The following is a 115343-nucleotide window of genomic DNA, read 5'->3' on the forward strand; positions in this document are numbered from 1 at the left end:
GACCTGGACCAGACCGCGTTGCTGCTCGATATCGACGGCACGTTGCTTGAGCTTGCGCCGACACCTCGCGACGTCGTGGTGCCGCCGAAACTCGGCTTGGTTCTTCAAACACTGCATGACCGGCTGGATGGCGCGCTCGCGCTGGTCAGCGGCCGCTCGCTGACCGACATCGATGTCATCTTTGCGCCGTTGCAGTTTCCGGCTGTTGGCGGCCATGGTGCGGAAATGCGGCTGTCGGTCGAGAGCGAGGCGGTCGCGTCGTGCGCGCCCCCGATGGACAATGACCTGAAGCGGCGCTTCATCGCGATCTCTCACCTCAGTCCCGGCATCCTGTATGAGGACAAGGGTTACTCCGTCGCGCTGCATTACCGGCTGGCGCCGCAGTTCGAGCGGACGATCTACGAAGCGGTGTCGGCGATCCGCGCCGATCTTCCGCAAGCCCCGATTGAAGTGCTCCCGGGAAAATTCGTGTGCGAGATCAAGCCCGCTGGTTTCACCAAGGCGACCGGTGTTCGCGAATTGATGAATCACGCGCCTTTCTCCGGGCGCAATCCCATATTCATTGGTGACGATGTCACCGACGAATCCGTGTTCGCCATCATGCCGGCGTTTCGCGGTGTGTCATTCTCGGTGGGCCGGCGTGCGCACGGCGTCAACGGGCAGTTCAAGGCCCCGAAAGACGTCCGCGCCTGGCTCACGCATTTACTCGATGAAGAAGCGATGGCGGCGCAATGAATATTCCCAAGGCAATCACGGCACTACAGGCTGAAGCAGGCGCGAAGATCGATCACGGCCTCGATCTTGCTGTGATCGGCAACTGCAAGACCGCCGCGCTGGTCGATCCGACGTCGCGGCTGGTGTGGTGGTGCTTCCCGCGCTTCGATGCCGATCCGGTCTTCTCCCGATTACTTGCGGGCGACGAAGAGAAAGGTTTCAGCGACGTCGTGCTCGACGGCATGGTGGATTTCAAATCCGAGTACATCCGCAATACGGCTTTGGTTGAGACCATACTGACCGATGCCAAGGGCAATGCCGTTCGCATCACCGACTTTGCCCCGCGCTTCCGGCAATATGGTCGCATGTTCCGGCCGCCGCAGCTCTTTCGCATCATCGAGCCGATTGCCGGGTTGCCGCGCATCACCATTCGCATTCGGCCGACTCATTCCTATGGCAAGCCGCTGAAGCGAAGCTCGCTCGGCAGCAACCATATTCGTTACGTCGAGGAAGAGTCATCGGTTCGCGTCACGACCGATGCGCCAATCGCCATGATCGAGCACGAATCACCGTTTGTGCTGACGCGACCGGTGCACATGGTGTTTGGCCACGACGAGCCCTATCCCGGCGACCTCGCCGCGACCGCGAAGTCGTTCGCCGAACAGACCAAGGCGTACTGGCTGCATTGGGTGCGACGTCTTTATATCTCTTACGATTATCAGGAAGCGATCATCCGCGCCGCGATCACGCTCAAGCTGTCGAATTTCGAGGAAACCGGCGGCATCATCGCCGCGCACACCACGTCGATCCCGGAAGCGCCGGGTTCAGGGCGTACCTGGGATTATCGGTTCTGCTGGCTGCGCGATGCTTACTTCGTGGTGAAAGCGCTGAATCGCGTTGGTGCGACGCAGACGATGGAGGATTTCATCGGTTTCACGCTGTCGCTTGCGGCGAATACCGATGAACCGCTGAAGCCGGTCTATAGCGTGGTGCCGAACCTCCCGCTCGACGAATGGATAGCGGCCGATCTCAAGGGTTATCGGGGCGATGGCCCGGTTCGCGTCGGCAACGCCGCCGTCGAGCAGAGCCAGCACGATACCTATGGCAGCGTGATCCTCGCGGCGCTGCCGCTATTCTTCGATCGCCGGTTGCCGACGCCGGCTGGTGAAAAGCTGTTTCGCCTGCTGGAGGGCCTTGGAGAGAAAGCAGCCGATGTCGCGCTGAAGCCGGACGCGGGCATCTGGGAATATCGCGGACGGCAACGGATTCACACTCATTCAGCAGCGATGTGCTGGGCGGGCGTCAACAGGCTCGCATCGATCGCTGCGCGGCTCGGCTTGCATGATCGCGCGGCTTACTGGAACTCGGTCGCCGATCCGATCCATAAGGAATTGCTCGAGCGCGCGTGGAATCCGAAACGCGAAGCATTCACTGCTGCATTCGGATCTGACGATCTCGACGCCAGTGTGCTGCTGTTGCCAGACCTTGGCGTATGCGAGGTCGACGATCCGCGCTTCGTCAAGACGGTGGCGGTGATGGAGCGGGAATTGCTGCGCGAGAAGCACGTGATGCGCTACGCCGCAGAAGACGATTTCGGATTGCCGGTGACTGCGTTCCTGATCTGCCGGTTCTGGTTGATCGATGCCTGGTGGCAACAGGGGCGGCGTGAGGAAGCGCGCGAGGCGTTTGCCGATGCACTCGCGCATCGCAATCGCTACGGTCTGCTGTCAGAGGACGTCGATCCGAAAACCGGCGCCTTGTTCGGGAATTTTCCGCAGACCTATTCGATGGCGGGACTAATTCTCACCGGCATGAAGTTGTCGCGGAACTGGGAAGATCGCTACTGGCGCAGTTAGTATTGCTGTTTCGACAGCTATGCGCGCAGTTAAATCGAATTCTCTTTCGGCTGATCAAGCAGAATATCGGTGACGGTATTTTGCATACGTGCGCGTTGCGCGATTCCGTCTGTGTCAAGACTATGCAAATCGTTCTTAATGCTCCACCCTTTTGTTTAATGGAACCCGGTTCCGCTTTGCTTGTCCGAATTTGACATCAATCAGTCTGAAGGGTGGCAGGGAACCATATTGATGAACAGGTGTTGTTTTTGCGGCTGCAAAACTAGGGAGGGCACCCTGTGGATCTCGTCGTCGTTTCCAACCGTGTCGCTCGCGCAAAAGCAAATGAGCCGATGACCGGTGGACTGGCAGCAGCGTTGCTGCCTGTAGTTGAAAGGTCCGGCGCGATCTGGGTCGGTTCATCCGGTCGCGTTCGCGACAACGTCTCGAAGGATTCATTCGCTGAAATCGAGTCGCTTGGCGCAGGCGCTCTCGCGCTGCTTGATCTTCCTGCGGCACATTACGGCGGCTACTACGAAGGCTTCGCCAATTCTGCCTTATGGCCGGCTTTGCATTCGCGCACCGATCTGATCAGCGTGTCGCAGGATAACTATCAGTGTTATCGCGAGGTGAACGCATTCATGGCGCGCGCGCTGATGCGCTTCAATAAGCCGAGCGCCGCGTTCTGGATTCAGGATTATCACTTCCTCACGCTGGGCGCCGAGATGCGCGAGCTCGGGGTTCGCAATCCGCTCGGCTTCTTCCTGCATACGCCGTGGCCTGCGCGCCGCGTGATCGCCGGTGTCCCGCATCATCGCGATCTGGTCGAGTCGATGCTCGCCTACGATTTGATTGGCTTCCAGACCGAAGACGATTGCGAGAACTTCGCGACCTATCTGCGCGCTGAGCTCGGTCTTGAGGTCGAGGGCGGCAGTGTTTCTTCCCGCTTCGGCACTTCGCGCATCGCGGTGTTTCCCATCGGCATCGATGTCGATGGATTCGCGGCACAAGCCCAGCGCGCGGCGTCGCATCCGGACGTGTCGCGGCTGCGCAAGAGCCTGCATGGCGAGCGTCTCGCGATCGGTGTCGACCGGGTGGATTATTCGAAGGGCCTCGTCAATCGCATCGGCGCGTTTGACCGGCTGTTCGAAATTCAGCCTTCCTTGAAGCGCTCTGTTTCATTGTTGCAGATCGCGACTCCGTCTCGCGGCGGGATCGAGGCCTACAGCAACCTGCAGGACGAACTGTCGAGGCAGGTGACCGAGGTCAACGGTCGTCATGGCGAGGTGGACTGGACGCCGATCCGCTACCTCAGCAAGGGATTCAGCCAAACCGTGCTCGCCGGTTTCTATCGAGCCGCGCAGGTTGGCGTGGTGACGCCGCTGCATGACGGTATGAACCTGGTGGCCAAGGAATATGTCGCCGCTCAAAATCCCATCGACCCCGGCGTTCTGGTGCTGTCGAAATTTGCCGGCGCGGCGAACGAACTCGACACCGCGCTCCTGGTTAATCCGCACGATATCGACGGCATGGCGCGCACCATTGCGACCGCGTTGTCGATGCCATCGACCGAGCGCCGGATGCGGTGGGAGGCGATGATGGCCAAACTGCGCGCGGGCACCATCCACAGCTGGTTTGCGGGATTTATCGAGGCGCTGGAGACCGCGCATACGGGCATGGGGCCGAGCCTGTTGCCGTCGGTTGTCCGGCCGCTGCGGGTCGCGGGGGTATCCGCCCTCGGCGATCGCCGGATGCGTGATTCGGCGCACTTTGGGCCCCGGCCCATGGCAAATTAGTGCCTCAACTTCAGATATTTACGGAATATTTTGAGCTGACGCCCGCGCTCTCTTGCAAATCGGCGCGCGCCCCTTCATGACAGGCGCGTGGAGAGGTGGCCGAGTGGTTGAAGGCGCACGCCTGGAAAGTGTGTATACGGGAAACCGTATCGCGGGTTCGAATCCCGCTCTCTCCGCCAGTAGATGCCATTTGCGCCCACAAGATGGGCTGCAAGCTCCCACGCGGATTTTCCTCAAGCCGGTCTCGCTTCGACAGCGGCCGTGTGTCGGTCCCGGCATATTCCGAGGGTTGCCTTAGGCAGCGCAAAAGTAAGCCCCTGAATCGGCCGCGCCAGGCGATGACGCTAGGTGTCACGCGAGAGCAGTACACAATCTCAGGTTTTCGACTTGGCGTTGCTAATGCCCCTTTCGCACAAACGGTTTTGCCTGGCGCTTCCCGCACGATTGATCAAGATCGGTCGAAGTCGCTCTTGTCTAGGCTATCGCCCTCTTCGTCGCGCAAATGACATGCTGGGGGTTTCCAAAATAAAGCAATTCTTTCGACCAGTAGGTAAGAACCTCACAATCTTCAAAGCCGACCTTCCGAAGTTCATCGAGAACCCGCCACCCGTAACGCCTGAAACTGAGTGAGCCCTTTTCCATATCTACCGGATTGCCGTGATATTCCGGCTCGCCATGGATAATCAGTTCTCCGGATGAACTCAGTTCTGCTTGTACGTGGTGGTCGTTCAAGGCGGCACTGAAAGGAGCCGTAAAAAGCAATCTTCCGCCTGGCTTCAGACATCGGAAGAATTCCTCGAATGCCTTATTGTGATATGGCACGTGCTCCAGCACATCAAAACTGAGGACATGGTCAAACGAATGATCCTTAAAGGACATTGACTGAATATCCTGGTGAAGAACACCGTTTCTGATCTCGCCAGACAGTCGAGCATCCGGGAAGAATTCGCTTCCGGTCGTATTGGCAAATCTTTCCTTCACCCAGCTATACGTCGACGTAATTGCTTCCGTTATGTAAATCGAATCGGTTTCAGCCGGAGAAAACTCTTGGCGGAAAATCTGTAACGAGGCGCGGACGCGATTAACCAGCCCGCACGAAAGACAATTCAAGTGCTCACGCCAATTTGGAACGACGCGTCCATCCGCCAGAGTCCTGGACGAATACATGCCGCTGACCTGGAAGCTATGTGTTTTAGCGCAACAGGCGCAGTATCCTGTGAGCCTGAAGGCATCCTCACCAAACGGGATAGCTTCTTGTTCAATCTGCTCGCGGTCACGGATAACATTTTGAAGAAACGAGCGGGCAACATCATACTCTTCGAGAGAGCGTGATTTCAGAAGCGGCAGGTGCGGAATGTCTCCCTTTCGGGATTGCCGTTCTCGAGCAATGCTTTCATCCGTGTGCGCGTTGTGACCAGACGATCCGCTCCAGCTAAATCCGTAAGGAACGGTCGTGTAGTGCGAGTGCCCGTTAAAGAACACTTCGTCTCTGTATCGGTCGAGCAGGAGTGACACGTCGCCCGAGTTGCCAATACTAAACTGTGAGCTGTGGCGCGATAAGATTGATGTGTCTTCAATCTTGTTGCCGCTGAAGTGGAAAAAACGAAGTGGCTCTCCGTTTACAGTCCAGACATCTTCTTCCCGGCGAACGCGTCTTTGTGACAAGTTCCAGTAAGCGACGTTATAGCCTGGGTGCCGCAGAATCTTTGTATTGCTTATGAAGGCAGGCAACAAATCGGCCCACTTCTGATCGACGAAAAGTCCATTAGGCAGATCAATAACGCAATGAGTTTCTAGTCTTCGCCCCCACCAGGAAGCGACCCTTCGTACTTCATCGGTTCCTCGCAGCATGCAGAAACCAAGATTGTAGATCCCATACTGGAGAAACTTGTCATCGCTCATTTCCGCATATTCGGCGGGTTCAGATATGTGAGGGGTAAGAATGCAATCAGGGCCAGCTTCGATGAGCTGATTCAGCTCGTCCAGCGGGGAGACAATGAAAATATCCGGATCCAGGTAAACGACAGGCTGGTTAGGCTGCGAATCGAACAAATACGAGAAAACGAAAGGTTTGATCGCGGTGTTCAGCTCTGTGATGTTGTAGCGACGGCGCATCTCGTCAAAATTCGGGATGCCCAATTGGTCGATGCTTAGAATTTCGAAAGGAAATTGTAGCCGATCAAAATTTGAAAGGTCGTCACAAACCGCGACGTGAAAATGCACAGATGCTTGATGAGCGACGAGTGACCTGTACAGGGCAAGCGCATAGCCCAGGAAGTTTTTCGAACAGATCGTAAAGAATATCAAGTCGTCGCTCCTTTTCGTCATAGGCATCGTAACAAATCAGTGAATCGGAGCCGGGGCGCCTGCGGATAAAAGCAGTTTCGATATCCGCTCTCTATTCGCATCGAGAGAAAATTCCTTCTCCATAAGCGCCAGTCCCGCTTCAGACATCGCGGCCCACTTATCTGCCTTCAAGTACATTTCAACGAGGTGCGCTGCGAATGATTCGTCAGTCTCTCCGACAGCGACATTCTTTCCATCGGAAAGACCCATCCCCTCGGCAGCAATTGGAGACAGCACACAAGGCACGCCATGCGCTAGCGAGGTGGCAACCTTTCCTTTTGCGCCCGCTCCAGTACGAAGCGGTGCAACCATCACTCGAATCTTGCTCAAGGCGCCTGCCAAATCTGGGACATGTCCGAGGGCGACGAATCCCGGCTCGCGACGGTTTATGATATCGGCCGGCATATCCGCGCCCATTGCATAAAATTCGACGTCAGGCAGCTGCTTGCGGACGATCGGCCAAATGCTGTCCAGGAAATGGTGTACGGCATCGACATTTGGTGTGTGTGCGTATCCGCCGATAAATCCCACGCCGCGCCGCTCGGAGAACCCTACGTTGCTTCTGACCACCGCGCGCGCCAGCGGCAGGGTGTAAACGGGTGAGCCGGGAACGATCTTCTTTAAGAGATCGTCCTCGGCCTCAGACACCACGACAGTTGTGTCGGCAAGGCGTATGAGTGCCAACTCACGTTCTTTGGTTCTGAGAGCGAGGTTGAGCAATTTTCTGTCGCCCTTGAGATGTGCATCTCTCTGCTCGCGAAGAAAATGCAGGTCTACGGTATTGAAGATGACCTTCGCGTCGACGCAGTGACGCCTGACACTTTCCATGAACGCTCCACCCGCGTGAACCCGAGACAGGATGCAAACATCGACTGAGCGTCCCAAGGATTTGATGACCTCTTCTGGTGAGGCGTAATTCCGGGAGCTTGGACACGAAACGCCGGTTGCCTCTAACGCGCGTTTGTTCGGACTGTCTGAGGCAAATTCGGCTGTTGGCAGGAATGACACATCATAGCCGAGTGCTTTGAGGGACAGGATGAGATTCATCGCATCCACTGATCCTGAATCCTCATTTGGTCGCGGGTAGACGCTATCTATGATCAGGGCATGCCTCTTCCCTGCTTTGTCTTTGAGCGTGTGTTCGCGCTTGATAGGAAGACTCGATGGGGGGCTCTCGATCGCGTTCTCGCGGGCAACAACCGGTTTGGTAAGGATCTGCCTAAGCCGCATTCTTGCCGGTCTCGTCGATGTGGCGAGTTTTCTTTTTATTGGATCAACTTGAAAAGTGACCAGATACTTCGCGAGCTTAAAGTAGCGCCCATTGCGAGTTGAATCGGGTATTCGACGCGCGGCAGCTCGCAGAGGTTTGGTCAGTTTCCAAGAGGTGCTTTCTTCAAAAGTCCGCCTCACGGATGTTAGACGCAGTTCTTCTCTTCGTTCCAGGCTCTTCCCGCGCTCTACCTGAAATGCCAGCTCTCGTTTTTGCTCGGATAATTCTCTCTGGAGGCCTGTTGCAGCCTCTTGCGCGGCGGCCAGGCGGCGATGCGTGTCCGCATAGCCAAGTCCGATATCGGTGAGGGCATCGTCCTGCAGTTCGCTCTGGCGCTCGAACAGCGAGATGATTGATTCCAGCTTTGATAGTGCCTTCTCTGCTGGCGCATTTGCCAGCTCGAATTTTACAACGTTAAGGAGAGCGGCGGGACGGATCGGAAAGGGCGCCCTGCTTAGCGAAGCAATCAGCGAAGGAATTCTCACAGCCGGCCGGATCGACTTTTCATAATTGGCCAGGGCCTCCGGCAATGACGACGAGAAGACAAGCGGGATACTGAGTTGCTCTGCGATCTCTTCCCATTTCAATGGAACATCGATTTCCCCGTTGTCCCAGAACCCGAAGGGGCGATTGTATGCAGCTGCCGTAACCGCGCCATGCATCGCTGCCGATAGGACAAACTTCGCCGACCCGACCGCATCGATGAATCGACGCAGCTCACTTGTGTGGGATGAAAGATTTGGCCTCAGGACTTCATCGCATCCACTGAGCTTCCTCAGCTCTTCATCGGAACGTTGATCATGAAAGTGCGGGATGCATACAGTTTTGTTGATAAAGCTATTAGCAGGCCTTGGCGTATATAGTGCGGGAAGCAGGAATGCTGGGTCTCCGATGGGTACCGCTGCGCCGAGCCGAAGAGCCGAGGCCGTAGCAGTGCCTCGCACGGCAAGGAACTGAACTCCCTTCCGGCGATGCTCGGACGGTCCCCCCTTGGTCCGCACCCCAGACCCCCAGAAAACAATCTTGGTTTCGCGATTGTCGTCTTGGGGTTCGGGCACGAACAGATCGTCTATGACGCTTCCCCCGATAAAGACGCAGTTCTTCGCGTTGCCGATCGGATAAAAGAGCTCCTCCATGAAGAATTCTGCGAGATAGTCTCCGAAGTTCTGAACGCGTTCGCCCTTCTGCCAGTAGTAGATGTAGTCCATCGCTTGTATGCCCCGATCAGCGTTGAGCGCGCCGCGAACGCCCTGGTCCTATGGAAGGATCTGAATGTCCTTACCCTTGCACAAATCCGTATTGGCGCAAAGATGCGCTAAACTGTTCGATTTTTCGATTACTTGGCGTCTTGTGCGAGTGAGAAGAGTTATGAATTTGGGACAACCTTGTGCCGTTCGCGCTGATGCCGAACAAGCTGTTCCTGTGTCGCCCACCCTATCAGCGCAAACGGCGCCAGCAATTCAAGGCGACGTTTCAATCCGGCCTTCTGAAGGCTGACTCAGAGTGCGGATCCTCAGTCATAGATGTGTATGGGGATTGTTGGACGGCTCTGGGGTTTAGATGAGTGATCTGCTCGGTTCGAAGTTCGTGCGCGACGCGTATCGCGGCGGGCTTTGCAGTATCGTCTCACGAGGCGCACGGGTCGGCTGAATCCCGGGATTGATGCCGCTCGTCTGCTTCCGCAAGGCCTGCTCGAAGGTCGCCGGCTGCGAAAGATCCTGGTGCAGGCCATCACGGACGCGGTGTGCCCCACGTTATGCTTAACGGTTCCTTTCGGAATCAGTCGCTGGAGTCTCTTTTTTGTCACGCCGGAAGAGAATGCATCGTGTGAGGCCAATAGACGGAACCCATCCGGGCCGTCGTCCATTTCTCGTTAACTGGGGCGCCGATAGGGTCCGCCCAACTCAACATGGGGAGATATAGAGATGGGTTATCGTTCCGCACTGCTGGCTTTCTCGGCTGCCGTTCTGGCTTCCACTGCTTCGGTCGCTGCCGACTTGCCGGCCCGCACCTACACCAAGGCGCCGGTTTACGCTCCAGCGCCGATTTTCAACTGGACCGGCATCTACGTCGGTGCGCACATCGGCGCCGCGTTCGGCGGTGACAACGGGTACGCAACCACGCTCCCCGGTTTGACCGGCAGCAACCGCGAAGCAGCGTTCCTCGGCGGCGGCCAGCTCGGCGCTGACTACCAGTTCGCTCCGAACTGGCTGGTTGGTATCGAAGGCCAGATCTCCGGCCTCTCGGGCAGCGACCGCACCTTCAGCAACGGCATCGACTCGTTCCGTGATCGTTCGGATTGGCTCGCTTCGATCACCGGCCGCCTCGGCTACACCTGGGGTCCGGGCCTGATCTACGCTAAGGGCGGTGTCGCGTTCCGTGACGACAACGGCCTTGCTGCAACCGCTGGCTTCCTGCCAGCCGTCGCTAGCCGCGAATCGACCGGCTACACTGTCGGTGGCGGTCTGGAATACATGTTCGCCCCAGCCTGGTCGGCGAAGGTTGAGTACCAGTACTACAACTTCGACACCACCAATGTTGCCTTCACGACTGTCGGCCCCGTCGCGCAGGCGCTCAGCTACAAGGACGACCTCCACACTGTGAAGGTTGGCGTGAACTATCGCTTCAACTGGGGTGGCCCGGTCGTCGCGAAGTACTAATAAGTTTTCTCCAGACAAACTTAAGGCCCCGGATAACCGGGGCCTTTTTTGTTGTGCTTTCGCAATATCGGAGTTGTCGACGCGATCCGCCTTCGGCGGGTTGCGCAACCATCAAGCCTTGTTCGGATTGATAAGAAACTTCTCGCCCGTTGCGCGCTTGCCGTAGGCGGCGATGTTCGAGAGCTGCAGCGCTTCCTGCAGCGACACGACCTGCGTGTAATGGCTGGCGAAGGTGGTCTTGAGTTCGGCGGCAACGCGTTCGCGCAACTTCTGCGCCTCCGCAGGGCCTATCTTTTGCAAGAACGGGAACAGCAGCCAGCCGCCGACGCCCCAGGCCATCCCGAAGCTCCGGTTGATTTCTGTCGGACGGGTATCGAGGCCGCCGTAAATGTAGACCTGCTTGTGAACGGTCGAGCCATATCGGCTGTAGGCCTTGGCGGTCTTGTTGGCGGCCGCCTCCATGCAAGCCAGGATCTGGCCTGCCAGCTTGCCGCCGCCGATGGCGTCGAATGCCAGCGTTGCGCCGGTCGCCACCAAAGCTTGCGTCAGGTCGTCCATGAAGGTTGCACTGCTGGAGTTGCAGACGTAGGTCGCGCCGATCTTGCGGAGGATCGCGTCCTGCTCGGCATTGCGCACAATGTTGACGAGGCTGACGCCGTCCTTGAGGCAAATCTTGTTGAGCATCTGGCCGAGATTTGATGCCGCAGCGGTATGCACGAGCGCCTTGTGTCCCTCTCGCCGCATGGTTTCGGTCATGCCCAGGGATGTCAGCGGATTGACGAAGCACGAAGCGCCTTCCGCCGCTGTCGTTCCATCTGGAAGGACGAGGCAGTCGGCGGCCTTGATGCAGCGGTACTGCGCATACATGGCGCCGCCGATCATAGCGACCATCTTGCCGATCATCGACTGGGCTCTGCTGGAGCTTCCTGCCGCGACGACAACACCGGCGCCTTCATTTCCGACCGGCATCGATTCATCGAGGCGCCCCGCCATCGCTCGCATCAACGGCTCCGGGACCGCTGCTGTCACAACGATGCTATCGCCGGTGCCGGATGATTTGGCAGTCGTCATATCGGCTGCACCCAGAAGGAGGCCGAGATCGGAGGGGTTGATCGGAGAGCCCTCGACGCGGACGATGACTTCGTCGGCGGCCGGCTCGGGAATTTTGACCTTGGCCAGCGACAGTTCGAGTTCGCCGCTCTTCTTGATCAAGGAGCGAAGCTGAAGTCCCTCGAAACCCATTGTGATCTCCCGTGACAATTTACATTCTTGCTTGTGAACGCGTGGCTGTAGCCGCACGTTGGCGGCAGAGGGCACACTTTGCGCCGGATTGAAGCCCGCAGGCAATGCGGCGGCTCAAATATAAGTAATTGACTTGCGGACGTTTCGTCGTCACGCGAGGGGCGGCGCGTTTCACGTCTTCGTGGCGCCGCTGAGAATCTCGCGATCGGCGCGGGAGCGTTGCGTGACGAAATTGATCACGGCGCGGACCGGCGGCAGGTCGATCAGGTCTGGATGCGCCAGCAACCAGATGTCGGAAATGCCGGCCAGCTTTTGCGGTGCGACGCGGATCAGGTCATCATGCGCATCGCCGACGATGCAGGACATGGCGCAAATGCCGATTCCGGCGCGGACGGCGGCCAGCATGTCAGCTTGCGATGAGCAGCGCATCACCACGGAGGCCTGCCGCGCGACATGATCGCTCCAGCGTCCGAGTTCGGCGTTCGAGGCCCGGTCCGCGAAGCCGACGATGTTGTGGTGCTTCCAGTCGTCGCGGTGCGCGGGCAGCGGACGGCGAGCGGCATAGTCGCGCGAAGCGTAGAAGCCGACGCCGAGGCGCGCGATCTTGCGGCCAACGAGATTTTCGTCGCCGCTTTGATAGATGCGCAACACGATATCCGCCTCGCGCTTGCGCACGCTCACCGGGAACGGATGGGTGACGAATTCGATCTGGACGTCGGGGTGGGTCTCGATGAATGACGCCATATGCGGCATCAGCCAATAGGCGGCGAGCGTCGGACCGATTGAAAATTTGACCAGTCCTCGCGCTTTCGTGCCCGTGGCGGACACTGCGGCTTCGGCCCGCAGTGCGGCGGCCTCCATCATATCGGTGTGTTCGCGGAAGCGGCGGCCCTGCGCCGTCAGCACCAGTCCGTCATTGGAGCGGACAAACAATTTGGTGCCAAGCTGGGTTTCCAGCGCGGCGATTTCGCGTCCGACAGTTGGATGGCTCGAGCGCAGCCGTCGCGCGGCGCCGAGATAGCTGCCGGATTCCGCAACGGCAATGAAAGTTCGGCAAAGGTCCCAATCCATTGCTGTTCAATCCTGATGCAATAAGTGTTCAATATTGGAGATATGGGGGGCGGGTCAAGATGTTATCGTCGCTCACATTCAACGCAGGAAAATCTGATGCCGCTTCCAGCTTCTCTCACCGGTACGCTTGAACTGCCCGTTCTCGGGTCGCCGCTCTTTATCGTGTCGGGCCCCGAACTCGTCATCGCGCAATGCAAGGCCGGCATCGTCGGTTCGTTTCCGGCGTTGAACGCGCGGCCGGTCGAGAAACTCGGCGAATGGCTGACGCAGATCGAGGACGAACTCGGCGAATACCAGGCGCTGAACCCGCACAAGAAGGTCGCGCCCTACGCGGTCAACCAGATCTGCCACGCCTCCAACGATCGCCTGATGAAAGACATGGAAACCTGCGTGAAGCACAAGGTTCCGATCATCATCACGTCGCTGCGTCCGCCGTCCGAGATTGTCGATGCAGCGCATTCCTATGGCGGCGTCGTGTTCCACGACGTGATCAATGTGAAGCATGCGCGCAAGGCGGCGGAGCAGGGTGTTGATGGCCTCATTCTGGTCTGCGCCGGCGCGGGCGGTCATGCCGGAACGCTGTCGCCCTTCGCGCTGGTGCGTGAAGTGAAGCAGTGGTTCAAGGGCACCATCCTGCTGTCGGGCGCAATCTCCGACGGCTGGGGCATTGCATCTGCGCTCGCGCTCGGTGCCGACATGGCCTACATGGGCACGCGCTTCATCGCCACTGTCGAGGCCAATGCCGACGAGGCCTACAAGAAGGCGCTGACCGACTACGCGGCCCATGACACGGTCTACACCAACCTGTTCACCGGCGTTCACGGCAACTATCTCGGCCCGTCGATTGCGGCCGCGGGCCTCGATCCCGACAATCTGCCGGTCGCCGACAAGACCAAGATGAACTTCGGCTCGGGCGGCAACATGAAGGTCAAGGCATGGCGCGACATCTGGGGCTCGGGGCAGGGCATCGGCCAGATCACCGATGTGCCGCCGGTGGCGGAACTGGTCGAGCGCCTGAAGGCGGAATTTGCTGAAGCCAGTGGCGATTTCGCAAGGCGCGCGAGCGCCTGAACGAGTGGCGGGCACGCGTATAAGCGCGGTCCGATAATATCAATCAACCCAGGGAGAGAAACATGAGAGCCGGACCATTGCGCGCGATTGCGTTGATGACGCTCACCGCTTGCGGACTGACGCAAGCGCTGGCGGATGCAAAGGGTGAAATCCGCATCGGACAGACCTTGCCTTACAGCGGGCCGCTGTCGGGCTTCGGCACTATCGGTCGTGTGCAGGAAGCGTATTTCGAGAAGGTCAATGCCGAGGGCGGCATTAACGGGCGCAAGGTGAAGTTCATCAGTATGGATGACGCCTATTCACCCCCGAAGACCGTCGAGCACACGCGCAAACTCGTCGAGCAGGACGAGGTGCAGGTGATGTTCGGCTCGCTCGGCACCGCGACCAATAACGCTGTGCATCGCTATCTCAACGGCAAGAAGATTCCTCAGCTCTTCGTCCTCAGCGGTGCGACCAAGTGGGCCGATCCGAAGGGCTTCCCGTACACGATGCCAGGCATGGCGGCCTACGAGTCCGAGGGCGTCATTTACGCCAAGTACATCCTGCAAACCAAGCCGAACGCGAAGATCGCAATCCTGGCGCAGAACGATGATTTCGGCCGCGACTACGTCAACGGCTTCAAGCGCGCGCTCGGCGCCAAGGCTGCCACGATGATCGTCTCAGAGGTCAGCTATGAAACCAGCGCGCCGACCATCAGCTCGCAGCTCGCGAGCTTGAAGGCTTCCGGGGCTGACGTGCTGTTCGGCGTGGTGCTTGGGAAATTCACGTCGCAGCTGATCAAGGGCATTGCTGAACTGGGCTGGAAGCCCGAACTGACCTTCCTGCCAACCTCGGCGGCGTCGATCTCGTTTCTCGCGCCGGCCGGTCTCGAGAATGCCGTCGGCATGATCTCGTCCAGCAACCAGAAGGACGTCCAGGACGTTCAGTGGGCGAACGATCCGGGCGTGAAGGACTACTTCGCGTTCATGAAGCAGTACATGCCGAATGCAGATCTCAACAATTCCAACTATGCCGCCGGATATAACTACGCCCAACTGATGGTCGCCGTTCTCAAGGCGTGCAAGGACGATTTCAGTGCCGAGAACATCAAGCGTCAGGCCGCGTCGCTGAAGGACCTTCAGTTGCCGTTGCTGTTGCCTGGCATCACGATCACTACCGGTCCGGACGATTACCTGCCGTTCCAGCAGTTGCTGCTGCGTCGCTTCGACGGCAAGAGCTGGGTCGGGTTCGGCAAGGTTCTCGACGATCAGTAAAGCCATAGCGGGCGCGTCGCGGATGCGGTGCGCCCGTTCTCGTCCTTTTCCAACCGGAACGACACCATGATCATCAGCGGCGATCGCCAGATCAGCACTCCCGAGATTCAAGAGCGCATCGCACGCGCCGCGAATGGCTTCAAGGCGCTCGGCGTTCGCGATGGCGCGCCCGTTGGAATGATGCTGCGCAACGATTTCGCATTCTTCGAAGCTTCATCGGCCGCCGCGATGCTTGGTTCGCCGGTGGTGCCGATCAACTGGCACCTGAAGGCCGAGGAGGTTGCCTATATTCTGGCCGACAGCGGCGCTCAAGCGCTGGTCTGCCACGCCGACCTGCTACCCCAGATCAAGGACGGCTTGCCGAAGCGGCTGCCGCTGCTGGTGGTGGCGACGCCGCCTGAAATCGCGGACATGTTCAGTGTTTCGCCTGAGTTGGCGCGTGTGCCCGATGGCTTGGTGGATTGGGATACGTGGCGCGACAGCCATGCACCGTCCAAGGACGCGCCGGGCCGGGCATCGCCGATGTTCTATACCTCCGGCACTACGGGCCGGCCAAAGGGTGTCCGGCATCTGCCGATGCAACCCGAGCAAATAGCTATCGCCGAACGGGTGAGTGCCATTACCTATGGCGTGAAGCCGAATGAGGATCAGATCATTCTGATGAACGGGCCGATGTATCATTCGGCGCCGAATTCCTATGGCATGCTGGCGTTCCGCCATGACTGCACCATCGTGCTGGAGCCGCGCTTCGATCCCGAGGATCTGCTTCAGTTGATCGAGCGGCACAAGGTCACGCACATGCATATGGTGCCGACGATGTTTGTGCGCCTGCTGCGGCTGCCTGACGAGGTGAAGACGCGCTACGATCTGTCGTCATTGCGCTTCGTGGTGCACGGCGCCGCACCGTGTCCGGCGCCGGTGAAACGGGCGATGATCGAATGGTGGGGGCCGGTGGTTCACGAGTATTTCGGCTCGACCGAAACCGGAATTCCAATCTGGCATTCGGCGCAGGAGGCGCTGGCGAAACCCGGCACCGTCGGGCGCGCCATCGAAGGCGGCATCGTCAAGATTTTCGGCCCGAACGGCGAGCCCTGCGGCGTGAACGAGATCGGCGAGATCTTCATGCGGCAAACCGCGATCCCGGATTTTGATTATCATCGCAAGGCGGGCGCGCGCGAGGAAGCCGGCCGGGAAGGCCTGATCAGCGTCGGCGACGTCGGTTACCTCGACGAGGACGGCTACCTGTTCCTGTGCGACCGCAAACGCGACATGGTGATTTCGGGCGGCGTCAACATCTACCCGGCAGAAATCGAGAATACCTTGATCGGCATGGACGGCGTGCGCGACTGCGCGGTGTTCGGCATCCCGGACGAGGAGTTCGGTGAACGGCTGTGCGCCTGCATCGAACTGGATACCAGCGCCGCGCTAACGCCGAGGGATGTGCAGGACTATCTGCGCAAGCGGCTGGCGAACTTCAAAGTGCCGAAAGAGATCAACTTCCTCGACGCGCTACCGCGCGAGGCCAGCGGCAAGATCTTCAAGCGAAAACTGCGCGATCCGTATTGGGAAAATCGCCCGTCCGCATAACGGGCGGTTGCTCGTCCAAGCGTTAACGCAACCTCGCAGACCTGTTGAAAGCTGCTGAATTCTGCCGTTGCCGGTGTTCCTGCGCTGAAATCGTGTCATGTTGTCCCGACCTGAACGGAAACAGCACGGCGGAACGAACCGCTGGCGGGGGGGCGAGCAGCATGATGTTCTTTGCATGATGTCCTTGGCGCAAGGCTTGCTCGGAGCGGCGTCGGGCTCGCTTGTCGGCTTTTCGCTGGGTCTCGTCGGCGGCGGCGGTTCGATTCTCGCAGTCCCCTTGATGGTCTATCTGGTCGGCGTGCCGAACGCGCATGTGGCGATCGGCACCAGTTCGCTCGCCGTTGCGGCGAGCGCGGCGTTCAACCTCATCATTCACGCGCGTTCGGGAATGGTGAAATGGGGGTGCGCGGCGGTGCTCGCCGGTGCCGGCGTGATCGGAGCATTTCTGGGTTCTCTGGTCGGGAAAATGGTTGATGGACAGCGCCTGTTGATGATGTTCGCGCTGTTGATGCTGGTGGTCGCCGTCCTGATGCGACGGCGTCGCGATCACAGCGGCAACCAGTTTGTGCGGCTGAGCAAAGCCAATGCGCCGGTGCTCGCCGGTCTCGGGCTTGCGACCGGAATGCTCTCCGGCTTCTTCGGCATCGGCGGCGGCTTCCTGATTGTGCCCGCACTCGTCTTCGCGACCGACATGCCTCTGGTTTATGCGGTGAGTTCCTCACTGGTGGCCGTGCTGGCCTTCGGCCTGACCACGGCGACGAGCTACGCTTTCTCCGGTCTGGTGGATTGGCCGCTGACCGCAGTCTTTATCGCCGGTGGTCTGGTCGGTGGATTCGCGGGCGTGAAGTCCGCGCATTTGCTGGCAGACAAGCGGACGCTCCTCAACGACGCCTTTGTCGGCGTTATTTCCTGCGTCGCGATCTATATGCTGATCCGAAGCTGGATGTAACGACGAGCCGGGTTTATTTAAGCGGCAGGTTTGATCCAGACTCGGTTGTCGTGGAACGCCGCGCCGCCATAGGGCGCGATCGGGTCTGCGCCCGTCAGCGTGTTGATACCGCGGCCGTCTTCATACGCGTCATTCGGCCAGATCGACTCCGCGATCAGCACGCCACGCCGAACGCCTTCGAAGACCTTGGCGTGAATGCGCACTTCGCCGCGCTGATTGCCGAGGACCACCTTGCCGCCGTCTATAATCGACAGCGCGGCTGCATCGTCAGGATGGATCATCACCATCGGCCGCTGCTCGCGGCCGAGCGAGGTCGGCGTTTCGTTGAAGGTGGTGTTGAGGAAGTTGCGCGCGGGCGATGTCGCCAGACGGAAATGATGCTGGTCGTCGGCTTCCTCGATCACGGTCCAGTGGTCGGGCAATTCCGGCAGTCCCTCGACCGGTCCGGAGTGCCACGGGCTGCGAAACGGCACTGTTAGCCAATCGGGTTTGAAGCGGAATTTCCCGTCGGGCCACGCGAAACCCTTTGTGTAATGCGCGGTTTCGAAATCCGGCTGGCAGTCGATCCAGCGCTCGCGCTCAAGATTTTCCAGCGTGCCCCAGCCGGATTTTTGCAGCGTCCAGTCGATGATCTCGCGCGGCGTCATGTCGAAGCCGCGATGTTCGGCGCCGAGGCGCCTGGCAAGGCCGACAATCACGTCATGGTTGGAACGGCATTCGCCCGGCGGCTCGATCAGCTTGGGGCCCGCAATGATGTATTGATGCCCGCCGCCTTGATAAACGTCGTCATGCTCCATGAACATCGTGGCCGGCAGCACGAGATCGGCGGCCTTCGCCGTCTCGGTCATGAACTGCTCATGGACGCACACGAACAGATCCTCGCGCGCGAACCCTTGCTTGACGCGAGTCTGGTCCGGGGCGACCGAAACCGGATTTGTGTTCTGGATCAGCATCGCCGTTACCGGCGGGCCACCCATCAGCGCATCGGCATCGCCGCACAGGATGGCGCCGATGCGCGATTGATCGAGCGAGCGGACCGACGAGTCTACCGCGTCAAGTCCTTCGATCAGGGTGCGGTCCCAATGATAGATCGCGCCGTTGTTGTGGAATGCGCCGCCGCCTTCATGGCGCCATGCGCCCGTCACCGCCGCGATACAACTTGCCGCATGCATGTTCGCGGCGCCGTTGCGCGAACGCGAGAAGCCATAGCCGAGGCGGAAATATGTGCGCGGCGTGTTGCCCACCAGGGCGGCGAATTCCTCGATGGTCTCGACCGGACAGCCGGTGATCTTCGAGGCCCATTCCGGACCTCGGCTGCGCAGATGCTGCTCCAGTTCGTGCGGCGCATCGGTGAACTGCGTCAGGAAATCCCGGTCGGCCTTGCCGTCGCGGAACAGGCAATGCATCACGGCACAGGCGAGCGCGCCGTCGGTGCCCGGGCGCACCAGCACGGCGAGGTCCGCCTGCTCCATGGTGCCGTTCATGTAGACGTCGATCGCGACGATTTTCGCGCCACGTTCCTTCCGCGCGCGCGTTGCGTGGGTCATGACGTTGACCTGGGTGCTGACCGCATTGGTTCCCCAGATCACCACGCAATCGGACTTCGCCATTTCGCGCGGGTCGGGGCCCGCGAGCAGGCCGGTGCCCGCAATGAACCCGGTCCACGCCGGATTGACGCAGATGGTCGAATGGAATCCGGAATACTTCTTGGCATGGCGCAGGCGGTGGATGCCGTCGCGCATCACCAGACCCATGGTCCCCGCGTACTGATAGGGCCACACCGCCTCGCTGCCATAGCGGGCCTCGGCCTCGCGGAATTTCTCCGCGACCAGATCGAGCGCATCGTCCCACGAAATCGGCGCGAATGTTCCGGAGCCCTTGGGGCCGGTGCGAATCAGCGGCTGGGTCAGGCGGTCGGGGTGATGGATGCGTTCGGCGTAGCGGGCGACCTTGGCGCAGATCACGCCGGCGGTATAGCCGTTGTCCCGAGCGCCGCGCACGCGCCCGATGGTGCGCTCGTCGAGCACGTCGACTTCCAGGGCGCAGGTCGATGGGCAATCATGCGGGCACGCTGTTGCGGCGACCCGGAGCGGTACAGACTTGGCGCGGAACATCTCGTTCATCGCTGCGACCTTAATCGGCGCTGCCGGACATGCAAGGTCGGGACGGGGTCGCGGGGGCTTGGAAGACCCGATTCCAGCGCATGGCGGCAAACCAATTCGCGGACTCAACTCCGAGCGTATGATTGTGCTATGCGAAACCGGCATCTGGAAGCGGCGCAATTGCGCGGATTCCGGTGTCAGGTCACCACTTCGAAGGAATCTCCATGAACATTCTGCCCGGCAATCTGCGCTTCGGCGCGGGACAATCCGTCAAGCGTCTTGAGGATCAGCGGCTTCTTACAGGGCAGGGACAGTTCATCGACGACAAGCCGCAGGACGGCGCATTGTGGCTTTACGTGCTGCGCTCGCCGCACGCCCACGCAAAAATCACGGCGGTCGATACCAGCGCCGCGCTGGCCATGGCGGGAGTCGCCGCCGTCTATACCGGAGCTGATCTGGTTGCGGACGATATCGGCACTATTCCGACCTTGCCGATCTTCAAGCGGCCGGACGGCTCACCGATGGCCGCGCCGCCGCGCCGGTTGCTGGCGCATGATGTTGTCCGCTTCGCCGGCGAGCCGGTCGCCGCCGTGCTCGCCGCGTCGCGGGCCGATGCCCAGACGGCAGCCGAGGCGATCGCTGTCGACTATGAGGTTCTGCCTGCTGCCGTCAGTCCGGCAGAAGCCCTGGCGCCCGGCGCACCGGCCGTTTGGCCCGACGCGCCGGACAATATCGCCGCCGCCATGAGCTACGGCGATGCGGCGGCGACGGAGGCTGCCTTCGCCAGTGCGAAGCATGTTGTCTCGCTCGATATCACCAGCCAGCGGCTGGTGCCGTCCGCAATGGAGCCGCGCAGCACCATGGCTGAGGTCGACAGGAAAACCGGCCGCCTCACACTGCATGTCCAGAGCCAGACCCCGACAGCGACGCGTGACATTCTCGCAGATGTTGTGCTGAAGCGTCCGAAAGACAGCGTTCACGTGCTGGTTGGCGATATCGGCGGAGGCTTCGGTCACAAGGTCAATCTCTACCCCGAAGACGGTATCGTTGCCTACGCAGCCGCCAAACTGAAGCGCACAGTGCGCTGGCGCGGCGACCGCATCGACGATTTCGTCGGCGGTTCGCATGGCCGCGATCTCACATCGACTGGCGAATTCGCACTCGACGAGAAAGGCCGCGTGCTGGCGTTCCGCGTGCGTTCGTTGGGCGGCACCGGTGCGTATCTCACCGGTGCAGGCGTCATCATTCCGCTGGTGCTGGGACCGTTCGTGGCGACCGGCGTTTACGATCTTCCGCTGATTCACTTCGACATCAAGGCGGTGTTGACCAACACCGCACCGACCGGGCCGTATCGCGGCGCCGGGCGGCCGGAAGCCGTCTTTATCGTCGAACGGCTAATGGATGCGGCTGCACGCCAGATCGGGATGGACCCGCGCCAGATCCGCAAGGTCAATTACATCAAGCCCGCGCAGATTCCCTACACCAACGCTGTGGGTCAGGTTTACGACAGCGGTGCTTTCGCGCACATGCTCGAGCGCGCCTCGAAGCTTGCGGACTGGGATGGCTTTGCCGCGCGCAAAAAAGCCGCGAAGAAAAAGGGGCTGCTCTACGGACGCGGCCTCACCAGCTACATCGAATGGACCGGCGGCCGCGTCCATACCGAGAAGGTCACGCTGCATGCCACAGCCGAAGGCCGCGTGGTGCTGCAGTCAGGCACGCAGGCGATGGGGCAAGGACTTCAGACCAGCTACTCGCAGATGGTCGCTGCTGCGCTCGGCATCCCGGTTGACCGTATCGACGTGATTCAAGGCGACACGGATCTGGCGACAGGTGGCGGCAGCGTCGGTTCGCGGTCGCTGTTCGTGGGCGGCACGGCGGCGGTCGTATCAGCCGGCGATCTGATTCAGAAGGCGCGCGAGAAGGCCTCGCATGTGCTCGAAGCCTCGGTCGGCGACATCGAATATGGCGATGGCTTTCTGACGGTGGTCGGGACCGACCGTCGCGTCAGCCTGTTCGATCTGGCGAAGGGCGAGAAGGATGCGCGCCTCACCGTCGACAGTCAGGGTGATGTGGACGGACCGACCTGGCCGAACGGCACGCATATCTGCGAAGTCGAGATCGATCCGGACACCGGCGTGACCCGCGTGGTCCGTTACACCACGGTGGACGATGTCGGTGTCGCCATCAATCCGATGCTTGTTACCGGTCAGGTGCACGGCGGTGTGGCGCAGGGAATCGGGCAGGCGCTTTACGAGGGCGTGGTCTACGATTCCTCTGGGCAGTTGCTCACCGCGAGTTATCAGGACTACTGCATTCCGCGCGCCAGCGACATGCCGCATATGGAAGTCACTCTCGACGATTCGGCGCCGTGCGTGACCAATCCGCTGGGTGCAAAGGGTTGCGGCGAATCCGGCGCGATCGGCGGTCCGCCTTGCGTGGTCAACGGCGTGATGGATGCGTTGAGCGAGCTTGGAATCAAGTCCCTGCAGACGCCACTGACGCCGGTGAAAATCTGGGATGCGATCCGTGCCGCCAAGGTCGACACCGCGGCGTAAGGGCGTTAGCGCGGCCCTTCATCAGCTTCGCGCAGGGCCTTGAGGCCCTCGCGGTAGGTGGGATAGGCCAGCGTCACGCCGAGTTCGTTGCGGAGCAGGTCGTTCCGCACGCGTTTGCTCTCGGCGTAAAACGAGCGGCCCATCTCGGTAAGGCCCGCGTCATCAAGGCCGATTTCAGGCGGCGGTTCGACGCCGCAGAGCGACGCGGCGAAAGTTACTACGTCCTGCGGCGGCGCGGGCTCGTTGTCGGTGACGTTATAGATCGCGCCTGCGCGCGGCCGTTCGAGCGAAGCGTCCACCACGCGTGCGATGTCTTCGACATGGATGCGGTTGAACACCTGACCCGGCTTGATGATGCGCCGCGCCGTTCCGCGCGCCAGTTGCGCGAGCGGGCTCTGACCCGAACCGTAGATTCCGGCGAGCCGGAAAACATGAACGGCAATGTTGTTCGCGGCGCCGAAGGCAAGCCACGCCTGTTCGGCATCGGCGCGTTCGCGTGAGCGAATATTGGTCGGAGTGGCAGGGGTTTGCTCATCGACCCACGCACCCTGGTGATCACCGTAGACGCCAATGGTCGAGAGATAGCCGATCCATCGCAGCTTCGGTGCGGCCGCAATCTGCCGGGCGTAAGCCGCAAGCACCGGATCCCCGCCGGGGCCAGGCGGCACAGAGATCAGCAACGCATCGCTGTTCGCGAGGTCGGCGTCGATGGCGCTGTCGCGCCCGTCTGGGCCGAACACGCGTGCTGACAGGTCTGCAGCGGCTAAGGCTTGCACCTTGCCTTGCGTGCGCACGGTTCCAGTGACGCGGTCGCCACGGGCGGTGCGGCGCTCGGCAATGGTTCTGCCGCTAAATCCGAGGCCGAAGATAAACAGATTCACGGAAAGCTCTGTTCAAGAGAGACGATGCGACGTACCTATCGGCTCGCACGCAGGTTTACAACACAATGGAGCGCCGGATTGAGCGATTACGATCCGCTTCGTGAGCATCTCTCACATCAGACCAAGGTTGAATTTGTCCTGAGCCTTGAGGAGATCGAGGACATTCTTGGCTTTGCGCTGCCGCGTGCGTCACAACGAGCGTCGTGGTGGGAGAAGGAGCGCAACCCCGAGAACGCACGGCCGCAGCGCGATGCCATCCGCGACGGTGGTTACGAGGCCACGCGCCTCGCTGACGGAAAGGGTGTGCGGTTCCGAAGGCTTTCTGCGGGACGATACCGGCCGCGCTAGTATTGTGATTGCTGCCGCCGCAGCGCCGATGATTCTTGTGCGTCGCAATATTCACTTGCAATAACCGCGCTGGTTCAATGCGAAAGTTCAATGCCCCGCCCAAGCGCGATCCCGCTATAAAGGCGTCTCAAACAAGAATAACTGGGAGCGCAATATGACATCGAAGTTTCTGGCCGCGGCGGTCGCGGCGTTCAGCCTGACGACGGCACTACCGGTCTCCGCGCAGCAGGGCGTCAAGATTGGCATTCTCAACGATCAGTCCGGCGTCTATGCCGATTACGGCGGCAAGTGGTCCTTTGAAGCAGCCAAAATGGCTGTCGAAGATTTCGGCGGCTCGGTCCTCGGTCAGAAAATTGAAGTGATCTCCGCCGATCACCAGAACAAGCCGGACCTCGGCGTCAGCATCGCGCGCCGTTGGTATGAAGTCGAAAACGTCGACATGATCACCGAGTTGACCACGTCGTCGGTGGCGCTCGCGGTCCATGATCTCTCCAAGCAGATGAAGAAGATCGACATTGTGGTTGGCGCTGCGACGTCGCGCCTGAGCGGCGATGCGTGTCAGCCCTACGGTTTCCACTGGGCCTATGACACCCGTGCGCTTGCATACGGCACTGGCGGGGCTTTGGTGAAGGCCGGTGGCGATTCGTGGTTCTTCATGACGGCCGATTACGCGTTCGGCCACGCGCTCGAAAAGGATACCGGCGACTTCGTCACGCAGCAGGGCGGCAAGGTGCTGGGCGCGGTTCGCATTCCGCTGAACACCGCGGACTTCTCCTCGTTCCTGCTGCAGGCGCAAAGCTCGAAGGCGAAGATTATCGGTCTTGCCAATGCAGGCCTCGACACCACCAACTCGATCAAGCAGGCGGCGGAATTCGGCATCGTCAAGGGCGGCCAGAAACTTGCCGGCCTTCTTCTGACGGCGGCTGAGGTTCATGGGCTCGGTCTCGAAGCCGCGCAGGGCCTCGTGCTGACTGAAGGCTATTACTGGGATGTCAACGACCGGTCGCGCAATCTCGGCGAACGTTTCTTCAAGCGCACCGGCCGCATGCCGAACATGATCCAGGCTGGCACTTATTCGGCGACCTTGCAGTATTTGAAGGCCGTCAAGGCCGCCGGCACCAAGGATACCGAAGCAGTAGCGAAGAAGCTGAAGGAACTTCCGGTCGATGACGACTTCGCGCAGGGCGGCAAGGTTCTCGAAAACGGCCGCATGGTTCACGACCTTTATCTGTTCGAGGTCAAGAAGCCGTCCGAGTCGAAGAAGCCTTGGGACTATTACAAGCAGCTTGCGGTGGTGCCGGGCGACAAGGCGTTCCCGACCGCTAAGGAAAGCGGCTGCCCGCTGACCAAGTAACACTGAGCCTCGGCATCCGGTCCGGCGTTTTGCCGGGCCGGATATCGCGGCAACCTCTCAACTGATAGTGTTTGACGCCGTTTTTCTTAAGCATTTTCGGCGCCGCCATCTTCTTGAACTGGCCGCGTCACGCTAGGATCAAGCCATGATCCGCATCCTCGTGCCGTGCCTGCTTTTGCTGACCGGTCTGCCCGCCGTTGCGCAAACGCCAGCGGAGCAGAAGCCTCCGGTTGAGCAAAAGACTTCGAGCGAGGCAAAGTCCGCCGCGCTCATGTGCGTTTACAACAGCAGAAATTACAGCGAAGGCGCGACCGTCTGCGTGCAAAAAGCCATGATGCAGACATGCACTTTGGATGGTGCCAAGGCCATCTGGGTTGCGGTCACAGACGAAAAGCTCAGCAGCCGCTGTACGGCACCTGCGCCGCGCCTCACCAAGTATCAGCGGGCCGCGATCTGGAATCGGAAGAACATCGCTAAGGAAATCACGTCCGCGACGGACAGCTCGCCGTTTTGTTTTTACACCAACGGCAAACGGTTCTGCGAATAGCGCCGTCGGTTGTTCACGGCAGCGGCGACCAGCAAGAGTGTCGCGTTAGCTCAGCTCATCAGTTGGTTTTGTAAATCGCATTGGCCCAGGTGCCGCCGCATGTCTCGTTGCGGTTGCCGGTGCACTTGGCGTTGCAGTTGTCAGCTGGACCAAACTTGCCGAACTTGTTGCCGCAAAAGCAGTGCCCGCCATACTGCGTGCCGGCATGACTGAAGCCCTTGTCGCGACACGTGCTGACGCACAGTTGCGGGGTCATCTTGCCGTCGTAGAAGGTGTGGCCGTCGAGGTCGCGCTTGCTCTCATCCTTGAAGCATCCGAGATAGCCGTTCGCTGCCGAGGTCGTTGCGGCGCCGGTCGCCGGGGTCACCGCAGCGGTGGCGGACGAAGATGCAGGCGCAGTCGCTTTCTGTGCGGGATGCAACGAGCGCTCGTCAGGCTTCGCGGTGGCGACCTTCGTGTCCTGCGTTTTCAGATCCTGCAAACGCGCGCGGGCGAGGTCGCCATAGATGCTGTCGCCGAAGCGGCGCACGAAAGCGTCGAGTACCGTGGGGCTTGTCGTTGTGGAAACCGCGCGCCATGCCTCCGCGATCTCGTTGGATGATGGCGACGGTGCAGGCGAAGCCGCCGGAGCCCGTGCCGCCACGGACGCGCCCGGATCGGCCGATGCGACCTGTGCGGCGGCCGGCTTGGTGTCCGTCTTTGGATCGGTCTTCGCCACTGCCGGCGTGTCGACGATCGCAACCGTGTTGCCGCCGAGCGAACCGTAGACATAGGGTTCCTGCTTGCGGGCGGTAGTGGACAGCACCGAGTCACGCACCCGCCCGAACGCGATGCGCAAATCAACTCCCGGTGTTGCGATGTGCTCAAGCAATGCGGTGGTGAAGGGGCTGTTGCTGGTGTCGCCATCAAGCGCCACCGAGCCCGCTTTCGCGGCGAATGCGATCAGCGTGTCCGAGACCGTCGGCTCGATCTTGGCAAGGCCGCGCCCGACCGAACGCGAGGCCACCGTGCGCTTCATGGTCTTCGAAAATGGATTGTCGCGGCAGGCATCCAGCATGACCAGCCGCAGACGCTTGGCGGGTTCGATCGCCTTCAGCAACCGGTCAAGCGAGAGCGCCTCGTCCTCGATATCGAAATCGCGTGCGAGTTTTGCATCCGCTGGAACCAGATAATTGGTGCCATCGACCTCGATGCCATGACCGGCGAAAAATACCACGGCGACATCGGCGTCCTGCGCTTTGTCGGAGAAATCGCCGACCGCGCGGCGCAGATCGGCGATGCCGACGTCGCGCTTGGTTTCAACCACATCGAAGCCGGATTTCCGGAACAGCGCAGCCATTGCATCCGCGTCGTTCGACGGGTTCGGCAGCTTGGCGACATGCTGATAGGCGGAAATGCCGAGCACCAGCGCGACGCGCTTGTCGGCACGGGCGGTAGTGACCGCGAATTGCGTTGCGGTCAGCAGCGCAAACAAGATCAGCAGGGAACGCAGCACGGCGCGCAAAACAGTATCTCCATGGTCCGGTTTCGGGCGCTTTTTACCATGCGCGACGAGGGGCGGAAAAGCCCGGAAGGTTGCAAAAACAGCCTTGATTTGCTTGAACCGTTCGGCCCCGCACGACACATCGTGCCGCAGGCCTGCCCCCGAACCGACAACAGCAAGGAACCGGCGTCATGTCCGTCCGCATCGTCGATGTCCGCGAGATCACCAAGCCGATTTCGTCCCCGATCCGCAACGCCTATATCGATTTTACCAAGATGACCACGAGCCTGGTCGCCGTGGTCACCGATGCAGTGCGCGACGGCAAACGCGTGGTCGGCTACGGATTCAATTCCAACGGACGTTACGGACAGGGCGGTCTGATCCGCGAGCGCTTCGCGCCGCGACTGCTGGAAGCCGACCCGAAGACGCTGCTGGATTCCACCGGCGACAACATTGATCCGGATAAGGCCTGGGCCGCGATGATGTCGAACGAAAAGCCCGGCGGCCACGGCGAGCGCTCGGTCGCAGTCGGTACCATCGATATGGCGATCTGGGACGCGGTGGCGAAGATCGCGGGCAAGCCGCTGTTTCGTCTGCTGGCCGAGCGCCACAAGCGCGAAGCCAATCCGCGCGTGTTCGTGTATGCGGCGGGTGGTTATTACTATCCAGGCAAGGATCTGTCGGCGCTGCGCGGCGAGATGCGCGGCTATCTCGATCGCGGATACAATGTCGTGAAGATGAAGATCGGTGGCGCGTCCATTGCAGAAGACCAGGAGCGCATCGAGGCGGCGCTGAAGGAGATCGGCAACCAGGCGCAGCTTGCGGTGGACGCCAACGGACGGTTCGATCTGGAAACCGGAATCGCCTACGCTAAGATGCTGCGTGAGTATCCGTTGTTCTGGTACGAGGAAGTCGGCGACCCGCTCGACTTCCAATTGCAGGCGGCGCTCGCGGAGTTCTATCCCGGCCCGATGGCCACCGGCGAAAATCTGTTCAGCCATCAGGATGCGCGCAATCTGATCCGCTACGGCGGCATGAGGCCGGATCGTGACTGGCTTCAGTTCGACTGCGCGTTGTCGTACGGGCTGTGTGAGTACCTGCGCACCCTTGATGTCTTGAAGACGCACGGCTGGTCGCCGTCACGCTGTATCCCGCACGGCGGACATCAGATGTCGCTGAACATCGCAGCGGGCCTCGGTCTTGGCGGCAATGAAAGCTATCCGGATCTGTTTCAGCCCTATGGCGGCTTTCCGGACGGCGTGCGCGTCGAGAACGGTCACATCACCATGCCGGACCTGCCCGGCATTGGCTTCGAGGGCAAATCCGATCTCTACAAGGAGATGACGGCACTGGCGGACTGATGCCCAGCGGTCATATCGATAAATTCGATTTCAATCTCCAAAACTACTCGTTTGCCAAAGTCCTCGTTCGGCCTAGATTCGGGCTGATCGTAAGCTGTTCGATTGTTGCGAACCTGAGTCGTCTGAGAATGGTCTGCCCGCAATTCCGCGGTCGGCCATTCTTCCTCAAACTGGCCGCCTGCTTGCAGACGGCCTTTTTTCCGGCTTGTGCCTGCGTCGTCACGAATTGACGTGGATGAAATCCCGCAGCAGCGGATAGATTTCGTTGTTCCACTTCCGACCGCTGAAGACTCCGTAGTGGCCGACGCCGGCCTGCATGTGATGGACCTTGCGGTAGGCGCGCACACCGGTGCAGAGATCCTGCGCCGCCAGCGTCTGCCCGATTGAACAGATGTCGTCTTTTTCGCCTTCGACCGTCATCAGGCCCATCTTCTTGATGGAGGCCGGATTCACCGCGCGCCCCTTGTAGGTCAGCTTGCCCTGCGGCAGCAGGTGTTCCTGAAACACGTCGCGAATGGTGTCGATGTAGAAATCCGCCGGCAGGTCCATCACCGCGAAATACTCATCGTAGAAGGTCTTGATGGTATCGGCCTTCTCCACATCGCCTTTCGCCAGATGCTCAAGCAGATCCTTATGCGACTTGACGTGCCGTTCGAGATTCATCGACACGAATGCGGTGACCTGAATGAAGCCGGGATAGACCTTGCGGAATGCACCCTTGCACTGCATCGGCACGTAGTTGATCAGATTGTCCTCGAACCACTTCAGCGGCTTTGAGGTTGCGAATTCGTTGACTTTGGTCGGCGCAATCCGGGTGTCGATCGGTCCTGCCATCAAGGTCAGGCTCGCTGGACGCGCGCGATGATTATCTTCCGACATAATGGCACAAGCTGCGAGCGCTGATACTGACGGCTGACATACCGCAATCATGTGCGACTTCGGACCGAGTTGATCCATGAACGTGATGAGATGCTCGGTGTATTCCTCGAGACCGAACTTGCCCTGGCTAAGTGGAATGTCGCGCGGGTTGTGCCAATCGGTGATGTAGACATCGTGATCCTGTAACAACGTTTGCACCGTGCCGCGCAGCAGTGTCGCGAAATGACCTGACATGGGGGCAACAAGCAGGACCTTGGGCTGCTCCGGTGCGCCATCCTTCCTGAAATGCAGCAACGAGCCGAACGGTGTCGCGAACGGCACTTCCTCGATCACCGGCCATTCCCGGTTGCCGACCGCGACGGGCTTGATGTCGTATGCCGGCCGCTTGTAGGTCAGCGAACTGCGCGACATCAGCTCAAGCGTCGCGCCGAGGCGGCCGAACACCTTGTCCGAAAAGCCACTAGGAAGCATTTTTAGATAGGACAGCGCCGTTGAGGCCCCGTTACGCCACGGGGCCGTCATGTCCATGGTGTTTTGATAGGTCTGGTACATCATTGGCGACATCCGGCACATTCCCTTGCTTTGTGCCATGCAAACTTGACGCCAAAGCTGCGTCAATCGGCCATTCGGACTGGCATGTCGTTTGCTGTGTGTAAAAGGAGCAAGCGCTTAAACAACAGGCAGGCGCGGGCGTGACCGGGCGGGAAAGTCGTTCCGCCTCTTTGATGTGCAGGCGTTTAGGAGAGCGACCATGGCCAAGGCCACTTTGACCATCAGCAGCAAGAACTACTCGTCATGGTCGCTGCGCGGCTGGCTGCTGACCAAGTTTTCGGGGCTCGAATTCGATGAGATCGTCACTGCGGCTGACGATCCATCGGCGCGGGCGGAGATCCTGCTGCTGTCATCGTCGATCCTGGTGCCGTGCCTGCGCCATGAGGGCGCAGTCGTGTGGGACACGCTGGCGATCGGCGAGTATCTCAACGATCTCATACCTGACGCGGGGTTATTGCCGTCCGAGCGCATTCCACGGGCGCATTGCCGCTCGATCTGCGGCGAGATTCATTCCGGCTTCACGACGCTGCGCTCATCGCTACCGGTCAATATCAAGGGACACTTTCCCGGCTTCAAGATCTGGTCCCGTGCACAGGCGGATATCGACAGGGTCTGCGCGATCTGGAGCGATTGCCTGGAGAAATCCGGCGGCCCGTTCCTGTTCGGACACCGCAGCATGGCAGACGCGATGTATGCACCGGTGGTGACGCGATTCCTGACCTACGACGTCCAGATCGGACCGGCGCTGGCGAGCTATGCAAAACGGGTGATGAGCCTTCCCGAAATGCAGGAGTGGGTCGAGGCCGCGCGAGAAGAGCCGGCGGAAATCGAAGAGCTCGAGGTGGAATATTAGGCAACGGCCGCGTGCAGCTGCCTGATCGCTGGGCCAGTCGTTGGCGAGCGCGCGCGCCTGAAACGACGCTGGATCGGGAGTAGCAGATCTCGCGCGCCTTGCACGAGATGCACAGGCGATGCCCGCCCATTCCCGTCGTTTCGAATCCCCCGCAGAAACAGCCACATCCTTCGCTGCGTAAAACTTCGCCACCGGCTGTTCGCTTGCGATGCGTTCGCTGGCGCGGAATTCGCATGACTTGCGGCAGATGCAAACGAGCCGACAGCGCGGTCGCTCATCGCGGCCACGCGGAACTCCCGGTTTGCCGAACGGATAGTGTGGAGGCTGCAATGAACAAGCACGACCCGGTGATGAAATTCTCCCATGTGAAGCCTGAAGACACCCAGTTCGCGGGTGGTGGCCTGCGCGACTTTTTTCTCTATCGCGATCTCGGCATTGCGGAAGCGACCGGCGGCCAGGTTATCTGCCATCTGGTGAAGGCCAACATGCCGCCGTCGGAAGGCACGGGCTGGCATCGGCACGATTGCGATTTTCAGATCGTCATCATGACCAAGGGCTGGGCGAAGTTCATGTACGAAGACAAGCCGACGCTGGTGAAGGCCGGTGATGTGGTGCATCAGCGTCCCGGCATCGTGCACTACCTGTTCGATTACTCGCCGGACATGGAATATCTGGAGATCGTCAGTCCCGCGGATTTCAAGACAGTGGATATGCCTGCGCCGACTGACAAGGTGCCGCCGGTGACGCCCTGGACGTGATGGCTCCAACAAAGCGGCACGCACTGCCGATAAAGCTGTCATTGTGAGGGGTACAGCGACGAAGCAATCCAGTCTTTTCTCGTTCTCTGGATTGCTTTGCTTCGCTCGCAATGACGAGCGGCCGCTTTGCTATGCCACGTTTTTGTGTTTTCCTTCCGGCCAAATCTAAGGGGAAACACAGATGCCGACACGCGCGCGCGTTGACGAGTTCATTGCTGTAGTTGAAAGCGGCGACCACGCCGGCGCCATCGAGCGCTATTACACTGAAGATGCCAGCATGCAGGAGAATACCTCGCCGCCGCGGATCGGTCGCGACGGGCTGGTGGCGTTCGAGCGCGGCATTCTCGCGCAGATGAAAGAGGTTCGCTCCAAGGCGCTGGTCTCGGTGGTGGAGGGCGATTACGTCATGATTCACTGGAATTTCGACATGACCGATCTCGCCGGCAAGACCCGCCACGTCGATGAAATAGCCATGCAGGAATGGCACGGCGACAGGATCTTCCGAGAGCGGTTCTTCTACAACGCGGCGAAAGCGTAAGCGCCCTCTCCTGACATGATTGGCCGTCATGCGGGCGATGACGATGTCTCGCTTGACGCCGCGATCGGCATCCTGACAGATGGCGAAACTGCCGCCGGAATCGGCAGAGAAGAAGAGCACCAAGCTCCCTCAGGGAAACGCCGGAATATGAACGCACCTCACGCGGGCCCGACTGCGGATGAGAAAATCATCGATGAGACATCGATCCGATATGAAGGCTGGCCGATCGTCGGGGTCTGCTTTCTGGTGGCGACGTTCGCCTGGGCAGCCGGCTTCTATGGGCAAGGTGTTTATCTCGCCGAGTTGCAACGAGTTCATGGCTGGCCGGCGTCGCTGATTTCGACGGCGACCACCTGCTACTATCTGTTCAGCGCGGTTCTGGTCGTGTTCGTAAGTGAAGCGATCCGCACGCTGGGGCCGCGTCGTCTTCTGATCATGGGGATCATCGCTATTGCCGCAGGCACCGCACTGGTCGGGCAGGTGACGTCGCCGTGGCAACTGTACGTTGCCTATGCGCTGATCGCGTTCGGCTGGGCAGGGACAAGTCTCGCCGCGATCAACAACACGCTGGGACTATGGTTCGACAAGAAGCGCGGCATGGCCATCAGCCTCGCGCTGAACGGCGCGAGTTGCGGCGGCATACTCGGCGTGCCGCTGCTGGTCGGTGCCATCGGCAAGTTCGGCTTTCCCGCAACCTCGATCGGCGCGGCGCTGGTCATCGTTATCGTGGCAATACCGGCCATTTTGATCTGGGTCGGTCGGCCGCCCAAGCGTACGCTGCCGCCGGCCGATGCGTTCGCCACGGCACCCGCGCCTGCCGTGCAATCAATCGCGCAAATGCGGCGCGCGGCGTTCGGCAGTCTCTCGTTCTGGACCATCACTGTGCCGTTCGCGATGCTCCTGATCGCGCAGGTCGGTTTCATCGTGCACCAGATTTCGTTTCTCGATCCGATCATGGGCCGCGAGCGCGCGAGCATCGCGGTGGCGCTGATGACGGTGATGGCGGTGGTAGGGCGCGTGCTGTTCGGGTTCGTCGTCGACCGGATGGATCAACGCAAGGCAGCGGCGGTGTCGGCGATCAGTCAGGCCGTAGCGCTGATCGTCATGGTCAATACCCGAAACGAAGTGACATTATTCACCGCCAGCGCAGTGTTCGGATTTTCCGTTGGCAACATGATCACGCTGCCGACGCTGATCGTGCAGCGGGAGTTCAGCGCGGCGGCGTTCGGCGTGCTGGTCAGCCTGGTAACGGCGATCTGCCAGTTCACCTATGCGTTCGGGCCAGGGATAATCGGTTTGCTGCGGGATGTTTTCGGCAGCTATGTCGTGCCGTTCTATGCTTGCGCGGCGCTTCAGATGATCGCTGCCGCCATCGTGCTGGTGCGGGGAAAAGCACCGCAGGCTGTTTGATCAGGACTCGCGCTCTTTCAGGAGTGCTTCGACATCGAGCCGACGGTTGAACATTGCCAGTGTTCCATCGGGATCTCGCGGCCACTCGGCTTCGGGGCGGTCGCGATAGAGCTCGACGCCGTTTTCGTCGGGATCACGCAGATAAAGCGCTTCGCTGACGCCGTGATCGGCTGCGCCGTCGAGCGCGATGCCGGCGGACAGCACCCGGTGCAGCGCATCTGCGAGCGCCGCACGTGTCGGATACAGGATCGCAGTATGATACAGTCCGGTGGTGCCGTCTGGCGGCGGCTTGCCGCCTTTGCTGTGCCAGGTATTCAGACCAATGTGATGATGATAGCCGCCTGCTGAAATAAAGGCGGCCTGATCGCCGTAGCGCTGCATCAACTCAAATCCGAGCACGCCTTGATAAAAGCCGAGCGCGCGGTCGAGATCCGCCACTTTGAGGTGGACATGGCCGATGCGTGTGCCTGCGATCACGGGCCTGAAGGGCGCCGCGGCCGTTGTGCTGGTTTCTTCGGGCATGCCAAGGCTCTCCGATTGATACGATGCGTCGCTCTTGGCGATGTATGAGCGCGCGCATCACGGCACAAGGTCACAGATTTCACCCTCAGGCGCTTCAATTTCGAAGGTGTTGAGTGTCATCGACACCAATGCGTAATAGCCAAGCAGCCCAACCAGTTCGACCACTCCCGTTTCCCCGAGCATCTCAATGGCTTTGTCGTACAGCAGCTTCGGAACTTTGCAGTTTTCGTGCAGCGACTCGCTGAACTCATAAACCAGCTGCGCTTCTGGATCGTCGAAATCCGGAACGTGGCGATGGTTGATGGCGTCGATGATTCCGGAATCGAGCCCTGCCGCCAGCGCCAGCTTCTTGTGCGCATACCATTCGAACTGCGCGCTCCAGTGCCGTGCGGTCACCAGAATTGCGAGTTCTGACAGAAGCGGCCCGAGTGTGGTGTCGTAACGGAGGAATGCGCCGAGCCGGCCGGCGTGCCGCGCCACCTCCGGCGCATGGATCCAGGCGCGCAGCGGCGGCGTCACTGTGCCGCGCTTGCTGGAAACGGACTCCTCGTAAATGCTCTTCTGATCGGCAGTCATTTCGCTAGGCGAAAGGGTTCTCAGGCGCATGGCGGTTCCTTTGTTTTAAACGCAGTGGCTGCGCCGGGATGCGGCCGGAATGTCTTGCATGGCTACCATATCGCACCCGGCCAGACTTTCGCGTTAGCGAGATATTGAAATCCCCCTAGCGGACAGTACAGTCCGGCCCAGAAAATCAACAATGGCCGCGCATCTCGTGCCGCGGCTTGTCAGCCGAGGGAATGTCGAATGGCCGATATGGAAAAATTCCGCAGTGAGACGCGCGCCTGGCTGGCGGCCAACTGCCCGCCCGAAATGCGCAAGCCGGTGGCGAACGAGAACGATGTGTTCTGGGGCGGTCGCAACACGACATTCGCGTCCGAACCGCAGCGGCTCTGGTTTGAGCGAATGCGTGACAAGGGCTGGACCGTTCCCGAGTGGCCGAAGGAATACGGCGGCGGCGGCCTCGATGCCGAGGAAACAAAAATCCTGCGTCAGGAGATGGCGGCGATTTCGGCGCGGCTTCCGCTGTCAAGTTTCGGCATCTGGATGCTCGGACCGGCGCTGCTGAAGTACGGCACCGAGGCGCAGAAGCGCGAGCATCTGCCGAAGATCGCTGCCGGATTGATCCGCTGGTGTCAGGGCTATTCGGAACCGAATGCCGGCTCCGATCTTGCGTCGCTGCAAACGCGCGCGGATATCGACGGTGACGACTACATCATCAACGGCCAGAAGATCTGGACATCGATGGCGAACTTCGCCGACTGGATTTTCTGTCTGGTGCGGACCGACTTCAGCGCCAAGAAGCATGATGGCATCAGCTTCATTCTGTTCGACATGGCCTCGAAGGGCGTTTCGACCAAGCCGATTCTCCTGATCTCAGGCAAGTCGCCGTTCTGCGAAACCTTCTTCGACAACGTTCGCGTGCCGCGATCCCATGTGGTCGGTACCGTCAACCGCGGCTGGGACGTCGCGAAGTATCTTCTGCAGCACGAACGCTCGATGATCAGCGGTCTCGGGGACCGCAGCGGCAGCCGGCCGCTCGGCCAGGTCGCGGCGAACTCCGTCGGCGTCGACGAGCACGGGCAACTGGACGATCCGATGTTGCGCGGACAGATCGCAACCTTCGATGTCGACGAGGCTGCGATGGCCTGCGCTTCCGAGCGCGCGGTCGATCTTGCGAAAGCAGGGCAGGGCCATCCGGCTTATTCTTCGGCGCTGAAATACTACGGTACCGAACTCAACAAGCGTCGGCATGAACTCCTGATGTCGGCCGGCGGCGTCGATGCGCTGGAATGGGAAAGCGAGCGCTCCCGCGAGGGACTGGCGGCGCGGTCGTGGTTGCGCACCAAGGCGAACTCGATCGAGGGCGGCACCAGCGAGGTGATGCTCGGTATCGTTGCCAAGCGCATTCTCGATCTGCCCGGCGCGTAAGACGTTAAGTCGCGCCGCTTTCCTTAACCGATAACTCGTACCGGATACTCAAATGGCTCTCGTCCTCAACGAAGAACAGTCAATGCTGCGCGACAGTGCGCGCGGTCTCATCAGCGACAAGGCGCCGGTGGCGCATTTGCGCAAGCTGCGCGATACCAATGACACCAACGGCTTTTCACGCGATCTCTGGAAAACCTTCGCGGAGATGGGCTTTGCTGGCTTACTGGTGCCGGAAGATTTCGGCGGCAGCGGACTCGGCGCGGTCGAAGCCGGCGTGGTGATGGAGGAAATCGGCCGCACGCTGATGCCGTCGCCGTTCCTGTCGACCGGTGTGGTGGCGGCGACTGCGCTGACGCGCGGTGGCAACGCCGCGCAGAAATCGGAATACCTGACCAGGCTTGCCAAGGGCGATCTGATCGCGTCGCTTGCCGTGGACGAGGGTGCTAAGCATCGCCCCCTGAAGACCGCGATGCAGGCCGTGCGCGCCGGCAACGGCTTCAAGCTCAAGGGCGCGAAGGCGTTCGTCGTCGATGGTCACGCAGCTGATTTGCTGATTGTTGCGGCCCGCACCGCAGGCCAGCCCCGTGAGCGCGATGGTTTGACCCTGTTCCTGGTCGATCCCAAGGCCAAGGGCATCGAGATCGAACGGACTGCGATGGTCGATGCGCATAACGCTGCGCGGATCGCGTTCAACGATGTGGATGTCACGGCGGACGGCGTGCTTGGAGAGGTCGATCAGGGCGCGGTCCTGCTCGAAGGCATTCTCAATGTCGGTCGCGCGGCGGTGGCGTCCGAAATGGTCGGCGTCAGCGAAGAGTCCTTCACGCGCACGGTGACCTATCTGAAAGAGCGCAAGCAGTTCGGAAAGCTGATCGGCGAATTCCAGGCGCTGCAGCATCGCGCCGCGCACCTCTACACCGAGATCGAGATCACCAAGGCTGCGGTGATGAAGGCGCTGCAGGCGCTCGACTCGGATTTCGACAAGGCGGGTGCTGCGGTTGCCGTCGCCAAGGCAAAAGCCGGATCGACAGCCACACTGGCGGTGCAAGAAGCTGTTCAGATGCACGGCGGCGTCGGTATGACCGACGCGTTCGACATCGGCTTCTTCATGAAGCGCGCGCGGGTGTGTCAGGAACTGTTCGGCGATGCCGCATATCACGCCGAGCAGCTGGCGCGGCTGAAGGGCTATTGAGCGATAGCCGGAGTTCGTTCTTCGCTGAGAAAATGTAATGGCCGGGGCACGCCCGGCCATTGTCGTTGGATGCAGCGTTTTTACCGGATCGGCGGCGCGTACTGGATGCCGCCGGCGTTCCAGAGCTGATTGAGGCCGCGTGGAATCGCGAGCTTGGAGCCGATGCCGACGTTGCGCTCATAGACCTCGCCGTAGTTGCCGACATGGCGGATAATGCGCGCCGCCCAGTCCTTGCTCAGGTCGATTTCCTCGCCATAAGCCCCCTCGGTGCCGACCAGCCGCATGACGTCCGGCTTCTTCGACTTCAGCGCGTCGTCGATATTCTTCGAGGTCACGCCGAGCTCTTCCGCGTTGAGCATGGCGTAGATCGTCCATTTTACGATCAGCAGCCACTCGTCGTCGCGCTGCCGCACCACTGGCGCCAGCGGTTCCTTCGAAATCACATCCGGCAGGATGACGTGTTCACCGGGCTTGGTCAGCCGCAGCCGCAGCGCATAAAGTTGCGATACGTCGGTGGTCAGCACATCGCACTGACCTGAATCATAGGCCTTGATGACGTCGTCAAGTTTCGGGAGGTTCAGTTCCTGATACTTGATGTTGTTGGCGCGGAAATAGTCCGCAAGATTCAACTGCGTCGTGGTGCCGGCCTGAACGCAGACTTTGCTGCCGTCCAGTTCGAGGGCGGAATCGATCTTGCGCGACTGGCGCACCATGAAGCCTTCGCCATCGTAATAGGCGACGGCTGCGAAGTTCAGGCCGTATTCGGTTTCGCGCGACATGCTCCAGGTGGAGTTGCGCGACAGGATATCGACCTTGCGGTTGCGCAGTTCCTTGAAGCGCTCGCTGGCATCGAGCGGAATGAATTTTACCTTGTTCGGGTCGTTGAAGATCGCAGCGGCTACGGCGCGGCAGATATCGACGTCGAAACCGGACCAGTTGCCCTTGTCGTCAGGAATCGAAAAGCCCGGCAGGCCGGTATTGACGCCGCACAAGACAGCATCGCGTTTCACGGTGCGTTTCAGGGTCCGCGTATCGTACCGCTCGTAGGTGATTGCCGCTGCCGCAATCGCGACGGCGATAGCCGCGCCGATCAGGAGACCGGTGCCGAAGGTGCGCGAAAAAATGGCCATGAATGAATCTCGCTTCTGAAGTATGCGTGCGGAAAACGAAAGGCGTTGCCTGGAGAACTAGATTTCGGGCCGCTGGCGGATGATGACCTTGGTGCCGACGGGGATGCGATCGTAGAGATCGGTCACGTCGGCGTTGACCAGACGGAAGCAACCTGACGACACGGCGCTGCCGATGGTCTGCGGCTGGTTGGTGCCGTGAATGCGATAGACCGTGGCGCCGAGATACAGCGCTCGCGCGCCCATCGGATTGCCGGGGCCGCCCGCCATGAAGCGGGGCAGGTAGGGCTGGCGCGCGATCATTTCCGGCGGAGGTGTCCAGTCCGGCCATTCCTGCTTGCGGGTGATCTTCTGCAACCCCTGCCACTGGAAGCCTTCGCGCCCGACTCCGATGCCGTAGCGGATTGCGCGGCCGTTGCCCTGCACGAGATAGAGAAAACGCTCGGAGGTGCTGATAACGATGGTGCCCGGCGGTTCGGAGGTCCGGAAGAAAACCGCGGTGCGCTTGAACTCCGGCGCAATTTCCTCGTCCTCCGGAATGTATCCCGGCTGGTCACCGATGTTCATCTCGCGCCCCTGCGCGAACGCATGAGGTGCTGCGAACAACAGGCCGGCCGCGACTGCCGCCAAAGCGAGAGAACGGATGATGTTCATGTCGAGAATCCCGCGTTTCGTCGTGCCCCACGCGCATCAAACCTTAGCCATGCTCTGCTGGCAAGTGATACGCGCCCCAAGGCGGGTCACCATGCGTCGTAAATCCTTAAAATATATCTGAAATCGCCGATCTTTGGAGGTCAGTGCGGAGCGATCCAGAGCCGCAGGATATAGGCGAAAACGGCAACGGTGCCGGTCCCGAGCAGCCACAAGGCGACGAACCACAGCAGCTTGCGCGACAGCGGCTGGGGGCGTTCGGGCGGCGGCGTCACATCCATCCTAGTGGTAGCCGCTCGAGGGATCGACCTTGCCGCGGAATACCCAATAGGCCCATGCGGTGTAGGCCAGAATGATTGGCACCAGAATCGCGACGCCGACGAGCATGAAGCTCAGGCTGTTGGCAGGCGCGGCCGCCTGCCAGATGGTGATGCTCTGCGGCACGATATAGGGAAACATGCTGACGCCGAGGCCGGCATACGTGATCGCGAACAACACCAGCGAGAGAACGAAGGGGCGATAATCCTGCTTGTTGGCAAGACTCTTCAGCAGCAGCAGCGTGATCGCAGCCACGGCAATCGGAATCGGCGCAGTGAAGAGAATGTTCGGCCACTCGAACCAGCGCCGCCAGTAATCTGCCTGTAGGAATGGCGTTGCGAGGCTGACGGCAACGATGGCGATCAGCGTGGCGACCAAAAGCCACCAGCTCAGCCGATAGGCATGCTCACGCAGTTCGCCGGTGGTTTTCATGACCAGCCAGGTCGCGCCGAGCAGGCCGTATCCGGCGACGACGGCGCAACCCGTCAGGATGCTGAACGGCGTCAGCCAGTCCCACCAGCCGCCGGCATAGTGCCGCCCTTCGACGTGAATGCCCTGCAAGATCGCACCGAGCGCGACGCCTTGCGCCAGCGCTGCGAGCAGTGAACCGCCGGCAAAGGCAACGTCCCAGCGGTTGCGCTCGCTTTGGGTGCGCCAGCGGAATTCAAAGGCGACGCCGCGAAAGATCAGTCCGATCAGCATGGCGATGATCGGCGTGTAGATCGCCGGCATCACGACAGCAAATGCCAACGGGAAAGCGGCCATCAACCCACCGCCGCCGAGCACCAGCCAGGTTTCGTTGCCGTCCCAGACCGGCGCGATGGAATTCATCATCACGTCGCGGTCTTCCTTTTTCGGAAACATCGGAAACAACATGCCGAGCCCGAGGTCGAAACCGTCCATCACGATGTACATGAACACGGCGAAGGCGATGATGAAGGCCCAGAGGACCGCGATGTCGATAGGGAGTCCGGCCATGGCGCTCACCCTTGTCCGCTAACGGGAATGGCTTGTGCTGGCGTGATGCCAGCGGCGCGGTGCGGGACATCCTTGCTTGGCCCTTGTTCGCCGTGATGCGGCGGTTCGTGCATCAATCGCAGGATGTAGATCACGCCCATGCCGAACACGATGAAATAGACGATGATGAAGGCGATCAGCGACGAGGCGACGGCCGGAGCGGCGAGCGGGGACACAGAGTCCGCCGTGCGCAGCAATCCGTAGACCGTGAACGGCTGCCGTCCGACTTCGGTCGTCACCCACCCCGCGAGCACGGCGACGAAGCCGGCAGGCCCCATGACCAGCGCATAGCGATGCAGGAATTTCCAGTCGTGAAGTTTGCCGCGCCAGCGCGCCCACAGGCTGAGCAGGCCGATGCCGAGCATCAGGAAGCCGATACCAACCATGATCCGGAACGACCAGAACACAATCGGGACATTCGGCCAGTTTTCGCGCGGTACGGTGTCGAGGCCCTTCAGCGGTGCATCGAGCGAATGTTTCAGGATCAGCGACGACGCCTTCGGAATTTCGATTGAATACCTCACCTCACCGGCCGCCTGATCAGGAAGCCCGAACAGAATCAGCGGCGCGCCATTTGGGTGGCTTTTATAATGGCCTTCCATCGCCATCACTTTCGCCGGTTGGTGCTCGAGCGTGTTGAGGCCATGCAGGTCGCCGGCGAAAATCTGGATTGGGGCAACGATGGCCGCCATCCACATCGCCATCGAGAACATCACCCGCGCGCCTTCCAGTCTGGAATCCTTGAGGAGGTGATAGGCGCCGACCGCGCCGACCACGAAGGCGGTGGTGAGATACGCCGCCAGCACCATATGCACGAGGCGGTAGGGGAAGGACGGATTGAAGATCACCTTCCACCAGTCGGCGGCGACGAACTGTCCTTGAGAGTTCATCGCGAAGCCCGCAGGCGTCTGCATCCACGAATTCGCCGCAAGAATCCAGAATGCGGATGCCAGTGTGCCGACAGCGACCATCAATGTCGCGAAGAAATGCAGTTTGTGGCCGACGCGCGTCAGCCCGAACAGCATCACGCCCAGGAATCCCGCCTCGAGGAAAAAGGCCGTCAGCACTTCATAGGCCATCAGCGGACCGATAATAGGTCCGGTCTTGTCCGAGAACACCGACCAGTTGGTGCCGAACTGGTACGACATCACGATGCCGGACACGACACCCATGCCGAAGGCAACTGCGAAAATTTTCAGCCAATAATTGAAAAGGTTGATGAAGACCTCGCGGCCGGTCCATAGCCACAGTGCTTCGAGAACAGCCAGGTAGCTTGCAAGACCGATGGAGAAGGCCGGGAACACGATGTGGAAGGACACCGTGAATGCGAATTGCATGCGCGCCAAGGTGATGGCGTCAAAACCTTCGAACATCGCGGACCTCCGGTATGTTCAATCCGGCCGCGTTATAGCATGCAAACCGCGACGATGATAATCGCTGCGGGGTACAATGCTGCATGGCTCACGCGCAATCGCGCCTGCGGCAAATGGCCGTGATCCAAAGTGCAGCCGGTCTTCGGCGGAGTGGAAAGATAAATCAGGCCGCGGGCTTTTCCGCAGCGTCGCCGTTGGCGAGCAGGTGGATCAGGGCTCGCTTGATGGCGGCCTGCCGGGTCGGTGCGGTGATCTGCGCGCCGAGCAGGTCGGTGACGTAGAACACGTCGCGGGCGCGTTCGCCGAAGGTCGCGACATGTGCGGAGGCGATATTGAGATTGAGTTTCGAGATCGCGGTGGTGAGCTGAAACAGCAGGCCCGGACGGTCGAGGCCCGAGACCTCGATCACGGTGTAACGATCCGACCACTGGTTGTTGATGCTGACTTCCGGTTCGACAACAAACGGCTTCAACCGCGCTTTTGATGCGGTGCGCCGTGCCATCACATCCGGCAGCCGCAGCTTGCCTTCCAGGACTTGTTCGATGGTGTCGCCGATGCGGGTGGCGCGGCGTCCTTCGTCATCGTCGCGGTCGTATTCGCGGGTAATCGCGATGGTATCGAGCGCGATGCCGTCGGTGGTGGTGTAGATCTGCGCATCGACGATGTTGGCTCCGGCGGATGCGCAGGCGCCGGCGATGATCGACAGCAGCCAGGGATGGTCGGGCGCCATGATCGTCAGTTCGGTGACGCCGCGTCCTTCATCGAAGCCGACATTGACCGCGAGCTTGTGACCGCCGGCTTCACTGGCCTTGACGAAGCGCGCATGGCGGATCTTGCGCGGCAGTTCGACCTTTAGCCAGTAAGCGGGATAGTGCCGCGCGATGTAGGCCTCAAGCTCGCTCGAAGGCCACTCGGTAAAGGCTGCCCGGAACTCGGCTTGCGCAACCTGAATACGCTGGGCGCGATTGACCTCCGAGAAGCCGCCGGTCAGCACAGGTTCGGTTTCGTAATAAAGCGTGCGGATCAGCTGTGCTTTCCAGCCATTCCAGACACCCGGACCGACGCCGCGAATGTCGGCGGTGGTCAGGATGGTCAGCAGTTTCATCTGCTCGACCGACTGCACGACCGCGGCAAAATTCTCGATGGTCTTGCGGTCCGACAGGTCGCGGGACTGCGCCACCGTGGACATGGTGAGATGTTCTTCGATCAGCCAAGCGATCAGTTCGGTGTCGGCGGCGTTGAAGCCGAAACGCGGGCAAAGCCGCCGCGCCACCTTGGCGCCCGCGATGGAATGATCCTCGGGGCGGCCCTTCGCGATGTCGTGCAGCAGCACCGTCATGTAGATGACGGCGCGGTGCTCGGGATGAATCTTCCGCATCAGGTCGCTGGCGACCACGAACTCGTCGTTCCCGCCGCGCTCGATATCCTGAAGGATGCCGATGCATCGCAGCAGATGCTCGTCTACCGTGTAGTGATGATACATGTTGAACTGCATCATCGACACGATCCGTCCGAACGCGCGGATGAAGCGACCGAGCACACCCGCCTCGTTCATCCGCCGCAGCACGATTTCCGCGTCGTTCGACGTCAGAATTTCCATGAACAGTTTGTTGGCTTCGGCATTCTCGCGAAGCTTCGGCGTGATCAGGCCGAGCGAGCGCGTCGCCGCGCGCATGGCGTCGGGATGGAACGCCAGATTGTTTTTCTGCGCGAGGCGGAAGATGCGGATCAGGTTGACCGGATCGGTCTTGAACACGTCGGGCGCGGCAAGGTTGATACGGTTGTTGTCGATGATGAAATCTTCGCCGCCGGGAACGCGCCCGCGTTTGCGGCCCGGGCGAAGCTTCGCCATCATCCGGCTCAGCACCGGCGCGGGCTTGGCTTCCTGATCTTCCAGCTTGGCGCACAGGATTGCTGTGAGGTCGCCGACTTCCTTTGCGATCAGGAAGTAGTGCTTCATGAAGCGTTCGACATCCTGCATGCCGGGATGCGAGGTATAGCCGAGCCGCTGTGCAATCTCCCGCTGCATTTCGAATGACAGCCGTTCTTCCGGGCGGCCGGTGAAGAAGTGCATGTTGCAGCGAACGGACCACAGGAAATCTTCGCAGCGGCGGAACGTGCGATACTCCTGCGCGTCGAATACGCCGCGCTGCACGAGATCTTCGCTGTTGCTGACGCGGTAAACGTATTTGGCGATCCAGAACAGCGTATGCAGGTCGCGCAGGCCGCCCTTGCCGTCCTTTACATTGGGCTCGACCAGATAGCGTGACTGGCCTGCGCGGCGGTGCCGCTCTTCGCGCTCCGCCAGCTTCGCAGTCACGAACTCGGCGGCGGTGCCCTGCACGACCTCCTTGTCGAAGCGCATGACGAGTTCGTCGTAGAGTGCCTGGTCGCCGGTCAGAAATCTGGTTTCCAGCACCGATGTGCGGATGGTCATGTCGCCCCGCGCCTGGCGGATCGATTCATCGATCGAGCGCGTGGCGTGCCCGACCTTCAGTCCCATGTCCCACAGGCAATAGAGGATCGCTTCGGCGACCTGCTCGCCCCATGCGGTTTGCTTGTAGGGCAGGATGAACAGCAGATCGATGTCGGACTCTGGCGCCATCAGGCCGCGGCCGTAACCGCCGGTGGCGATGACGGCCATGCGCTCGGAGTCCGACGGGGTCGGCGAGTGATAGAGATGCTTGGTCGCGGCGTTGAACAGGATGCGGATGATCTCGTCCTGAACCAGGCAAAGCCGCTCGGCGCATCGCCGCCCGTGACGATCCTTCAGCAATTGCGCCTGCGCGGCCTCGCGCGCCAGTGCCAGTTCGCCCTTCAGCAATTGGGTGATTGCGGCCCGGAGCAGATCGTCCTTGCCGCCATGCCTTTGCGCAAGCGCGTCGATCTCGCCTGCGATACGGACGGTATCGAATTGCACTTCGGGATCGGGGAGGATCTTGGCCGTCACGCTGTCCATTCCATTCGGATAACGGACGGCAGCAGCGGTGTCATCAGCGGATTGCGGCGGAAAGAGCCGTCCCTTCTGTTTTTCGCGCAAATTTTGAAAGCCGCTTCTCTCACGCGCTGCATTCGGATGAATTCTTTCTCGTTGACGATGCCAAATAAGTATTTGAAAAACATAACGATTTTTAAGACCTCGGGGTGGCGGCGGACGCCGGCCTGCTGCCTCGAAAACTCTCGCGATCCCATTCCGATCCCGGTCATCCACATGGAGACAACGATGTTGAACCTATCACGACGCGCTCTTGCTGTTCTCGTCCTGGGCTCCGTGTTTGCCCCCGGCGCGGCGTTTGCCGCCGACGCGCCGAAGCAAATCGCGATTGACTGGGCGACCTACAACCCGGTCTCCATCGTACTCAAGGAGAAGGGCCTGCTGGAGAAGGAATTCGCGAAGGACGGGATCAAGATTGTCTGGGTGCAGTCGGCAGGCTCCAATAAGGCGCTTGAGTTTCTCAACGCCGGCTCGATCGATTTCGGCTCGACGGCAGGTTCGGCCGCCTTGGTTGCGAAGATCAACGGCAACCCGATCAAGTCGGTCTATGTCTACTCGCGTCCCGAGTGGACCGCGCTGGTAACGGGCAAGGACTCCAAGATCGCGAAGGTCGCCGACCTGAAAGGCAAACGCGTTGCCGTGACACGTGGCACCGACCCGCACATTTTTCTCGTCCGTGCATTGCTTGAAGCCGGCCTGACCGACAAGGACATCACCCCGGTTCTGCTGCAGCATGCCGACGGCAAGGCCGCGCTGATCCGCGGCGACGTGGATGCGTGGGCGGGTCTGGATCCGATGATGGCGCAGGCCGAGATTGAGGACGGCGCGAAGCTGTTCTTCCGCAAGCCCGAAGCCAACACCTGGGGCATCCTCAACGTCCGCGAACAGTTCCTGAAGGACAATCCAAAGATCGTTCAGCGTGTGCTCGCGGTCTACGAGGAAGCACGCAAATACTCGCTGGCCAATTACGACGAGCTCAAGCGCGGGTTCATCGCCGTGACCAAACTGCCGGAGACCGTGGTCGACAAGCAACTCAAGGAACGGACCGAACTCACGCATAACCGGATCGGCGCGCCGCAGCGCGAGTCGATCCTGGCAGCGGGTCTTGCGCTTCAGCAGGCCGGGGTGATCCAGCCCGGCGTGGACGTGAAGGCAACGGTGGATGCGCTGATCGACGATCACGTGCCGTTGCCGACGAACTGAGACGGCGCGCAAAATGTCATGCCCGGCACAGGGTCGGACATGACGACGCTGAAAGTCCCGCGGCGCGGAATGCCGCCTTGCGATCCTCTGCGATAAGCGGTTTTTGCTATGACCATGACACTCGACACGCCAGCACCGGCTGCAATCGCGACTGCGGGATCGCCTCCCGCTCGTCTGCGACGGTTTGTGCGTCCAGCAATCGGCCTGTTGTTGCCGCTCGGGGTCGCGCTGGCGTGGGAACTCGCCGTGCGTTTCGGTTACTCCAACGGGCGGCTGGTGCCCCCGCCGAGCCGCATCTGGCAGACGCTGGTCGAACTGTCCGCGAGCGGTGAACTGAGCCGGCATATCATCGCGACGCTAAGCCGCGTCGGCGTGGGCTTCGGCCTTGGGGTTCTGGCCGGAACGATCTTCGGCGCGATCTGCGGGTACTGGACGCTGGCGCGGCGGCTGCTCGACCCGACCTTGCAGGCGCTGCGTGCCATCCCCTCGATTGCCTGGGTGCCACTGTTCATTCTGTGGCTGGGAATATTCGAGACATCGAAAGTGGCGTTGATAGCGGTCGGCGTGTTCTTTCCGATCTATCTCGGCGTCACCGGTGCGATCCTGAGCGTCGATCGCAAGATCGTCGAGGTCGGTCGCATCTTCCGCCTTAGCGGATTTGCGATGATCCGGCGGATTCTTCTTCCGGCTGTGCTGCCAGCCTATGTGATTTCGCTGCGCTCGGGTCTGGGTCTGGGCTGGATGTTCGTCGTCGCCGCTGAATTCATGGGCGCGTCCGAGGGGCTCGGTTATCTGCTGACCGACGGCCAGCAACTTGGCAAGCCCGCGCAGATCGTTGCCGCTATCATTGTGTTCGCGATTCTCGGCAAGGTCACCGACTGGCTGATCCAGTTGATCGCTGCTCCCTTCCTGCGCTGGCAGGATTCTTTCAGTGCGCATGCGGGGGGCATCTGATGCTCGTTCTCGATCATGTCGGCAAGACCTATCCGAACGGTGTCCATGCGCTGGAGAATTTCACCGCGCGCATCAAGCCAGGTGAGATCGTCGCCATCATCGGCGGTTCGGGTTGCGGAAAATCCACGCTGCTGCGCGCGATCTCCGGGCTCGATCGCGCGACGACCGGCTTTGTCACGCTCGACGCCATCTCGATCACTGCGCCGAACGAAAAGGTCGGCATTATCTTTCAGGAGCCTCGGTTGCTGCCGTGGCTCAGCGTCGCCGACAATATCGGCTTTGGCCTCGGTCATCTGCCGTCCGCGGAGCGGCAACGGCGGATTGCACGCGCGCTTGCGCGGGTCGGCCTTGCCGACAAGGCCGATGCATGGCCGCGCGAACTGTCCGGCGGGCAGGCGCAGCGGGTCGCGATTGCGCGGGCGCTGGTGCCGTCTCCGGAAGTGCTGCTGCTCGACGAGCCGTTCTCCGCACTCGATGCATTCACCCGCGCCGATCTGCAGGATCATCTGCTTGATCTGTGGGCCGATACCAAGCCGACGCTGATCCTCGTCACGCACGACGTCGACGAAGCGGTGGTGCTGGCGGATCGCGTTGTCGTGATGCGTCCACGGCCGGGTCGGCTGTTCGAGGAAATCAGGGTGGACCTGACGCGGCCGCGCGACAGGGCGTCGCCAGCGTTTGAGGCGGTCAAGCATCAGGTGCTGGCCTCACTGGACCGGTCGCTCAACCGTGCCATCCGCCCGGCGGACGATTTGCTGACAATCGGTGAGGGTATATAAGCCGGAATAAGCCGCACGCGGCGTTGTTGATGCCGATGGAAACGGAGAACGAGAAAATGGATTCAACCGCACTCCGCGCCATGCAGGCGCCGATCAAGGATCGCTATAAATCCGATCCCAAGGCTGCGTTCATCACATTGAAGGCAAAGGGCTCGCTCGACAGCGAAGGCCTGTCCTGCAAGGTCGAAACCGGCAAGGCGGCTGCTGCCATTGCGGGGTTGCATCCCGCAACCGGCGGCTCCGGACTCGAGTTGTGTTCCGGCGACATGCTGCTCGAAGCGCTGGTCGCCTGCGCCGGAGTCACGCTGAAATCGGTTGCGACCGCCATCGACGCGCCGCTGAAGTCCGGCAGCGTGACTGCCGAAGGCGATCTCGATTTTCGCGGCACCCTCGGCGTCGACAAGGAAGCGCCGGTTGGATTTGCGGAAATTCGTCTACGATTTGATGTCGACACCGACGCGCCGCAGGAGAAGCTCGATCAACTGCTGAAACTGACCGAGCGTTATTGTGTGGTCTATCAGACCATCAAGAACGGCCCAAAGACGACTGTATCGATCAATCGTGTGTGACGTTCGTCACTTCGGCAGCTTGGCCTTCAACGCATAGAGCGCGTCCAGCGCTTCGCGCGGCGACATCTCATCGGGATGTATTGCGCTGAGCGCCTCGGCAAGCTGATCGGCTGCGCTCGGCGGCTGCGGTTCGACTGCCGCGCGTGACGGCACCGCGAACAGCGGCAGGTCATCCGCAAGTGCACGCGCCGTGGTGCCGCGATCCTGCGCCTCAAGCTTCGCCAGCACCGATTTGGCCCGCGCAACAACAGCTGCCGGAAGGCCTGCGAGCTTCGCCACCTGAATACCGTAGGAGCGGTCTGCTGAACCTGGCAGCACCTCGTGCAGGAATACCACGTCGCCCTGCCATTCCTTGACCCGAACGGTGGCGTTGAACAGGCGGGGGAGGTTTGCCGACAGCGCGGTGAGTTCGTGATAGTGAGTCGCGAACAGTGCACGGCAGCGATTGCTCTCATGCAGATGCTCGATCGAGGCCCATGCGATCGATAATCCGTCGAACGTCGATGTGCCGCGTCCGATCTCGTCCAGGATCACCAGCGCCCGCTCGCCGGCCTGATTGAGAATGGCCGCGGTTTCCACCATCTCGACCATGAAGGTCGAACGGCCGCGCGCGAGATCATCGGCCGCGCCGACGCGGGAGAACAGCCGGTCGACGATGCCGATATGCGCGAGCTTCGCAGGCACAAAGCTGCCGATCTGCGCCATCAGGGCGATCAGCGCGTTCTGCCGCAGGAACGTCGATTTGCCGGCCATGTTCGGGCCAGTCAGCAGCCAGATTTGGCCAGACGACTGCGACGGTCCCGGCGACAGGTCGCAGGCATTGGCGATGAAGGGTTGGCCGTCGCGCTTCAGCGCCTGTTCGACCACCGGATGGCGTCCGCCTTCGATGGAAAACTTTAGCGAATTGTCGACCACGGGCCGTGTATAATTCTCGTCGACCGCGAGTTTCGCCAGCGCGGTGGTGACATCGAGCAGCGCGAAGGCGTGTGCTGCGGAGCGCAAGTCGTCGCCCGCAGTCACGGCCTGTGCACACAGCTTATCGAAAATTTCGAGTTCGAGGCCGAGCGCGCGGTCGCCGGCATTGGCGATCTTCGCCTCGATCTCGCCCAGCTCAGTCGTGGTGAAGCGGACCTGTCCCGCGAGCGTCTGACGATGAATGAAGGTTGTGTTGAGCGGCGCGGTCATCAGCTTGTCGCCGTGTTGCGCTGTGACCTCGACAAAATAACCCAGCACGTTGTTATGGCGGATCTTGAGACCTTTGATGCCGGTATCGTCGGCGTAGCGCGCCTGCATCGCGGCGACCACCAGCCGCGAGGCATCGCGCAGGTTACGCGTCTCGTCCAGCGCGGCTTCATAGCTCGCGCGCACGAAACCGCCATCGCGCTTGAACAGCGGTAATTCATCAGCCAGACCGCGTGAAAATTCCTGCGCAAGATCGCGGGACGGGCGGCGCAACGCGTCAACCGCGAGAGCGATGTCGCGCGGAAGCTTCTCGATCCGCGCCAGCCGGTCCAGGATTTTGTCGGCGGCCAGAATTCCATCACGCAAGGCTGCGAGATCGCGCGGGCCGCCACGTCCGACGGACAGCCGCGCCAGCGCGCGTGAAATATCCGGCGCCGCGCGCAGTATGCCGCGTAAATCGTCCCGTGCAGCGCTGTCCTCGGCAAACATCGCAGCGGCATCAAGCCGATGGGAAATGGTCGTGCTGTCTGTCAGTGGCGCGGAAAGACGTTGTGCCAGCGACCGCGATCCGGCGGCGGTCACCGTGCAGTCGATGGCGTCGAGCAGCGATCCGCGCCGCTCGCCTGCCAGCGTGCGGGTCAGTTCGAGATTGGCGCGGGTCGCGGGATCGATCGCCATGGTGGTGCCGGCAGCCTCGCGGGCCGGCGGCGACAGCGGCAGATGTTTGCCGACCTGCGTGCGGTCCACATAAGTCACGGCGGCGGCGGCGGCAGTGGCTTCCAGCCGCGACATCGCGCCGAAGCCGTCCATGGTGGCCACAGCGAAATAGTCGCACAGCCGCCGTTCTGCGGTGGCGGCGTCGAAAATGTCGCGCGTCACCGGTGTGACGGCTGCAAGCGTGCGAAACAGCGACGACAACTCGGGATCGGAATAGAGCGCGTCGGTGACGATCACTTCATTCGGATTGATGCGGGCCAGCGTCGCGCCGAGTTCTGCGGCGCCGCATTCGGTGACGCTGAACTCTGCTGTTGAAATATCGATCCAGGCCAAACCGACCCGGTCGCCGGCGGATGACGAGGCGCGGGCGCGTGCAATGGCGAGCAGATAGTTGTTGGCCTTGGCGTCGAGCAGGTTGTCTTCGGTGAGCGTGCCCGGCGTCACCAGCCGCACCACGTCGCGGCGCACTACGCTCTTGTTGCCGCGCTTGCGCGCCTCGGCGGGATTTTCGGTCTGCTCACAGACCGCGACGCGATGACCCAGCGCGATCAACCTGTGCAGGTAGTCGTCGGACCGCTCCACCGGAACGCCGCACATCGGTATGTCTTCACCAGCATGCTTGCCGCGCTTGGTGAGCGTGATGCCGAGCGCGCGCGAGGCGATTTCCGCATCCTCGAAGAACAGTTCGTAGAAATCGCCCATCCGGTAGAACAGCAACAGGCCCGGATTGGCCGCCTTGATCTCCAGGTATTGTTCCATCATCGGCGTGACGCGCCCAACGGCCTCCGGGGAGGTCGTTTCGGCGGTTTGCGATGCGGGGGGTGTGGAATGGATGGTCATGGCGCAGCACACTAGCAAAGTTCTTTCGCTAGGTGGAATTGCATGGTGCGTTTTCCACGTCTTGAGAGAGCAGGTGCATGGCCGCCCTGCCGGGTGGCGAGGCTTTTCCGGCTATCGATCATTTGACCTTCCGCGCCGTGCTTCCTAAAACTCGCGGCAGTCGAGGCGGACGCCATCAAGTCCGAGTGAACTTCAGGGAGAACGACCATGCGTGATGTTTTCATTTGCGATGCAGTGCGGACGCCGATCGGCCGTTTCGGTGGATCGCTGGCCAAGGTGCGCGCGGACGATCTGGCCGCGGTGCCGATCAAGGCCTTGATGGCGCGTAACACGAAAGCCGACTGGTCTGCGCTTGAAGAAGTGTCTTACGGTTGTGCCAATCAGGCCGGAGAAGACAACCGCAACGTGGCGCGCATGGCGCTGTTGCTGGCCGGGTTGCCGGAAACGGTGCCTGGCATGACGGTGAACCGGCTCTGTGCGTCGGGGCTGGATGCGGTGGGCGGCGTCGCGCGCGCGATCCGTGCCGGCGAGATGGACTTCGCCCTGGCGGGCGGCGTCGAATCCATGACGCGTGCGCCGTTCGTCACGGGCAAGGCATCGGAAGCGTATCAGCGCACGGTTGAGACTTACGACACCACGATCGGCTGGCGGTTCGTCAATCCGCTCATGAAGCAGCAGTACGGCGTCGATGCGATGCCTGAGACCGGCGAGAATGTCGCCGAGGATTATCAGATCTCGCGCGCCGATCAGGATGCTTTCGCGATCCGCTCGCAGCAGCGCGCAGGCAAGGCCATCGAAGCGGGATACTTCGCCGAGGAAATCACGCCGGTCACGGTGCCCGGCGGCAGGGCCGGCCCCACCATCGTGGACAAGGACGAGCATCCGCGCCCGGAAACCACGCTTGAGGGATTGGCCAAACTCAAGCCCATCGTGCGCAATCCCGGCACGGTGACGGCGGGCAACGCATCCGGCGTTAACGACGGCGCGGCGGCGATGATCCTTGCGTCGGAAGAGGCCGTGAAGAAGCATGGTCTCACACCGCGCGCGAAGATCCTCGGATTTGCCTCTGCGGGCGTCGCGCCGCGCGTCATGGGTATCGGGCCGGTGCCGGCCGTGCGCAAGCTGCTGGAGCGTCTCGGCCTCAAGATCACTGACATCGACCTGATCGAGCTCAATGAGGCGTTCGCCTCGCAGGGCATCGCGGTGCTGCGTCAGCTCGGCGTCAAGGAAGATGCCGATTTCGTCAACCCGCATGGCGGCGCCATCGCGCTCGGCCATCCGCTCGGCATGAGCGGTGCGCGCCTCGCGCTGACCGCGGTTCACGGAATGGAAAAGCGTGGCGGCAAGCTCGCTATCGCAACCATGTGCGTTGGTGTCGGGCAGGGCGCCGCGATGGTGATCGAGAAGCTGAACTGAGTTCTCGCACGTTTTGCGAAGGAAAATGGGAGGCTTCGGCCTCCCGTTTTTTTTGCACGTCAGTTCATCACCGCGGCATGATCGGCGCTCTGCGACTGTTGCCGCAACGCCGCCTCGGTCGATCCGATCATCATCGCCAGTGGGATGGCGCACAGTGTCGATGATCACGCCCACTCGACGCCGGACTCCGCGGCGAGATCGATCGTGCTCCGGCGGCCGATGTCGTCGAAATGAGTGTCGAGGAATTTCTTGGCCGCGCGTTTGCCGGCCCGGTGCAGCACTTCGAAAAACTCGTAGTCGGTTTTCATCTTGCTGGAGGCGGCGAGTCGGGTGCCGAGGCCGCCGAGATCGATGCGGTGGATGTTGAGGCGGCGGTACTGGTCCTTGCCCGTGCCGCGCGGCAACCGGCCGTCGTCGATCAGCTGATTGACGAAATCCATCGTGCGCAATTCGGAGATCAGCGCGGAGTTGAAGGTGATTTCGTTGAGCCGGTTGATGATCTCGCCGGAGGTTTTCGGCGTGGTGGTGCGTGACACAGGATTGATCTGCACAACAACGACGTCCTCCGCCTCAGTCGCCTGCAGGAACGGGAAGATTGCGGGGTTGCCCATGTAGCCGCCGTCCCAGTAGGGCACGCCATCGATTTCGACCGCGCGAAACATGAACGGCAGCGCGGCCGAGGCCATCACCGCGTCGGCGGTGATCTTTTCATTCGCGAAAATGCGCAGCCGGCCGGTGTGGACGTTGGTGGCCGAGATATAGAGCGCGAGGTCAGTGTTGGCGCGCAGCGCATCGAAATCGACGAAGCGTTCGATGAGCTGGCTCAGCGGATTGATGTTGAGAGGATTGAGTTCGTAGGGCGAAAAATAATGCGCCATCGCCTCGAACCAGTTCTGTATCGGCGTGGCCGCAAACGGCATCATCGAAAACATCCGGTCGGTCATGGCGCGCTGGACCGGCGGCAAGTCTCCGCCGGTGCTTGTCGCGCGCCAGAATGCCGCCAGCCGTTTGCGCGCTTCCTCGGGTCCACCGCGGGTCAGCCCGTCGGCGAGCATCACGGCGTTCATGGCGCCGGCGGACGCGCCGGAAATCCCGGTGATCTCCAGCCGTCCATCGGTGAGGAAATGATCAAGGACGCCCCAGGTGAACGCTCCGTGCGATCCCCCACCCTGAAGCGCCAGGTTGATCTTCTTGGCCGCGCTTGGCTTGCGTGTGCTGGAGAAGTTCCATGGTGTCAGGTTGTCGAGATAGGTTTTGAGAGTGGTCGCCATGAGCTTCTTTCTCTCTGAACTGATGCGATTGTTCGGTCGCCTAGTATCGCTCTTCCGTTGTAGACAGGTGATTTGGGGTTTTTATGATGCAATGCAATAGAAAATGGTGCATTGCAAAATATTCCAGCAGTCTATGCCGTTGAGCTGAAATTAAGAGCGGAATCACGGCAACCGCACTACATATTGAGCCGATGAAACAAGCGAAGCCGGTTTTTCCTGATCCAAATCATGACCATGGCCGGTGCGCCGAGGACGCGATTTTGCACGCCGAAAAGGTCTGCAAGGGGCGCGGTCAAAAGTTCACGCCGATCCGGCGGCAGGTTTTGGGCGCGTTGCTTTCGAGCCATCGGCCGCTCGGTGCTTATGAAGTGATCGATGAACTGGCCAAGACCATGCCGCGTCCGGCGCCGATCACGGTCTATCGCGCGCTGGATTTTCTGATGGACAACGGTCTGGTCCATCGCATTGAAAGTCGCAACGCGTTTCTGGCCTGCGCGCACAATCACGATGAGACGGCTGTCGTGGCGTTTCTGATCTGCGAGACATGCGGATCGGTTGGCGAAATTCCGGCGGCGCCGCTTGCGCTAAGCTTCAATGAAGCTGCGCGCGGAACGGGGTTCGCGCCGAAATTGTCGGTGGTGGAAATCACTGGCACCTGCGCGCACTGTCAGCGAGCCGCATAGGCCAAACAACAACACGGCGGAAAGCCGGGCACGGGGAGCCATGTCGTCAGACAACTTGAAGATTGCGCCTGCGGGGCGTCCGTTGAGCGCGACGGCCATCATCCTGATGGTGATGCTGTGTCTGAGCTGGGGCTTCAATCAGATCACGGTCAAACTGGCGCTTCCCGAGATTCCGCCGCTGCTGCAGGCGACGATCCGCTCGACCGGCGGATTGCTCATCATCCTGACGGTGGCGTGGCTGCGCGGCGTCCCGTTGTTTCGGCGGGACGGCACGCTCGGCGCGGGCTTGCTCGCCGGATTGTTTTTCGGCGTTGAGTTCATTTTGATCTATCGCGGGCTGGTCTACACCACGGCATCACGGGCGGTGGTGTTTCTCTACATCGCGCCGTTCGTCGTAGCGCTCGGTTCGAAGCGGTTTCTCGGCGAACAGTTGAGCCCACTGCAATGGAGTGGTCTGGCGCTGTCGTTCGCAGGCGTGGCCTTGGCCATCGGCGTGCCGCAGCCGTCCGTTGACGCCAAGGTTATCCTGGGAGACATCCTGGTGATGGGGGGTGGCATTCTGTGGGCTGTCACCACGCTCGTGGTAAAGGCGACGCCGCTGTTGCACGCGCCTGCCGAAAAGACGTTGGCCTATCAGGTGGCCGTCTCGATCCCGATTCTGGCGCTTGGGGCGGCGATCTCCGGCGAGAGCATCACCCATATGCCGGGACCGCTTGCCTGGGCGTTGATGACCTATCAGACAGTCTGGATTGTTGGGACGACATTCCTGATCTGGGTGTTTCTCATAAAGAACTATTCTGCCAGCAAACTGTCGTCATTTACCTTTATGACGCCCCTGTTTGGGGTCATTGGCGGCTATTTCGTGATGCATGACACCCTGACATTGGCCTTTGCGGGGGCTGCCCTTCTGGTCATGGCGGGCCTATATCTGGTAAACCGCCCCGGCGAGGCGGCTGGGGATCCCCTGCTTCCCGTCACCAAAACCGACACCTGAGCGCAAAAGAGATTCTGACGTGAGCGATCTGAAAGAGCGGACCAAGGAAATCCAGGCCGGCCCCAAGGGGCGCCACCGGACGGTTCAGGTTGTCGTCGGTAACGTCAAGGTTGGCGGCGGTGCACCGATCGTGGTGCAGTCGATGACCAATACCGATACCGCGGACATCGAAGGTACCGTTACGCAGGTCGCAGCGCTTGCGCGCGCCGGCTCTGAAATGGTTCGCATCACGGTGGACCGTGATGAAGCCGCTGCCGCCGTTCCCCATATCCGCGAGAAGCTCGACAAGCTTGGCATCGACGTGCCGCTGATCGGCGATTTTCACTACATCGGCCACAAGCTGCTGGCCGATCATCCGGCCTGTGCTGCGGCGCTGTCGAAGTACCGCATCAACCCGGGCAATGTCGGTTTCAAGAACAAGCGCGATACGCAGTTCACCGACATCGTCGAAATGGCGCTCAAGCACGGCAAGACCATCCGCATCGGCGCCAACTGGGGTTCGCTCGATCAGGAATTGCTGACCAAGCTGATGGAAGAAAACGCAAAGTCGCCGAATCCGATCGACGCTCGCGCCGTCACGCGCGAAGCGATGGTCCAGTCGGCGCTGTTGTCGGCGGCGCGCGCCGAGGAAATCGGCCTGCCAAAGGACCGCATGATTCTGTCGGCGAAGGTGTCGAACGTGCAGGATCTGATCGCGGTCTATCGCGAACTCGCTGCCCGTTCGGATTACGCCATCCACCTTGGCCTCACCGAAGCCGGCATGGGCTCGAAGGGCATCGTCGCTTCGTCGGCTGCGCTCGGCATTCTTCTACAGGACGGCATCGGCGACACCATCCGCGTCTCGCTGACACCGGAACCGGGCGGTGACCGCACCGTCGAAGTGAAGGTCGGTCAGGAAATTCTCCAGACCATGGGCTTCCGCACCTTCGTGCCGCTGGTGGCGGCATGCCCCGGCTGCGGGCGCACCACCTCGACCGTGTTCCAGGAACTGGCGCGCGACATCCAGAGCTTCATTCGCGATGAAATGCCGAGCTGGAAGACACGCTATCCGGGCGTCGAGCAGCTCAACGTCGCGGTGATGGGCTGCATCGTCAACGGACCCGGCGAGTCCAAGCATGCCGACATTGGTATTTCGCTGCCGGGAACGGGCGAAACACCTGCCGCGCCGGTGTTCGTGGACGGCCAGAAGTTCCGCACGCTGCGCGGTCCGACCATCGCGACGGATTTCAAGGCGCTGGTGATCGATTATATCGAGCAGCGTTACGGCGGCACTGGAGCCAAGGCTCCGGCCGTGACGGCAGCGGAATAGCCTTTAGCGACCGCCATACGGAGCAAGGCAGCCCGCAATCACAGCGGGCCGTTCTTCTCCCGGTTATCGACCACAGCTTCTTCAAGATCGAGATCGCGCTCGATGCGTCGGCGTGTTTCGTCGGTGATCTTCCCTTCGCGCAGCAGCTTGTGAAGGCACGTTCGCTCGATTGTGATGATTTCGCGGACCAGCGAAGCGCCCTGTGTCGCGGGCGTGAACTGACCTTCTTCCCTTGGCGGTTCGGGCAGCGCGCGCATGCGCGTTTCGTGACGAGCCTCGAGAAATCTGGCCAGTCCTTCGGGCAAATTGCGCTCCTTGATGATCCGGTCAAGCGAACCGCGCGCCGCCTCGAGAATTTCCCGCCGCGCTGAAATCTCGGCTTCCCGTTCGCGGACCGCCTCAAGATGTCCGTGATCGGACAGGCCAAGCAGCCTCACTAGTAGCGGAAGCGTCAGTCCGATGCCGACCAGCGTGACGATGATGACGCCGAAGGTCACCAGCAGGATGAGGTCGCGGTGAGGGAAGTCTTGCCCGTTCGGCAATGTCAGCGGCAACGCCAGCGCGACGGCCAGCGACACCACACCGCGAATTCCGGTGAAGCCGATAACGACGATGTACCGCCACGGCGGCTTGGCATCGCGTGCGGCGATCCGCTTGCTGAGGAGACGCGGCAAATATGTGCCGGGGAAGACCCACAGGAACCGCGCCGCGATGACGATTGCGGAGACGATTGCGATGGCAGTGAGAATTTCAGCAACCGGAAGCGTCTTCGACTTTTCCATCAGGAGCCGCAGCTGGAATCCGATCATCAGGAACAGCACGCCCTCGATCAGCCAGATCACGAAGTCCCAGAAGAAGATGCCCTGCAATCTGGTTTTCGATGAAATCAGCAGCGGGCCGTTCCAGCTCACATAGAGGCCGGTCACGACCGTGGCGATCACGCCCGATCCGTGAAAATGTTCCGGGACCCAGAAAGCAACGTAGGGCGTCAGCAGCGACAACGAAATCTCGACGCGCGGATCGTGTGCCCATTGCCGCAATCGCAGGCTGAGCCAGCCCACGGCGATGCCGAAAGCAATCTCGCACACGATAATGGCGATGAAGGTTCCGGTTGCGGGAGCCAGCGAGAACGTGCCCGTGCTGACGGCAAGCACCGCGAAGCGGTACAGGATCAAAGCAGTCGCGTCGTTCGCCAGTCCTTCGCCTTCGAGAATGACGAGAATGCGGTGCGGCAGCTTCAACCGCCTGGCGATGGCGAGCGGCGCCACGACGTCCGGCGGCGACACGATCGCGCCGAGCACGAAACCCGCGCCCCACGGCAGCCCCAGTGCATAATGGGCGGCAGCGGCGACCAGTACGGTCGTGAAAATCACGCAACCGATCGCCAGCAGGCTGATGGGACGCAGATTGGCTTTGAACTCGCGCCAGCTCATCGAGACGCCGGCTGAATAGATCAGCGGGGGCAGCACCAGCAGCAGAACGCCTTCCGGCTTCATCTCGATGCGCGGAAATCCCGGCAGGAAGGCCAGGATGATGCCGACGATCAGGAAGACGATGGCCGGAGCGACCGCGAGGCGTTTTGCGGCTGTCGCGGAAGCTCCGAGCGCGGTGAGCACAAGAAGAAAGGTCAGGAATGTCGCTACCATCGTGGGATCATATCGCGCTGGCCGCGATATTGACCATCAGGGCCACCAGCGCGGTATTGAAGATGAAAGAGATCACGCCGTGAGCAGTGGCGGTCCGGCGGATGATTTTGTCGGTGATGCCTACGTCCGACACCTGCGCCGTCATGCCGATCACGAACGAGAAGTAGACGAAGTCCCAATAATCCGGATCGCTGCCCTCGCTTGCGCCGGGAAAGGCGAGGCCGCCTGCCTTGGCGCCGCGATAGTAATCGTGCGCGTAGTGCAGCGCGAATGTCGTATGGATTGCCGCCCACGACAGCACGATGGTTACGACGGCAAGTGCAAGCTGCGGCGCTTGCTGCGGCTTGAGGCCGAGTTCCACGACAATGGCCGCGATGCTCGCAAACGCGCCGAGGCCGGTCATGACAAGAATGAAGAAGCGTCCATCGTCCTGCCGCGCAGCCTGACGTCGAATGTCCGCCGTCCCGTATGAGAACACAGTGACATAGGCCAGCATCATGTAGAGCGCGACGAAAATATCCCACGCTACCAGCAGGCGGGTCGCGAGACGCCATGAAGGCGGCAAAAATAGCAGCGAGGCCAGCCCGATCGCGAAGGCGATAAAGGTCCGCGGCCGGGCAAGCACAATGCGAAGAGGCCTCGGCATGCCTTTGAGGCGAAGAAGATACGGATCGCCGTCCTTCTTGCCCGGCATTCTGGCGCCTCTCTAGTTTTGCCGCTCGGCGACGAAACGCGAGGTCGCACGCAGGACATCGCCCTTCGCGCCGAACGGCGCGAGCGCGGCATCGGCCTGCTTCAGAAGATCGCGCACGCGCGCCTTGGCGCCGTCAATTCCCAGGAGCGTGACGAACGTGGTTTTGCCCGCAGCCGCATCCTGTCCGGCAGGCTTGCCGAGCGCAGCCGCGTCGCCTTCGACGTCCAGAAGATCGTCGGCGATCTGGAAGGCTTCGCCGAGTGCGTGACCATAGGCGTCGAGCGCATCGTATTGGTCTTTCGGCGCCTGGCCGAGCAGCGCGCCGGCGATGCAGCCGTACTTGAGCAGTGCGCCGGTTTTCATCTGCTGCAGCTTGGCGACATCCGGCGGTTCGGGATCGCCGAAGCGGCCTTCGCCGGCGAGATCCATGATCTGTCCGCCCACCATGCCGCCGACGCCGGAAGCGCGCGCCAGCGCGCGGGTCAGCAGCAGGCGCACCGTCGGATCCTTGTGAACCTCATCGCGGGTGATGATGTCGAAGGCGATGGTCAGAAGCCCGTCGCCCGCGAGGATCGCGGTGGCGTCATCGAACTTCTTGTGCGAGGTCGGCCGTCCGCGCCGCAGGTCGCTATTGTCCATCGACGGCAGATCGTCGTGGATCAGCGAGTAGCAGTGAATGCATTCCAGCGCGGCACCGGCCATCAGCGCCGCGTCGCGCGATACGCCGAACACGGCAGCGCTTTCCACCACCAGAAAAGGGCGTAGCCGCTTGCCGCCATTGAGGCTCGAATAACGCATCGCCTCCATCAGCCGGTGCGGGCGCGCGATCTCGCCGGCCAACGGCGTGTCAGACAAAAGGCGCGTCAGCAGCGCCTCGGTGTCTGCCGCCGTGGCGTCGAGCCGCTTCATGAAATCCTGTGGTGAAGTGCCGGTGGTCATCAAAAACTCCAAAGGAACGCAAATTTCGGCGGACAATCGGTCATGGCATCGCCCGCGTCAATTCTACAAAACCCGGCTTTGCCGGGGATTGGATAAAACGGACAGGCATGGTTTCTGCTGATGGAGACCCCGAGGGGAAACCTTCCCACAGGCATGAGGCATGATGCGACGATTGATCCGTGCGGTTGTGCTGGTGGTGCTGGGGCTTCTGCTGCTGCCCTACGTGCTGACGCCGCTCTACAGCACCGGACATCCGATCTCGACGTTGATGATCGGGCGGTACCTCACGGGTGAAACCGTCACCCGCAAATGGGTCGATCTTGACCAGATGTCCGAGGCCCTGCCGCGCTCCGTGGTTGCTGCCGAGGATGCCAGATTCTGTTTCCATCACGGCATCGACTGGAATTCGGTCCGGAACATCATCGAGGATGCGCAGGACGGTGAGGTCGCGCGCGGCGGATCGACGATCACGCAGCAGGTGGCCAAGAACCTGTTTCTCTGGCCGGGCCGGAGCGTGATCCGCAAAGGGCTCGAGTTCCCGCTGGCGATGTGGATCGATCTGGTGCTGTCGAAAAAGCGCATTCTGGAGCTTTATCTGAACGTGGCGGAACTCGGCCCCAACGGTCAATTCGGCGCGGAGGCCGGTGCGAATTATGCCTTCGGTCGCCCAGCGTCGGCGCTTTCGGCTCGTGAGGCGGCTCTTTTGACCTCGATTCTGCCCAACCCGGTGACCAGAAGTGCCCGGAATCCGGGGCCGGGCGTGCGCCGAATGGCGGGGACTTACGTGGTCCGGGCCCAGTCAGCGGAAATCTCCGACTGTTGGGAGCGAAATCGCTGATTTTGGGCCTTTTTGACCCATTTTCTCGACTCCTGTGGTCTAGCTTTCGCGGCAACCTTCATCTATAAGCGCGGCCTCAATCCGAATTCTGGAGAGCCCCCGCCCGGCGGGTGAGCCTTGATTTAGAGGACGACGATCCCATGGCCGTTCCACGCAGGAAAACCTCGCCGTCACGTCGCGGCATGCGCCGCTCGGCGGACGCACTCAAGAAGCCGACTTATGTCGAGGACAAGGACTCGGGCGAACTGCGCCGTCCGCATCACCTCGACCTCAAGACCGGCATGTACAAGGGCCGCCAGGTCCTGAAGGTCAAGAAGGACTAAGGTCCGGATCGCGGCGCGCTGCCCTTCAAGCAGCGCGACCGCTGCGATGCTGGCGGAAGCGCGCGAACGCGTCTTCACAAGAACGCCACAGACGCATGTGACGCCTATCACAGGATACATTTTCAGAGAGAGCCTGCCGACGATGATCGGTTTTCCGCTGCTTCTGATTCCGTTCGCGATCTACAACATCTTCGTGTTCCTGATGCCGGGCGTGGTGTTCACCGCGCCGATCGCGAGCGTGACGCTAATGTCGGGCGTGCAGTGGTCGCCGACCTTCGGCGATGCGCTGCTGGCGCTTGGCATTGTTCTGCTGCTGTTCGAGGTCGTCAAAGCCGCACGTCCCGGTGCGCGATACCTGACCGATCATTTGCTGTCGCTGGTTGTATCGGGCGCTGCGGTTGCGGAGTTTCTGCTGCTCGTGCCGTTCGGCACCTCGACATTTTTCCTGCTGACAGTGCTGATGATCGTGGAGTTTCTTGCGGGCGTCTCCATCGGCTTCCGCAACCGGCATCGCCATGTGCCGGCGGCTGTGCCTGCCAGCGTTCCGCGCGAACCTGCGCCGGCACCAGTGCCCGTTCCAGCCAATCCCGCACCGGCCGAGCCGTCATTCGACCGGCCCCATCAGGATGTGAAGCCGGTTGAGCCGGTGCCTCCGCAGCCTGAGCCTGAAACTGCGCCTAAGCCTGAAATCGCACCGAAGCCGGTGCCGACGCTTGCCGTGATCCGCAATGCAGAAGGCACGGTTGCCGCGGAGCGGAAGATCTCCGACTGGAGTGTCAGCGATCTGGTGTCGGATCATGCGCCGGAGAGTCCGGCCAAAACGCCACCGAAGCCCTGAACCCTCACGCAGTCCGCGACAACACCTTGCCGAAGCCATTCGCGCCGCGCACCGTCGCGCGACTGTAAGCCCCGTGCGCAACGGCAGGCGCCTCACGGCGCAAGGTGCGCGTCTGAGGAGCCTGCTCAGCCATCGCGATCAGGTGCGCCACAAACGATGCATCCGGGCGAGCCATCCGTACCGCTGAAGCCCGGAGAGGGCGTTCGATGGGCACCAGGGCGCGGCTGGCGACCGGCTCTGTCTGCGAGGCTGCGCATGCTGCGGATGGCCCCGTAAGCAGACGAGGTCCGGTCTTCGATGTGATGCCTGAAATGATCATCGCGGGCAGCCTGTCTCATTTTGGGACGCAATGCGCCTTCTCCATGTGACATCGCAAGGGTCGTGCCGGATCTCGTCGGCAACCGATTGCCGGCTTCCGGACATTGATAACAAAGCGGTTTGTCGGATTGTTCAGGAAGTTGGCCTAGGCTGACGGGCGTTCGACGATTTACTCTTGGGTGTCGAATCACCCACGCCGTCCCGGAACGAGGCATCTTTGACAGTTAAACCGGTTCAAGCCTCGCTCCCTTCCGGCTCTGCCACTGCGCCTGGAGGCGCTTCGCTCATGCGCCGCGCCGGATCGGCCGCTGGAATTGATCTTCTCGAAGCTCTCGGACAGGCGAGTTTTTCGTGGGACATCGCCAGCGATACCCTGCACTGGAGCGACAATGCCGCGGCCGTGCTTCGCGACATTCCGCAACCGGCTTTGTCGAAGGCGGGCGAATTCTCGAAGCTGATCGAGCCGGCGCGCAACATCCGCACGGACGCGGTGCTGAATTCGACGGCGAGCGACAATGGCGAGGGCGTGCCTTACCAGATCGAATACGGGCTGCGTGCCGGCACGTCGTCGCCGATGCTCTGGATCGATGAGTACGGCAGATGGTTCGCCGGTGCGGACGGTAAGCCGTCGCGCGCGCATGGCATCGTTCGCATCAACAACGAACGCCACGCCCGGGATGAGCAACTGCTGAAGCTGTCGCAGGACGATCCACTCACCGGCGAGTTCAACCGCACGCGTCTGACGGCCGCGCTGGCCGAGGCGATCGAGGAAGCAGGCCGCTTTCGGTCGTCCTTTGCCTTCATGCTGGTCGGCATCGATCATCTTGCACAGATCAACGACGCTTTCGGCTACGAGATCGCCGATCAGGTCATTCTCGAAGTTGCCAAGCGCATTCGTGCGCGGCTGCGCGGCGGCGACGTGCTCGGGCGGTTTTCGGGCAATAAATTCGGACTGATCCTGAAGAATTGTTCGGTCGACGACATGCACGTTGCCGCCGAGCGCTTTCTTGCGGGCATCCGCGATGAGGTCGTGCCGACGCAATCCGGCCCGGTGGCGGTGACTGCCTCGATCGGTGCGATCAATGCGCTGCGCCACGCCAGCACGGTCGAGGAGGCGATGAGCCGGACTCAGGAAGCGCTGGATCTTGCCAAGGTGCGGCGCCGCGGCTCGCTGATGGTCTGGCGTCCGAATGTCGAGCGCGAGGCGCAACGCCGGGTCAACATCCGCGTCACCGACGAAATCGTCACGGCATTGAATGAGCGCCGCATCGTGATGGCCTACGAGCCGGTTGTGGCGACCATCTCGCGGCAGCCCGCGTTCCACGAATGTCTGGTGCGAATGCGGCAGGAGGACGGTGCGTATTCGCTGTCGCCGGACATCGTTCCGGTCGCCGAGAAACTCGGTCTGATCCGGCTGGTCGATCACCGGGTACTGGAACTCGTTGTCGCCGAATTGGCAGACGCGCCGCATGCGCAACTCAGCCTGAATATTTCACCCGATACGACGATGGACCCCGACTGGTGGGCCAGTATTGAATCGCTGATGCGGGCCTATCCCGGCGTCGCTGAGCGGTTGATCGTTGAGATCACCGAGACCGTCGCCATTCAGGACCTGGATGACGTTCGCGGGTTCGTCACGCGGCTGAAGAATTTCGGTAGCCGCATCGCCATCGACGATTTCGGCGCTGGCTACACGTCGTTCCGCAATCTGCGGAAGCTCGGCGTGGATATCGTGAAGATCGACGGCGCGTTCGTGCAGAATATCGCGCGCTCGTCGGATGATCGGGCGTTCGTGCAGACGCTGATCGATCTTGCGCACCGGCTCGGCATCAAGACGGTTGCCGAGTGGGTGCAGGACGAGGAATCGGCCAAGCTGCTGCAGGACTGGGGTTGCGATTACATTCAGGGACGGCTGACCGGGCTGGCTTCTCTGGCCAAGCCGTGGGCTGCTGCTGCAAAAACGCCGCTGCAAGGCGCGAAGCCCGCGGCGGCGATAGCGGCAAACTGACGTCGCAAATCAAAGTCAGTTGCGGCGGCAGACCTGCCGCCACAACACGCGGGCAGGTCAGGGTTCGCTCAGCTCTTGCTTTCCGATTCCCTGGACATCCGCTCAAGACGATCCTGCATCTCTTTCATCTGACGCTTGAGATCGTCGATGTCCGCCTCGGCCGGCTCGTTCGCGGTCGGCGGTGATTCGGCGGACGGAGTTTCCTTCCGCAGTGGCGCGCCGAACGGCTTGAACATCGCGAACGTTCGCTCGAACATTTCCATGTTGCGGCGAACGTGTTCTTCCAGCGGCGCGAACGGCGTGTTGCTGAAGGTGTTCGTCATCTGCTTGCGGAACTTTTCCTGTTCGCGCGTCAGGGTGTCGATGGATTGTTCGAGATATTTCGGCACCACCATCTGCATGCTGTCGCCGTAGAAGCGGATCAGCTGGCGCAGGAAGGTCGTCGGCAGCAGGTTCTGGCCGGCCTTGTTCTCCTGCTCGAAGATGATCTGGGCCAGGACCGAGCGCGTAATGTCGTCGCCGGTCTTTGCGTCATAAACGAGGAAGTCTTCGCCTTCCTTCACCATGGCGGCGAGATCCTCGAGCGTCACATACGTGCTGGTGCCGGTGTTGTAGAGGCGCCGATTTGCGTACTTCTTGATCGTAATGGGCTGGTCGGATTTTGCCATGGACTCACACATACCTAGCGAAAAGAGGAACCGGAGGACGTTGTCGAGGGCAGTGCAAACAATGCATCGCAATAAACTAAGCACTTTCAGAAAGGTACGGCTACCGTTTTGTGCAGGACGGTTAATGTCCGGGCAGGCCGGATCGGGGGAACCGCCTCGAAAACCGCCAGAATGCCTTTGGCCGATTGACACCAGAAGGCTAGGTTAAGAGGATAAGTACGAGAGCCCAGCCCGCCAGTCCGGCGGCTTCCCCTCGCGACCTCAAGCCCAGGAGATACCCATGACCGACGATGTCGTCATCGTCAGCGCCGCCCGCACTGCCGTCGGCAGCTTTAATGGTGCGTTCGCTAACACCCCCGCTCACGATCTCGGCGCCGTTGCCATCAAGGCCGCCCTGGAACGTGCGGGCATCGAGCCGGGCCGTGTGTCCGAAACCATCATGGGGCAGATTTTGACCGCTGCGCAGGGCCAGAATCCCGCGCGGCAGGCATCGATCGGGGCAGGCATCCCGGCGGCGAGCCCCGCCTGGGGCGTCAACATGCTGTGCGGATCGGGCCTGCGTTCGGTAGCGCTGGGCTATCAGGCCATCACCAACGGCGATTCCGAGATCGTTGTCGCCGGTGGTCAGGAATCCATGAGCATGGCTCCCCACGCGCAGTATCTGCGGGGCGGCGTGAAAATGGGTGCGCTCGAATTCGTCGATACGATGATCAAGGATGGTCTGTGGGATGCCTTCAACGGTTACCACATGGGCAACACCGCGGAGAACGTGGCGAAGCAGTACCAGATCACCCGCCAGCAGCAGGACGAGTTCGCCGTCGCGTCGCAGAATAAGGCCGAGGCCGCGCAGAAGGCCGGCAAGTTCAAGGATGAAATCGTTCCCTTCACGATCAAGACCCGCAAGGGCGACGTTGTTGTCGAGGCCGATGAATATCCGCGCCACGGCGCGTCGATGGATGCGATGGGCAAGCTGAAGCCGGCCTTCGAGAAGGACGGCTCGGTCACCGCGGGCAACGCATCCGGCATCAACGACGGCGCCGCTGCACTCGTGCTGATGAGCGCCAAGCAGGCCGCCAAGGAAGGCCGCACGCCGATCGCCCGCATCGTGTCGTGGGGGCAGGCAGGCGTCGATCCCGCGATCATGGGAACGGGGCCGATCCCGGCGTCGCGTGCGGCGCTGAGGAAGGCCGGCTGGAAGGCTGATGATCTGGATCTGATCGAGGCGAACGAGGCGTTTGCCGCACAGGCCTGCGCGGTCAACAAGGACCTCGGCTGGGATCCCGCGAAGGTCAACGTCAACGGCGGCGCGATCGCCATCGGTCATCCGATCGGTGCGTCGGGTGCGCGCGTGCTGGTCACGCTGCTGCATGAAATGCAGAAGCGCGATGCCAAGAAAGGCCTCGCCACGCTCTGCATCGGCGGTGGAATGGGAATCGCACTGTGCGTTGAACGATAAAATTCTGCGAACGCACTGCACAATACAAAATCAAAATGCCCGGCAATTTGCCGGGCATTTTTTCTTGCTGTTATCGCAATTGACCTGAATACTTGTTTTCCAAAAACGCTTCAGTGAACTGCGGAGGGGACACCTGATATGGCACGCGTGGCATTGGTAACTGGCGGAACGCGCGGCATCGGAGCTGCGATCAGCAAGGCTTTGAAGGCTGCGGGCTACAAGGTTGCGGCGAGTTACGCCGGCAATGACGAGGCCGCGGCGAAATTCAAGGCCGAGACGGGAATCCCCGTTTACAAGTGGGATGTCGGTGCGTTCGATGCGTGCGCAGACGGTGTGAAGAAAGTCGAGGCCGATATCGGGCCGATCGACGTGCTGGTCAACAATGCCGGCATCACCCGCGATGTGCCGTTTCACAAGATGTCGCTCGACCAGTGGAACGCGGTTATGAATACCAATCTCGGTTCGCTGTTCAACATGACGCGGCAGGTGATCGAAGGCATGCGCGGCCGCAAGTTCGGGCGCATCATCAACATTTCATCGATCAACGGGCAGAAGGGCCAGTTCGGGCAGGTCAATTATTCGGCGGCGAAGGCCGGGGACATCGGATTTACCAAGGCGCTGGCGCTTGAAAACGCGCGCGGCGGCATCACGGTGAACGCGATCTGCCCCGGCTATATCAACACCGAGATGGTGCAGGCGGTGCCGAAGGACGTCCTCGAGAAGAACGTGATCCCGCAGATTCCCGTCAACCGCCTCGGCGAGCCGGAAGAAATCGCGCGCGCAGTGGTGTTTCTCGCCGCCGATGAGTCCGGATTTGTCACCGGCTCGACGATGACCATCAATGGTGGACAATACCTGCAATAATCTCGAATACCGGGTTTGGGGTAAAGGATATGGCATTGTCGCGGATTGAATGTCATTGATCCGCGATGACGTCTTCGACCGCCACTCTTGTCGGCCTCACCGCCATTATCATGTGGTCGCTGCTCGCCGCGCTCACCGTCGCGACGGGCCGCGTACCGCCGTTTCAACTGCTGGCGATGACGTTCGCCATCGGCGCCTGCGTCGGTCCCTTGACCTGGCTGTGGCGGCCATCGGCTATTCGCGCCCTGCGGCAACCACTCGCAGTCTGGCTGGTCGGGATCGGCGGACTGTTCGGCTATCACGCGCTGTATTTTCTGGCCCTGCGTCTCGCGCCGCCGGCCGAAGCCGGGCTGCTGAACTATCTCTGGCCGCTGCTGATCGTGCTGCTCTCGTCGCTGCTGCCGGGCGAGCGGCTGGCGCTGCATCATATTGTCGGCGCGGTTCTCGGCTTTGCGGGGACGATCCTGCTGTTCGCCGGCAATAGCGGATCGTCACCCAATCCGGCGCATATTCCCGGCTTCGTCGCTGCTTTTGTCGCGGCGTTCGTGTGGGCGGGCTACTCCGTGATGTCGCGCAAACTCGCGGCGGTGCCGACCGACGCGGTTGCCGGATTTTGTCTTGCGACCGCACTGCTGGCTGCAATCTGTCATCTCGTTCTTGAGGTGTCCGTTTGGCCGGAGACGCCGATGCAATGGCTGGCCATCGTGGCGCTCGGAATCGGACCGGTGGGAATCGCTTTTTTCGTGTGGGACATCGGCATGAAGCGCGGCGACATCCGCGTGCTGGGCGCTGCGTCCTATGCCACGCCGCTGCTGTCGACCGCGTTTCTGATCATTGCTGGATTTGCGAAGCCCACCGCGACGCTGGCCATCGCAGCCGCACTGATCGCGGGCGGCGGGTTGATCGCGGCAAAGGACATGATCGTCAAACGATCCGCTTAGGTCGGCGACCACCCCGGCGGCGCGAGCTCGAATTTTGCAAAGTCGAAAGCGGGTGCGACCGTGCAGCCGACCAAAGTCCAGTCGCCGGTGCATTCCGCGGCCTGCCAGGCATGGGCCGGGACGACGGCCTGTGGCTGTTCTCCCGTCGTGAAATCGGGGCCGAGTTGGATCGCCCGCTCGCCGTTGCTGTCAGCGATCCGCAGCGTCAGCGCGCTGCCCGCATAGTAATGCCAGATCTCCGCCGCATCGACGCGGTGCCAGTGCGATCGTTCACCGCGCGCGAGCAGGAAGTAGATCGCGGTGGATGCTGCACGGCTGCCGTCGACAGTCTGCGGATCGCGAAAGGTCTCGCGATAGTGCCCACCTTCGGGATGTGGCTTCAGGCCGAGCCACGCGATGACGCCGCGCGCGCTCAACCCGGCTTTGATATCCCTCATGCCTTGTTCTTGCGCTCGCGCAGTTCGCCGAAAACTTCTGCCGGGCTTTTGCCGGCGAGGCCGACGGCTGATGCGACGGCCGGGACATCCGCGCGCAGAAACGTGTTGGCTTCCTTCTCGTCGCGGATCAGCGTCGGAATCGTCGGCTGGTTCGCGGCGCGCAGCTTTGCCACTTCCTCGGCGCGGGCTTTCAGCGCCGGATTGTTCGGCTCGATCCCGAGCGCGAACTTGACGTTGGATGCGGTGTATTCGTGGCCGCAAAAAACCCGCATGTCGTTCGGCAACGCGCGCAGCTTCAGCAGCGACTCCCACATCATCGGATAGGTGCCCTCGAAGACACGGCCGCAGCCGATCGAAAACAGCGTATCGGCGCAGAACAGCGCACGATCCTCGTCGAACACGTAACTGATGTGATCCAAAGTGTGGCCTGGGGTTTCCAGCACGCGTGCGCTCAGGTTGCCGACCTTTACCGCGGCACCTTCCTTGACGCGCTCATCGACAAGCGGAATCGCCGCGGCCTTGTCGTGCGGCGCGACCACCCGGCAATCGTACTTTGTCTTGAGTTCGGCGATCCCCCCGACATGATCCATGTGGTGGTGGGTGACGAGAATGTCGGTTAGTGTCCAGCCTTCACGCTGCAGCGCCTTGATGATGGGGCCTGCTTCCGGCGCGTCGATCGAGGCGGTGGCCTTGGTGACCGGATCGTGAATGAGATAGCCGAAATTGTCGGACAGGCAGGGGAACAGGCGAATCTCGGCAGCCATGACGTCTCCATTCATCGAGAATGGCTCACGCTATCACGCCCTCATTCACGAGTGAAATACGTTAACGCCGTTCCGGAGATCGCCTCGCGGCCGCTGCACGACGCTGTTCCCCGTGATAGGCTAGTGTGGCGGCTCGCAAGTCCGCATCATTTCTACGGCGCTGTATTTTGCGGACTTGCGAGCTTAAGCCACACTAGAACTATAGTTTTCTAGTGTCCTTTCAAATCCGAAGTTCGCTTGGGAGCGTGCTGCGAAATGAAACGAACTTCGGATTTGGGACACTAGCGCCATGACCATCGACGTGATCGATCTTCGCAATTTCTATTCGCAGCGCCTCGGTGCGGTGGCGCGGCGGCTGATCAGTCGCGGCATTCAGCGGCACTGGCCAGATGCGGATGGCTTGCGCGTTGCAGGTCTCGGTTATCCGACGCCCTATCTCGGCCTGTTTCGCGAGGATGCCGAACGCTGCATAGCGCTAATGCCGGCAGCCCAAGGCGTTTTGAAATGGCCGACGGCGCGTCCGACCCTGTCGACGCTGGTCGATGAATTTTCATTGCCGTTGGCGGATGCTGCGGTCGATCGCATCCTGCTGGTTCACGCGCTGGAAATATCGGACGACCCGGAAGGGCTTCTGCGTGAGGTGTGGCGCGTGCTTGCGCCGTCGGGGCGGATGATGGCGATCATTCCCAATCGGCGCGGCGTATGGACGCGGACCGACAATACGCCGTTCGGGCACGGCCGGCCTTACTCCAGGTCGCAGATTACCCAACTGTTGCGGCAGACATGGTTCACGCCGACGGCATGGGGTGAGGCGTTGTTCGTGCCGCCATTCCAGAGTGCATGGGTGCTGCGTTCAGCAGTGGCCTGGGAACGGATGAGTGCTGCGGTATCATCACCGTTCGCCGGCGTTCATATCGTGGAGGCGTCGAAGCAGGTCTATCGCGCGATCCCGGCGCACCGCGAGCGCACACGCCTCATTCCGTCGATGCCGCCTGTTCTCCTGCCAACGCCGACCCGGCGCAACGATCGGCCCGCAACCCACTAAATCACCGCTTGAATCAAAATGGCCCGCCTGAGGTTCACTCAGGCGGGCCATCGTGTTGTTATGGAGTGTTGTTATGGAGTGTTGTCACGGACATGCCATCATGGGCATGACATCAGGTTGCGCAGCTTACTCGCTGGCCGATTCCACCGGAGGCTGAGCGGCCCCTTCAGGGCGCGGGCCGGGCGGACGACGCCGGCGGCGATGACCGAAACGCTCGCCGTTGCCCGGATTGACGTTGCCCTCAGTGCTGGGTCCGTTTGGCTGCGGCTGTGCGCCACCGGTAATGAAGGACGGAAGGCGGTCAACCTGATCGCCTTCGGACGGCTGTACTGACGGCTGCGGCTGCGAACGATTGTCGCGATCGCGGAAGTTCTCGCGCGGCGGATGCTGCTCACGCGGAAAGGGCTGTTGTTCGCGGGGTTGAAACTGCGGTTGCGGCTGCGGCTGATGCCCTGGCGCAAAGCCGGGTTCGGCGCCGAAGTTGGAATAGCTGTCGCTGTCGTCGCCACCGTCGTCGTGTGCATCGCCATCGGCGCGCGGCATCGGCGGCTGCTGTTGCGGCTGGTTCTGGCGGAACTGCTCCTGCGCCGCGGCGATCAGCCGGAAATAGTGTTCGGCGTGCTGGTAATAATTCTCGGCAGCAACCGGATCGCCCGACGAGCGCGCATCGCGCGCGAGCTGGACATATTTCTCTGCAACGTGAGAAGCGGTGCCGCGAATCTTGATGTCCGGTCCGTTGGATTCGAACACCCGGGTCATCGGGTTCTGACCGCGCCGGTTGTTGTTATTGTTATTATTGTTGTTGTTATTATTCCGGCTGCGCATGCGCTTGTTGTTATTCGGGCCGTTTCTCATGTGGTGCCTTTTACCGATTCTGGATCGTGGTGATTGATGTGCGGACACGGCGCAGTGCATTCGCGCAGGCGGCGATACCGTAAATATTCAGACCGTGGTTGTCGTACTTCGCGTTCAACAAGGACGCGTTCTCCAAATGCCCGAAGGCAATGAGCCATCTGGGCCGGATCAGCCTGAGCCAACAGGCGCGATGTTTTGCAGTTGAGTGTACAAGCGCAATATCAGGCTTTCGTTCGCTTCGCGGTCTCAAGCAGCGCAGCTCTTTCAGCCTTCGCGCTCGTCATGACCTGCCTTTTTGGAACCTTTCACTCGGCGGGCATCTCTTGCGAGACTTTTGGCTCGACCCGTCATTTCTGAGCGGGGGCCGCGACCCTGAACCGATGTTGTGGCCGGAACGTAGTCGCTCCGGGGCAATATTCCAAGAGGTTTTTTCTGGTCCGAACCCCCTTTAAATCGCCGTTTTTCGCCCCATGACAGCACGAAAAGTACCGCCCAGATCGGCCCTGGGCGAGGACGATAGGGTTAATCCTGCCGTGCGCATCAACGCGCTCACCTGCGTGCTTTGGTCGTGTCCGACCTCGAAGATCAGAACCCCGTCTGGAGCGAGCAGGGTCGCCGCCTGAGGCGTAATTACGCGATACGCGTCGAGGCCGTCTGCGCCGCCGTCGAGCGCCAGATGCGGGTCATGATCCCGGACATCGCGGTCGAGGGAGGCAATCTCCGCGGAGCGGATGTAGGGCGGATTCGACACGATCAGATCGAATGGGCCGGACAGCGCCGCCGCATAGTCGCATTGCACGAACGAGGACCGGCCGGCGAGGCCGAGCCGGAGCGCATTCAATTCGGCGGTCGCCAGCGCGGCCATACTGATGTCGGTACCAATGCCCGTGGCGTTTGGAAGCTCCGACAGCAGCGCCAGCAGGATCGCACCGGAGCCGGTGCCGATATCGACGATGCGCAGCGCCCTGGTCGCGCGAGACTCATTCTGGAGAATTTCAAGCGCTGCGGCGACGACGGTTTCGGTATCGGGACGCGGGACCAGTGTGGCGTCCGACAGGCGAAGATCAAGTCCCCAGAACTCCTTGTGGCCGAGAATGCGTGCAACCGGCTCGTGCGTCATCCGGCGCTGCGTGAAAGAGACGATGGTTGTTTCCTCAACGCCGGTGATCAGGCGCGAAGCCTGCGTCGCGAGGCCGGTGTGGTCGAGACCCAGCGCCGCGCCGATCAGCATCCGCGCGTCGAGGTCTGGCGATTCGATGCCGTTTGCTCTGAGCTGTGATGCCAATACGCGCCGCGCCGCCTCGATGGTCAATCCAGCGAACGGGCCGCCGGCGCTCACGACACGTTGCCCTGTTCCGCCATTTGCGCCGCCTGATGCTCGGTGGTCAGCGCGTCGACCAGTTCGCCCAAGGCGTCGCCTGCGATGACCTGCGGCAATTTGTAAAGCGTGAGATTGATGCGGTGGTCGGTGACGCGGCCCTGCGGGAAATTGTAGGTCCGGATGCGCTCAGAGCGGTCGCCGGAGCCGACCTGGCCCTTGCGCTCTGCTGAGCGCTCGGAATCGAGGCGCTGTCTTTCGGCATCGTAAATACGCGAGCGCAGGATGTTCATCGCGCTGGCGCGGTTCTTATGCTGCGAGCGGCTGTCCTGCATCATCACGACGATGCCGGTCGGGATATGCGTGATGCGGATCGCGGACTCGGTCTTGTTGACGTGCTGGCCGCCGGCGCCCTGCGCGCGCATGGTCTCGATCCGCAGATCGTCGTTCTTGATGGCGACGTCGACATCTTCGGCCTCGGGAAGCACTGCCACCGTCGCCGCCGAGGTATGGATACGTCCTTGCGTCTCAGTGTCGGGCACACGCTGCACGCGATGCACGCCGGATTCAAACTTCAGCTTGGCGTACGCGCCGCGGCCCTGCACCTCGGCGACAATTTCCTTGTAGCCGCCCATGGTGCCCTCGGAGGCGGAAATCAGGTCGACCTTCCAGCCCTGCAACGACGCGAAGCGCTCGTACATCCGGAACAGGTCGCCGGCGAACAGCGAGGCCTCGTCGCCGCCGGTACCGGCGCGGATTTCGAGCACCACGTTTCGCTCGTCCATCGCATCCTTGGGCAACAGGGCGATGCGAATATCCTGCGCGAGTTCGTCGCGCCGCTCTTCAAGTTGCGGCCGTTCGCTCTCCGCCATCGCCCGCATGTCGGGTTCGATGGCCGGGTCGGCGATCAGCGCATCGATGCCGGCGATTTCATCGGCGGCTGCGCGGTACGCCTTCACGGCGTCGACCACTGGCGTCAGTTCGCTCAACTCGCGGGTGATGCGGACATAGGTTTCCGAATTCACCTGGCCGAGCAATTCGGCTTCGAGCGAAGCGTGACGTGCCAGCAAGGTATCGAGTTTGGCTTCGGGCAGCGTGGTCATGGGTCTCGATCAATCAAGGTGAATTCAGCGGCGGTTTCGGAAGGTCCGGAAAGCGTCGCTACAACGAAAGCCCTTCGGCTTCGGCGAATTCCATCAGCTTGCTGCGGATCGAGACGCTTCCGGCCGGCGCATCCAGCAGCGGGGTGATCATCGCTTCGGCCTTCTTGGCATCGAGATCGAGAATCAGCGCCTTCACCGGACCGTGCGCGGTCGCCGACAGCGACAGCGAGCGATAGCCGAGCGCGATCAGCGCCAGTGCCCCGAGCGGTTGTGAGGCCATTTCACCGCAGAGCGAAACGGATTTGCCGGCGGCATTCGCTTTCCTTGCGATGTCGCGCAAGGCGCGCAGGATCGGCGCCGACAGCGTATCGAAGCGATCGGTGACCCGCGAGTTACCGCGATCGACCGCGAACAGAAACTGGAACAGGTCGTTCGAGCCGACCGACACGAAGTCGACCCGCTTCAGCAACTCGTCCATCTGATAGAGCAGCGCCGGAACTTCGACCATGGTGCCGACATCGACGCGCTCGGGCAGCGTATGTCCGTGCTGGCGCAGATAGGTCAGTTCGCGCTCGATCACGAGCTTGGCCTGATCGAATTCATCGACCTGCGAGATCATCGGAAACATCACGCGCAGATATCGCCCGGAAGCGGCGCGCAGCAGCGCGCGGATTTGTCCGCGCAGCAGGCCCGGCCGGTCCAGCCCCAGGCGGATCGCGCGCCAGCCCAGCGCCGGATTTTCCTCGACGATCGTGTCCATGTACGGCAGCGCCTTGTCGCCGCCGATGTCCAGCGTGCGGAAGGTCACTGGCTTGTCGCCGGCCGCGTCGAGTACGGTGCGATAGAGCGAGAGCTGTTCGCTGGTGCGCGGCAGGCTTTGCCCGACCATGAACTGCAGTTCGGTCCGGAACAATCCGATGCCAGACGAGCCGGTGTCATCGATGTGGGGCAGATCGATCACGAGACCGGCGTTGATCATCAGGTCGATAGGCTGGCCGTCCCTGGTGACGCAGGGTTTGTCGCGCAGCTCGCGATACTGCTCCTGCCGTCGCGCGCGGAAGCGGACGCGTTCGGCATAGGCCGACTGGATTTCGTTCGACGGGCGGATGTAGATCGAGCCCGAGGTGCCGTCGACGATGATCGCGTCGCCGGGATCGGCGATACCTGCGGCGTTCGGTACTTCGCCCACCGCCGGAATGCCGAGCGCCCGCGCCACGATCGACACATGCGAGTTCGCGGTGCCTTCTTCGAGCACCAGTCCGCGCAGCCGTTTGCGGTCATAGTCGAGCAGTGCCGCCGGGCCCATCGAGCGCGCGATCAGGATCGCATTGTCGGGCAGTTGCTCGCGCGACGGCGCGTGATCCTGTCCGACGAGCTGGCGCATCAGGCGATGGCCGAGATCTTCCAGATCGTGCAGGCGGTCGCGCAGATAGGGATCGGTCGAGCGCAGCATGCGGGCGCGGGTGTCGGACTGCACGCGCTCGACCGCGGCTTCGGCGGTGAGGCCGGTCGCGACCGCTTCGTGCAACTTGTGCTGCCAGCCCTGGTCGTTGGCGAACATGCGATAGGCTTCGAGCACATCGCGGTGTTCGCCGCCCTCGGCGACGTCGCCGCGCTCCAGCATCCGGTCGAGATCGGCGCGCAGCTTCAGGATCGCGGTATCGAGCCGCTTCAGCTCCTTCGGCAGATCTTCGGCGATGTAGTTGGTGATCACGACGCGCGGTTCGTGCAGCACCACATGGCCGAGCGCGATACCGTCCGACAGGATCGCGCCGGTCTTGTGCAACGAATGGCGTGCAGCGGGCTCCGCGCCGGGCTTGGCGATGGCCGACAGTTCGCCCGAGGCGATCATTTCCGCGACCACCATGGCGGTGGTCTGCAGCGCCTCGACTTCCTCTTCGACGTAGGTGCGGTGGGCGCGGTTCTGCACCACCAGCACGCCGAGCGTGTTGCCGGATCGCAGGATCGGCACGCCGAGGAACGAATGGTAGATTTCTTCGCCGGTTTCCGGACGATACGAGAACGCCGGATGCGACTGCGCGTTCGACAGGTTCAGCGGCGTCGCCTCGGAGGCAACGAGGCCGACAAGGCCCTCATGGGCGTTCAGCACCGTCTGGTGGACCGCGTCCCGGTTCAGACCTTCGGTGGCATAAAGCTCAAGGGTGTTGTCGACGCGCAGCACGTAGGTCGAACAGACCTCCGCCACCATATTGGCGGCGATCAGCACCACGATCTTGTCGAGCCGCTCCTGAGCGCTGACCTGTTCGGCCATCACTTCGCGGAGCCGTCTCAACAAGACGCGGGGGCCTCCCAGCGCGCTCCGCATCCGTTGACATCCTTACCCGCAATTCCAGCGCGGCCCGCGACCGGCTGCGATAGCGTTAACTAGCAGTAAAATAACGACTTTTCAGGTCTCGCGTGGACCGCTTGGCCGGCTTCCGGACGTGTCTGACGGTCCAGAACCAGAGGCGCGGGCGCGGGTGCCTTGTCCTGAGGCTATATCGAATTGAGGCGCGTTTTGCCAAGCAAAACACCTGCCAAAGATGAGAGGCAGTCCAGCAAAATGGCCTCGGCATAAAGCCGCGGCGACGGACTGCGTAGAAAGAATTTAGGCCTGATCCAGCCCGTAAAGCGTATGCAGCGTTCTGACAGCCAGTTCGGTATAGGCCGCGTCGATCAGCAGCGAGAACTTGATCTCGGATGTGGTGATGGCGCGAATATTGATGTTGCGCTCGGACAGCGCCTTGAAGGCCTGTGCGGCGACGCCGGCATGGCTTCGCATGCCGATGCCGATCACCGAGACCTTGGCGACGTCGGTAGCCGAATCCATCGCCTTGTAGCCGATCTTGTCCTTGGCCTTGGCGATGGTGTCCTTGGCGCGGGTGTATTCCGAGGCTGGAACGGTGAAGGTGAGGTCGGTGGTCTTGCCGTCCTCCGACACGTTCTGCACGATCATGTCGACGTTGATGCTGGCGTCGGCCAATGGGCCGAAGATGGCGGCAGCCACGCCGGGCTTGTCGTCGATCTGGCGCACGGAGATCTGGGCTTCGTCCTTCGAGAACGCGATACCGGTGACGACTTGGCTCTCCATGATTTCCTCCTCGCTGCAAATCAGCGTTCCCGGCGGCGTGCCGTGGGGGTCGATATCTTCCGGCTTGTCGAAGCTTGAGCGCACGAACACCGGCACATTGTGAACCATGCCCAGTTCCACGGAGCGGACCTGAAGCACCTTGGCGCCTTGCGACGCCATTTCCAGCATTTCCTCGAACGCGACCTTCTCGAGCCGCCGCGCTTTCGGCACGACGCGCGGGTCGGTCGTATAGACGCCATCGACGTCGGTGTAGATGTCGCAGCGGTCGGCCCGGATCGCGGCCGCGATCGCAACGGCTGACGTGTCGGAGCCGCCGCGCCCGAGCGTGGTCACGCGTCCCGTCGGCTGATGGATGCCCTGGAAACCGGCGACGACGGCAACTTCCTTGCGTTCCTTGAATCGCTTGATCAGTTCGCCGCCGTCGATTCCGGTGATGCGCGCGGACGCATGCGCGTCGCTGGTCAGGATCGGAATCTGCCAGCCCTGCCAGGAGCGGGCCTGGATGCCGAGCGACTGCAGCACGATGGCGAGCAGTCCCGCAGTGATCAACTCACCCGAGGCGACGATGGCATCGTATTCGCGCGCGTCGTGCAGCGGCGAGGCTTCGCTCGCCCAGGCCACCAGTTCATTGGTTTTGCCGGACATGGCCGACACCACCACGGCGACGTCATGACCGGCATCGACCTCGCGCTTCACATGCTGCGCGACGTTGCGAATGCGGTCGATGTTGGCGACGGACGTGCCGCCGAATTTCATCACAAGGCGACCCATGGTGGATGGCGCTGTCCCGGTTCGGTTGTTGTCAGTAAGGAGCCAGTTCCGCGCAAAACGGCAGCACGGCCCCGAAAAGGCGGCTATACATACCCATCGGGTCGCGAGCAAGCAACACAGGACGAGAATGGGCCGCTATGTCGACGATATCCTGCAGCCGGGCGAGAAGGTCCTGTATTCCACCACGATACACGGGATCATCTATGTCCCGGGTCTGGTTTGCCTGGCGGTCGCCGGGGCCTGTCTGGTCGGCTCGGGCGGCGGGGTCATCTTGCCGCTGCTGGTGGTGAGCGCTCTTCTGGCGCTTCTGGGCGGCGTTCTGCTGTTTCGGGCCTGGTTCCAGCGCTGGACGACGGAAACGGACGTAACCTCGCTGCGGCTGGTTCACAAGGAAGGCTTTATCAAGCGCCAGACCTTTGAGATGAGTTTGGATAAAGTCGAAAGTGTCGATGTTAACCAGAGTATTGCGGGCCGGCTTTTTGGGTGGGGAGATGTCACCGTTAATGGTGTCGGGGAGGGCACCAAGACGATAAAGATGATCGGCGCGCCGGTCGAATTCCGCAACCACATCACGGCTCGCTAGCGCGCAAACTCTTTCGGCCCGACAGGCGCCAACCGGACAAGACCATCGGTATGACTACAAATTCTCCATCTGCGTCCACGGTCGATCCCGGCGAAGTCGCGCGGTTCTCGCAACTGTCCGAACAGTGGTGGGACCCGAAGGGCAAGATGGCGCCGCTGCACAAGATCAACCCGCTGCGGCTGGCCTATATCCGTGACGCGGCGTGCCGCAAGTTCGATCGCAACCCGAAGAGCCTGAACTGTCTGGCGGGATTGCGCATCCTCGATATCGGTTGCGGCGCGGGACTGCTGTGCGAGCCGCTGACGCGTCTCGGCGCGCAGGTGATCGGCGTCGATCCGTCGGACACCAACATCGCGGTCGCCAAACTTCATGCCGAGCGGGGTCACCTCAGCATCGACTATCGCTGCACCACCATCGAAGAGATGGACCCGCGCGAGCGCTTCGACATCGTGCTGGCGATGGAAGTGGTCGAACACGTCGCCAATGTCGGAATGTTCCTCGACCGCTGCGCCGCGCTGCTCAAGCCGACCAGCATGATGGTCGCATCGACCATCAACAGGACATGGAAGAGCTTCGCGCTGGCGATCGTCGGAGCCGAGTACGTGTTGCGCTGGCTGCCGCGCGGCACCCATCAGTGGGACAAGTTCGTCACGCCGGTGGAACTGAAGCAGCATCTGGAGCGCAACAAGCTTGCCATCAGCGATCAGGCAGGCGTGGTCTACAATCCGCTCGCGGACCGCTGGAGCCTCTCCTCCGATATGGATGTGAACTACATGCTGGTCGCCGAAGCGGCGAGCTAGGACATACGCAACGCCGGCATGATATCATGCCGGTTGACCGCAGGCTGCTGACCGGGCCTTAAAGAATGCGGCGCTCCCGCTGCTCTGGCCTCGTCCTTCATCATGACCCAGCTCATTTGGCTCTGGATCCCCTTCACGCTGCTGGCAGCGGCAGGTCAGGTCGTGCGCAACGCCATGCAGCGCGGGCTGACCGCTCAGCTCGGCACGCTCGGGGCGACCCATATCCGCTTTCTGTTCGGGTTTCCGTTTTCACTGATTTTTCTCGGATTGATTCTTGCCGCCACCGGCGATCGGCTGCTGTGGCCCGAGACCGGCTTCTGGGCGTGGCTGGTTGTCGGCGGCATGGCGCAGATTCTCGCCACCGCCCTGATGCTGATGGCCATGAACGAGCGGTCGTTTGTGGTGACGACGGCCTATCTCAAGACCGAGGCGATTCAGGCGGCGATCTTTGGTTTTGTATTTCTCGCGGACCATCTCACCGCGCTGAAGGTCGCAGCCATTCTGATTGCCACCGTCGGCGTAGTGATCACAGCATTGCGGCCCGGCGGCATGAAGGGGTTCGGCAATCTGAAGCCCACGGTGCTCGGCCTTGTGGCGGCCGCGTTCTTTGCATTGTCGGCGGTCGGCTATCGCGGCGCCATCCTCAATGTCACCGGGGTGAGTTTCGTCACCGCGGCGAGCCTGACGCTGGTGGCGACGCTGCTGATGCAGACCGTCGTGCTGTCGGGCTGGCTGATCGTGCGCGCGCCCGGAACGATGACGGCGATCTTCCGGCTCTGGAAGCCCTCGATGTTCGCGGGCTTCACCGGATCGTTCGCGTCATTGTTCTGGTTTCTCGCCTTCGCGCTCACTGCTGCGGCGAATGTCCGGACGCTGGCGCTGATCGAGGTGCTGTTCGCGCAAGGCGTGGCTTACTATTCGATGAAGCAGGCAATATCGCTGCGGGAAATCTCCGGCATCGTGCTGATTCTGATCGGCGTTGCGATGCTGGTGGCGGGCTAGTTCCTGTCGCCGGGCAGAATCGGCAGCGGGGCCACCTCAACGCCTTCGTCGATCAGCGCGCGGGCCTCTTCGGTGGTTGCCTCGCCGTAGATCGCGCGATGCTCGATGTCGCCGTAGTGCATCTTGCGGGCTTCATCCGGAAACTTGTTGCCGACATTGTCCGCGTTCTTGAGCACGTGGTCGCGTAGTTCTTTCAGCTTTGAAAGAAGCTCGCGCTCCTGCGGCGCCATCACCAGCGATGTCGATGCTGAATCCTCGGCGGGGGCGGCCACGGGCTCCGGTGCCGATCTGGATTTGCCCTTGCGCGCGATGCGCGGCGCCATGATCGCTTTTTCGACCTTGGTGGAGTCGCAGGCCGGACAGGCGACGAGCCCGCGCTTGTGCTGGCTGTCGTAAGCCGCAGAACTCTGGAACCAGCTCTCGAACGCGTGGCCGTGGTCGCAACGCAGCGCATAGCGGATCATACTGATCCCCGCACGAGATGCAGATGCTCCGGTCCGGCCTTCGGGTCGGAGAGGCCGAAGCGGCGGCCATGCTGCAGGGAGGGAATACTTTTGCGGACCGCCAGGACTTTCGCCGGATCGATCTTCGCCAGCACCACGCCGGGCTCGACGCCGCCTTCGGCGAGGATTTCGCCCCATGGATCGACGATCAGCGAATGGCCGTAGGTCTCGCGGCCGCTTTCGTGCTTGCCGGCCTGCGCGGCCGCGAAGATGAAGCAGCCGTTCTCGATGGCGCGGGCACGCAAGAGCGTGCTCCAGTGGGCCTCGCCGGTCCTGACCGTGAACGCGGACGGCACCGTGATGAACGACGCGCCGGCTTCGGCGAGCGCACGATAGAGCGCTGGAAAGCGCACGTCGTAGCAGATCGTCAGTCCAATGCGGCCCCACGGCAGATCGGAGATGACGGCGGTTTCGCCCGGCTGATAGTTGGCGGACTCGCGGTAGCTCTCGCCGCCGTCGAGTTCGATGTCGAACATGTGGATCTTGTCGTAGCTGGCAAGAATGTTGCCGTCCGGCGCAATCAGGAACGAACGATTGGCCGCGCGCTCGGGATTGGCGCGCACCGCGAGCGAACCGATGTGCAGGTAGATTTTCAGCTCGCGCGCCAGCTCGCGATAGGCCTTGAGCGAACGGTCGTCTTCTTCACTCGCGAGCAACTCAAACAGCGCCTTGCGGTTCTGCTGAATTATGTTGGAGACCTCGGGCGTCTGGACGTAGTTCGCGCCATTGTCCTTCGCCTCGCGGATCAGCGCGATGCCCTGGGCGAGACTCGTTTCCGGCAGCATGGCGGTGCGCATCTGCACCATCGCTGCGGTGAAGGGAGCGCCGGTTTCAATGCTGGCTGTCATGACGAGACCTTCTGACCGGCGAGCAGGCCGTCGAGCCTGCCTTCGCGATCGAGCGCGTAGAGATCGTCGCAGCCGCCGACGTGCGTCTTGTCGATGAAGATTTGCGGAAACGTCGCGCCGCCCTTCGAACGCTGAACCATCTCCGCGCGCCAGTTCGGATCGACCGCGACATCGAATTCGGTAAAGGCCGCGCTCTTGCGCGTCAGCAGCGATTTGGCAGCGCTGCAGTAGCCGCATCCGGGACGGGTGTAGATCTCGATATGTGCAGCCATGACTTGCCTTTACGAATGGGAAGAACCCAAAACGAACGGGGAAGAACCTAAATTATATGGGGGCCTGAAGTGTGTCCACAACCCGCGAGAACACCAGCACATCCACCGACGCAGCCCTGGCCCGCAACAATGCGCGTGCGCAGGCGTCAACTGTCGCGCCGGAGGTCAAAACGTCGTCAATCAGCACGATCCGGCGGCCCTGCACGATGGATTTGTTCTCCGGCGGGACCTTGAACGCGCCCTGCACATTGAGCGCCCGATCCGCTCTGGAGAGACCGACCTGTTGCAGTGTCGGCCGCACGCGATGAAGGGCGTTGCCGATCACCGGCAGATTCGCGGATTTGCCCATCACACTCGCCAGCGCGCCGGACTGGTTGTAGCGGCGACTCCAGCCGCGCCGCCAGTGCAGCGGTACCGGTATCAGCGCATCAGCCTCGCCGAGAAGTTCCTGACCGGCACGGACCATCCAGCGGCCCATGGTGGGCGCGAGATCGCTGCGGTCCTGATACTTCAGCGCATGGACCATGGTGCGCGCCACCTCGTCGTAACGGACGGCGGCGCGGGCGCGCTGATAGGCTGGCGGATCGGCGATGGCCTGCATCGACAACAGACCCGGTCCCGGATCGTAGACGAAGGGAATGCCCAGCCGCGCGCAGAACGGCGGCGCGATGAACGACAGTTTCGCCCAGCATGTCGCACAGACGCCTTCACCGGCGACCGGCTCGCGGCAGGAGACGCAAAGCGTCGGCAAGGCGATGTCGAGGGCAAGGCGCGGCAGCGAGGCGAGGGCGGAGCTGCAGGCCCGGAGCGCGCCAAAAAACGGTTGACGCAACCGGCTGCGCAACCGGCCTGAAGGATGTGACGATGCCTGATCGAGCCCCGACATATTTTTCCTTGTCCCGGAAGACTAGAGTCAAATTCACGAATATTGAAGCGGGGAGCGGTGAGTTTTTGTTGACCTCTCCCGTGGGGAGAGGTCGGATCGCTCTTGCGATCCGGGTGAGGGGTACGCTCTCACGATAGATTCTACGCCCTCACCCCAGCCCTCTCCCCACGGGAGAGGGAGTTCAATCGCACGTGCGGCGAAGCAAGCGGTTCAATTGAAGGGGATCACTCTCTAGGCATCCGCCGGACTCAAGCGGGTGTGCTTAAGGAATTGCCAGACCAGTCTTTGAGGGCGTACCTACGGCCATGACCTCGTCCCCGACCGATACGCCGCCCCGCCTGTTTGATCGCGCTGTATTGCGTGCCCGGCAGAGCCGCGCGTTGCGGCAGGGCTCTGCGTCCTTCCTGCTCGATCGCGTGGCGGAGGACATGGCGGAACGGCAACAGGCCGTGCTTCGTGAGTTTTCAGCAGGCATCGATCTCGGCACGCCGGGAGATCAGGTGCGCGCCGCGCTCATGGGAAGCGTCGGACAATTGCATGCGGTGGCGTTGCCGATTTCCGATAGCGAGCCGTTAGCGCTGATACCGGCCTCCATCGATCTTGCGGTCTCCGCACTGGCGCTGCAGTTCGTCAATGACCTGCCGGGAGTTCTCGCGCAAATCCGCCGCGCCCTGAAGCCGGACGGGTTGTTTCTCGCGGCGATGATCGGCGGTGAAACGCTGACCGAACTGCGGCAGTCGTTTGCTGCGGCGGAATCCGAGGTTGAAGGCGGCGTGTCGCCGCGGGTGGCGCCGTTCGCGGACCTGCGTGATCTCGGCGCGCTGCTGCAACGTGCGGGCTTCGCGTTGCCGGTGACCGATGTGGATCGCATCGTCGTGCGTTACGACAACGCGTTCGCGCTGATGCAGGATCTGCGGCGGATGGGCGCGACCAATATCCTGAACGAACGCCGCCGCACGCCGTCGCGCCGCGCCACGTTTCTCAAGATGGCGCAGGTCTATGCTGAGCGCTTTTCCGATCCGGACGGGCGCATCCGCGCGACGTTCGATATCGTCTGGCTGTCGGGATGGGCGCCGCACGAAAGCCAGCAGAAGCCGCTGAAGCCCGGTTCGGCGAAAATGTCGCTGGCGGACGCGGTGAACAAGGCGCGGGAGCCGAAAACGTGATGCCTGGCCGTGCGCGATCTCCCTCCACGTCGTCCCGGTCTCTCTCCGGTCGTCCCCGCGAAAGCGGGGACCCATACGCCCTGAGTTATCGATCTTGCGCTGATGTTCGTCCGGCTCTTTGTCACCACAACGTTCGGTGGTTATGGGTCCCCGCTTTCGCGGGGACGACATCGTGGGTGTGATGAGCATCTCGCATTATTTTCCAGATTCAGTTGTCAAACAGCCACTTGCGTTCAGCCACGCATCATCGTTCTCGCGCCACGCGCGAGGTGCGCTTTGAGTTCTGCCCCTTCAACGATGAGGGGCATGGAGCGCCGCGAGGCGCACCTTGTCTTGTTTCGCTTCCGGCATCGCTTGCGAGGCGATGATGTGTCCGGAAGCGCATCGCCTTGCGGCGCTCCATTGCGGCGATTTTTGGCGAGGGGACCGTACTTCCGGGTGGGGACGGGGGAGCGTATCGACCCCTGATCCGGCCGGCTTTCGCCGCCTTCATCCTCGCCTCGTCCAGCCGCGAACGGCAGAGCCACGTAGTTGGCCCGGACGGTGACCCCAGCCTCCCGGACGACGTGTGTGCGAAACACGCGCGCAGGCGCCGCATCCTGTTCCGCTTCAAAGCGCCCTCGAGAAGCGCCCCTCGCGAACAGGACACGCCGAACATAAGAGAGCTTCAGAGTGCGGGGATTGCTATCCCCATCACGAAATGTTGCAGGAGCCGTAGCCCGGATGAGCTATCCGCCGTCATTCCGGGGCGCGCGTCTTCGCGCGAGCCCGGAATCCATCACAAGATTATTGAGTCCCTCGCAGCATGGATTCCGGACCTGCGCCAAGGGCGCATCCCGGAATGACGAGCAATAACTGCATTGTGCCGGCTGGATTGCTTCGCTTCGCTCGCAATGACGGGATCGCCGTCACACTACAACAGCAGATCCGTCAGATGCGCGATCAGCGGAATGTCCGCAGGCGGCATCGGATAATCGCGCAGCTTGTTGGCGCGCACCCATGCGAGTTGCTGGCCCTCGTGCGGCGTGACGGTGCCTTGCCACTTCCTGCAAATGTAGAGCGGCATCAGCAGATGAAAGCTGTCATAGCCGTGGCTGGTGAAGGTCAGCGGCGCCAAACACGGCTCTTCCACCGTGATGCCCAGCTCTTCGTGCAGTTCGCGGATCAATGCCGGTTCGGGCCGCTCGCCGGGCTCCAGCTTGCCGCCGGGAAATTCCCACAGCCCCGCGAGCGTCTTGCCTTCGGGCCGCTGCGCGATCAGGACGCGGTTGTCCGCATCGATCAGCGCGCAGGCGACGACGAGGGTGAGCTTGATCACGAGCGATAGTCGCCGTTGATCGCGACATATTCCTTGGTGAGGTCGCAGGTCAGCACGCGGTCGCGGCCTTTGCCAAGACCAAGCCCGACCTTGATCTGGATTTTCGGCTGCTTCATCAGCGCGGAGACTTCCTTCTCGTCATAGGACGGATCGCGCGCGCCCTTGCTGGCGACGCGAATGCCGTTGAACGCGATCGAGAGCTTGTCGCGGTTGGCGGGCTCGCCCGCCTTGCCGACCGCCATCACCACGCGGCCCCAGTTGGCGTCCTCGCCTGCGATCGCGGTTTTCACCAGCGGCGAATTGGCGATCGACATCGCGATTTTCCGTGCGGACGTTTTCGAGGTCGCGCCTTCGACCACGACTTCGACCAGCTTGCGCGCGCCTTCGCCGTCGCGGGCGACCTGTTCGGCCAGATCGGCCAGCACGGCGTGAAACGCCTTGGTGAAAGCCTTCAACTGCGGATCGCTGGCGCGCTTGATCGCCGGTGCGCCGCGGGCGGCTGCCGCCCCGGTGGCGAACGCCAGCAGCGTGTCCGAGGTCGAGGTGTCACCGTCGATGGTCACGGCGTTGAACGTGTCCTCGACCCCCGTTTTGAGCAGCGATTGCAGCACCGCCGCCGACAGCGGCGCGTCGGTGAACACGAACGCCAGCATCGTCGCCATGTCCGGCGCGATCATGCCGGCGCCCTTGGCCATGCCGTTGATGGTGACCCTGGTCTTGCCGAGCTTGACGGTGGCGGTCGCGACCTTCGGAAAGGTATCGGTGGTCATGATCGCGCGCGCGGCGTCGTCCCATCCCTCGGGCACCGCGGCCTTTGCGAGATCGTCGAGCACGCCGTTGAACTTGGTCCCGTCGAGCGGCTCGCCGATTACGCCGGTGGACGCCAGAAAGATTTTTGCTGCGGTGGTGTCAGCGGCCTTGGCGGCGATCGAGGCGGTCAGCGTCGTCGCCTGCTTGCCTGTTTTCCCGGTGAAGGCATTGGCGTTGCCGGAATTGACCACAAGGGCGCGCGCCTCGCCGCCCTTCAGCTTGGCGCGGCACCAGTCCACCGCTGCGCTCGGGCATTTCGATTTGGTGAAGACGCCCGCAACCGTGGTGCCCTTGTCGAACAGCGCCAGCAGCACATCGGTGCGGTTCTTGTAGCGGATGCCGGCGGCCGCCGTCGCAAGGCGAACGCCGTCAATGTTCGGCATCTCGGGGACGTTGGTGGGGGCGAGCGGGGAGACGGCGGTGGACATGGGATCGGGTGCCTTGGATCGAGGATTGTCAGTCGTCATGGCCGGATTTATTCCGGCCATCCACGTCTTACTTCCTTGTCGATGAAGGCCCTAAGACGTAGATGCCCGGGACAAGCCCGGGCATGACGTCAAACTACTGAAGTCTGTTTGCGAAGTCGATTTACTTCTTCGCTGGCGGCGCCTTGGCTGCCGGGGCGGCCTTTGCGTCCGGCGTTGCTGCCGGAGCAGCCGGGTCTGCCGGCTTGTCGAGGCGCTCGACCTTGGCTTCGGTCCGCAGCTTGGTGACGTAATCGGCCTGCGCCTTGCGCACCACGAAGGTCGAGATCTGGCCCTTCACCTGCTCGAAGTCCGGCGGCTTGCGGTCGCGCTTTTCCTCGACCTTGATGACGTGCCAGCCGAACTGCGACTTCACGGGGTCCGAGAGTTTCCCCGGTTCGAGCGCGAAGGCCACGGCCGAGAATTCCGGGACCATCTGTTCCTTGGTGAAGAAGCCGAGATCGCCGCCATCGGCCGCGCCCGGATCTTTCGACTTTTCCTTTGCGACCTTGGCGAAGTCCGCGCCCTTTTCGAGCTCGGCCTTGATCGCCTTTGCCTCTTCCTCGGTGGGAACGAGGATGTGCCGGGCGCGAACTTCCTTTTCGCCCGACACCTGCTTGGTCGCGTCCTCATAGACCTTCTTCATGGCGTCGTCGGTGATCGCGGCCTTGCCCTCGGTCGCGAGCAGGCTGTCCATCAGGAGGCGGTCGCGGGCGAAGCTCATCTTCTGTTTGAAGTCCGGCGTGTCGCCGACCTTCTTGGCTTCGGCGGCCTTGGCGACGATCTTCATATCGATCAGGAACGCGATCAGATTCTCGCGGCGGGTCGATGGATCCATCTGCTGGAGGCTGGGTCCCAGCTCTTCTTCGGCCACGGTCAGGTCACTCTGGCGGATTTCGGCGCCGTTAACCTTTGCGATCACCGGATTCGCATCCTGCGCGTGAAGCGGCTGGCCGATTGCCATCACAACCGTGAGACAAGCTGCCGCGGCGGTCGTCATAAGTCCAAATCTCAGTCCGAGTCCCAGTCCAGGTCGCACGCCCAGTCCGCGAAGAGGGGCCGTGCGGTTTGGAGAAACGGTCATGGAAAATCCTTTTTAGGTCAAAGTCTGGTGTCCCGTATCCGGCGGATATCGGATCACTGAGCGGTTCGGGAGGCGGGACACTCGCCCAACCTCCGCCCGGAAGCAACGCGAAAAAGCCGTCAAAATCATGAAATCCTTGAGAGGTTCGCGCGTTGACAAGGCTTTGGACGGCCCATATCTCTGCCCGCAGGCGCGCCTGGCTGCCGCGGGGCTTTGCCGCGGCCCAGCGGGTGAACCTTTAGAATTCGCTTCCCGCACTCACTCCCAAGGACTGGCGCAAGGGTTTGTCCCCGCACGCAATTCCGGAGATACGCCTGATACGGGTCTCATAAGGTTCTTGGGCTGCGGTGATCGCGGCCGCAATGCCAAACTGCAAGACAGGAATTTTTCATGCTCGGCGCGCTCGCCCGCAAGTTTTTCGGCTCCGCAAACGACCGGCGGATCAAGGGATACCAAGCCCGCGTCGACGCGATTAACGCGCTGGAACCCGAGATCGCCGCCCTGTCCGACGAGGCGCTGAAGGCGCGCACCGCCGAGTTCCGCAAGCAGCTCTCCGAAGGCAAGACCCTCGACGACATTCTGGTGCCCGCCTTCGCCACGGTTCGCGAGGCCGCCAAGCGCACCCTCGGCCAGCGCCATTTCGATGTGCAGCTGGTCGGCGGCATGGTGCTGCACGAAGGCGACATCGCCGAAATGAAAACCGGCGAAGGCAAGACGCTGGTTGCCACCCTTCCGGTCTATCTCAACGCGCTGGCCGGCAACGGCGTCCACGTCGTGACCGTCAACGACTACCTCGCCAAGCGCGACTCCAGCTGGATGGGACAGATCTATTCGTTCCTCGGCATGACCACGGGTGTGATCGTCCACGGCCTGGACGATGTCGAGCGTCAGGCGGCCTATGCCTGCGACATCACCTACGGCACCAACAACGAATACGGCTTCGACTATCTGCGCGACAACATGAAGTACCGGCTCGAGGACATGGTCCAGCGCGGGCACTTCTTCGCCATCGTCGACGAGGTCGATTCGATTTTGATCGACGAAGCGCGCACGCCGCTGATCATTTCTGGCCCGCTCGACGACCGCTCAGAATTCTACAACACCATCGACACCTACATTCCGAAGCTCGAGAAGAAAACGGACTTCGAGATCGACGAGAAGCAGCGCACGGTGACGCTGACCGAAGCCGGCATGGAGAAGATCGAGAACCTGCTGCAGGAAGCCGGTCAGCTCAAGGGCGACTCGCTCTACGATGTCGAGAACGTCTCGGTCGTCCATCACATCAATCAGGCGCTGCGCGCGCACTCGCTGTTCCAGCGCGACAAGGACTACATCGTCCGCGACGGCGAAGTGGTCATCATCGACGAATTCACCGGCCGCATGATGCCGGGCCGCCGCTATTCGGAAGGCCTGCATCAGGCGCTGGAAGCCAAGGAGCATCAGCCGGTCCAGCCGGAAAACCAGACGCTGGCGTCGATCACGTTCCAGAACTATTTCCGCATGTACGACAAGCTCGCCGGCATGACCGGTACGGCGGCGACCGAAGCGGACGAACTGTTCGACATCTACAAGCTCGAGGTCATCGAAGTTCCGACCAACGTGCCGATCGCGCGTCTCGACGAGGACGACGAGGTCTATCGCACGGCCGAGGAAAAGCATCGCGCCATTCTGGCCGAGATCGAACTGGCCAATAAGCGCATGCAGCCGGTGCTGGTCGGCACCGCCTCGATCGAGAAGTCGGAAGTGCTGGGCGAGTATCTCGCCAAGAACGGCTACAAGCAGATCGACTTCGGCAATCCGAAGGCGCTGGAAAAGCTCTACGCCGCTGCGCGCGCGGGCAAGCCCGCCAAGCTGTTCGCGGTGCTGAACGCACGTTTCCACGAGCAGGAAGCCTACATCGTCGCCGAAGCCGGCGTGCCGGGCGCGATCACCATCGCCACCAACATGGCCGGCCGTGGCACCGACATCAAACTCGGCGGCTCGCTGGAAATGCGCAGCCAGATCGAGACCGCCGACATCACCGATGAAACGGAGAAGAAGGCGAAGATCGAGCAGATCAAGGCCGACATCGAGCGCTTCCGCGAGATGGTGCTGAAGTCCGAGGAAGTGATCGAGATCGAACCCGCCAAGGGCTCAAAGCCGGCCAAGACCATCACCAAGCCCGGCGGGCTCTACATCATCGGTTCGGAACGCCATGAATCCCGGCGCATCGACAACCAGCTCCGTGGCCGCGCCGGCCGACAGGGCGATCCCGGCCGTACCAAATTCTATCTGTCGCTCGAAGACGACCTGATGCGCATCTTCGGGTCGGACCGGCTCGACACCATGCTGACCCGCCTTGGCCTCAAGGAAGGCGAGGCGATCATCCATCCGTGGATCAACAAGGCGCTCGAGAAGGCGCAGCAGAAGGTCGAGGCGCGCAACTTCGACATCCGCAAGAATCTGCTCAAGTTCGATGACGTGCAGAACGATCAGCGCAAGGCGATCTTCGACCAGCGCGTCGACCTGATGCGCGACCAGAACGTCGCCGAGACCGTCTCCGACATGCGCCACGCGCTGGTCGATGATCTCGTCGCCAAGCATGTGCCCGAGCACGCCTATGCCGAGCAGTGGGACGTCGCCGGGCTCAAGGACGAGTTGAAGCGCGTCCTCGATCTCGATCTTCCGGTCGATGAATGGGCCAAGGAAGAAGGCATCGCCGACGAGGAGATGCTGGCGCGCATCGAGAAACGCGTCGATGAGCTGATGGCGGCGAAGACTGCCCAGTTCGGGCCGGACGTGATGCGCTATGTCGAAAAGTCGGTGCTGCTGCAGACGCTGGATCATCTGTGGCGCGAACACCTGGTGATGCTGGACCACCTGCGTCAGGTGATCGGCCTGCGCGGCTACGGCCAGCGCGATCCGCTGCAGGAGTACAAGTCCGAGGCGTTCAATCTGTTCGAAAGCCTGATCGCGCACCTGCGCGAGGCGGTGACGGCTCAGCTGGTGCGGGTCGAAATCGTGCCGCCGGACGAGCAGCCTGAGCTGCCGCAGATGGAAGTGCACAAGCTCAATCCGAACACCGGCGAGGACGATATGGCGTTCGCGCAGGCCGCGCTTGCGCCGATCCCCGCTGCCCAGCGCGATCCGCAAAATCCCGCGACTTGGGGCAAGATCGGCCGCAACGAGGATTGCCCGTGCGGCTCCGGCAAGAAGTTCAAGCATTGCCACGGCAAGTATGCCTGAGTGGCTTCGCGCTTTTCAAAAAACCAAACCGCCGGTCGAAAGACCGGCGTTTTTGTTTGAGATGAGATCGTTTGAGTTTTGGTTCGTGATGCAATCTGCCTGCGCCGTCATTGCGAGGAGCGTTAGCGACGAAGCAATCCAGTTTTCTTTATCGCAGCAAGGCAAGGCTGGATTGCTTCGCTTCGCTCGCAATGACGGCAAAGCTGGGCATCGAGCTTGAACTCATCACATTCAGCGGACCGTCGACCAGCGGCTGTCGAAGGAGTTGGCCTGCACTGCCGGCTGGGCGCCTGCCAGCGACGATTGCGCTGCCGGAGCGGCTGCCGCGGTCGTGGCTGCGGGGGCCGGGGACGCAGGCTTGGCTTGCGGCTGGGTCTGCGCCTGCTGCGGACGCTCAAGCGGGATGACGCGCGGCGGTGCGCTTTTGGCTGTCTTCGTCGGCTCGGGTGATTTCGCCTTCGACTTGGCAGGGGCGGCAGCGGGCTTTGCCGCGGCGGGCTCGGGGTCCGATCCGCGCAAGCCGACGCTGCGCGACAGCTTGCTGAAGAAGCCTTCGGACGAACCTGCGCTGGCATTGGCATTGGCGGACGCAGTGCTCGGCGTCGTGCTGGTCACGGCGACCATCGGCTCGCTGTTGGACGAGGTGAAGCTGAACGATGGCGCGGTTTCCGGCGCCTTTGGAATGGTCGCATGCGAGGGCACGGTGCCCGGTGCCGGCTGATTGGACGCAACGGCGTAGTCGGTCACATCCTTGTCGATCGCGGATTCGCCTTCCGGCAGCTTGGATGCAAACACCGGATGCATGCCGCCGTCGATGCCGGCGCGCGAACGCGCGGTCGGCGTGCCGCGCGAGACCAGTTGCGCGGTCTTCAGTTCGTCCTGACGCTGCTTGTTCTGAACGGCGTCGGCGATTTCGGGGGAGACCTGATAGGCCGGGCACTGGGCAGAGGCGTTGAACGCCAGCGGGCGGGTCGCACCTGCCGGCTTTTCCGCGTCGAAGACATACTTCTTCTCGCAGAAATCGACCTTCGGCTCCTGCTTGGTGACCTCGAAGTGATCGTTGCCTTCCTTGATCATTTTCCAGAACGCCATGTGCGGACTGTTGCGATGACGCGCCATGTTCTGCGCCGTCATGCGGAACGGATAGGCCTGGACCTGAAAGGCGTTCTGGCCGCCGAAGAAGGATTCGCGGCCGAGCGCGTAAATCTCGGTGATCTGTTCGTCGGTCATCGCGTAGCAGCCGCGCGACGAGCAGTCGCCGTGCACCATCAGTTGCGAGCCGGTGCGGCCCCACGCCTTGTCGTAGGCGTTCGGGTAGCCCATGTTGAACGACAGGAAATAGGACGACGTCGGATTCATCTGCGCCGGCGTGATCGAGTAGAAGCCTTCCGGCGCCTGCCGGTCGCCTTCCTTGATCTTCGGTCCGAGGTCTCCCGACCAGCGGCAGATCGGATAGGTCTTGAGCAACGCGAACTTGCCGTCGCGAGTCTGCTTCCAGACCTCGAGTTCGGCTTCCTGCTTGAACAGGCGCACAAGCATCGGCGATGCCTTGTCCATGTTCTTGGTTTCGATGTCGGCAAGCAGCTTGTCGGGGATCGGGCGATTGGCTTTTGAGCTGGGCGAGAGCTGCTCGCCGTTGCATCCGGCCAGCAACACGCCGGCCGCGAGCGCAGCCGCGGTGACAAGCGCGCGTACATGCGTGCGGTCGATCAATGCAAGGCTCCCAATGCCAAGGCTCCGCGGCAGATCGGCAATCCCCATACTCCGGCTAGACCCAAGACCAGACCACAAGAAGACGAGACCCCAAGACCAGATTCAAGACCAGATTCAAGACCAGATTCAAGACCGGTGGCAGATCGTCTCCCGACAAAGTGGCGCGCAATAGGCGGCCGGAAAACGCTGCCCGTCTAAACAGGCCGCACGTGTTTTCGTCGTAAAAGCGGCGTTCGCTTCTTGGCTAAAAACGTGCGTGAGCAATTGATCGATTATTATCCTTAAGGCCCCCCGGTCGCAAGCCGAAGCGACCGCAACCGGACGGCATTGACCGCTTTATGGTCAACGCTAAGTAAATCAAAACACTGGTGAAAAACGGCCGTGGCCGAAAGGACGCTGTCCCAAAAAAGCCACGATGTGGCGGCGCGGCGCGTTGCGCGCCGCTATGGCCGCGGGATTCGCTAGCCGAGCTTGCGGCCGATATCGAGGAACTTCTGCCGGCGCTGGTTGCGCACCGCCTTGGAATCGAGGCTTCGCATGTCGTTGAAAGCCTGGGCGACGGCGTCGCCGGTCCGGGCAATCATCGCCGCCGGATCGCGGTGCGCGCCGCCAGGCGGCTCCTTCAAAATGGTGTCGATCACGCCGAAGCGGGCGAGATCCTGCGCGGTGATCTTGAGATTGGTCGCGGCTTCCTGCGCCTTGGCTGAATCGCGCCACAGAATTGAGGCTGCGCCTTCCGGAGAAATCACGCTGTACACGGCGTGTTCGAGCATCAGCACGCGGTTCGCAGTGGCGATGGCGATGGCGCCGCCCGAGCCGCCTTCGCCGATGATGACCGCGACATTGGGCACACCGAGATTGAGGCAGGCGTCGGTGGAGCGCGCGATCGCTTCCGCCTGTCCGCGCTCCTCGGCGCCGATACCGGGATAGGCGCCCGCCGTGTCCACCAGCGAGAGAACAGGGATGCCGAAGCGATCCGCCATTTCCATCAGCCGCACGGCCTTGCGATAGCCCTCGGGCTTGGCCATGCCGAAATTGTGCTTGAGCCGGGTTTCGGTGGTCGAGCCCTTCTCCTGGCCGATCACGCAGATGCTCTCGCCTCTGAAACGGCCGAAGCCGCCGATCAGCGCTTCGTCGTCGCCGAACTTGCGGTCGCCTGCAAGCGGCGTGAACTCGGTGATGAGTTCCTTGACGTAATCCACGCAATGCGGCCGCAGCGGATGGCGTGCGACCTGGGTTTTCTGCCAGGGCGTCAGATCGGCATAAAGATCGGTGAGCGCCTGTGCCGCCTTTTCTTCGATGCGCGACACTTCTTCGCTGATGTCGCTGCCGCTGGCGGCAAGCGCACGCAGCTCGTCCACCTTGGAATCGAGTTCGGCGACGGGCTTCTCAAAATCCAGATAACTGCGCATCAGGTCCGGCATGTGACAAATATGGGGGCGGGCGTGCTTGAGCGAAGGGCGCACGAATTGATAGTTCGGTCGGTCTCAATCGCGTATTGAAGTCTTCCTTGGGGTCTTTCTTGGGGCCTTTCAAGTCAAGAAGCGGTCCCAAGTCAAGCTTGACGGTGGAAAGTGCCGATATTGCTGGGCTTTCAATGGGTCATTTGTCGGCTAGCGGATGCAGATCGCGCACCAGGCTCTTCAATCGCTCCTCGACGATATGGGTATAGATCTGCGTCGTGGAAATGTCGGTGTGGCCAAGCAGTGTCTGGACGATTCGCAAGTCCGCCCCGTTGTGCAGCAGATGACTCGCAAAGGCGTGGCGCAGCACATGCGGACTGACGAGGCGCGGCGCGATGCCGGCGACCGCCGCAAGCTCCTTGAGGTCGCGCGCGAAATGCTGCCGCGTCAGATGGCCGCTCTCGCCCGATGACGGAAACAGCCACTTCGAGGCAGTCGACGATTTCTTTTGCTCGCGGTGCGTCGCTTCCAGCGCGGCGAGATAGTCCGCCATCGCCTGCTTCGATGTTTCGTTGAGCGGAACGAGCCGCTCCTTGTTGCCCTTGCCGCGTACCACGATCATGCGGGCGTCGCGTCGCGCGGCGGACAGCGGCAGCGCAACCAGTTCCGAAACGCGCAGTCCCGTCGCGTAGAGAATTTCAAGCAAACACGAGAGCCGGATCGCGCGCAGCTTTTGCAGCGGCGACTGCTCGGGAAGTTCCGACGATGTTTTCGCCTGCGTCAGGAGACGATCAACGTCGGCAATGGACAGGACTTTCGGCAGCGCGCGTCCGCGCTTCGGACCGGACAGGATCGCGGCGGGATCGTCCGCGCGCACCCGCTCGCTCAGAAGGAAACGAAACAGATGCCGCGTCGACGACAGTTTGCGCGCCACGCTCGATGATTTGAATCCGCGGTCGTCGAGATCGCCGAGGTAATCGCGCAGCATCTGGGTGTCGGCGGTCTGGAACGTCGATTTGTGCCGGGCGAGGAAGCCGGACAGGTCCTCAAGATCGCCGCGATAGGCATCGAGCGTGTTGACGCCTGCGCCCTGTTCGGCCGCGAGCATGTCGAGGAACAGGGCGGTCAGCCGGATGTCGGAGGATTTGTCGGACGCCATGATCCGCAACCCGCCTATCGCTTGAGGAATTTGTCGGGCGGAACGCTGATCGTCATTTCGCGCGGCTTCGGATTGACGAAATTGGCGAGTGCGAAGATGCCGCCATAGATCAATCCGCCGATCACGGCGACGACCGTCAGGAAGCGAAGCAGGCTGGGCATCGAACTTGGCCTCGGAATTACCTTCGGATTGCCGGCCCGGACGGCACGTTAACCAGCGGAACGCGGCCGCTCAGGCCACTCCAAAGTACCAACATGTTCGCGCTGTTTCGGCAAGAGTCTCTGGTGCCCCGACGTTCGCTCTAGCGGCGGTAACGGCAGGAGTAGTATAGGTGGCTTCCTGGCCGAAATAGCGGTCAGCCGAGCCATTGAAGAGATGACCGAGACCGCGGCCAGACATCAGGACGGCATGACCCATGAGGCCGACATTGTCGCGGCCCTCAAGGGCCGCCCGATCGTGCTTGTCGGCATGATGGGATCGGGCAAGTCAACCATCGGGCGGCGTCTCGGCGCGCGGCTTCACATGCCGTTTCTAGATGCCGATCATGAAATCGAGATCGCGCATGCGGGCATGACCGTCAGCGAAATCTTCGCGCAGCACGGCGAACCGTACTTTCGCGACGGCGAGGCGCGGGTGATCGCCCGCCTGCTGGAGAGCGGTCCTTGTGTGGTCGCGACCGGCGGCGGCGCGTTCATGCGCGAGGAAACCCGCAACCGGATTCGCGACAAGGCGGTCTCGCTCTGGCTTCAGGCGGACGGCGACGTGATCCTGAAGCGGGTCAAGCGCCGCGCCGACCGGCCCCTGCTGCAAACCGCCGATCCGGCCGCGACCATCGAGCGCCTGATCGGCGAACGCAGCCCGTTTTATCAACTCGCCGATCTGGCGATTGCGTCACGCGACGTGCCGCACGAGAAGATCGTCGATGAATGTATCGACGCGCTTTACGCACACCTGGTGTCCGGCAGCGCAGCGTCCTCTTCCTCAAGCGAAACACAATGACCGCCCCCATCAAGACCACAAATCCGGTGACCGTCGGCGTTGCCCTCGGCGACCGCGCCTATGACATCATCATCGGCCGCGACGTGTTGCCGTCGCTCGGTCACCGCATCGCCAAGCTGCGGCCCGGCGCGCGCGTGGCCATCGTCACCGACCACACCGTTGCAAAAAACTGGCTCGGCAAGACCGAAGCCGCGCTGGCGGATGCCGGCATTGCGTCCTCGCGCATTGTGGTCGGCGAGGGCGAGGCGTCCAAGAGCTACGCCGTGTTGCAGGATGTCTCCGAGGCGCTGATCGCCGCGAAGATCGAGCGCAACGATCTGGTGATCGCGCTCGGCGGCGGCGTGATCGGCGATCTGGCAGGATTTGCGGCGTCGATTGTCCGGCGCGGCGTCGATTTCGTGCAGGTGCCGACATCGTTGCTCGCGCAGGTCGATTCATCGGTGGGCGGCAAGACCGGAATCAACTCACCGCACGGCAAGAATCTCGTCGGCGCGTTTCACCAGCCGGTGCTGGTGGTCGCGGATACGGCGGTGCTCGATACGCTGTCGCCGCGCCAATTCCGTGCGGGCTATGCCGAAGTCGCCAAATACGGCGTGCTGGGCGACCTGGAATTCTTCGACTGGCTCGATGCCAATCATGCGGAGATCTTCGCAGGGGGCGCCGCACGCGAGCGCGCCATCGCGGCCAGTTGCCGCGCCAAGGCGGCGATCGTGGCGCGCGACGAACGCGAAACCGGCGACCGCGCGTTGCTCAATCTCGGGCATACCTTCGGCCATGCGCTTGAGGCCGTGACCGGTTTTTCCGACCGGCTGTTCCACGGCGAGGGCGTTTCGGTCGGCATGGTGCTGGCCGCGGAGTTCTCGGCGCATCTCAACATGATCCCGGCGGCGGACGCTGCGCGCGTGCAGCGTCACCTTGCATCGGTCGGCCTGCCGACACGGTTGCAGGACATCGCGGGCTTTCAGCAGGAGGGTCTTGCGGACGCCGACACGCTGCTGAAGCTGATGGGACAAGACAAGAAGGTGAAGCGCGGGCGGCTGACCTTCATTCTGCTGGAGCAGATCGGCAAGGCCGTGATCGTCAACGATGTCGACCCGTCCACGGTCCGCGATTTCCTTCAGGAAAAATTATCAGGGTGAGGGCGATGCTGTCTCGGCGCAGGATGCCAGGACGTATCATCGACGCACCGCATAACGACGAGACCGTCGCGGGACAAGCATGACTTCAGCCGCTGTCAATCTGCTCATCGCCTTCCTGCTGCTCGCGGCCAACGCATTCTACGTGGCGGCTGAATTCGCGCTGGTGAAAAGCCGCGGGTTTCGCGTCAAGGTCATGGCCGAGCAGAACCGGTTCGGCGCGCGCCTGCTGATGAAGATGATGGGCAACATCGAAGCCTATCTCGCGTGCTGTCAGCTCGGCATCACCATGGCCTCGCTCGGTCTCGGTTGGGTTGGCGAGCCGACCGTTGCGGCATTGCTCAAGCCTGTTCTCGAGCCGCTCGGATTGCCGGAATCCGCGCTGCATTTTACGTCATTTCTGACCGGCTTTCTGGTGTTCTCCTCGCTGCATATCGTCGTCGGCGAGCAGGTGCCGAAAACGCTTGCGATCCGGGAGCCCGTGCCGGTCTCGCAATGGATCGCATATCCGCTCTATGTATCCTATCTCGTGTTCTATCCGCTGAACTGGATGTTGAACGGTGCATCGCGCGCGATTTTGCGGATGCTCGGCGTGAAGGAATCCTCCCAGCACGAAATTCTCACCGATTCCGAAATCGAAGGTCTGGTGGGCGAATCGGCCGAGCATGGCAAAATGGAAAGCGGCGAGGCCGAATACATCCAGAATGTGTTCCGGTTTGGCGATCTCGCAGTGTCCGACGTCATGGTCCATCGCACCAAAATGGTCAGCGTCAACGCCGACGGGCCGCCCGACGCGGTCATCCGTGGAATTCTCGAATCGGAATACACCCGCATTCCGCTGTGGCGCGAGAAGCCCGAGAACATCATCGGCGTTCTGCATGCAAAGGATCTGCTGCGCGCCATCCGCGCGACAGACGGCGACCTCTCCAAGGTTGATGTCGGCGCGATCGCCCTGCCGCCGTGGTTCGTGCCGGAGATGCGGCCTTTGTCAGAACAGCTCAAGGCGTTCCGCCGCCGCAAGACCCACTTCGCGTTGGTGGTCGACGAGTATGGCGAAGTCGAAGGCCTCGTGACGCTGGAAGATATTCTGGAAGAAATCGTAGGCGATATTTCGGACGAGCATGACGTGGCTGTTGCGGGTGTCCGCGCGCAGCCGGACGGATCGGTTGTGGTCGATGGCTCGGTGCCGATCCGCGATCTCAATCGCGCGATGGACTGGCATCTGCCGGATGAGGAAGCGACCACCATCGCCGGCCTCGTCATTCATGAGGCACGCTCGATCCCCGACCGCGGGCAGAGCTTCACGTTCCACGGATTCCGCTTCAGGGTGCTCCGGCGGGAGCGCAACCGCATCACGGCGCTGCGGATCGTGCCGCTGCCGCGCGAGAACGAGGTGCCTGAGAAGAAGCCGCGGGCCGGAACGTCGTTTTAGTTCGCCGACGATTCGTTTGAATTGGCTTGTTCTGAATGCTTTTGAATTGCACGTGTTTTCGGAATTGTCTTCGGAATTGTATGTGTTTCTGAATGTTGCGGCATGACCTCTCTGCTCCCCTCCCCCTTGCGGGGAGGGGTTGGGGGTGGGGGTCTGTAAATGCGAATGAACGAGAACGCAGCCGAGACGAACGCGATGAATGATCGCCAGGATGGCCGCCGACAGCAGTTCGCACGGCGTATGCGCGCCCAGCCGACCGACGCGGAGCGGGTGCTATGGCAACGGCTTCGCCACGACATTGCGTTGACCGGATCTCATTTTCGGCGACAGGCTTTGATCGGGCCGTTCATTGTTGATTTTGTCAGCCGCAGGGCAAAGCTCGTCATCGAACTGGACGGCGGACAGCACGATGTGCAGCGCGCGGCTGACGCGATGCGAACCCAGCAGATCGAAACCGAAGGTTATCGTGTGCTGCGCTTCTGGAATCACGACGTGCTTGGCAATCTTGAAGGTGTTCTGAGCGAAATTCAGAGCGCGTTGTCCCCCACCCCGACCCCTCCCCGCAAGGGGGAGGGGAGCAGTAGCTTGCGGATCGTGCCGCTGCCGCGCGACAGCGAGATGCCGGAGAAGAAGCCGCGGGCCGGAACGTCGTTTTAGTTCGCCGACGGTTCGGTTGAATTTGCAGGCGCACCGGTGTGACCCGATCGGAAACCGGTTCCCGCTTGTCGCGGAGTGCGTCGCTACGCCTTGTTTTCGCCGGGCGCATACGCCTTGATCGCCAGCGCATGGACCGAGCCGGACAGTTCCGGCGCCAGCAGCGAATTTATCATGCGATGGCGGTCGATCCGGCTCTTCCCTTCGAACGCTTTCGACACGATATAGAGCCTGAAATGCGTTGCGCCGCCCGGCCTGTGGCCTGCGTGGCCCTCATGCAAGTGGGATTCGTCCACGACGTCGAGACTTTCAGGGATGAAAGCTTCGCTCAACTTTTTTGTGATCTGATCTTTTACGGTCATGATCTGCGCAATATCGCGCGTTATTCGCCAAGGTCAATCACCGTTTCAATTGCGGTTCACCGGCGCGGCGATGTATACTCCGCGCTCGCGAAAATTCGCGTGAAGACTTGCAGCTTCTCACAAGGCGTTATCATACAGCCATGGCCATCGACTCATCCAAATTCTTCGACAGCATCCGCATCAAGCCCAACAAGCTGAGCGCGAAGCAGCAGGCTGCTGCACGCGAAGAAGCCGTGATGTGCGAGGCGCCCGGCTGCAAGAACAAGGGCGGACATCGCGCGCCCAAGGGCCGCGGTCATGAGAAGGAATACTGGCATTTCTGTCTCAACCACGTTCGCGAATACAATCAGGGCTACAATTTTTTCCAGGGCATGGCCCCCGATGCGGTCGCCAGCTACCAGAAGGATGCGCTGACCGGCCATCGTCCGACCTGGAAGATGGGTGCGAACAGCGGCAAAAAGTCAAAGTCCGATCTCGACATGGACGCGGCTTTGGATCCGCTCAAGATGTTCGACGAGATGAACGGGCGCGGCAAGTGGCGTCCCGGTCCGGGCAGTGCCAGGGCGGAGCCGAAGGCGGAAACGCGAAAGATCTTCAACGCCGAGAAGAAGGCGCTGCTGGTCATGGGCCTCGGTCCCGAGGCCACGCTGGAGACTGTGAAGGCCAAATACAAGCTGCTGGTGAAGCAGCATCATCCCGACGCCAACGGCGGCGATCGCTCGACCGAAGATCGCCTGATCGAGATCATCAAGGCCTACAACTATCTCAAGACGGTTGTGCGCGGCGCGTCCTGAGCGCCGGCTTGTTCGGCGTAGCGGATTCACGCTTCTTTGAAGCTGTTGTTTTCACCGAAATCGGCTTCTTCGCCGAAGCTGACTTGTTTTTCGAAACGTCCTTGTTTTGCGAACCGCCCTTGCGCGCGTGATAGGTCAGCGCCAGCCCGATGCAGTGGCGCAGCGCTTTTTCAGGAATTTTCGCGGTCGTCTCGAACAGGATGCTGCGGTTGCCGCCATACTCCATCTGCGCCGGATACAGTTCGCGGAATGTTAAGACAAGATCGGTCTGGCAATGGAAATACATCGCGACGCGGTCGTCGTCCGCTTTCACGCGGTCGATCCGGATCGTGCTGCCGCTGCCGGATTGCGTAGTGAGATAGCTCGGCTGGCCCCATTTCAGCGTTTCCTCGAGCGGGCCGACGCCGTCGAGTTTGGCTGCGGTCTCCAGGATCATCGCGCGCAGCGTCAGCAGCTTTGCACGAACGGCATCCGGATAGGCGTCAAATACTTTTGCGACATTGCGGTCGGCGAAAGGTCTGCTGTGGTTCGCTGCTCGCTTCACCGAAGTGGCTCGCTTCACCCAACCCTCCCGTTGGCCTCGCGCCGGCTGCGCCAATGATACACGCCCACAGCGATGGTCCCGATGGCGATGATGCCGCCCACCAGCGGCAATCCGTAGTGTTCGATTTTCATGCCCCATCGCTCCGCAGCGGAGCCGGCGAGTGCGCCCGACAGCACATGCGCTAATGCCCACAACAGAACGGCGGCGGCGTTGACCGGATAGAAGCGCTGCGGCGGCATGCCGAGCGCGCCGGCGGTGATCGGCACGACGGCGCGGACCGGGGGCACGAAACGGGCAAGAAACACCGCGAGCGTCCCGTAGCGGTGGAAGAAGGCTTCGCTCTTCGCGACCAGCGCCGGGTAATTCGACAGCGGCCACGAGGTCAGCACCTTGCGCTGGCTGGCGCGGCCGATCCAGAAGGCGAGCCCGTCGCCGAGGAGCGCCCCGGCGATCGCCGCCGTCAGCACCGGCGTCAGGTGGAGACTGCCGGCGGGCACCAGCGCGCTGAGCGCCAGAATCACGGTCGAGCCCGGAATCAGCGAGCCCAGAATGGGGACGGCCTCAAGAAAAGCGGCAAGGAAAATCGCTGCATAGGCCAGCAAGGCATGAAGCGAGACAAACCCGATCAGTTGATGGAGATGCGAACTCACTTGAGGCCCATTGCTGGCGCGATTCCGGGAACGCCACCATACACCGGGAAATCCGGGGCCAACCGCCGATTGGCGGCCCTCCGAATCGGCGTGGTCCCCGGCAATCGCAGGGCAGACCTACCAAAGCTGCGAAAAGGGCTTATCTCAATGAAAATACGATGGAACTTTCATTGCGCAGTGGGCTTCTGCCATCGGCATCTGTCTGCTACGTTGCAGCACGCACCCCACCCGCAGCAAGCACGTCTGGTTTCGGGAGCATCCGGGACCACGGAGGATTGATGACCGCCGCCATGACCAAGTCGCAGGAACCCGCAGGCCTCCCAGACATGAAAGTGTCGGTTCGTCAGGTCTTCGGGATCGACAGCGACCTCGAAGTCCCCGCCTATTCCAACGGCGATCCGCATGTGCCCGATGTCGATTCGGATTATCGTTTCGACCGTGCCACCACGCTTGCCATCCTCGCCGGTTTCGCGAAGAACCGCCGCGTCATGGTCACCGGCTTTCACGGCACCGGTAAATCGACCCATATCGAGCAGGTCGCCGCGCGGCTGAACTGGCCCTGCGTGCGCGTCAACCTCGACAGTCACATCAGCCGTATCGATCTCGTCGGCAAGGACTCCATCGTCGTTCGCGACGGCAAGCAGGTCACCGAATTCCGCGACGGCATCTTGCCGTGGGCGCTTCAGCACAACATCGCGCTGGTGTTCGACGAATACGATGCCGGCCGTCCGGACGTGATGTTCGTGATCCAGCGCGTGCTGGAAGTGTCCGGCCGCCTGACGCTGCTCGACCAGAACAAGGTCATCAAGCCGCATCCGGCGTTCCGCCTGTTCTCGACCGCCAACACGATCGGTCTCGGCGACACCTCGGGCCTCTATCACGGCACCCAGCAGATCAACCAGGGCCAGATGGACCGCTGGTCGATCGTCACCACGCTGAATTATCTGCCGCACGACGAGGAAGTGGAGATCGTGCTCGCCAAGGCGAAGCACTATCGCACCGATGCCGGCCGCGACACCGTCAACAAGATGGTTCGCCTCGCAGACCTGACGCGCAACGCCTTCGCCAACGGCGATCTGTCGACGGTGATGTCGCCGCGCACCGTCATCACCTGGGCGGAGAACGCCGAAATCTTCGGCGACATCGGTTTTGCTTTCCGCGTCACCTTCCTGAACAAGTGCGACGAGCTTGAGCGTCCGCTGGTGGCGGAGTTCTATCAGCGCTGCTTCAATGCGGAGCTGCCGGAAAGTGCCGTGAACGTGGCGTTGAGCTAATTGCTGCTGATTTAGTACGCGCTCGCATCTTCCCTCCCCCCTGGGGAGGGTCGGCCGAGCGAAGCGGAGGCCGGGGTGGGGGTTGCTTTTCAATCGCGGCGACCTAGCCCCCCACCCGACGCATTGTTCGCTTCGCTCCCAATGCGCCACCCTCCCCACAAGGGGGAGGGAAAAGAGGCTTCGAGGTTCACGCCGCAATGAGCACGTCGAATATCAAGTTCAAAACCGGGTCGAAGGAATCGCCGACCGAGCCGTTCAAGCGCGCGGTGACGTCGGCCTTGCGCGCCATCGCCAAGCAGCCTGAACTCGAAGTGACGTTTGCCGCCGAGCGTCCGGGCCTGTCGCCCGGCAAGGCGCGGCTGCCGGAGCCCGCCCGCAAGCTGACCCGCAAGGACGCGGCCATCGTGCGCGGCCATGCCGATTCCATCGCGCTGCGCGTCGCCTGTCACGATCCGAAGGTTCATCGCAAGCTGGCGCCGGGCAATCCGCAGGCGCGCGGCGTGTTCGACGCCGTCGAGCAGGCCCGCGTGGAAGCCATCGGCGCCAAGCGCATGAGCGGCGTCGCCAAAAACCTTACCGCGATGCTCGACGATCATTTTCATCGCGGCAAATTCGACGAGATCACCGACCGCGCCGACGCGCCGCTGGCCGATGCGCTGGCGATGATGGTGCGCGAACGGCTCACCGGCCTCGCGCCGCCGGCGGCGGCGCGCAAGATGGTGGATCTCTGGCGGCCTGTCCTTGAAGACAAGATCGGCACGCGTCTCGATGTGCTGAAGAACTTCACCGAGGATCAGGCCCGCTTCGGCGACGCGCTTCACGACGTGCTGCAGGCGCTGGAGCTTGGCGACGACCGCAATGCGGATCAGGACGAGGACGACAATCAGGACGAGAACCGCGACGGCGAAAAAGACCAGTCCGGAGCGGATGGTTCGCCGGAGGGCGAATCCGCCGAGGAGATGAGCGCCGAACAGTCGCAATCCTCCACCGAGGAGATGTCGGAAAACGCCATGGAGAGCGCGCAGGCATCCGCCAGCGACGCCTTCGACGACAGCGAGATGGGCGAGGACGAGACGCCCGGCGAAGCGCATCGGCCGCCCGGTCGCGGCCTCAACGAGCCGCGCGGGCCGGAGTATCACGCCTTCGCGCCGAAGTTCGACGAGGTCGTCTCGGCGGAAGATCTTTGCGAGCACGACGAACTGGAGCGGCTGCGCAGCTATCTCGACAAGCAGCTCGCGCATTTGCAGCACATCGTCGCGCGGCTGGCCAACCGGTTGCAGCGAAAGCTGATGGCGCAGCAGAACCGCGCCTGGGAATTCGATCTCGAGGAAGGTATCCTCGATCCGGCGCGGCTGTCGCGCGTCGTGACCGACCCGTATCACCCGCTCTCATTCATGCACGAGAAGGAAGCCACCTTCCGCGACACGGTGGTGACGCTGCTGCTCGACAATTCCGGTTCGATGCGCGGGCGGCCCATCACGGTGGCTGCGACCTGCGCCGACATTCTGGCGCGGACGCTGGAGCGCTGCGGCGTCAAGGTCGAGATTCTCGGTTTCACCACGCGGGCGTGGAAGGGCGGCCAGTCGCGCGAGGCGTGGCTGGCGGCGGGCAAGCCCGCGAATCCGGGCCGTCTCAACGATCTGCGGCACATCATCTACAAGTCGGCGGACGCGCCATGGCGGCGCGCGCGCAAGAATCTCGGCCTGATGATGCGCGAGGGCCTGCTCAAGGAAAATATCGACGGCGAGGCGCTCGACTGGGCGCACAAGCGCCTGCTCGGACGCTCCGAGCAGCGCAAGATCCTGATGATGATTTCGGACGGCGCGCCGGTGGATGACTCCACGCTGTCGGTCAATGCGGGCAACTATCTCGAGCGGCACCTGCGCCACATCATCGAGGAAATCGAGACCCGCTCGCCGGTCGAACTGATCGCCATCGGCATCGGCCATGACGTGACGCGCTACTATCGCCGCGCCGTGACCATCGTGGATGCGGAAGAACTCGGCGGCGCCATTACGGAAAAGCTGGCCGAGCTGTTCAGCGAAACCCATGTCGAGACCTCGTCGCCGTCGCGCCGCCGCAGATTGCATTCCTGACATATGACGCTCCAACTCAACCGCCGGCGGTTTCTGAAGAACGCCATGGCGGCGCTTCCGGCCGGCATGATTGCGACCGAGCCCGCAAACGCGCAAACGTCGTCGGTCGAGGTCAAGGCGCGCCCGATCGAGTCCTTCGATCCGCGCGATCCGACCCACATCCGTTATGGCGCCCTGGAGTTTCGCAGTGGGCTCATCCTCACCTCGTCGTTTCGTGGATTCGGCGGCCTGTCGGGATTGCGGCTCGACAAGAAGGGCGAGCAATTCATCGCCATCAGCGACAAGGGCAACTGGTTTACTGGACGCATCGCCTATCGGGGCAAGCGTATGGCGGGACTGGCCGATATGAAGTCCGCGCCGATGCTGGACAGCGATGGCAAGAAAGTCACTGCGCGTAGCTGGTTCGACAGCGAGTCGCTCGCGCTCGACGGGTCCATGGCGTATGTGGGCTTCGAGCGCGTCAATCAGATCGTGCGGTTCGATTTCGCCAAGGGCGGCATCCGCTCAAGAGGCGAGGTGGTGCCGGTGCCGCCCGGCATTAGCGAGCTGCCCTTCAACAAGGGACTCGAAGCTCTTGTGTTCGTCCCGAAGGGGCAGCCGCTTGCAGGAAGCCTGATTGCGATTTCGGAGCGCGGGCTCGATCCGTCGGGAAATATCCTGAGCTTCCTGATCGGTGGACCGTCGCCCGGTCCGTTCACGGTCAGGCGCACGGACAATTTCGACATCAGCGATGCGGTCCTGCTGCCGTCCGGCGATCTGCTGCTGCTGGAACGAAAGTTCTCGCTGCTTGAGGGCGTCGGCATTCGCATCCGCCGCATCCCGATCAAATCCGTTGTTCCGGATGCCGTGATCGACGGGCCGACCATCTTCGAGGTCGATCTCGGATACGAGGTCGACAACATGGAAGGCATCGATGCGCACGTCACCGACGAGGGCGAGACCGTACTGACGATGGTTTCCGACGATAATTTTTCGATGATCCAGCGCACGCTGCTGCTGCAGTTCACGCTGGTCGGGGAGTGAGTGTTCCTTCCTCGTCATGCGAGCGGAGCGAAGCAATCCAGGATGACGTTCATCCATAAAGAACTGGATTGCTTCGTCGCTTCGCTCCTCGCAATGACGGGGTAGTGCTGCCAAACAAAAAAGCCGGGCTTTCGCCCGGCCGTTTGAAACCCTGTTGCGGATCGAACGATCAGCTCGCGACGGCGAGCTTCTTCTTTTCGATCTGGCGCTTCAGTTCGACTGCCTTCGGCGACAGATCGTCGGCGCTCGCCTTGATCAGGAACGCGTCGAGCCCGCCGCGGTGATCGACCGTCTTCAGCGCATTGGTCGAAACACGCAGGCGCACCGAGCGGCCGAGCGTGTCCGAGATCAGGGTGACGTTGCACAGGTTCGGCAGGAACCGGCGCTTGGTCTTGTGGTTCGAGTGGCTGACCTTGTGGCCAACCTGAGGGCCCTTGGCCGTCAATTCGCAGCGCCGAGACATAGCGTAATCCTTTGGCGAAATCTTGTGTCGCCCCGGACCACCGGAACGGGGTCGCGTGGGGGTTTGAAACCGTCCATTTCAGGAACGGCGGAGCTATAAGGGGCTAGCCGCCTAGCGTCAAGGTTGGGAGGCGATTTCAGCAACTTATCTGCGGGTCGGGGGCCAGAGGCCGCCGTCGGCAAAAATGACAATTTTCCCCGTTAAACCAGTGATTTCCTAACATATAATCGACGTAATCCCTGACCAGACAAGTTACCACAGGCTTTCGATAAGGACTTTCGCGGCCTACGCGGGATAGCCGTCCCGCCGACGCCGTGCTCCGGGGGCGCCGGTCAATCGCCGGTCATCGTGTGCAAGGATTTTCGTCGGTGGACATGCCCCGGTTCCCAGAATTCGCCCGGAAACGCTTCCGGATCGCCAGGCTCGGGCTTTGCCTGTCGGGGGTGCTGGCTCTCTGCGCGGCGCTGGCCGTGCCTGCGAACGCCCAGGGACGTCTGGACGCCAAGTATGAAGCTTCGCTCGCCGGCCTTCCGATCGGCAAAGGCGCCTGGATTGTCGATGTTTCCGAAGACCAGTATTCGGCTGCCGTCAGCGGCGCCACCACTGGGCTGATGAAATCCATCGGCGGCGGCAATGGCACCGGAACCACGCAGGGCCGTATCACGGCGGGTCAATTCGCTCCGCTCAGCTACGTTTCGACCGTCAACTACGGAAAGAAAGCCGAAGTCATCCGCATCGCGCTGGGCGGCGGCAACGTCAAGGATTCCACGATCGAGCCGCAGCCGCCGGAAAGCCCGGATCGCATTCCGGTCACCGACGTGCATCGCCGCAACGTGCTCGATCCGATGACGGGTTCGTTGCTGAAGGTCGCGGGCACCGGCGATCCGGTCGGCCCCGAGGCTTGCCGCAAGACGCTGTCGGTGTTCGACGGCCGGATGCGTTACGATCTGCGGCTCGAGTACAAGCGCATGGAAATGGTCAAGGCCGAAAAGGGCTATCACGGGCCGGTCGTGGTCTGTGCGGTCTATTTTACGCCGATCGCGGGCTACGTTCCGGATCGCGTCTCGATCAAATACGTCGCGGCTCAGCGCAACATGGAAATCTGGTTCGCGCCCATCGCCGGAACGCGCGTGCTGGCGCCGTTCAGGATCACCATTCCAACGCCGCTCGGCACCGGCATGATCGAGGCCACGGAATTTGTTTCGGCGCAGAAGACCGCCAAGACGAACTCGACGAACTGACCCGATCGGTCCGGGTCCTGCGGCACCGCCGCGCTGATTCAGCCGCGAATCTCACCATGAATCGTGTTGACTCTTCGGCCAATCCGATTCGACTCCGGATTTAACGATTTCATCCCGATCGCGACATGCGCGGAGCATCTTCAAACCCCATATAGTATCGTTGATCGACGAATTGTGCGACATGTTGAGGCCTTCGAGGCAATCACACCGCGAGTCAGCGATTCGGGCTTCTTTCGTTCCTTAAGCGTTCCAAATCTTAAGTTGCGACGTGAATAGCGTCGCATTGTGAGACACTTCCAGTCACTGCCTGCGGCGTCCGCGTCGTGTGCGTCATGCGGACCTTGTGATTATGCCCTTGTCGTCTTCCGCCCCGCTGTTTTCGAATGAGCGTGCTCCCGGCGCCGGTGTCACCGCGGTGCTCGGCCCCACCAACACCGGCAAGACCCATCTGGCGATTGAGCGGCTGCTGGCGCATTCGTCCGGAATCATCGGCCTGCCGCTGCGGCTGCTGGCGCGCGAGGTCTACAACAAGATCGCCGCGCGGGCCGGTGCCGATGCCGTGGCGCTGATCACCGGCGAGGAGAAGATCAAGCCGCCGAGGGCGCGGTACTGGGTCTCCACAGTCGAGGCGATGCCGCGCGATCTCGATGTGTCGTTTCTGGCGGTGGATGAAATCCAGATCGCGTCTGATCTGGAGCGCGGCCACGTTTTCACCGACAAGATTCTGAACCGGCGCGGGCGCGATGAAACCCTGCTGCTGGGCGCGGCCACCATGCGGCCGATCATCGAGCGGTTACTGCCCGGCGCCAACATCGTCACGCGGCCGCGGCTGTCGCAGCTCGAATTCGCCGGTGACCGCAAGATCACGCGGCAGCCTAGACGTACTGCTATCGTCGCGTTCTCCGCCGACGAGGTTTACGCCATCGCCGAACTGATCCGGCGTCAGCATGGCGGCGCTGCAGTGGTGCTGGGCTCGCTGTCGCCGCGCACCCGCAATGCGCAGGTGGAGATGTTCCAGTCCGGCGACGTCGATTATCTTGTGGCCACCGATGCGGTGGGGATGGGTCTCAACCTCGATGTCGATCATGTCGCGTTCGCATCCGACCGCAAATACGACGGCTATCAGTTCCGCCGGCTGACGCCTTCGGAGTTTGCGCAGATCGCGGGCCGCGCCGGTCGCGCCACGCGCGACGGCACGTTCGGAACCACGGGGCGCTGTGCGCCGTTCGAGCCCGAACTGGTCAATGCGCTGCAGAATCACACCTTCGACAGCGTCAAGATGCTGCAATGGCGGAACACGCGGCTGGATTTCTCGTCGCTGGGCGCGCTTCAGGTGTCGCTCGCGCTGGTGCCGAACCATGAGGTGCTGACGCGCGCGCCGATTGCCGAGGACATCCGCGTGCTCGAGCACGCGGCGCGCGATGAGGACGTTCGCGACATGGCCAAGGGTGCCGCCGCCGTCGAGCGGCTGTGGGAGGCCTGCCAGATTCCGGATTATCGCAAGCTCTCGCCGGCCGCGCATGCCGAGCTTGTCACCACCCTGTATGGGTTTTTGATGCGAAAGGGGCGGATTCCTGACAACTGGTTCGAGGCCCAGATCGCGCAAACCGACCGCACCGACGGCGATATCGACACATTATCGGCCCGGATTGCCCAGATCCGGACCTGGACATTCGCGGCAAATCGTCCCGATTGGCTGGTGGACCCCGAGCGCTGGCAGGGAATTGCCCGTGGGGTCGAGGATAAATTGTCAGATGCCCTGCATGAACGGCTAACTGAGCGTTTCGTTGATCGCCGGACCAGTGTATTGATGCGGCGCTTACGGGAAAACACGATGCTGAATACTGAGATTGGGAAGACGGGCGAAGTGATCGTAGAGGGCCATATGATTGGCCGTCTCGATGGATTCATGTTCGCGCCGGAGTCGGCGGAAGCGGGCTCAGATGCCAAGGCCTTGCAGGCTGCTGCACTGAAGGCACTGGCGGGCGAGATCGACGCGCGCGCCGAAAAGCTGTCGAAGGCGCCGGACGATCAGTTCGTACTGACATCCGACGGGACGTTGCGCTGGACCGGCGATGCCGTCGCCAAGCTGGTCGCCGCCGACGACGTGCTGCATCCCCGCATCCGGATCATCGCCGATGAGCGCCTGACCGGCCCGTCGCGCGAGGCTGTGCAGACGCGGCTCGATCTGTGGCTCAAGACGCATATCGAAAAGATTCTCGGCCCGATGTTCGAACTGTCGAAGGCCGAAGACATCACCGGCATCGCGCGCGGCATCGCCTTCCAGTTGATCGAGGCGCTCGGTGTGCTGGAACGGCCGAAGATCGCCGCGGAGATGAAGGATCTCGACCAGCCGTCGCGCGCAAGTCTGCGCAAGTACGGCGTGCGGTTCGGCGCGTACCATATTTTCTTTCCCGCGCTGCTCAAGCCCGCAGCGCGCGGACTGGCGTCGCTGCTCTGGGCGCTGAAGCGCGATGATGTGGACTGGTCGGCGCTGACCGGCGGGCAGCATCTGGCCGCCAGCGGGCGCACGTCCTTCCCTGCGGACAAGGCGCTGGATCAGGAAGCTTACCGCACGCTCGGCTACAAGCTGTGCGGCGACCGCGCGGTGCGCGTCGATATTCTGGAACGCCTCGCCGATCTTATTCGTCCTGCGCTGTCGTGGCGTCCCGGTTCATCGGGCGAGAAGCCGGCAGGCGCATTCGATGGCCGCTCGTTCATCGCGACGCAGGCCATGACATCGCTGACCGGTTCGGCCGGTGACGATTTCGCCTCGATCCTGAAGGCGCTCGGCTACCGCATGGAAAAGCGGCCGCCGCTGCCGGTCGAGGTTGCGCCGCCTGTGGCGCCCGCAGAGACGCCGGCGGAAACCGCTGCAGGCTCTGAAGCTGTTCCGACCGACGCTGTTGCGACGGAAGTGGTTGCTGCTGAGCCGGAGGCGGCTGCGGCGACGGAGTCGATCGCCGACATCACCAATGAAGCGGAAGCCGCTGCCGAGACCGTGGCTGCGGATGCCACCGCAACGCGGTTGCCGGAGATTGAGTTCGCTCCGGCAACGGAAGCTGCGGAGCCCGCAATTGAAGCCGCAGCGGATGACTCTGCCGCAGAACCAGTTGCTGCAACCGAAACTGCGGCCGACGTTGCGGCCGAAGCAACTGCACCTGACGCGACTGAAGCTGCTCCCGCAGAACCGGTGCTGGTCGAAGTCTGGCGGCCCGGTGGGCGTTCCGAGGAACGCAGGCCGCGTCATGACCGCAGCCGCTACAAGGGACCGGATAAATCCGCTGCACCGGCAGCCGAAGGTGAAGCCGCCGCCGAAGGCGACAAGCGCGAGCGCCATGGCCGCCATCGCCGTGACCGCAACAACGAGCATCGCCGTCCGCGCGGTGACGCTCCGGTGGTTGCCGCAGAAGGTGCTGACGCGGCACAGGCGCGTCCGCCGCGCGACGACAAGGGCGGCCGGCCGCCGCGTGAACACTTCAAGGGCAAGGACCGCAATCAGGATCGCGGACAGGACCGCAGCAAGGGCAAGTTCGACAAGCGCCGCGACAACCGCAAGGACGATCGTGATCGCAGCGGCGGTGCGCTTCGGACCTACGCGACCAGCGCCGCTCCGCGCGAACGTGATCGCCCCGCGGATCCGAACTCGCCTTTCGCAAAGCTGGCGGCGCTCAAGGAGCAGCTCGCGGGTAATCGCAAGGACTGATTTGGATCGGCAGCGCCTCGACAAGTGGCTGTGGCATGCGCGGGTGGTGAAAACCCGGACCGATGCTGCGGCCCTGGTCGCCAAGGGACGCGTCCGAATTAATGGAGCGCGTCAGACCTCGCCGGGTCATGCGGTGAAGGCAGGCGAGGTTCTCACCATCGCGCTCGACAGCCGGGTGCGGATTCTGAAGATCACCGGATTTATGGATCGGCGCGGAGATGCCACCGCCGCGCGAACCATTTACCTCGATTTGCAATCGCCGCCGGAATGACTAATTGCCAATGGTGGCCATGACGGCGTCCCTTGCAGCGCCGCACATCCTGCGCTACGCCAAACCTGAAAATGAGACTGTCCGGAGCCTTGGATGACGTACGTCGTCACTGAAAACTGCATCAAGTGCAAGTACATGGACTGCGTGGAAGTTTGCCCCGTGGATTGCTTCTACGAGGGCGAGAACATGCTGGTGATCCATCCGGACGAGTGCATCGACTGCGGCGTGTGCGAACCGGAGTGCCCTGCGGACGCGATCAAGCCCGATACCGAGCCGAGCCTCGAAAAATGGCTCGAGGTGAATGCGGACTACGCCAAGTCGTGGCCTAACATCACCCAGAAAAAGGACGCGCCGGACGACGCCAAGGAATTTGATGGCGTCGAAGGCAAGTTCGACAAATATTTTTCTGCCAATCCGGGTTCCGGCGACTGATTTGGCCTGCTGAGGCGTCCGATCTGTGGGTGTCGGCAGTTCCGCAGCGCGGATAACTTTTAACCCTACCGGCGATGAATACCGCCGCCGAGGCCGCCCAAGGCGCGCCGCGGGCCATAAATCATTGATTTTTGCGGGAAATGTGCTATTTTGGGCACATTCTAACGCCGAACCCCTTTTGCCCCGCGTTTAGGGCCCCGATGGGTTCCCGAGAAACCATTAAACAGGGGCGTGGCGGTTTCCACGCATAGGCGCTGTGTCAGACAAATCGCGTCATAAAAAGAACTCCAAAACAAACGACAAGGGTTCCAAGGATAAGGGCACCAAGAAGACGCTCGCGGCGAGCCGCAGCGCGTCCAAGAAGGATGCTCGCGCGTCCGCCACACCCTCAAAAAACAAAAGAAGCACAATGCCGAACAAAAAACCTGCCAAGACGTCCGCGAAGGCCCCCGCAAAGCCCGTTGCGAAGCCTTCGAAGACGGTGACGAAGCCTGTTGCCAAGACCGCTGCACCCAAGGCCCCCGTGAAGACCGTTGCCGGCAAGCCTGCCGCGAAGCCGGTTGCTGCTGCACCGCGCGTGGAGGAGCCGAAGAAGCCGTTGACCCAGCGTCAGGGCTTCAAGACCAATGAATTCGTGGTGTATCCGGCGCATGGCGTCGGCCAGATTCTCGCGATCGAAGAGCAGGAAATCGCCGGCGCGCGGCTTGAGCTTTTTGTGATCAACTTCATCAAGGACAAGATGACGTTGCGGGTGCCGACGGCGAAGGTCGCCAATGTCGGCATGCGCAAGCTGTCGGATCCCTCGCTCGTCAAGCGCGCACTGGAAACCCTCAAGGGCCGCGCGCGCATCAAGCGCACCATGTGGTCGCGCCGTGCGCAGGAATACGAAGCAAAGATCAATTCGGGCGACATCGTCGCGATTGCCGAAGTGGTGCGTGACCTGTTCCGCTCCGAGTCGCAGCCCGAGCAGTCCTACAGCGAACGGCAGCTTTACGAAGCCGCGCTCGATCGCCTGTCGCGCGAGATCGCCGTGGTTCAGCACGTCACCGAGACCGAAGCGGTCAAGGAGATCGAAGCCAACCTTGCCAAGAGCCCGCGTCGCGGCGCCAAGGCGGATGCTGACGCAGGTGCGGATGCAGCGGCTGATGAATCGGACGATGGCGACGGCGACGACTCGGTGTCGGCCGACGAAGCTGCCTGATCGGCCTCTAGCAATAATTTGGAATAAGAAAAGCCCGGCCACCGCGCCGGGCTTTTTGGTGCCGGGCTTTTTGCTGAAGGATCCTTGTCCGAAGATTCAGTCGACCACGATCTTCACGCGGTCGCGCGGCTTCAGGGTCGAGCGGGCATCGAGACCGTTCAGGACGCGGAATCGGTCGACCGGACGATCGACGCCCTGCATCCGGTGGGCCACCGATTCCACTGTATCGCCGGGCTGCACAGTGACGACTTTGATCCGCAGCGGCCGGGCCGCCTGGATCTCGGCCAGCGTGAGGCGCCGGAACGAATTCACCGTGTCGCGGAAGCTGCGATCGCCTTCCGGCGTTTTCTTCTTGGCCGCGAAAATGAAGCGATAGACGTCGCTGCCGAAACGCAGGGCGTAGATTCTGAACTGCCACTGATCGCCGCTGGCCGTCGCAGTCGCGGACGGAAAGCCATTGATGCTGGTATCCTCGGTCGACGACTTGTCGACGTTCTCCATCCAGCCGGAATTGAGATAGTCGCCGAGCGTCTGTTCCGCGGGGACCCGCACCACATCGAAGCGCATCGCCTGTGCGCCGCCTTCGCGCACGCCGACGACGGCCTGCGCCGTGTTCTCAAGCACGAACCCCTCCGGAACCTGGAACGTGAAGCCCAGCTTCGGATGCAGGAAGCGCCGCCCGCGCACAAAGCCTTCGCTCGGGTCTTCGCCGTAAACAAGATTGTCGATTGCGGAGAGATAGGCATCGCGATCACGTTCGCCGCCTTCCGGCGACGAATACTGACGCGCGCTCGACTGTGCGTTCTGCACCCGCTCCGGTGTCGCCGGGTGTGACGACAGAAAGTCCAGCGAACGCGGATCGGCGGGCGCACGGCCGGCCTTCAGCGCGGCGTTGCGCTCCATCGCGGTGAGAAAACGGGACGCGCCGAACGGATCGAACTTGGCGCGCGCTGCAATGCCGACGCCGATGCCGTCGGCTTCGAATTCCTGCGAGCGCGAAAAGCTTGCCATGGTCAGTTTGGTTTTCGCCAGCGCCAGCGCATTCATATCGGAATCGCTGCCCATGTCGGCGACCACGCGGGTGACGACGGCGGCCTGCTTGGCCTGATCCTCGCGGATCGCCGCATGCTTGGCCAAGACATGCGCCATCTCATGCGCGAGCACCGACGACAGTTCGGATGTATCGCTGGCGAGCGCGATCAGGCCGCGGGTGACATAAAGCTGTCCGGTCGGCAACGCGAAGGCATTGACCGCGCCGGAATTCAGGATCGTCACCTTGTAGGCGAGATCGGGCCGCTCGGACGCCGCGACGAGGCGATCGACGGTTTTGGTGATCAGGGCTTCCAGCCGCGGGTCGTCGTAGGATCCGCCATAGGACGCGAGTATGCGGCTATGCTCGCGTTCGGTCGCCGGAGTCTGGGCGGCGGGCTTGTTCGGCTTGATCGGTGCGAAGCTTGCGTTTGATGCGGTCTGGAATCGGCCGAGGTCGCCGCAGGCACTCAAACCCAACGACGCGCACAGGGCCGCCGCCGCGAAAACGCAGCGGGTGCTCCGTGGGTCTCGTTGGCTTGCAGGTGCCGCCACGTCTCTATTTACCCTCATCCTCAGGCACAAGTTCCCTTACGGCCAGATCGCCCGAGATCGTCCTGGCTGCGCCGATCAACTCGAGTTGCCCCGCGTGGGTGATTTCGATCCTCGGCCCGCCACGCTTCTCGATCCAGCCCCGAACTCGAATTCTCTTGCCTTTCAGGGACTTAAGGTCAATTCCAGCCGCTTCGACAGACGCTATCATGCGCCTTGAAATAGTCACGGCAAAGTCCCGTGTCCATCGGCGTCCGAAATTGACATAAAATGTCGCGCCGGCCAGCCGGGCCGACGAAACCGTCCCCTCCACCGCAGTAAAGCGTCCCAATCGAGCCAAAATATCGTCGGTGCTTTCCGCGTTTTTTAAGGCAGCGGAACCGGTCCAGATGCCGCGTCTTGCCGCACGCGCGGCAGCCTCGGCGGCCAGCAGCGCGCGGGAACATGCCGGGTCGCTGACGGTGGGCGACGCCAGCGCTTCGCCGCCCGTCAGCATCGCGAGTTGGATCGGCGTTGCCGATCCCTTCAAAGCGATAAAAGCCGGTTGCCGCCCGTAGCGATCCGGCGTGTCGTCGGAGCCGTACAGCGAGACGTCGCGGCCTTCGATCCGCGCGACCAGCATGGCCTTGCCGCGGTCCGTGCTGTCTGCAGCAAGCTCGATCCCGGCGAGGCGCACCTCGCGTCCGTCCTCAAGCCGAAAGGTTTTCGCATCGAGCACGCGGCTCACGCGGCCATCGCCCTGCAGCGCGAACGCGCATGCGGCAAGCGCCGGTTGAACGCAAGTACAGATGATCAACGCGATGCCTATCGCAAAT

General features: G+C 61.8%; 101 protein-coding genes and 1 tRNA gene (2 of these 102 only partly in view). 54 read left to right on the forward strand and 48 right to left on the reverse strand.

Annotation, left to right across the window (positions count from 1 at the left end; all coding sequences use genetic code 11):
• From otsB to YH63_RS08440, 4 genes are all read left to right on the forward strand, one after another.
• Positions 1–735, forward strand: the 3' portion of a protein-coding gene (gene otsB / locus YH63_RS08425; protein ID WP_046827993.1) for a trehalose-phosphatase. 78 nt of this gene lie to the left of the window's left edge; 735 of the gene's 813 nt are visible here — the last part of the coding sequence; its start codon lies off the left edge, out of view; it ends in the stop codon at positions 733–735.
• Positions 732–2570: a glycoside hydrolase family 15 protein gene (locus YH63_RS08430; protein ID WP_046827992.1), complete on the forward strand. Its 1839-nt coding sequence runs from the start codon at positions 732–734 to the stop codon at positions 2568–2570. Before otsB ends, YH63_RS08430 begins: the two co-directional genes overlap by 4 nt.
• 278 nt (positions 2571–2848) lie before the next feature.
• Positions 2849–4345, forward strand: a complete 1497-nt coding sequence (locus YH63_RS08435; RefSeq protein ID WP_046827991.1) for an alpha,alpha-trehalose-phosphate synthase (UDP-forming) — start codon at positions 2849–2851, stop codon at positions 4343–4345.
• Positions 4346–4434: 89 nt separating this feature from the next.
• Positions 4435–4524: transfer RNA gene (locus YH63_RS08440), tRNA-Ser, on the forward strand.
• A gap of 295 nt (positions 4525–4819) precedes the next feature.
• Here the strand turns inward: YH63_RS08440 and YH63_RS08445 are convergent.
• Together YH63_RS08445 and YH63_RS08450 are read right to left on the reverse strand one after the other, a co-directional pair.
• Positions 4820–6652: a methyltransferase domain-containing protein gene (locus YH63_RS08445; RefSeq protein WP_170978674.1), complete on the reverse strand. Its 1833-nt coding sequence runs from the start codon at positions 6650–6652 to the stop codon at positions 4820–4822.
• 36 nt (positions 6653–6688) lie between these two features.
• Positions 6689–9169 (reverse strand): glycosyltransferase, encoded by a 2481-nt coding sequence (locus YH63_RS08450; RefSeq protein WP_052753833.1) that lies wholly within the window; start codon positions 9167–9169, stop codon positions 6689–6691.
• A 717-nt stretch (positions 9170–9886) separates the two neighbouring features.
• Here YH63_RS08450 and YH63_RS08455 point away from each other — a divergent pair.
• Entirely contained in the window at positions 9887–10621 is a 735-nt protein-coding gene (locus tag YH63_RS08455; RefSeq protein WP_137325157.1) for an outer membrane protein, read from the forward strand.
• Positions 10622–10732: 111 nt separating this feature from the next.
• Here the strand turns inward: YH63_RS08455 and YH63_RS08460 are convergent, their stop codons facing one another.
• Both YH63_RS08460 and YH63_RS08465 read right to left on the reverse strand, forming a co-directional pair.
• The gene (locus YH63_RS08460) at positions 10733–11863 is read right to left on the reverse strand and encodes a zinc-binding dehydrogenase (protein WP_046827989.1); all 1131 of its coding nucleotides are present in this window, start codon (positions 11861–11863) and stop codon (positions 10733–10735) included.
• 171 nt (positions 11864–12034) lie between these two features.
• Positions 12035–12934 (reverse strand): LysR family transcriptional regulator, encoded by a 900-nt coding sequence (locus YH63_RS08465; protein WP_046827988.1) that lies wholly within the window; start codon positions 12932–12934, stop codon positions 12035–12037.
• Between the two features lie 96 nt (positions 12935–13030).
• On the opposite strand from YH63_RS08465, the gene YH63_RS08470 reads away from it, so the two are divergent.
• From YH63_RS08470 to YH63_RS08485, 4 genes are all read left to right on the forward strand, one after another.
• The gene (locus YH63_RS08470) at positions 13031–14005 is read left to right on the forward strand and encodes an NAD(P)H-dependent flavin oxidoreductase (protein WP_046827987.1); all 975 of its coding nucleotides are present in this window, start codon (positions 13031–13033) and stop codon (positions 14003–14005) included.
• A gap of 62 nt (positions 14006–14067) precedes the next feature.
• Entirely contained in the window at positions 14068–15258 is a 1191-nt protein-coding gene (locus YH63_RS08475) for an ABC transporter substrate-binding protein (protein ID WP_046827986.1), read from the forward strand.
• 66 nt (positions 15259–15324) lie between these two features.
• Positions 15325–16845, forward strand: coding sequence for an acyl-CoA synthetase (locus tag YH63_RS08480; protein WP_046829656.1), 1521 nt, complete (start codon positions 15325–15327; stop codon positions 16843–16845).
• Positions 16846–17020: 175 nt separating this feature from the next.
• Complete coding sequence (locus YH63_RS08485) at positions 17021–17794, forward strand: sulfite exporter TauE/SafE family protein (protein ID WP_046827985.1); 774 nt, start codon at positions 17021–17023, stop codon at positions 17792–17794.
• 17 nt (positions 17795–17811) lie between these two features.
• Here the strand turns inward: YH63_RS08485 and YH63_RS08490 are convergent, their stop codons facing one another.
• Positions 17812–19917, reverse strand: coding sequence for a molybdopterin-containing oxidoreductase family protein (locus tag YH63_RS08490; protein ID WP_046827984.1), 2106 nt, complete (start codon positions 19915–19917; stop codon positions 17812–17814).
• Between the two features lie 203 nt (positions 19918–20120).
• Here YH63_RS08490 and YH63_RS08495 point away from each other — a divergent pair, with 203 nt between their 5' ends.
• A complete protein-coding gene (locus tag YH63_RS08495; RefSeq protein ID WP_046827983.1) occupies positions 20121–22451 on the forward strand; it encodes a xanthine dehydrogenase family protein molybdopterin-binding subunit in 2331 nt (776 codons plus the stop codon).
• A 5-nt stretch (positions 22452–22456) separates the two neighbouring features.
• On the opposite strand, the gene YH63_RS08500 is transcribed toward YH63_RS08495, so the two are convergent.
• On the reverse strand, positions 22457–23332 hold the full coding sequence (locus tag YH63_RS08500; protein ID WP_046827982.1) for an SDR family oxidoreductase: 876 nt from the start codon (positions 23330–23332) through the stop codon (positions 22457–22459).
• 78 nt (positions 23333–23410) lie between these two features.
• Between YH63_RS08500 and YH63_RS08505 the strand changes: the two genes are divergently transcribed.
• The 3 genes from YH63_RS08505 to YH63_RS08515 all read left to right on the forward strand — a co-directional run bounded on the left by YH63_RS08505 (position 23411) and on the right by YH63_RS08515 (position 25581).
• Positions 23411–23680: a DUF7662 domain-containing protein gene (locus YH63_RS08505; RefSeq protein ID WP_046827981.1), complete on the forward strand. Its 270-nt coding sequence runs from the start codon at positions 23411–23413 to the stop codon at positions 23678–23680.
• Between the two features lie 154 nt (positions 23681–23834).
• On the forward strand, positions 23835–25034 hold the full coding sequence (locus tag YH63_RS08510; protein ID WP_046827980.1) for an ABC transporter substrate-binding protein: 1200 nt from the start codon (positions 23835–23837) through the stop codon (positions 25032–25034).
• 145 nt (positions 25035–25179) lie between these two features.
• Positions 25180–25581 (forward strand): DUF1496 domain-containing protein, encoded by a 402-nt coding sequence (locus tag YH63_RS08515; RefSeq protein WP_046827979.1) that lies wholly within the window; start codon positions 25180–25182, stop codon positions 25579–25581.
• A 58-nt stretch (positions 25582–25639) separates the two neighbouring features.
• On the opposite strand, the gene YH63_RS08520 is transcribed toward YH63_RS08515, so the two are convergent.
• Positions 25640–27076 (reverse strand): caspase family protein, encoded by a 1437-nt coding sequence (locus YH63_RS08520; protein ID WP_433995113.1) that lies wholly within the window; start codon positions 27074–27076, stop codon positions 25640–25642.
• A gap of 179 nt (positions 27077–27255) precedes the next feature.
• Here YH63_RS08520 and YH63_RS08525 point away from each other — a divergent pair, with 179 nt between their 5' ends.
• Positions 27256–28425 (forward strand): mandelate racemase/muconate lactonizing enzyme family protein, encoded by a 1170-nt coding sequence (locus tag YH63_RS08525; protein WP_046827977.1) that lies wholly within the window; start codon positions 27256–27258, stop codon positions 28423–28425.
• A gap of 219 nt (positions 28426–28644) precedes the next feature.
• Here YH63_RS08525 and YH63_RS08530 read toward each other — a convergent pair whose 3' ends face one another.
• Positions 28645–29868 carry a polyhydroxyalkanoate depolymerase gene (locus tag YH63_RS08530; protein WP_046827976.1) on the reverse strand — a complete coding sequence of 408 codons (1224 nt, stop codon included), beginning with the start codon at positions 29866–29868 and terminating at the stop codon, positions 28645–28647.
• A 187-nt stretch (positions 29869–30055) separates the two neighbouring features.
• On the opposite strand from YH63_RS08530, the gene YH63_RS08535 reads away from it, so the two are divergent.
• The 4 genes from YH63_RS08535 (at position 30056) to YH63_RS08550 (ending at position 33415) form a co-directional block, all read left to right on the forward strand.
• Positions 30056–30709 carry a glutathione S-transferase family protein gene (locus YH63_RS08535; RefSeq protein ID WP_046827975.1) on the forward strand — a complete coding sequence of 218 codons (654 nt, stop codon included), beginning with the start codon at positions 30056–30058 and terminating at the stop codon, positions 30707–30709.
• A 329-nt stretch (positions 30710–31038) separates the two neighbouring features.
• Entirely contained in the window at positions 31039–31467 is a 429-nt protein-coding gene (locus YH63_RS08540) for a cupin domain-containing protein (protein ID WP_046827974.1), read from the forward strand.
• A 181-nt stretch (positions 31468–31648) separates the two neighbouring features.
• On the forward strand, positions 31649–32005 hold the full coding sequence (locus YH63_RS08545) for a nuclear transport factor 2 family protein (protein ID WP_137325158.1): 357 nt from the start codon (positions 31649–31651) through the stop codon (positions 32003–32005).
• Between the two features lie 147 nt (positions 32006–32152).
• Positions 32153–33415, forward strand: a complete 1263-nt coding sequence (locus YH63_RS08550) for an MFS transporter (RefSeq protein ID WP_046829655.1) — start codon at positions 32153–32155, stop codon at positions 33413–33415.
• On the opposite strand, the gene YH63_RS08555 is transcribed toward YH63_RS08550, so the two are convergent.
• On the reverse strand, positions 33416–33937 hold the full coding sequence (locus YH63_RS08555; protein WP_046827972.1) for a VOC family protein: 522 nt from the start codon (positions 33935–33937) through the stop codon (positions 33416–33418).
• A gap of 57 nt (positions 33938–33994) precedes the next feature.
• Complete coding sequence (locus YH63_RS08560; protein ID WP_046827971.1) at positions 33995–34543, reverse strand: carboxymuconolactone decarboxylase family protein; 549 nt, start codon at positions 34541–34543, stop codon at positions 33995–33997.
• Positions 34544–34741: 198 nt separating this feature from the next.
• Here YH63_RS08560 and YH63_RS08565 point away from each other — a divergent pair, with 198 nt between their 5' ends.
• Both YH63_RS08565 and YH63_RS08570 read left to right on the forward strand, forming a co-directional pair.
• Positions 34742–35926: an acyl-CoA dehydrogenase family protein gene (locus tag YH63_RS08565; protein WP_046827970.1), complete on the forward strand. Its 1185-nt coding sequence runs from the start codon at positions 34742–34744 to the stop codon at positions 35924–35926.
• A gap of 52 nt (positions 35927–35978) precedes the next feature.
• Positions 35979–37118 carry an acyl-CoA dehydrogenase family protein gene (locus YH63_RS08570; RefSeq protein ID WP_046827969.1) on the forward strand — a complete coding sequence of 380 codons (1140 nt, stop codon included), beginning with the start codon at positions 35979–35981 and terminating at the stop codon, positions 37116–37118.
• Between the two features lie 80 nt (positions 37119–37198).
• On the opposite strand, the gene YH63_RS08575 is transcribed toward YH63_RS08570, so the two are convergent.
• The 7 genes from YH63_RS08575 to YH63_RS08605 all read right to left on the reverse strand — a co-directional run bounded on the left by YH63_RS08575 (position 37199) and on the right by YH63_RS08605 (position 44811).
• On the reverse strand, positions 37199–38248 hold the full coding sequence (locus YH63_RS08575; protein WP_046827968.1) for an amino acid ABC transporter substrate-binding protein: 1050 nt from the start codon (positions 38246–38248) through the stop codon (positions 37199–37201).
• 57 nt (positions 38249–38305) lie between these two features.
• Positions 38306–38899: a L,D-transpeptidase gene (locus YH63_RS08580; protein ID WP_046827967.1), complete on the reverse strand. Its 594-nt coding sequence runs from the start codon at positions 38897–38899 to the stop codon at positions 38306–38308.
• Between the two features lie 140 nt (positions 38900–39039).
• Entirely contained in the window at positions 39040–39177 is a 138-nt protein-coding gene (locus YH63_RS08585) for a DUF2474 domain-containing protein (RefSeq protein ID WP_137325159.1), read from the reverse strand.
• Between the two features lies 1 nt (position 39178).
• Positions 39179–40192 (reverse strand): cytochrome d ubiquinol oxidase subunit II, encoded by a 1014-nt coding sequence (gene cydB / locus YH63_RS08590; protein ID WP_046827966.1) that lies wholly within the window; start codon positions 40190–40192, stop codon positions 39179–39181.
• A 5-nt stretch (positions 40193–40197) separates the two neighbouring features.
• Positions 40198–41604, reverse strand: coding sequence for a cytochrome ubiquinol oxidase subunit I (locus YH63_RS08595; protein ID WP_046827965.1), 1407 nt, complete (start codon positions 41602–41604; stop codon positions 40198–40200).
• A gap of 163 nt (positions 41605–41767) precedes the next feature.
• Positions 41768–44563, reverse strand: coding sequence for a [protein-PII] uridylyltransferase (locus tag YH63_RS08600; protein ID WP_046827964.1), 2796 nt, complete (start codon positions 44561–44563; stop codon positions 41768–41770).
• The gene (locus tag YH63_RS08605) at positions 44551–44811 is read right to left on the reverse strand and encodes a hypothetical protein (RefSeq protein WP_137325160.1); all 261 of its coding nucleotides are present in this window, start codon (positions 44809–44811) and stop codon (positions 44551–44553) included. The genes YH63_RS08600 and YH63_RS08605 overlap by 13 nt, the downstream gene beginning before the upstream one ends.
• A 16-nt stretch (positions 44812–44827) precedes the next feature.
• Here YH63_RS08605 and YH63_RS08610 point away from each other — a divergent pair, with 16 nt between their 5' ends.
• The 4 genes from YH63_RS08610 (at position 44828) to YH63_RS08625 (ending at position 48104) form a co-directional block, all read left to right on the forward strand.
• Positions 44828–45802 carry an aliphatic sulfonate ABC transporter substrate-binding protein gene (locus YH63_RS08610; RefSeq protein WP_046829654.1) on the forward strand — a complete coding sequence of 325 codons (975 nt, stop codon included), beginning with the start codon at positions 44828–44830 and terminating at the stop codon, positions 45800–45802.
• Positions 45803–45910: 108 nt separating this feature from the next.
• Positions 45911–46756 (forward strand): ABC transporter permease, encoded by an 846-nt coding sequence (locus tag YH63_RS08615; protein WP_046827962.1) that lies wholly within the window; start codon positions 45911–45913, stop codon positions 46754–46756.
• Positions 46756–47535, forward strand: coding sequence for an ABC transporter ATP-binding protein (locus YH63_RS08620; RefSeq protein WP_046827961.1), 780 nt, complete (start codon positions 46756–46758; stop codon positions 47533–47535). Before YH63_RS08615 ends, YH63_RS08620 begins: the two co-directional genes overlap by 1 nt.
• 56 nt (positions 47536–47591) lie before the next feature.
• Positions 47592–48104 carry an OsmC family protein gene (locus YH63_RS08625; RefSeq protein ID WP_046829653.1) on the forward strand — a complete coding sequence of 171 codons (513 nt, stop codon included), beginning with the start codon at positions 47592–47594 and terminating at the stop codon, positions 48102–48104.
• A gap of 6 nt (positions 48105–48110) precedes the next feature.
• On the opposite strand, the gene mutS is transcribed toward YH63_RS08625, so the two are convergent.
• The gene (mutS, locus tag YH63_RS08630; RefSeq protein WP_046827960.1) at positions 48111–50843 is read right to left on the reverse strand and encodes a DNA mismatch repair protein MutS; all 2733 of its coding nucleotides are present in this window, start codon (positions 50841–50843) and stop codon (positions 48111–48113) included.
• Between the two features lie 207 nt (positions 50844–51050).
• Between mutS and pcaF the strand changes: the two genes are divergently transcribed.
• A complete protein-coding gene (gene pcaF / locus YH63_RS08635; RefSeq protein WP_046827959.1) occupies positions 51051–52259 on the forward strand; it encodes a 3-oxoadipyl-CoA thiolase in 1209 nt (402 codons plus the stop codon).
• A 164-nt stretch (positions 52260–52423) separates the two neighbouring features.
• On the opposite strand, the gene YH63_RS08640 is transcribed toward pcaF, so the two are convergent.
• Positions 52424–53530 carry a patatin-like phospholipase family protein gene (locus YH63_RS08640; protein WP_046827958.1) on the reverse strand — a complete coding sequence of 369 codons (1107 nt, stop codon included), beginning with the start codon at positions 53528–53530 and terminating at the stop codon, positions 52424–52426.
• Between the two features lie 191 nt (positions 53531–53721).
• Between YH63_RS08640 and YH63_RS08645 the strand changes: the two genes are divergently transcribed.
• The 3 genes from YH63_RS08645 to ispG are packed head-to-tail and all read left to right on the forward strand — an operon-like array spanning position 53722 to position 56516.
• Entirely contained in the window at positions 53722–54213 is a 492-nt protein-coding gene (locus tag YH63_RS08645) for a Fur family transcriptional regulator (RefSeq protein ID WP_046827957.1), read from the forward strand.
• A gap of 40 nt (positions 54214–54253) precedes the next feature.
• Positions 54254–55207 (forward strand): DMT family transporter, encoded by a 954-nt coding sequence (locus tag YH63_RS08650; protein ID WP_046827956.1) that lies wholly within the window; start codon positions 54254–54256, stop codon positions 55205–55207.
• 19 nt (positions 55208–55226) lie between these two features.
• Entirely contained in the window at positions 55227–56516 is a 1290-nt protein-coding gene (gene ispG, locus YH63_RS08655; protein ID WP_046827955.1) for a flavodoxin-dependent (E)-4-hydroxy-3-methylbut-2-enyl-diphosphate synthase, read from the forward strand.
• 38 nt (positions 56517–56554) lie between these two features.
• Here the strand turns inward: ispG and YH63_RS08660 are convergent, their stop codons facing one another.
• The 3 genes from YH63_RS08660 to YH63_RS08670 are packed head-to-tail and all read right to left on the reverse strand — an operon-like array spanning position 56555 to position 59795.
• Entirely contained in the window at positions 56555–58162 is a 1608-nt protein-coding gene (locus tag YH63_RS08660; RefSeq protein WP_046827954.1) for a Na+/H+ antiporter, read from the reverse strand.
• Positions 58163–58169: 7 nt separating this feature from the next.
• On the reverse strand, positions 58170–58856 hold the full coding sequence (locus tag YH63_RS08665) for a DUF1345 domain-containing protein (protein WP_046827953.1): 687 nt from the start codon (positions 58854–58856) through the stop codon (positions 58170–58172).
• A 12-nt stretch (positions 58857–58868) separates the two neighbouring features.
• Positions 58869–59795, reverse strand: a complete 927-nt coding sequence (locus YH63_RS08670) for a polyprenyl synthetase family protein (RefSeq protein WP_046827952.1) — start codon at positions 59793–59795, stop codon at positions 58869–58871.
• A 163-nt stretch (positions 59796–59958) separates the two neighbouring features.
• On the opposite strand from YH63_RS08670, the gene mtgA reads away from it, so the two are divergent.
• The 3 genes from mtgA (at position 59959) to YH63_RS08685 (ending at position 61794) form a co-directional block, all read left to right on the forward strand.
• Positions 59959–60633, forward strand: a complete 675-nt coding sequence (gene mtgA, locus YH63_RS08675; protein WP_046829652.1) for a monofunctional biosynthetic peptidoglycan transglycosylase — start codon at positions 59959–59961, stop codon at positions 60631–60633.
• Positions 60634–60773: 140 nt separating this feature from the next.
• Positions 60774–60956 (forward strand): 50S ribosomal protein L32, encoded by a 183-nt coding sequence (gene rpmF, locus YH63_RS08680; RefSeq protein ID WP_002713690.1) that lies wholly within the window; start codon positions 60774–60776, stop codon positions 60954–60956.
• A gap of 142 nt (positions 60957–61098) precedes the next feature.
• Positions 61099–61794 carry a hypothetical protein gene (locus YH63_RS08685; RefSeq protein ID WP_046829651.1) on the forward strand — a complete coding sequence of 232 codons (696 nt, stop codon included), beginning with the start codon at positions 61099–61101 and terminating at the stop codon, positions 61792–61794.
• Between the two features lie 4 nt (positions 61795–61798).
• Here the strand turns inward: YH63_RS08685 and YH63_RS21810 are convergent, their stop codons facing one another.
• A complete protein-coding gene (locus YH63_RS21810) occupies positions 61799–61969 on the reverse strand; it encodes a hypothetical protein (protein WP_246658028.1) in 171 nt (56 codons plus the stop codon).
• A 429-nt stretch (positions 61970–62398) separates the two neighbouring features.
• Between YH63_RS21810 and YH63_RS08695 the strand changes: the two genes are divergently transcribed.
• A complete protein-coding gene (locus YH63_RS08695; protein WP_046827950.1) occupies positions 62399–64120 on the forward strand; it encodes a bifunctional diguanylate cyclase/phosphodiesterase in 1722 nt (573 codons plus the stop codon).
• Positions 64121–64188: 68 nt separating this feature from the next.
• On the opposite strand, the gene phaR is transcribed toward YH63_RS08695, so the two are convergent.
• A complete protein-coding gene (gene phaR, locus YH63_RS08700; RefSeq protein WP_046827949.1) occupies positions 64189–64788 on the reverse strand; it encodes a polyhydroxyalkanoate synthesis repressor PhaR in 600 nt (199 codons plus the stop codon).
• A 280-nt stretch (positions 64789–65068) separates the two neighbouring features.
• On the opposite strand from phaR, the gene YH63_RS08705 reads away from it, so the two are divergent.
• From YH63_RS08705 to yddG, 3 genes are all read left to right on the forward strand, one after another.
• Positions 65069–66244, forward strand: a complete 1176-nt coding sequence (locus YH63_RS08705) for an acetyl-CoA C-acetyltransferase (protein WP_046827948.1) — start codon at positions 65069–65071, stop codon at positions 66242–66244.
• A 138-nt stretch (positions 66245–66382) separates the two neighbouring features.
• A complete protein-coding gene (phbB, locus tag YH63_RS08710) occupies positions 66383–67108 on the forward strand; it encodes an acetoacetyl-CoA reductase (protein ID WP_046827947.1) in 726 nt (241 codons plus the stop codon).
• Positions 67109–67173: 65 nt separating this feature from the next.
• Positions 67174–68049, forward strand: a complete 876-nt coding sequence (yddG, locus tag YH63_RS08715) for an aromatic amino acid exporter YddG (protein WP_046827946.1) — start codon at positions 67174–67176, stop codon at positions 68047–68049.
• Here yddG and YH63_RS08720 read toward each other — a convergent pair.
• Positions 68046–68486, reverse strand: a complete 441-nt coding sequence (locus tag YH63_RS08720) for a cupin domain-containing protein (protein ID WP_046827945.1) — start codon at positions 68484–68486, stop codon at positions 68046–68048. The two genes, yddG and YH63_RS08720, sit on opposite strands and share 4 nt — an antisense overlap.
• On the reverse strand, positions 68483–69250 hold the full coding sequence (gene gloB / locus YH63_RS08725) for a hydroxyacylglutathione hydrolase (RefSeq protein WP_046827944.1): 768 nt from the start codon (positions 69248–69250) through the stop codon (positions 68483–68485). Before gloB ends, YH63_RS08720 begins: the two co-directional genes overlap by 4 nt.
• 289 nt (positions 69251–69539) lie before the next feature.
• On the opposite strand from gloB, the gene YH63_RS08730 reads away from it, so the two are divergent.
• Positions 69540–70295: a methyltransferase domain-containing protein gene (locus YH63_RS08730; protein ID WP_046827943.1), complete on the forward strand. Its 756-nt coding sequence runs from the start codon at positions 69540–69542 to the stop codon at positions 70293–70295.
• A 126-nt stretch (positions 70296–70421) separates the two neighbouring features.
• On the opposite strand, the gene YH63_RS08735 is transcribed toward YH63_RS08730, so the two are convergent.
• The 5 genes from YH63_RS08735 to YH63_RS08755 all read right to left on the reverse strand — a co-directional run bounded on the left by YH63_RS08735 (position 70422) and on the right by YH63_RS08755 (position 77433).
• On the reverse strand, positions 70422–71150 hold the full coding sequence (locus YH63_RS08735) for a DUF4167 domain-containing protein (RefSeq protein ID WP_046827942.1): 729 nt from the start codon (positions 71148–71150) through the stop codon (positions 70422–70424).
• A 448-nt stretch (positions 71151–71598) separates the two neighbouring features.
• A complete protein-coding gene (gene prmC / locus YH63_RS08740) occupies positions 71599–72489 on the reverse strand; it encodes a peptide chain release factor N(5)-glutamine methyltransferase (protein WP_046827941.1) in 891 nt (296 codons plus the stop codon).
• Positions 72486–73571, reverse strand: a complete 1086-nt coding sequence (prfA, locus tag YH63_RS08745) for a peptide chain release factor 1 (protein ID WP_046827940.1) — start codon at positions 73569–73571, stop codon at positions 72486–72488. The genes prmC and prfA overlap by 4 nt, the downstream gene beginning before the upstream one ends.
• 58 nt (positions 73572–73629) lie before the next feature.
• Positions 73630–75897 carry a phosphoenolpyruvate--protein phosphotransferase gene (gene ptsP / locus YH63_RS08750; RefSeq protein WP_046827939.1) on the reverse strand — a complete coding sequence of 756 codons (2268 nt, stop codon included), beginning with the start codon at positions 75895–75897 and terminating at the stop codon, positions 73630–73632.
• Between the two features lie 282 nt (positions 75898–76179).
• Positions 76180–77433, reverse strand: coding sequence for an aspartate kinase (locus YH63_RS08755; protein ID WP_046827938.1), 1254 nt, complete (start codon positions 77431–77433; stop codon positions 76180–76182).
• Between the two features lie 127 nt (positions 77434–77560).
• On the opposite strand from YH63_RS08755, the gene YH63_RS08760 reads away from it, so the two are divergent.
• The 3 genes from YH63_RS08760 (at position 77561) to YH63_RS08770 (ending at position 79818) form a co-directional block, all read left to right on the forward strand.
• Complete coding sequence (locus tag YH63_RS08760; RefSeq protein WP_046829650.1) at positions 77561–78016, forward strand: PH domain-containing protein; 456 nt, start codon at positions 77561–77563, stop codon at positions 78014–78016.
• A 50-nt stretch (positions 78017–78066) separates the two neighbouring features.
• Positions 78067–78816, forward strand: coding sequence for a bifunctional 2-polyprenyl-6-hydroxyphenol methylase/3-demethylubiquinol 3-O-methyltransferase UbiG (gene ubiG / locus YH63_RS08765; protein WP_046827937.1), 750 nt, complete (start codon positions 78067–78069; stop codon positions 78814–78816).
• A gap of 102 nt (positions 78817–78918) precedes the next feature.
• On the forward strand, positions 78919–79818 hold the full coding sequence (locus YH63_RS08770; RefSeq protein ID WP_046827936.1) for a DMT family transporter: 900 nt from the start codon (positions 78919–78921) through the stop codon (positions 79816–79818).
• Here the strand turns inward: YH63_RS08770 and YH63_RS08775 are convergent.
• Genes YH63_RS08775 through YH63_RS08790 form a run of 4 tightly spaced genes read right to left on the reverse strand, consistent with a single transcriptional unit; the run spans position 79815 to position 82327 of the window.
• Positions 79815–80282, reverse strand: a complete 468-nt coding sequence (locus YH63_RS08775; RefSeq protein WP_046827935.1) for a DUF1178 family protein — start codon at positions 80280–80282, stop codon at positions 79815–79817. The two genes, YH63_RS08770 and YH63_RS08775, sit on opposite strands and share 4 nt — an antisense overlap.
• Positions 80279–81169, reverse strand: coding sequence for a carbon-nitrogen hydrolase family protein (locus YH63_RS08780; RefSeq protein ID WP_046827934.1), 891 nt, complete (start codon positions 81167–81169; stop codon positions 80279–80281). Before YH63_RS08780 ends, YH63_RS08775 begins: the two co-directional genes overlap by 4 nt.
• Positions 81166–81441 (reverse strand): glutaredoxin 3, encoded by a 276-nt coding sequence (grxC, locus tag YH63_RS08785; protein ID WP_046827933.1) that lies wholly within the window; start codon positions 81439–81441, stop codon positions 81166–81168. Before grxC ends, YH63_RS08780 begins: the two co-directional genes overlap by 4 nt.
• Before the next feature lie 52 nt (positions 81442–81493).
• Positions 81494–82327: a ComF family protein gene (locus YH63_RS08790; protein ID WP_046827932.1), complete on the reverse strand. Its 834-nt coding sequence runs from the start codon at positions 82325–82327 to the stop codon at positions 81494–81496.
• 305 nt (positions 82328–82632) lie between these two features.
• Between YH63_RS08790 and YH63_RS08795 the strand changes: the two genes are divergently transcribed.
• Positions 82633–83493: a methyltransferase domain-containing protein gene (locus YH63_RS08795; RefSeq protein WP_046827931.1), complete on the forward strand. Its 861-nt coding sequence runs from the start codon at positions 82633–82635 to the stop codon at positions 83491–83493.
• A gap of 913 nt (positions 83494–84406) precedes the next feature.
• On the opposite strand, the gene YH63_RS08805 is transcribed toward YH63_RS08795, so the two are convergent.
• From YH63_RS08805 to YH63_RS08815, 3 genes are all read right to left on the reverse strand, one after another.
• Positions 84407–84811: a (deoxy)nucleoside triphosphate pyrophosphohydrolase gene (locus YH63_RS08805; RefSeq protein WP_046827929.1), complete on the reverse strand. Its 405-nt coding sequence runs from the start codon at positions 84809–84811 to the stop codon at positions 84407–84409.
• Positions 84808–86049, reverse strand: a complete 1242-nt coding sequence (gene argJ / locus YH63_RS08810; RefSeq protein ID WP_046827928.1) for a bifunctional glutamate N-acetyltransferase/amino-acid acetyltransferase ArgJ — start codon at positions 86047–86049, stop codon at positions 84808–84810. The genes YH63_RS08805 and argJ overlap by 4 nt, the downstream gene beginning before the upstream one ends.
• Positions 86050–86209: 160 nt before the next feature.
• Complete coding sequence (locus YH63_RS08815) at positions 86210–87169, reverse strand: peptidylprolyl isomerase (RefSeq protein WP_083992597.1); 960 nt, start codon at positions 87167–87169, stop codon at positions 86210–86212.
• A 390-nt stretch (positions 87170–87559) separates the two neighbouring features.
• Here YH63_RS08815 and secA point away from each other — a divergent pair, with 390 nt between their 5' ends.
• Positions 87560–90394: a preprotein translocase subunit SecA gene (secA, locus tag YH63_RS08820; protein WP_046827926.1), complete on the forward strand. Its 2835-nt coding sequence runs from the start codon at positions 87560–87562 to the stop codon at positions 90392–90394.
• 231 nt (positions 90395–90625) lie between these two features.
• Here secA and YH63_RS08825 read toward each other — a convergent pair whose 3' ends face one another.
• From YH63_RS08825 to YH63_RS08840, 4 genes are all read right to left on the reverse strand, one after another.
• Positions 90626–92107 (reverse strand): L,D-transpeptidase family protein, encoded by a 1482-nt coding sequence (locus tag YH63_RS08825; protein WP_046827924.1) that lies wholly within the window; start codon positions 92105–92107, stop codon positions 90626–90628.
• Positions 92108–92568: 461 nt separating this feature from the next.
• Positions 92569–93531 (reverse strand): acetyl-CoA carboxylase carboxyltransferase subunit alpha, encoded by a 963-nt coding sequence (locus YH63_RS08830; protein ID WP_046827923.1) that lies wholly within the window; start codon positions 93529–93531, stop codon positions 92569–92571.
• Positions 93532–93709: 178 nt separating this feature from the next.
• A complete protein-coding gene (gene xerD / locus YH63_RS08835; RefSeq protein WP_046827922.1) occupies positions 93710–94669 on the reverse strand; it encodes a site-specific tyrosine recombinase XerD in 960 nt (319 codons plus the stop codon).
• A gap of 14 nt (positions 94670–94683) precedes the next feature.
• Positions 94684–94830: a hypothetical protein gene (locus YH63_RS08840; RefSeq protein WP_046827921.1), complete on the reverse strand. Its 147-nt coding sequence runs from the start codon at positions 94828–94830 to the stop codon at positions 94684–94686.
• A 214-nt stretch (positions 94831–95044) separates the two neighbouring features.
• On the opposite strand from YH63_RS08840, the gene YH63_RS08845 reads away from it, so the two are divergent.
• From YH63_RS08845 to YH63_RS08860, 4 genes are all read left to right on the forward strand, one after another.
• Positions 95045–95668 (forward strand): shikimate kinase, encoded by a 624-nt coding sequence (locus YH63_RS08845; RefSeq protein WP_137325161.1) that lies wholly within the window; start codon positions 95045–95047, stop codon positions 95666–95668.
• Positions 95665–96807: a 3-dehydroquinate synthase gene (aroB, locus tag YH63_RS08850; protein ID WP_046827919.1), complete on the forward strand. Its 1143-nt coding sequence runs from the start codon at positions 95665–95667 to the stop codon at positions 96805–96807. Before YH63_RS08845 ends, aroB begins: the two co-directional genes overlap by 4 nt.
• 79 nt (positions 96808–96886) lie before the next feature.
• Positions 96887–98236: an HlyC/CorC family transporter gene (locus tag YH63_RS08855; protein WP_046827918.1), complete on the forward strand. Its 1350-nt coding sequence runs from the start codon at positions 96887–96889 to the stop codon at positions 98234–98236.
• A 165-nt stretch (positions 98237–98401) separates the two neighbouring features.
• Positions 98402–98893 (forward strand): endonuclease domain-containing protein, encoded by a 492-nt coding sequence (locus tag YH63_RS08860; protein WP_246658029.1) that lies wholly within the window; start codon positions 98402–98404, stop codon positions 98891–98893.
• An 83-nt stretch (positions 98894–98976) separates the two neighbouring features.
• On the opposite strand, the gene YH63_RS08865 is transcribed toward YH63_RS08860, so the two are convergent.
• Positions 98977–99252 (reverse strand): BolA family protein, encoded by a 276-nt coding sequence (locus tag YH63_RS08865; protein ID WP_046827917.1) that lies wholly within the window; start codon positions 99250–99252, stop codon positions 98977–98979.
• 140 nt (positions 99253–99392) lie between these two features.
• Here YH63_RS08865 and YH63_RS08870 point away from each other — a divergent pair, with 140 nt between their 5' ends.
• Positions 99393–100046, forward strand: coding sequence for a J domain-containing protein (locus YH63_RS08870; protein ID WP_046827916.1), 654 nt, complete (start codon positions 99393–99395; stop codon positions 100044–100046).
• On the opposite strand, the gene YH63_RS08875 is transcribed toward YH63_RS08870, so the two are convergent.
• The gene (locus tag YH63_RS08875) at positions 100018–100608 is read right to left on the reverse strand and encodes a DUF1801 domain-containing protein (RefSeq protein ID WP_170978639.1); all 591 of its coding nucleotides are present in this window, start codon (positions 100606–100608) and stop codon (positions 100018–100020) included. The genes YH63_RS08870 and YH63_RS08875 overlap by 29 nt on opposite strands.
• Positions 100605–101240, reverse strand: a complete 636-nt coding sequence (locus YH63_RS08880) for a DedA family protein (RefSeq protein ID WP_046827915.1) — start codon at positions 101238–101240, stop codon at positions 100605–100607. The genes YH63_RS08875 and YH63_RS08880 overlap by 4 nt, the downstream gene beginning before the upstream one ends.
• Positions 101241–101518: 278 nt before the next feature.
• Between YH63_RS08880 and cobS the strand changes: the two genes are divergently transcribed.
• The 3 genes from cobS (at position 101519) to YH63_RS08895 (ending at position 105633) form a co-directional block, all read left to right on the forward strand.
• A complete protein-coding gene (gene cobS / locus YH63_RS08885) occupies positions 101519–102514 on the forward strand; it encodes a cobaltochelatase subunit CobS (protein ID WP_046827914.1) in 996 nt (331 codons plus the stop codon).
• Between the two features lie 197 nt (positions 102515–102711).
• Positions 102712–104610, forward strand: coding sequence for a cobaltochelatase subunit CobT (cobT, locus tag YH63_RS08890; protein WP_046827913.1), 1899 nt, complete (start codon positions 102712–102714; stop codon positions 104608–104610).
• Positions 104611–104613: 3 nt separating this feature from the next.
• Positions 104614–105633, forward strand: a complete 1020-nt coding sequence (locus YH63_RS08895) for an esterase-like activity of phytase family protein (RefSeq protein ID WP_046827912.1) — start codon at positions 104614–104616, stop codon at positions 105631–105633.
• A 169-nt stretch (positions 105634–105802) separates the two neighbouring features.
• Here the strand turns inward: YH63_RS08895 and rpmB are convergent, their stop codons facing one another.
• A complete protein-coding gene (rpmB, locus tag YH63_RS08900) occupies positions 105803–106096 on the reverse strand; it encodes a 50S ribosomal protein L28 (protein WP_046827911.1) in 294 nt (97 codons plus the stop codon).
• 374 nt (positions 106097–106470) lie between these two features.
• Between rpmB and YH63_RS08905 the strand changes: the two genes are divergently transcribed.
• From YH63_RS08905 to YH63_RS08925, 5 genes are all read left to right on the forward strand, one after another.
• The gene (locus YH63_RS08905) at positions 106471–107337 is read left to right on the forward strand and encodes a DUF3108 domain-containing protein (protein ID WP_046827910.1); all 867 of its coding nucleotides are present in this window, start codon (positions 106471–106473) and stop codon (positions 107335–107337) included.
• Between the two features lie 349 nt (positions 107338–107686).
• Entirely contained in the window at positions 107687–111043 is a 3357-nt protein-coding gene (locus YH63_RS08910; RefSeq protein WP_046827909.1) for a helicase-related protein, read from the forward strand.
• A 1-nt stretch (position 111044) separates the two neighbouring features.
• On the forward strand, positions 111045–111314 hold the full coding sequence (locus tag YH63_RS08915) for an RNA-binding S4 domain-containing protein (RefSeq protein ID WP_046827908.1): 270 nt from the start codon (positions 111045–111047) through the stop codon (positions 111312–111314).
• 93 nt (positions 111315–111407) lie between these two features.
• A complete protein-coding gene (fdxA, locus tag YH63_RS08920; RefSeq protein WP_046827907.1) occupies positions 111408–111746 on the forward strand; it encodes a ferredoxin FdxA in 339 nt (112 codons plus the stop codon).
• A gap of 409 nt (positions 111747–112155) precedes the next feature.
• Positions 112156–112947 carry a CarD family transcriptional regulator gene (locus tag YH63_RS08925; protein WP_283809698.1) on the forward strand — a complete coding sequence of 264 codons (792 nt, stop codon included), beginning with the start codon at positions 112156–112158 and terminating at the stop codon, positions 112945–112947.
• Between the two features lie 96 nt (positions 112948–113043).
• Here the strand turns inward: YH63_RS08925 and YH63_RS08930 are convergent, their stop codons facing one another.
• Together YH63_RS08930 and YH63_RS08935 are read right to left on the reverse strand one after the other, a co-directional pair.
• Positions 113044–114531, reverse strand: a complete 1488-nt coding sequence (locus tag YH63_RS08930) for a M48 family metalloprotease (protein ID WP_046827906.1) — start codon at positions 114529–114531, stop codon at positions 113044–113046.
• Between the two features lie 4 nt (positions 114532–114535).
• Positions 114536–115343: the 3' portion of a thermonuclease family protein gene (locus tag YH63_RS08935; protein WP_046827905.1), read on the reverse strand. It continues 29 nt past the right edge of the window; 808 of the gene's 837 nt are visible here — the last part of the coding sequence; its start codon lies beyond the right edge, outside the window; the stop codon is at positions 114536–114538.

This window comes from Afipia massiliensis (assembly GCF_001006325.2).
Lineage (GTDB): Bacteria > Pseudomonadota > Alphaproteobacteria > Rhizobiales > Xanthobacteraceae > Afipia > Afipia massiliensis_A.

Excerpts from the sequence above, each read along its gene's own strand:
- YH63_RS08730 (WP_046827943.1), top strand. The coding sequence starts at position 69,540 with ATGACCATCGACGTGATCGATCTTCGCAATTTCTATTCGCAGCGCCTC.
- YH63_RS08830 (WP_046827923.1), bottom strand. The coding sequence starts at position 93,531 with ATGCCGGACCTGATGCGCAGTTATCTGGATTTTGAGAAGCCCGTCGCC.
- yddG (WP_046827946.1), top strand. The coding sequence starts at position 67,174 with ATGACGTCTTCGACCGCCACTCTTGTCGGCCTCACCGCCATTATCATG.
- mutS (WP_046827960.1), bottom strand. The coding sequence starts at position 50,843 with ATGACCATCCATTCCACACCCCCCGCATCGCAAACCGCCGAAACGACC.
- YH63_RS08685 (WP_046829651.1), top strand. The coding sequence starts at position 61,099 with ATGATCGGTTTTCCGCTGCTTCTGATTCCGTTCGCGATCTACAACATC.
- YH63_RS08460 (WP_046827989.1), bottom strand. The coding sequence starts at position 11,863 with ATGGGTTTCGAGGGACTTCAGCTTCGCTCCTTGATCAAGAAGAGCGGC.
- YH63_RS08550 (WP_046829655.1), top strand. The coding sequence starts at position 32,153 with ATGAACGCACCTCACGCGGGCCCGACTGCGGATGAGAAAATCATCGAT.
- YH63_RS08495 (WP_046827983.1), top strand. The coding sequence starts at position 20,121 with ATGAACATTCTGCCCGGCAATCTGCGCTTCGGCGCGGGACAATCCGTC.
- aroB (WP_046827919.1), top strand. The coding sequence starts at position 95,665 with ATGACCGCCCCCATCAAGACCACAAATCCGGTGACCGTCGGCGTTGCC.
- YH63_RS08860 (WP_246658029.1), top strand. The coding sequence starts at position 98,402 with ATGAACGAGAACGCAGCCGAGACGAACGCGATGAATGATCGCCAGGAT.
- YH63_RS08870 (WP_046827916.1), top strand. The coding sequence starts at position 99,393 with ATGGCCATCGACTCATCCAAATTCTTCGACAGCATCCGCATCAAGCCC.
- rpmB (WP_046827911.1), bottom strand. The coding sequence starts at position 106,096 with ATGTCTCGGCGCTGCGAATTGACGGCCAAGGGCCCTCAGGTTGGCCAC.
- YH63_RS08780 (WP_046827934.1), bottom strand. The coding sequence starts at position 81,169 with ATGACAGCCAGCATTGAAACCGGCGCTCCCTTCACCGCAGCGATGGTG.
- YH63_RS08600 (WP_046827964.1), bottom strand. The coding sequence starts at position 44,563 with ATGGACAGCGTGACGGCCAAGATCCTCCCCGATCCCGAAGTGCAATTC.
- gloB (WP_046827944.1), bottom strand. The coding sequence starts at position 69,250 with ATGGCTGCCGAGATTCGCCTGTTCCCCTGCCTGTCCGACAATTTCGGC.
- YH63_RS08430 (WP_046827992.1), top strand. The coding sequence starts at position 732 with ATGAATATTCCCAAGGCAATCACGGCACTACAGGCTGAAGCAGGCGCG.
- YH63_RS08895 (WP_046827912.1), top strand. The coding sequence starts at position 104,614 with ATGACGCTCCAACTCAACCGCCGGCGGTTTCTGAAGAACGCCATGGCG.
- YH63_RS08480 (WP_046829656.1), top strand. The coding sequence starts at position 15,325 with ATGATCATCAGCGGCGATCGCCAGATCAGCACTCCCGAGATTCAAGAG.
- YH63_RS08625 (WP_046829653.1), top strand. The coding sequence starts at position 47,592 with ATGGATTCAACCGCACTCCGCGCCATGCAGGCGCCGATCAAGGATCGC.
- YH63_RS08640 (WP_046827958.1), bottom strand. The coding sequence starts at position 53,530 with ATGGCGACCACTCTCAAAACCTATCTCGACAACCTGACACCATGGAAC.
- cobT (WP_046827913.1), top strand. The coding sequence starts at position 102,712 with ATGAGCACGTCGAATATCAAGTTCAAAACCGGGTCGAAGGAATCGCCG.
- YH63_RS08815 (WP_083992597.1), bottom strand. The coding sequence starts at position 87,169 with ATGACCGTTTCTCCAAACCGCACGGCCCCTCTTCGCGGACTGGGCGTG.
- YH63_RS08770 (WP_046827936.1), top strand. The coding sequence starts at position 78,919 with ATGACCCAGCTCATTTGGCTCTGGATCCCCTTCACGCTGCTGGCAGCG.
- YH63_RS08555 (WP_046827972.1), bottom strand. The coding sequence starts at position 33,937 with ATGCCCGAAGAAACCAGCACAACGGCCGCGGCGCCCTTCAGGCCCGTG.
- xerD (WP_046827922.1), bottom strand. The coding sequence starts at position 94,669 with ATGGCGTCCGACAAATCCTCCGACATCCGGCTGACCGCCCTGTTCCTC.
- YH63_RS08510 (WP_046827980.1), top strand. The coding sequence starts at position 23,835 with ATGACATCGAAGTTTCTGGCCGCGGCGGTCGCGGCGTTCAGCCTGACG.
- YH63_RS08535 (WP_046827975.1), top strand. The coding sequence starts at position 30,056 with ATGGCCAAGGCCACTTTGACCATCAGCAGCAAGAACTACTCGTCATGG.
- YH63_RS08570 (WP_046827969.1), top strand. The coding sequence starts at position 35,979 with ATGGCTCTCGTCCTCAACGAAGAACAGTCAATGCTGCGCGACAGTGCG.
- YH63_RS08605 (WP_137325160.1), bottom strand. The coding sequence starts at position 44,811 with ATGACCGGGATCGGAATGGGATCGCGAGAGTTTTCGAGGCAGCAGGCC.
- YH63_RS08515 (WP_046827979.1), top strand. The coding sequence starts at position 25,180 with ATGATCCGCATCCTCGTGCCGTGCCTGCTTTTGCTGACCGGTCTGCCC.
- YH63_RS08620 (WP_046827961.1), top strand. The coding sequence starts at position 46,756 with ATGCTCGTTCTCGATCATGTCGGCAAGACCTATCCGAACGGTGTCCAT.
- cobS (WP_046827914.1), top strand. The coding sequence starts at position 101,519 with ATGACCGCCGCCATGACCAAGTCGCAGGAACCCGCAGGCCTCCCAGAC.
- YH63_RS08580 (WP_046827967.1), bottom strand. The coding sequence starts at position 38,899 with ATGAACATCATCCGTTCTCTCGCTTTGGCGGCAGTCGCGGCCGGCCTG.
- YH63_RS08615 (WP_046827962.1), top strand. The coding sequence starts at position 45,911 with ATGACCATGACACTCGACACGCCAGCACCGGCTGCAATCGCGACTGCG.
- ubiG (WP_046827937.1), top strand. The coding sequence starts at position 78,067 with ATGACTACAAATTCTCCATCTGCGTCCACGGTCGATCCCGGCGAAGTC.
- YH63_RS08650 (WP_046827956.1), top strand. The coding sequence starts at position 54,254 with ATGTCGTCAGACAACTTGAAGATTGCGCCTGCGGGGCGTCCGTTGAGC.
- mtgA (WP_046829652.1), top strand. The coding sequence starts at position 59,959 with ATGCGACGATTGATCCGTGCGGTTGTGCTGGTGGTGCTGGGGCTTCTG.
- cydB (WP_046827966.1), bottom strand. The coding sequence starts at position 40,192 with ATGGCCGGACTCCCTATCGACATCGCGGTCCTCTGGGCCTTCATCATC.
- ptsP (WP_046827939.1), bottom strand. The coding sequence starts at position 75,897 with ATGCGGAGCGCGCTGGGAGGCCCCCGCGTCTTGTTGAGACGGCTCCGC.
- argJ (WP_046827928.1), bottom strand. The coding sequence starts at position 86,049 with ATGTCCACCGCCGTCTCCCCGCTCGCCCCCACCAACGTCCCCGAGATG.
- YH63_RS08845 (WP_137325161.1), top strand. The coding sequence starts at position 95,045 with ATGACCGAGACCGCGGCCAGACATCAGGACGGCATGACCCATGAGGCC.
- fdxA (WP_046827907.1), top strand. The coding sequence starts at position 111,408 with ATGACGTACGTCGTCACTGAAAACTGCATCAAGTGCAAGTACATGGAC.
- YH63_RS08585 (WP_137325159.1), bottom strand. The coding sequence starts at position 39,177 with ATGGATGTGACGCCGCCGCCCGAACGCCCCCAGCCGCTGTCGCGCAAG.
- YH63_RS08610 (WP_046829654.1), top strand. The coding sequence starts at position 44,828 with ATGTTGAACCTATCACGACGCGCTCTTGCTGTTCTCGTCCTGGGCTCC.
- YH63_RS08910 (WP_046827909.1), top strand. The coding sequence starts at position 107,687 with ATGCCCTTGTCGTCTTCCGCCCCGCTGTTTTCGAATGAGCGTGCTCCC.
- YH63_RS08450 (WP_052753833.1), bottom strand. The coding sequence starts at position 9,169 with ATGGACTACATCTACTACTGGCAGAAGGGCGAACGCGTTCAGAACTTC.
- YH63_RS08490 (WP_046827984.1), bottom strand. The coding sequence starts at position 19,917 with ATGAACGAGATGTTCCGCGCCAAGTCTGTACCGCTCCGGGTCGCCGCA.
- YH63_RS08575 (WP_046827968.1), bottom strand. The coding sequence starts at position 38,248 with ATGGCCATTTTTTCGCGCACCTTCGGCACCGGTCTCCTGATCGGCGCG.
- secA (WP_046827926.1), top strand. The coding sequence starts at position 87,560 with ATGCTCGGCGCGCTCGCCCGCAAGTTTTTCGGCTCCGCAAACGACCGG.
- YH63_RS08775 (WP_046827935.1), bottom strand. The coding sequence starts at position 80,282 with ATGATCCGCTATGCGCTGCGTTGCGACCACGGCCACGCGTTCGAGAGC.
- YH63_RS08565 (WP_046827970.1), top strand. The coding sequence starts at position 34,742 with ATGGCCGATATGGAAAAATTCCGCAGTGAGACGCGCGCCTGGCTGGCG.
- YH63_RS08865 (WP_046827917.1), bottom strand. The coding sequence starts at position 99,252 with ATGACCGTAAAAGATCAGATCACAAAAAAGTTGAGCGAAGCTTTCATC.
- YH63_RS08705 (WP_046827948.1), top strand. The coding sequence starts at position 65,069 with ATGACCGACGATGTCGTCATCGTCAGCGCCGCCCGCACTGCCGTCGGC.
- YH63_RS08525 (WP_046827977.1), top strand. The coding sequence starts at position 27,256 with ATGTCCGTCCGCATCGTCGATGTCCGCGAGATCACCAAGCCGATTTCG.
- YH63_RS08560 (WP_046827971.1), bottom strand. The coding sequence starts at position 34,543 with ATGCGCCTGAGAACCCTTTCGCCTAGCGAAATGACTGCCGATCAGAAG.
- YH63_RS08855 (WP_046827918.1), top strand. The coding sequence starts at position 96,887 with ATGACTTCAGCCGCTGTCAATCTGCTCATCGCCTTCCTGCTGCTCGCG.
- YH63_RS08455 (WP_137325157.1), top strand. The coding sequence starts at position 9,887 with ATGGGTTATCGTTCCGCACTGCTGGCTTTCTCGGCTGCCGTTCTGGCT.
- phaR (WP_046827949.1), bottom strand. The coding sequence starts at position 64,788 with ATGGCAAAATCCGACCAGCCCATTACGATCAAGAAGTACGCAAATCGG.
- YH63_RS08540 (WP_046827974.1), top strand. The coding sequence starts at position 31,039 with ATGAACAAGCACGACCCGGTGATGAAATTCTCCCATGTGAAGCCTGAA.
- rpmF (WP_002713690.1), top strand. The coding sequence starts at position 60,774 with ATGGCCGTTCCACGCAGGAAAACCTCGCCGTCACGTCGCGGCATGCGC.
- YH63_RS08795 (WP_046827931.1), top strand. The coding sequence starts at position 82,633 with ATGACCTCGTCCCCGACCGATACGCCGCCCCGCCTGTTTGATCGCGCT.
- YH63_RS08660 (WP_046827954.1), bottom strand. The coding sequence starts at position 58,162 with ATGGTAGCGACATTCCTGACCTTTCTTCTTGTGCTCACCGCGCTCGGA.
- YH63_RS08840 (WP_046827921.1), bottom strand. The coding sequence starts at position 94,830 with ATGCCCAGCCTGCTTCGCTTCCTGACGGTCGTCGCCGTGATCGGCGGA.
- YH63_RS08665 (WP_046827953.1), bottom strand. The coding sequence starts at position 58,856 with ATGCCGGGCAAGAAGGACGGCGATCCGTATCTTCTTCGCCTCAAAGGC.
- YH63_RS08790 (WP_046827932.1), bottom strand. The coding sequence starts at position 82,327 with ATGTCGGGGCTCGATCAGGCATCGTCACATCCTTCAGGCCGGTTGCGC.
- YH63_RS08485 (WP_046827985.1), top strand. The coding sequence starts at position 17,021 with ATGATGTCCTTGGCGCAAGGCTTGCTCGGAGCGGCGTCGGGCTCGCTT.
- grxC (WP_046827933.1), bottom strand. The coding sequence starts at position 81,441 with ATGGCTGCACATATCGAGATCTACACCCGTCCCGGATGCGGCTACTGC.
- prfA (WP_046827940.1), bottom strand. The coding sequence starts at position 73,571 with ATGACCACGCTGCCCGAAGCCAAACTCGATACCTTGCTGGCACGTCAC.
- YH63_RS08470 (WP_046827987.1), top strand. The coding sequence starts at position 13,031 with ATGCCGCTTCCAGCTTCTCTCACCGGTACGCTTGAACTGCCCGTTCTC.
- YH63_RS08905 (WP_046827910.1), top strand. The coding sequence starts at position 106,471 with ATGCCCCGGTTCCCAGAATTCGCCCGGAAACGCTTCCGGATCGCCAGG.
- YH63_RS08645 (WP_046827957.1), top strand. The coding sequence starts at position 53,722 with ATGAAACAAGCGAAGCCGGTTTTTCCTGATCCAAATCATGACCATGGC.
- YH63_RS08760 (WP_046829650.1), top strand. The coding sequence starts at position 77,561 with ATGGGCCGCTATGTCGACGATATCCTGCAGCCGGGCGAGAAGGTCCTG.
- YH63_RS08695 (WP_046827950.1), top strand. The coding sequence starts at position 62,399 with ATGCGCCGCGCCGGATCGGCCGCTGGAATTGATCTTCTCGAAGCTCTC.
- YH63_RS08720 (WP_046827945.1), bottom strand. The coding sequence starts at position 68,486 with ATGAGGGATATCAAAGCCGGGTTGAGCGCGCGCGGCGTCATCGCGTGG.
- YH63_RS08755 (WP_046827938.1), bottom strand. The coding sequence starts at position 77,433 with ATGGGTCGCCTTGTGATGAAATTCGGCGGCACGTCCGTCGCCAACATC.
- YH63_RS08530 (WP_046827976.1), bottom strand. The coding sequence starts at position 29,868 with ATGTCGCCAATGATGTACCAGACCTATCAAAACACCATGGACATGACG.
- YH63_RS08465 (WP_046827988.1), bottom strand. The coding sequence starts at position 12,934 with ATGGATTGGGACCTTTGCCGAACTTTCATTGCCGTTGCGGAATCCGGC.
- YH63_RS08670 (WP_046827952.1), bottom strand. The coding sequence starts at position 59,795 with ATGACCACCGGCACTTCACCACAGGATTTCATGAAGCGGCTCGACGCC.
- YH63_RS08475 (WP_046827986.1), top strand. The coding sequence starts at position 14,068 with ATGAGAGCCGGACCATTGCGCGCGATTGCGTTGATGACGCTCACCGCT.
- YH63_RS08925 (WP_283809698.1), top strand. The coding sequence starts at position 112,156 with ATGCCGAACAAAAAACCTGCCAAGACGTCCGCGAAGGCCCCCGCAAAG.
- YH63_RS21810 (WP_246658028.1), bottom strand. The coding sequence starts at position 61,969 with ATGGCTCGCCCGGATGCATCGTTTGTGGCGCACCTGATCGCGATGGCT.
- YH63_RS08545 (WP_137325158.1), top strand. The coding sequence starts at position 31,649 with ATGCCGACACGCGCGCGCGTTGACGAGTTCATTGCTGTAGTTGAAAGC.
- YH63_RS08735 (WP_046827942.1), bottom strand. The coding sequence starts at position 71,150 with ATGAGAAACGGCCCGAATAACAACAAGCGCATGCGCAGCCGGAATAAT.
- pcaF (WP_046827959.1), top strand. The coding sequence starts at position 51,051 with ATGCGTGATGTTTTCATTTGCGATGCAGTGCGGACGCCGATCGGCCGT.
- YH63_RS08595 (WP_046827965.1), bottom strand. The coding sequence starts at position 41,604 with ATGTTCGAAGGTTTTGACGCCATCACCTTGGCGCGCATGCAATTCGCA.
- phbB (WP_046827947.1), top strand. The coding sequence starts at position 66,383 with ATGGCACGCGTGGCATTGGTAACTGGCGGAACGCGCGGCATCGGAGCT.